Source organism: Vulcaniibacterium gelatinicum, from assembly GCF_008033445.1.
Lineage (GTDB): Bacteria > Pseudomonadota > Gammaproteobacteria > Xanthomonadales > Xanthomonadaceae > Vulcaniibacterium_B > Vulcaniibacterium_B gelatinicum.
The window spans coordinates 55,656-168,577 of the sequence record NZ_VNKO01000001.1; the positions used below are offsets into that span (position 1 = coordinate 55,656).

General features: G+C 71.3%; 101 protein-coding genes, 5 tRNA genes and 4 pseudogenes (2 of these 110 cut by a window edge). 38 read left to right on the forward strand and 72 right to left on the reverse strand.

Annotated features, from left to right (window positions below; all coding sequences use genetic code 11):
• Positions 1-2,017: the 3' portion of a methionine--tRNA ligase gene (gene metG, locus FPV26_RS00270; RefSeq protein WP_147651315.1), read on the forward strand. 41 nt of this gene lie to the left of the window's left edge; 2,017 of the gene's 2,058 nt are visible here — the last part of the coding sequence; its start codon lies off the left edge, out of view; its stop codon occupies positions 2,015-2,017.
• The gene (gene rnfB / locus FPV26_RS00275; RefSeq protein WP_147651317.1) at positions 2,014-2,436 is read left to right on the forward strand and encodes an Rnf electron transport complex subunit RnfB; all 423 of its coding nucleotides are present in this window, start codon (positions 2,014-2,016) and stop codon (positions 2,434-2,436) included. Before metG ends, rnfB begins: the two co-directional genes overlap by 4 nt.
• A gap of 30 nt (positions 2,437-2,466) precedes the next feature.
• Here rnfB and FPV26_RS00280 read toward each other — a convergent pair whose 3' ends face one another.
• Together FPV26_RS00280 and FPV26_RS00285 are read right to left on the reverse strand one after the other, a co-directional pair.
• Entirely contained in the window at positions 2,467-4,896 is a 2,430-nt protein-coding gene (locus FPV26_RS00280) for a YbcC family protein (RefSeq protein ID WP_147651319.1), read from the reverse strand.
• Between the two features lie 16 nt (positions 4,897-4,912).
• Positions 4,913-6,487, reverse strand: a complete 1,575-nt coding sequence (locus FPV26_RS00285) for a proton-conducting transporter transmembrane domain-containing protein (protein ID WP_147651754.1) — start codon at positions 6,485-6,487, stop codon at positions 4,913-4,915.
• Positions 6,488-6,590: 103 nt separating this feature from the next.
• On the opposite strand from FPV26_RS00285, the gene FPV26_RS00290 reads away from it, so the two are divergent.
• Positions 6,591-7,496, forward strand: a complete 906-nt coding sequence (locus FPV26_RS00290; protein WP_147651320.1) for a LysR family transcriptional regulator — start codon at positions 6,591-6,593, stop codon at positions 7,494-7,496.
• Positions 7,497-7,526: 30 nt separating this feature from the next.
• Here the strand turns inward: FPV26_RS00290 and FPV26_RS00295 are convergent, their stop codons facing one another.
• From FPV26_RS00295 to FPV26_RS00320, 7 genes and pseudogenes are all read right to left on the reverse strand, one after another.
• Positions 7,527-8,513 carry a TraB/GumN family protein gene (locus tag FPV26_RS00295; protein ID WP_147651322.1) on the reverse strand — a complete coding sequence of 329 codons (987 nt, stop codon included), beginning with the start codon at positions 8,511-8,513 and terminating at the stop codon, positions 7,527-7,529.
• Positions 8,514-8,524: 11 nt separating this feature from the next.
• Positions 8,525-9,499 (reverse strand): DUF1684 domain-containing protein, encoded by a 975-nt coding sequence (locus tag FPV26_RS00300; RefSeq protein WP_425473023.1) that lies wholly within the window; start codon positions 9,497-9,499, stop codon positions 8,525-8,527.
• Positions 9,478-10,185: pseudogene (locus FPV26_RS12975) on the reverse strand (DNA mismatch repair MutL family protein); the annotation flags it as partial. The gene FPV26_RS00300 and the pseudogene FPV26_RS12975, both read right to left, overlap by 22 nt.
• Positions 10,186-10,254: 69 nt before the next feature.
• Positions 10,255-11,436: pseudogene (gene mutL / locus FPV26_RS12980) on the reverse strand (DNA mismatch repair endonuclease MutL); the annotation flags it as partial.
• Positions 11,324-12,787 (reverse strand): N-acetylmuramoyl-L-alanine amidase, encoded by a 1,464-nt coding sequence (locus FPV26_RS00310; protein ID WP_147651329.1) that lies wholly within the window; start codon positions 12,785-12,787, stop codon positions 11,324-11,326. The pseudogene mutL and the gene FPV26_RS00310, both read right to left, overlap by 113 nt.
• Positions 12,788-12,884: 97 nt before the next feature.
• On the reverse strand, positions 12,885-13,373 hold the full coding sequence (tsaE, locus tag FPV26_RS00315; protein WP_147651331.1) for a tRNA (adenosine(37)-N6)-threonylcarbamoyltransferase complex ATPase subunit type 1 TsaE: 489 nt from the start codon (positions 13,371-13,373) through the stop codon (positions 12,885-12,887).
• Positions 13,373-14,854 carry an NAD(P)H-hydrate dehydratase gene (locus FPV26_RS00320; protein WP_147651333.1) on the reverse strand — a complete coding sequence of 494 codons (1,482 nt, stop codon included), beginning with the start codon at positions 14,852-14,854 and terminating at the stop codon, positions 13,373-13,375. The genes tsaE and FPV26_RS00320 overlap by 1 nt, the downstream gene beginning before the upstream one ends.
• 23 nt (positions 14,855-14,877) lie before the next feature.
• Here FPV26_RS00320 and queG point away from each other — a divergent pair, with 23 nt between their 5' ends.
• Entirely contained in the window at positions 14,878-15,948 is a 1,071-nt protein-coding gene (gene queG, locus FPV26_RS00325; protein ID WP_147651335.1) for a tRNA epoxyqueuosine(34) reductase QueG, read from the forward strand.
• Positions 15,949-15,956: 8 nt separating this feature from the next.
• Here the strand turns inward: queG and pgi are convergent, their stop codons facing one another.
• The 6 genes from pgi to pcnB all read right to left on the reverse strand — a co-directional run bounded on the left by pgi (position 15,957) and on the right by pcnB (position 21,632).
• A complete protein-coding gene (pgi, locus tag FPV26_RS00330) occupies positions 15,957-17,474 on the reverse strand; it encodes a glucose-6-phosphate isomerase (RefSeq protein ID WP_147651338.1) in 1,518 nt (505 codons plus the stop codon).
• Positions 17,475-17,484: 10 nt separating this feature from the next.
• Entirely contained in the window at positions 17,485-17,865 is a 381-nt protein-coding gene (panD, locus tag FPV26_RS00335) for an aspartate 1-decarboxylase (protein ID WP_147651340.1), read from the reverse strand.
• Between the two features lie 97 nt (positions 17,866-17,962).
• On the reverse strand, positions 17,963-18,823 hold the full coding sequence (gene panC, locus FPV26_RS00340; protein ID WP_147651342.1) for a pantoate--beta-alanine ligase: 861 nt from the start codon (positions 18,821-18,823) through the stop codon (positions 17,963-17,965).
• 135 nt (positions 18,824-18,958) lie between these two features.
• Entirely contained in the window at positions 18,959-19,774 is an 816-nt protein-coding gene (gene panB, locus FPV26_RS00345; RefSeq protein ID WP_147651345.1) for a 3-methyl-2-oxobutanoate hydroxymethyltransferase, read from the reverse strand.
• Positions 19,775-19,778: 4 nt separating this feature from the next.
• On the reverse strand, positions 19,779-20,267 hold the full coding sequence (gene folK / locus FPV26_RS00350) for a 2-amino-4-hydroxy-6-hydroxymethyldihydropteridine diphosphokinase (protein WP_147651347.1): 489 nt from the start codon (positions 20,265-20,267) through the stop codon (positions 19,779-19,781).
• 3 nt (positions 20,268-20,270) lie between these two features.
• Positions 20,271-21,632 carry a polynucleotide adenylyltransferase PcnB gene (pcnB, locus tag FPV26_RS00355; RefSeq protein WP_147651349.1) on the reverse strand — a complete coding sequence of 454 codons (1,362 nt, stop codon included), beginning with the start codon at positions 21,630-21,632 and terminating at the stop codon, positions 20,271-20,273.
• 144 nt (positions 21,633-21,776) lie between these two features.
• On the opposite strand from pcnB, the gene FPV26_RS00360 reads away from it, so the two are divergent.
• Positions 21,777-21,852, forward strand: a tRNA-Glu gene (locus FPV26_RS00360).
• Positions 21,853-21,966: 114 nt separating this feature from the next.
• Complete coding sequence (gene fdxA, locus FPV26_RS00365; protein WP_147651351.1) at positions 21,967-22,290, forward strand: ferredoxin FdxA; 324 nt, start codon at positions 21,967-21,969, stop codon at positions 22,288-22,290.
• 42 nt (positions 22,291-22,332) lie between these two features.
• Here the strand turns inward: fdxA and FPV26_RS00370 are convergent, their stop codons facing one another.
• Together FPV26_RS00370 and dapA are read right to left on the reverse strand one after the other, a co-directional pair.
• Entirely contained in the window at positions 22,333-22,827 is a 495-nt protein-coding gene (locus FPV26_RS00370; protein WP_147651354.1) for a hypothetical protein, read from the reverse strand.
• Between the two features lie 20 nt (positions 22,828-22,847).
• Complete coding sequence (gene dapA / locus FPV26_RS00375; protein ID WP_147651356.1) at positions 22,848-23,750, reverse strand: 4-hydroxy-tetrahydrodipicolinate synthase; 903 nt, start codon at positions 23,748-23,750, stop codon at positions 22,848-22,850.
• 174 nt (positions 23,751-23,924) lie between these two features.
• On the opposite strand from dapA, the gene FPV26_RS00380 reads away from it, so the two are divergent.
• The 8 genes from FPV26_RS00380 to FPV26_RS00415 all read left to right on the forward strand — a co-directional run bounded on the left by FPV26_RS00380 (position 23,925) and on the right by FPV26_RS00415 (position 30,281).
• A complete protein-coding gene (locus tag FPV26_RS00380) occupies positions 23,925-24,485 on the forward strand; it encodes a glycine cleavage system transcriptional repressor (RefSeq protein WP_147651357.1) in 561 nt (186 codons plus the stop codon).
• Between the two features lie 2 nt (positions 24,486-24,487).
• Positions 24,488-24,985 carry a peroxiredoxin gene (locus tag FPV26_RS00385; RefSeq protein WP_147651359.1) on the forward strand — a complete coding sequence of 166 codons (498 nt, stop codon included), beginning with the start codon at positions 24,488-24,490 and terminating at the stop codon, positions 24,983-24,985.
• 81 nt (positions 24,986-25,066) lie between these two features.
• Entirely contained in the window at positions 25,067-26,464 is a 1,398-nt protein-coding gene (locus FPV26_RS00390; RefSeq protein WP_147651362.1) for a PhoH family protein, read from the forward strand.
• Between the two features lie 10 nt (positions 26,465-26,474).
• On the forward strand, positions 26,475-27,155 hold the full coding sequence (locus tag FPV26_RS00395; protein WP_147651364.1) for a YoaK family protein: 681 nt from the start codon (positions 26,475-26,477) through the stop codon (positions 27,153-27,155).
• Complete coding sequence (gene thiD / locus FPV26_RS00400; RefSeq protein WP_147651366.1) at positions 27,152-27,955, forward strand: bifunctional hydroxymethylpyrimidine kinase/phosphomethylpyrimidine kinase; 804 nt, start codon at positions 27,152-27,154, stop codon at positions 27,953-27,955. The genes FPV26_RS00395 and thiD overlap by 4 nt, the downstream gene beginning before the upstream one ends.
• On the forward strand, positions 27,952-28,791 hold the full coding sequence (locus FPV26_RS00405; protein ID WP_147651368.1) for an alpha/beta hydrolase family protein: 840 nt from the start codon (positions 27,952-27,954) through the stop codon (positions 28,789-28,791). Before thiD ends, FPV26_RS00405 begins: the two co-directional genes overlap by 4 nt.
• A gap of 147 nt (positions 28,792-28,938) precedes the next feature.
• Positions 28,939-29,511, forward strand: coding sequence for a sigma-70 family RNA polymerase sigma factor (locus tag FPV26_RS00410; RefSeq protein WP_147651370.1), 573 nt, complete (start codon positions 28,939-28,941; stop codon positions 29,509-29,511).
• A 2-nt stretch (positions 29,512-29,513) separates the two neighbouring features.
• Positions 29,514-30,281, forward strand: a complete 768-nt coding sequence (locus tag FPV26_RS00415) for an anti-sigma factor (RefSeq protein WP_181952518.1) — start codon at positions 29,514-29,516, stop codon at positions 30,279-30,281.
• A gap of 9 nt (positions 30,282-30,290) precedes the next feature.
• Here FPV26_RS00415 and fabB read toward each other — a convergent pair whose 3' ends face one another.
• From fabB to FPV26_RS00545, 26 genes are all read right to left on the reverse strand, one after another.
• On the reverse strand, positions 30,291-31,499 hold the full coding sequence (gene fabB / locus FPV26_RS00420; RefSeq protein WP_147651375.1) for a beta-ketoacyl-ACP synthase I: 1,209 nt from the start codon (positions 31,497-31,499) through the stop codon (positions 30,291-30,293).
• A 1-nt stretch (position 31,500) separates the two neighbouring features.
• The gene (fabA, locus tag FPV26_RS00425) at positions 31,501-32,016 is read right to left on the reverse strand and encodes a 3-hydroxyacyl-[acyl-carrier-protein] dehydratase FabA (protein ID WP_147651377.1); all 516 of its coding nucleotides are present in this window, start codon (positions 32,014-32,016) and stop codon (positions 31,501-31,503) included.
• Positions 32,017-32,198: 182 nt separating this feature from the next.
• Entirely contained in the window at positions 32,199-33,359 is a 1,161-nt protein-coding gene (locus FPV26_RS00430; protein ID WP_147651379.1) for a TrbL/VirB6 family protein, read from the reverse strand.
• A gap of 25 nt (positions 33,360-33,384) precedes the next feature.
• Positions 33,385-34,179 (reverse strand): hypothetical protein, encoded by a 795-nt coding sequence (locus FPV26_RS00435; RefSeq protein WP_147651381.1) that lies wholly within the window; start codon positions 34,177-34,179, stop codon positions 33,385-33,387.
• 49 nt (positions 34,180-34,228) lie between these two features.
• Positions 34,229-36,682 carry a VirB4 family type IV secretion/conjugal transfer ATPase gene (locus FPV26_RS00440; RefSeq protein ID WP_147651383.1) on the reverse strand — a complete coding sequence of 818 codons (2,454 nt, stop codon included), beginning with the start codon at positions 36,680-36,682 and terminating at the stop codon, positions 34,229-34,231.
• A 72-nt stretch (positions 36,683-36,754) separates the two neighbouring features.
• Positions 36,755-37,063 carry a VirB3 family type IV secretion system protein gene (locus FPV26_RS00445; protein WP_147651385.1) on the reverse strand — a complete coding sequence of 103 codons (309 nt, stop codon included), beginning with the start codon at positions 37,061-37,063 and terminating at the stop codon, positions 36,755-36,757.
• Positions 37,056-37,430 (reverse strand): TrbC/VirB2 family protein, encoded by a 375-nt coding sequence (locus FPV26_RS00450; protein WP_147651387.1) that lies wholly within the window; start codon positions 37,428-37,430, stop codon positions 37,056-37,058. Before FPV26_RS00450 ends, FPV26_RS00445 begins: the two co-directional genes overlap by 8 nt.
• A 53-nt stretch (positions 37,431-37,483) precedes the next feature.
• Positions 37,484-38,254 (reverse strand): lytic transglycosylase domain-containing protein, encoded by a 771-nt coding sequence (locus FPV26_RS00455; RefSeq protein WP_147651389.1) that lies wholly within the window; start codon positions 38,252-38,254, stop codon positions 37,484-37,486.
• A 32-nt stretch (positions 38,255-38,286) separates the two neighbouring features.
• Positions 38,287-39,333: a P-type DNA transfer ATPase VirB11 gene (gene virB11 / locus FPV26_RS00460; protein WP_181952529.1), complete on the reverse strand. Its 1,047-nt coding sequence runs from the start codon at positions 39,331-39,333 to the stop codon at positions 38,287-38,289.
• Positions 39,330-40,613 (reverse strand): TrbI/VirB10 family protein, encoded by a 1,284-nt coding sequence (locus FPV26_RS00465; protein ID WP_147651394.1) that lies wholly within the window; start codon positions 40,611-40,613, stop codon positions 39,330-39,332. Before FPV26_RS00465 ends, virB11 begins: the two co-directional genes overlap by 4 nt.
• On the reverse strand, positions 40,610-41,335 hold the full coding sequence (locus FPV26_RS00470; protein ID WP_425473026.1) for a TrbG/VirB9 family P-type conjugative transfer protein: 726 nt from the start codon (positions 41,333-41,335) through the stop codon (positions 40,610-40,612). The genes FPV26_RS00465 and FPV26_RS00470 overlap by 4 nt, the downstream gene beginning before the upstream one ends.
• A gap of 29 nt (positions 41,336-41,364) precedes the next feature.
• Positions 41,365-42,204: a VirB8 family type IV secretion system protein gene (locus FPV26_RS00475; RefSeq protein ID WP_147651398.1), complete on the reverse strand. Its 840-nt coding sequence runs from the start codon at positions 42,202-42,204 to the stop codon at positions 41,365-41,367.
• A 13-nt stretch (positions 42,205-42,217) separates the two neighbouring features.
• Positions 42,218-42,754, reverse strand: coding sequence for a TcpQ domain-containing protein (locus FPV26_RS00480; RefSeq protein ID WP_246109160.1), 537 nt, complete (start codon positions 42,752-42,754; stop codon positions 42,218-42,220).
• A 406-nt stretch (positions 42,755-43,160) separates the two neighbouring features.
• The gene (locus FPV26_RS00485; RefSeq protein WP_147651400.1) at positions 43,161-44,996 is read right to left on the reverse strand and encodes a peptidoglycan-binding protein; all 1,836 of its coding nucleotides are present in this window, start codon (positions 44,994-44,996) and stop codon (positions 43,161-43,163) included.
• 22 nt (positions 44,997-45,018) lie between these two features.
• Positions 45,019-45,780 (reverse strand): hypothetical protein, encoded by a 762-nt coding sequence (locus tag FPV26_RS00490; protein ID WP_147651402.1) that lies wholly within the window; start codon positions 45,778-45,780, stop codon positions 45,019-45,021.
• 18 nt (positions 45,781-45,798) lie between these two features.
• Entirely contained in the window at positions 45,799-47,577 is a 1,779-nt protein-coding gene (locus tag FPV26_RS00495) for a type IV secretory system conjugative DNA transfer family protein (protein WP_147651404.1), read from the reverse strand.
• Positions 47,578-47,677: 100 nt separating this feature from the next.
• Positions 47,678-48,106 carry a hypothetical protein gene (locus tag FPV26_RS00500; protein WP_147651406.1) on the reverse strand — a complete coding sequence of 143 codons (429 nt, stop codon included), beginning with the start codon at positions 48,104-48,106 and terminating at the stop codon, positions 47,678-47,680.
• A tRNA-Arg gene (locus tag FPV26_RS00505) sits at positions 48,070-48,146 on the reverse strand. Before FPV26_RS00505 ends, FPV26_RS00500 begins: the two co-directional genes overlap by 37 nt.
• Positions 48,147-48,207: 61 nt before the next feature.
• Positions 48,208-48,300: transfer RNA gene (locus FPV26_RS00510), tRNA-Ser, on the reverse strand.
• A 44-nt stretch (positions 48,301-48,344) separates the two neighbouring features.
• Positions 48,345-48,560, reverse strand: a complete 216-nt coding sequence (gene csrA, locus FPV26_RS00515; RefSeq protein ID WP_147651408.1) for a carbon storage regulator CsrA — start codon at positions 48,558-48,560, stop codon at positions 48,345-48,347.
• A 145-nt stretch (positions 48,561-48,705) separates the two neighbouring features.
• Positions 48,706-51,375 (reverse strand): alanine--tRNA ligase, encoded by a 2,670-nt coding sequence (gene alaS / locus FPV26_RS00520; protein WP_147651410.1) that lies wholly within the window; start codon positions 51,373-51,375, stop codon positions 48,706-48,708.
• A 147-nt stretch (positions 51,376-51,522) separates the two neighbouring features.
• Positions 51,523-52,023, reverse strand: a complete 501-nt coding sequence (gene recX / locus FPV26_RS00525; RefSeq protein ID WP_147651412.1) for a recombination regulator RecX — start codon at positions 52,021-52,023, stop codon at positions 51,523-51,525.
• 69 nt (positions 52,024-52,092) lie between these two features.
• On the reverse strand, positions 52,093-53,124 hold the full coding sequence (recA, locus tag FPV26_RS00530) for a recombinase RecA (protein ID WP_147651414.1): 1,032 nt from the start codon (positions 53,122-53,124) through the stop codon (positions 52,093-52,095).
• 230 nt (positions 53,125-53,354) lie between these two features.
• On the reverse strand, positions 53,355-54,002 hold the full coding sequence (gene lexA / locus FPV26_RS00535) for a transcriptional repressor LexA (protein WP_147651416.1): 648 nt from the start codon (positions 54,000-54,002) through the stop codon (positions 53,355-53,357).
• A gap of 75 nt (positions 54,003-54,077) precedes the next feature.
• Positions 54,078-54,575, reverse strand: coding sequence for a CinA family protein (locus tag FPV26_RS00540; protein WP_147651418.1), 498 nt, complete (start codon positions 54,573-54,575; stop codon positions 54,078-54,080).
• A gap of 138 nt (positions 54,576-54,713) precedes the next feature.
• Positions 54,714-57,278 (reverse strand): TonB-dependent receptor, encoded by a 2,565-nt coding sequence (locus tag FPV26_RS00545; RefSeq protein WP_147651420.1) that lies wholly within the window; start codon positions 57,276-57,278, stop codon positions 54,714-54,716.
• 280 nt (positions 57,279-57,558) lie between these two features.
• Here FPV26_RS00545 and mutS point away from each other — a divergent pair, with 280 nt between their 5' ends.
• Together mutS and katG are read left to right on the forward strand one after the other, a co-directional pair.
• Positions 57,559-60,096: a DNA mismatch repair protein MutS gene (gene mutS / locus FPV26_RS00550; protein WP_147651758.1), complete on the forward strand. Its 2,538-nt coding sequence runs from the start codon at positions 57,559-57,561 to the stop codon at positions 60,094-60,096.
• Between the two features lie 161 nt (positions 60,097-60,257).
• Positions 60,258-62,432, forward strand: a complete 2,175-nt coding sequence (gene katG / locus FPV26_RS00555) for a catalase/peroxidase HPI (protein WP_181952531.1) — start codon at positions 60,258-60,260, stop codon at positions 62,430-62,432.
• 69 nt (positions 62,433-62,501) lie between these two features.
• Here katG and FPV26_RS00560 read toward each other — a convergent pair whose 3' ends face one another.
• Entirely contained in the window at positions 62,502-63,698 is a 1,197-nt protein-coding gene (locus FPV26_RS00560; RefSeq protein WP_147651424.1) for a trans-sulfuration enzyme family protein, read from the reverse strand.
• Positions 63,699-63,790: 92 nt separating this feature from the next.
• Between FPV26_RS00560 and FPV26_RS00565 the strand changes: the two genes are divergently transcribed.
• On the forward strand, positions 63,791-64,255 hold the full coding sequence (locus tag FPV26_RS00565; RefSeq protein ID WP_147651426.1) for an Lrp/AsnC family transcriptional regulator: 465 nt from the start codon (positions 63,791-63,793) through the stop codon (positions 64,253-64,255).
• Between the two features lie 4 nt (positions 64,256-64,259).
• Here FPV26_RS00565 and FPV26_RS00570 read toward each other — a convergent pair whose 3' ends face one another.
• The 7 genes from FPV26_RS00570 to ffh all read right to left on the reverse strand — a co-directional run bounded on the left by FPV26_RS00570 (position 64,260) and on the right by ffh (position 69,111).
• A complete protein-coding gene (locus tag FPV26_RS00570; RefSeq protein WP_147651428.1) occupies positions 64,260-64,664 on the reverse strand; it encodes an RNA-binding S4 domain-containing protein in 405 nt (134 codons plus the stop codon).
• 11 nt (positions 64,665-64,675) lie between these two features.
• Positions 64,676-65,431, reverse strand: coding sequence for a Mut7-C RNAse domain-containing protein (locus tag FPV26_RS00575; RefSeq protein WP_147651430.1), 756 nt, complete (start codon positions 65,429-65,431; stop codon positions 64,676-64,678).
• Positions 65,432-65,568: 137 nt separating this feature from the next.
• Entirely contained in the window at positions 65,569-65,949 is a 381-nt protein-coding gene (gene rplS, locus FPV26_RS00580; RefSeq protein WP_147651433.1) for a 50S ribosomal protein L19, read from the reverse strand.
• Between the two features lie 104 nt (positions 65,950-66,053).
• Entirely contained in the window at positions 66,054-66,821 is a 768-nt protein-coding gene (trmD, locus tag FPV26_RS00585; protein WP_147651435.1) for a tRNA (guanosine(37)-N1)-methyltransferase TrmD, read from the reverse strand.
• Between the two features lie 15 nt (positions 66,822-66,836).
• Positions 66,837-67,367 carry a ribosome maturation factor RimM gene (gene rimM / locus FPV26_RS00590; RefSeq protein WP_147651437.1) on the reverse strand — a complete coding sequence of 177 codons (531 nt, stop codon included), beginning with the start codon at positions 67,365-67,367 and terminating at the stop codon, positions 66,837-66,839.
• A gap of 37 nt (positions 67,368-67,404) precedes the next feature.
• On the reverse strand, positions 67,405-67,659 hold the full coding sequence (gene rpsP / locus FPV26_RS00595; RefSeq protein WP_147651439.1) for a 30S ribosomal protein S16: 255 nt from the start codon (positions 67,657-67,659) through the stop codon (positions 67,405-67,407).
• A 90-nt stretch (positions 67,660-67,749) separates the two neighbouring features.
• The gene (ffh, locus tag FPV26_RS00600) at positions 67,750-69,111 is read right to left on the reverse strand and encodes a signal recognition particle protein (RefSeq protein ID WP_147651441.1); all 1,362 of its coding nucleotides are present in this window, start codon (positions 69,109-69,111) and stop codon (positions 67,750-67,752) included.
• An 81-nt stretch (positions 69,112-69,192) separates the two neighbouring features.
• On the opposite strand from ffh, the gene FPV26_RS00605 reads away from it, so the two are divergent.
• Entirely contained in the window at positions 69,193-69,981 is a 789-nt protein-coding gene (locus FPV26_RS00605; RefSeq protein WP_181952519.1) for a cytochrome C assembly family protein, read from the forward strand.
• A gap of 22 nt (positions 69,982-70,003) precedes the next feature.
• Here the strand turns inward: FPV26_RS00605 and radA are convergent, their stop codons facing one another.
• The 7 genes from radA to murJ all read right to left on the reverse strand — a co-directional run bounded on the left by radA (position 70,004) and on the right by murJ (position 78,580).
• Entirely contained in the window at positions 70,004-71,401 is a 1,398-nt protein-coding gene (radA, locus tag FPV26_RS00610) for a DNA repair protein RadA (protein ID WP_147651444.1), read from the reverse strand.
• 185 nt (positions 71,402-71,586) lie between these two features.
• Positions 71,587-71,662: transfer RNA gene (locus FPV26_RS00615), tRNA-Thr, on the reverse strand.
• 63 nt (positions 71,663-71,725) lie between these two features.
• Positions 71,726-72,676 (reverse strand): 4-hydroxy-3-methylbut-2-enyl diphosphate reductase, encoded by a 951-nt coding sequence (ispH, locus tag FPV26_RS00620; protein ID WP_147651446.1) that lies wholly within the window; start codon positions 72,674-72,676, stop codon positions 71,726-71,728.
• Between the two features lie 40 nt (positions 72,677-72,716).
• Positions 72,717-73,208, reverse strand: a complete 492-nt coding sequence (lspA, locus tag FPV26_RS00625; RefSeq protein WP_147651448.1) for a signal peptidase II — start codon at positions 73,206-73,208, stop codon at positions 72,717-72,719.
• Between the two features lie 2 nt (positions 73,209-73,210).
• Complete coding sequence (ileS, locus tag FPV26_RS00630) at positions 73,211-76,051, reverse strand: isoleucine--tRNA ligase (RefSeq protein ID WP_147651450.1); 2,841 nt, start codon at positions 76,049-76,051, stop codon at positions 73,211-73,213.
• Positions 76,048-76,998 (reverse strand): bifunctional riboflavin kinase/FAD synthetase, encoded by a 951-nt coding sequence (locus tag FPV26_RS00635; protein ID WP_147651453.1) that lies wholly within the window; start codon positions 76,996-76,998, stop codon positions 76,048-76,050. Before FPV26_RS00635 ends, ileS begins: the two co-directional genes overlap by 4 nt.
• 25 nt (positions 76,999-77,023) lie before the next feature.
• A complete protein-coding gene (gene murJ, locus FPV26_RS00640; RefSeq protein ID WP_147651455.1) occupies positions 77,024-78,580 on the reverse strand; it encodes a murein biosynthesis integral membrane protein MurJ in 1,557 nt (518 codons plus the stop codon).
• A 134-nt stretch (positions 78,581-78,714) separates the two neighbouring features.
• Between murJ and rpsT the strand changes: the two genes are divergently transcribed.
• The gene (rpsT, locus tag FPV26_RS00645; protein ID WP_147651457.1) at positions 78,715-78,987 is read left to right on the forward strand and encodes a 30S ribosomal protein S20; all 273 of its coding nucleotides are present in this window, start codon (positions 78,715-78,717) and stop codon (positions 78,985-78,987) included.
• 67 nt (positions 78,988-79,054) lie between these two features.
• On the opposite strand, the gene cgtA is transcribed toward rpsT, so the two are convergent.
• From cgtA to rplU, 3 genes are all read right to left on the reverse strand, one after another.
• Positions 79,055-80,122 carry an Obg family GTPase CgtA gene (gene cgtA, locus FPV26_RS00650; protein ID WP_147651460.1) on the reverse strand — a complete coding sequence of 356 codons (1,068 nt, stop codon included), beginning with the start codon at positions 80,120-80,122 and terminating at the stop codon, positions 79,055-79,057.
• Between the two features lie 138 nt (positions 80,123-80,260).
• Positions 80,261-80,521: a 50S ribosomal protein L27 gene (gene rpmA / locus FPV26_RS00655; RefSeq protein ID WP_147651462.1), complete on the reverse strand. Its 261-nt coding sequence runs from the start codon at positions 80,519-80,521 to the stop codon at positions 80,261-80,263.
• Between the two features lie 12 nt (positions 80,522-80,533).
• Positions 80,534-80,851 (reverse strand): 50S ribosomal protein L21, encoded by a 318-nt coding sequence (gene rplU, locus FPV26_RS00660; protein ID WP_147651464.1) that lies wholly within the window; start codon positions 80,849-80,851, stop codon positions 80,534-80,536.
• Between the two features lie 396 nt (positions 80,852-81,247).
• Here rplU and uvrA point away from each other — a divergent pair.
• Positions 81,248-84,200 (forward strand): annotated as a pseudogene (gene uvrA / locus FPV26_RS00665) (excinuclease ABC subunit UvrA).
• A gap of 139 nt (positions 84,201-84,339) precedes the next feature.
• On the forward strand, positions 84,340-84,732 hold the full coding sequence (locus tag FPV26_RS12790) for an acyl-CoA thioesterase (protein WP_246109173.1): 393 nt from the start codon (positions 84,340-84,342) through the stop codon (positions 84,730-84,732).
• Between the two features lie 140 nt (positions 84,733-84,872).
• Here the strand turns inward: FPV26_RS12790 and FPV26_RS00675 are convergent, their stop codons facing one another.
• Positions 84,873-85,301 (reverse strand): copper chaperone PCu(A)C, encoded by a 429-nt coding sequence (locus FPV26_RS00675; protein WP_147651470.1) that lies wholly within the window; start codon positions 85,299-85,301, stop codon positions 84,873-84,875.
• 42 nt (positions 85,302-85,343) lie between these two features.
• Between FPV26_RS00675 and FPV26_RS00680 the strand changes: the two genes are divergently transcribed.
• Complete coding sequence (locus FPV26_RS00680; protein WP_147651473.1) at positions 85,344-86,120, forward strand: enoyl-CoA hydratase/isomerase family protein; 777 nt, start codon at positions 85,344-85,346, stop codon at positions 86,118-86,120.
• 28 nt (positions 86,121-86,148) lie between these two features.
• On the opposite strand, the gene FPV26_RS00685 is transcribed toward FPV26_RS00680, so the two are convergent.
• The 3 genes and pseudogenes from FPV26_RS00685 to FPV26_RS00695 form a co-directional block, all read right to left on the reverse strand.
• Positions 86,149-86,994: a sulfurtransferase gene (locus FPV26_RS00685; RefSeq protein ID WP_147651475.1), complete on the reverse strand. Its 846-nt coding sequence runs from the start codon at positions 86,992-86,994 to the stop codon at positions 86,149-86,151.
• Positions 86,995-87,015: 21 nt separating this feature from the next.
• Positions 87,016-87,824, reverse strand: a pseudogene (locus FPV26_RS00690) (NUDIX hydrolase).
• A 121-nt stretch (positions 87,825-87,945) separates the two neighbouring features.
• Positions 87,946-88,665, reverse strand: a complete 720-nt coding sequence (locus tag FPV26_RS00695) for an FKBP-type peptidyl-prolyl cis-trans isomerase N-terminal domain-containing protein (protein WP_147651477.1) — start codon at positions 88,663-88,665, stop codon at positions 87,946-87,948.
• Positions 88,666-88,845: 180 nt separating this feature from the next.
• On the opposite strand from FPV26_RS00695, the gene FPV26_RS00700 reads away from it, so the two are divergent.
• The 3 genes from FPV26_RS00700 to nth are packed head-to-tail and all read left to right on the forward strand — an operon-like array spanning position 88,846 to position 90,729.
• A complete protein-coding gene (locus FPV26_RS00700) occupies positions 88,846-89,628 on the forward strand; it encodes an enoyl-CoA hydratase/isomerase family protein (RefSeq protein WP_147651479.1) in 783 nt (260 codons plus the stop codon).
• A gap of 31 nt (positions 89,629-89,659) precedes the next feature.
• The gene (locus tag FPV26_RS00705; protein WP_246109161.1) at positions 89,660-90,031 is read left to right on the forward strand and encodes a hypothetical protein; all 372 of its coding nucleotides are present in this window, start codon (positions 89,660-89,662) and stop codon (positions 90,029-90,031) included.
• Complete coding sequence (gene nth, locus FPV26_RS00710; protein ID WP_147651482.1) at positions 90,028-90,729, forward strand: endonuclease III; 702 nt, start codon at positions 90,028-90,030, stop codon at positions 90,727-90,729. Before FPV26_RS00705 ends, nth begins: the two co-directional genes overlap by 4 nt.
• Positions 90,730-90,805: 76 nt before the next feature.
• Here the strand turns inward: nth and FPV26_RS00715 are convergent, their stop codons facing one another.
• Positions 90,806-92,107, reverse strand: a complete 1,302-nt coding sequence (locus tag FPV26_RS00715; protein ID WP_181952520.1) for an OprO/OprP family phosphate-selective porin — start codon at positions 92,105-92,107, stop codon at positions 90,806-90,808.
• A 281-nt stretch (positions 92,108-92,388) separates the two neighbouring features.
• Between FPV26_RS00715 and pstS (FPV26_RS00720) the strand changes: the two genes are divergently transcribed.
• The 10 genes from pstS (FPV26_RS00720) (at position 92,389) to rnt (ending at position 101,128) form a co-directional block, all read left to right on the forward strand.
• Entirely contained in the window at positions 92,389-93,408 is a 1,020-nt protein-coding gene (gene pstS / locus FPV26_RS00720; protein WP_246109162.1) for a phosphate ABC transporter substrate-binding protein PstS, read from the forward strand.
• A 164-nt stretch (positions 93,409-93,572) separates the two neighbouring features.
• On the forward strand, positions 93,573-94,649 hold the full coding sequence (pstS, locus tag FPV26_RS00725) for a phosphate ABC transporter substrate-binding protein PstS (RefSeq protein ID WP_147651488.1): 1,077 nt from the start codon (positions 93,573-93,575) through the stop codon (positions 94,647-94,649).
• 22 nt (positions 94,650-94,671) lie between these two features.
• A complete protein-coding gene (gene pstC / locus FPV26_RS00730; RefSeq protein ID WP_147651490.1) occupies positions 94,672-95,640 on the forward strand; it encodes a phosphate ABC transporter permease subunit PstC in 969 nt (322 codons plus the stop codon).
• Positions 95,640-96,491, forward strand: coding sequence for a phosphate ABC transporter permease PstA (pstA, locus tag FPV26_RS00735; RefSeq protein ID WP_147651493.1), 852 nt, complete (start codon positions 95,640-95,642; stop codon positions 96,489-96,491). The genes pstC and pstA overlap by 1 nt, the downstream gene beginning before the upstream one ends.
• A 19-nt stretch (positions 96,492-96,510) precedes the next feature.
• Positions 96,511-97,326 (forward strand): phosphate ABC transporter ATP-binding protein PstB, encoded by an 816-nt coding sequence (gene pstB / locus FPV26_RS00740; RefSeq protein ID WP_147651495.1) that lies wholly within the window; start codon positions 96,511-96,513, stop codon positions 97,324-97,326.
• A gap of 127 nt (positions 97,327-97,453) precedes the next feature.
• Positions 97,454-98,155: a phosphate signaling complex protein PhoU gene (gene phoU / locus FPV26_RS00745; protein ID WP_147651497.1), complete on the forward strand. Its 702-nt coding sequence runs from the start codon at positions 97,454-97,456 to the stop codon at positions 98,153-98,155.
• A gap of 237 nt (positions 98,156-98,392) precedes the next feature.
• Positions 98,393-98,830: an HvfA family oxazolone/thioamide-modified RiPP metallophore gene (locus tag FPV26_RS00750; protein WP_147651499.1), complete on the forward strand. Its 438-nt coding sequence runs from the start codon at positions 98,393-98,395 to the stop codon at positions 98,828-98,830.
• A gap of 19 nt (positions 98,831-98,849) precedes the next feature.
• Complete coding sequence (locus tag FPV26_RS00755; RefSeq protein ID WP_147651502.1) at positions 98,850-99,710, forward strand: HvfB family MNIO-type RiPP peptide maturase; 861 nt, start codon at positions 98,850-98,852, stop codon at positions 99,708-99,710.
• Positions 99,703-100,455, forward strand: coding sequence for an HvfC family RiPP maturation protein (locus FPV26_RS00760; RefSeq protein ID WP_147651504.1), 753 nt, complete (start codon positions 99,703-99,705; stop codon positions 100,453-100,455). Before FPV26_RS00755 ends, FPV26_RS00760 begins: the two co-directional genes overlap by 8 nt.
• Before the next feature lie 25 nt (positions 100,456-100,480).
• Positions 100,481-101,128 carry a ribonuclease T gene (gene rnt, locus FPV26_RS00765; protein WP_147651506.1) on the forward strand — a complete coding sequence of 216 codons (648 nt, stop codon included), beginning with the start codon at positions 100,481-100,483 and terminating at the stop codon, positions 101,126-101,128.
• Here rnt and FPV26_RS00770 read toward each other — a convergent pair.
• The 3 genes from FPV26_RS00770 to rnr all read right to left on the reverse strand — a co-directional run bounded on the left by FPV26_RS00770 (position 101,094) and on the right by rnr (position 104,630).
• A complete protein-coding gene (locus tag FPV26_RS00770) occupies positions 101,094-101,360 on the reverse strand; it encodes a CBU_0592 family membrane protein (RefSeq protein ID WP_147651508.1) in 267 nt (88 codons plus the stop codon). The genes rnt and FPV26_RS00770 overlap by 35 nt on opposite strands.
• The gene (gene rlmB, locus FPV26_RS00775; protein ID WP_147651510.1) at positions 101,357-102,103 is read right to left on the reverse strand and encodes a 23S rRNA (guanosine(2251)-2'-O)-methyltransferase RlmB; all 747 of its coding nucleotides are present in this window, start codon (positions 102,101-102,103) and stop codon (positions 101,357-101,359) included. The genes FPV26_RS00770 and rlmB overlap by 4 nt, the downstream gene beginning before the upstream one ends.
• A gap of 112 nt (positions 102,104-102,215) precedes the next feature.
• Entirely contained in the window at positions 102,216-104,630 is a 2,415-nt protein-coding gene (rnr, locus tag FPV26_RS00780) for a ribonuclease R (RefSeq protein WP_147651512.1), read from the reverse strand.
• Between the two features lie 95 nt (positions 104,631-104,725).
• Here rnr and FPV26_RS00785 point away from each other — a divergent pair.
• The 3 genes from FPV26_RS00785 to FPV26_RS00795 all read left to right on the forward strand — a co-directional run bounded on the left by FPV26_RS00785 (position 104,726) and on the right by FPV26_RS00795 (position 109,580).
• A tRNA-Leu gene (locus tag FPV26_RS00785) sits at positions 104,726-104,810 on the forward strand.
• 112 nt (positions 104,811-104,922) lie between these two features.
• Positions 104,923-107,166, forward strand: a complete 2,244-nt coding sequence (gene parC, locus FPV26_RS00790) for a DNA topoisomerase IV subunit A (RefSeq protein ID WP_147651514.1) — start codon at positions 104,923-104,925, stop codon at positions 107,164-107,166.
• Positions 107,167-107,237: 71 nt separating this feature from the next.
• Positions 107,238-109,580, forward strand: a complete 2,343-nt coding sequence (locus tag FPV26_RS00795; protein WP_147651516.1) for a penicillin acylase family protein — start codon at positions 107,238-107,240, stop codon at positions 109,578-109,580.
• Positions 109,581-109,809: 229 nt separating this feature from the next.
• Here the strand turns inward: FPV26_RS00795 and asnB are convergent, their stop codons facing one another.
• The 3 genes from asnB to FPV26_RS00810 form a co-directional block, all read right to left on the reverse strand.
• Positions 109,810-111,519 (reverse strand): asparagine synthase B, encoded by a 1,710-nt coding sequence (gene asnB, locus FPV26_RS00800; RefSeq protein ID WP_147651518.1) that lies wholly within the window; start codon positions 111,517-111,519, stop codon positions 109,810-109,812.
• A 246-nt stretch (positions 111,520-111,765) separates the two neighbouring features.
• Entirely contained in the window at positions 111,766-112,893 is a 1,128-nt protein-coding gene (dapE, locus tag FPV26_RS00805) for a succinyl-diaminopimelate desuccinylase (protein ID WP_147651520.1), read from the reverse strand.
• Positions 112,877-112,922, reverse strand: the 3' portion of a protein-coding gene (locus FPV26_RS00810) for an arsenate reductase (protein ID WP_147651522.1). 332 nt of this gene lie beyond the right edge of the window; the window shows 46 of its 378 coding nt (coding positions 333-378); its start codon lies off the right edge, out of view; it ends in the stop codon at positions 112,877-112,879. Before FPV26_RS00810 ends, dapE begins: the two co-directional genes overlap by 17 nt.

Below are 112,922 nucleotides of genomic sequence, written 5' to 3' on the forward strand. Positions count from 1 at the left end.
CAACGGCCCGCTCCACCTCGGCCACCTGGTCGGGTACATCCAGGGCGACATCTGGGTGCGCGCGCGGCGCATGGCCGGCGACCGGGTGCGCTTCGTCTGCGCCGACGACACCCACGGCACGCCGATCATGCTCGCCGCGGAGAAGGCCGGGATGACGCCGGAGGCCTACATCGCCGGCATCCAGGCCGCGCACGAGCGCGACTTCGCCGACTTCCTGGTCGCCTTCGACCACTACGACTCCACCCATTCGCCCCGCAACCGCGCGCTGACCGAGCTGATCTACGCACGGCTGGAGGCCGCCGGCCACATCGGCCGGCGCAACGTGGCCCAGTTCTACGACCCGGCCAAGGGCATGTTCCTGCCCGACCGCTACATCAAGGGCACCTGCCCGAACTGCGGCACGCCGGACCAGTACGGCGACAACTGCGAGGCCTGCGGCGCCACCTATGCGCCCACCGACCTCAAGGAGCCGCGCTCGGTGCTCAGCGGCAGCCGGCCGGAGCTGCGCGAGTCGGAGCATTTCTTCTTCGAGGTCGGCCGGTTCGAGGGCTTCCTGCGCGAGTGGCTGGCCGGCGACGTGGCGGTGCCGGGGGTCAAGGCCAAGCTGCTGGAATGGCTCGACGCCGAGGGCGGGCTGCGCGCCTGGGACATCTCCCGCGACGCGCCCTATTTCGGCTTCGAGATCCCCGGCCGGCCGGGCAAGTACTTCTACGTCTGGCTGGACGCGCCGATCGGCTACCTGTCCAGCCTGCAGGCGCTGTGCGAGCGCGAGGGCGGCGCGCTGGAGGACTACCTCGCGCCCGACAGCCGCGCCGAGCTGCACCACTTCCTCGGCAAGGACATCGTCAACTTCCACGGCCTGTTCTGGCCGGCGGTGCTGCACGGCGCCGGTTTCCGCGCCCCGACCCGGCTGCACGTCAACGGCTACCTGACCGTGGACGGCGCCAAGATGTCGAAGTCGCGCGGCACCTTCATCATGGCCCGCACCTACCTCGACGCCGGGCTCGACCCGGAGGCGCTGCGCTACTACTACGCGGCCAAGTCCTCCGGCGGCGTGGACGACCTGGACCTCAACCTGCACGACTTCGTGCAGCGCGTGAACAGCGACCTGGTCGGCAAGTTCGTCAACCTCGCCAGCCGCTGCGCCGGATTCATCGACAAGCGCTTCGCGGGCGAACTGGCCCACGCGCTGCCCGAGCCGGCGATGTACGAGCGCTTCGTCGCCGCGATCGCCGCCGTGCGCGAGGCCTACGAACGCAACGAACCGGCCGCGGTGCTGCGCCAGGCGATGGCGCTGGCGGACGAGGCCAACCGCTACATTGACGAACGCAAGCCGTGGGTGCTGGCCAAGCAGGAAGGCGCGGACGCCGAGCTGCAGGCGGTGTGCACCCAGGGCATCAACCTGTTCCGCGTGCTCGCGGCGATGCTCAAGCCGGTGCTGCCGCGCCTGGCCGCGCACGCCGAGGCCTTCCTGGGCGCCCCGGTCGCCGCGTGGGACGACCTGCGCGCGCCGCTGCTCGGCCGCCGCATCAACGCCTACGCGCCGCTGTTCACCCGCATAGACCCCAAGCGCATCGAAGCCATGATCGAAGCCAGCAAGGACACCCTCGCCAGCCCCGCCGCTCCCGCCCAGGCCGCGCCGGCCACGCCGGGCGACAAGGCCGCGCCCGCCGCGACGCTCGCGCCGCAGATCGGGATCGAGGACTTCGCCCGGCTCGACCTGCGCATCGGCAAGGTGCTGGCCTGCGAGTTCGTGGAAGGCTCGGACAAGCTGCTGCGCTTCGAACTCGACGCCGGCCCGCTCGGCAGGCGCCAGATCTTCTCCGGCATCCGCGCCAGCTACGGCGAGCCGACGAAGCTCGTCGGCCGCAACGTCGTGTTCATCGCCAACCTGGCCCCGCGCAAGATGCGCTTCGGCGTGAGCGAGGGCATGATCCTCTCGGCCGGCTTCGACGGCGGCGGCCTGCACCTGCTGGACGTGGACGCCGGCGCCGAGCCGGGCATGCCGGTGAAGTGACCGCCGATCTCGTCGAACGCCTCGACCGCATCCTGCCGCAGACCCAGTGCGGCCAGTGCGGCTACGCCGGCTGCCGGCCGTACGCCGAGGCGATGGCACGCGGCGAGGCCGACGTGGACCGCTGTCCGCCGGGCGGCGATGCCGGCGCGCGCGCGCTGGCGAAGGTGCTGGGCGTGCCGGCCCGGCCCTACGACCGCAGCCGCGGCGAGCACAAGCCCGCGCAGGTGGCGTTGATCGTCGAGGCCGACTGCATCGGCTGCACCAAGTGCATCCAGTCCTGCCCGGTGGACGCGATCGTGGGCGCGGCCAGGAGCATGCACACCGTGCTCGCGCCGCTGTGCACCGGCTGCGAGTTGTGCCTGCCGGCGTGCCCGGTGGACTGCATCGTGATGGAGCCGGCGGCGACGCCTGCCGACTGAACCGTACCGGGTTCGCCGCGGCCGAGCCGCTCATGCGGCCGCCTTTTCCGCTGGCCGCCCGGCGCCGCTGCCGGAGACCGGCTCCCACCGCAGATCACCGGCGTAGCGCCAGGCCACGCGGCCCTGGTCGTCCAGCGCGAAGAGGTGGAGCCATTTGTTGTCGAACAGCGAGCGCACCCCGGCCTGGCGCTCGAGGATCGCCACGATTGCCTCGCGCGGCGCTTCGACCAGGACGGACAGGCGCAGCGGCTCGTGGACGAACTGTGCTCCGTCATGCACCGATTGCCACGGCAGGCCGGCGCGCAGCAGGCCGCCATTGCCCTCGACGACGCCGATGCCGCCGGTCACGTTGTGGAGGAGCTTGTTGCCCGCCCCGAACACGTCCGGCGCGACGGTCGAGCCGTAGTACTGCAGGCTGATCCAGCTTGCGACCACGACCGGCGCGGTCAGGATCAGCTCCAGCACCCCGAAGCCTTCGTCCCGACGCCAGTCGTAGTCGTGCAGGAACGCGCGCCCGCCCAGGTCGCGCCCGGCGGTGCGCCGGCGCGGCGCGGCGACGAAGGCCTGACAGCCGGCCAGCGCCCATTCCGGCCGCACCTCGGCCCAGTCGCGGGCGCGGCGGGCGATGTCGCGCCCACCGGCGGCCCGCGGCAACCGGAGCGCGCGCTCGCTGCGCACCAACGCACCGGCGGCGGCAAGCCAGGCCTTCGCCTGCCGCAGATCCTCGCCGTGCGAGGCCGTTCGGTGATCGGCTTCGTAGATCGTCACCTCGTCGGTGGTGGTGTCGTGCAGCGCGCCCAGGAACAGCGTGTCCGCCGGAATCGCGATCCCGCGCGCCTTCAGGCCCTCGCGCACCTCACGGTCATTGAGCAGCGCCGCGAGCAGCCGAGCGTTGACCTCGCCGGAATAGCCGCCGCAGGCGCCGCAATGAAGGGCGCTGGCGTGCGGATTGTTGACGACGCTGGCGCCGTGGCCGGCAAGCAGCACCAGGCGCGCGAAGCCGTCGGTCAGCGACATCGCCCTGAGCACGTTCTCGGCCATGGCAAGGCGTGTGCCGGGATCGAGCGCGGGATCGAAACGCGGCGCCGGATCGTCGGGGACCGGATTCCGCGCAAGCCTCAACCCGTCGCGCAGGAGCTTGCCGACATAGAGCGGGCCGGCCGCCTCGACGAAGGCGAAGGAGGAGACGGCGGCCAGCTTGAAGCGGCCCCACGCCCGCTTCGCTCGCGCCGCGATCCGCGCGGCCTGGTCCGCCTTCGCGACCTCCGGCGCAGGCGCGCCTGCGCAGGTGGTGGCGGCGGGGGTCAGCAGCGCCGGCAGGCGCGCCTCGACGACATCCGAGGCGAAGCGCCGGTGCGCGATGCCAAGCCCGAAGAAGCCGGCGAACCCGAGGGTCCGGATGCCCGGATCGAGGCTCTCCAGCGCCCGGCGGAAGACCTCCGAGCGCACGTCGATGCAGAACACCATCTGCAGCGCCGGTCGCTGCGGCGACGCAGCCGGCGGCGCCCCGTCGAACAGGGCCTGGAGCCGCCGCTGGGCGGCGCGCTCGGCGGCCTCCTGGAGGATGGCGTCGACGCAATCATCGGCCGTGGGCTCCGCCGGCTGCGCATAGGCGGCGGCCGTCTCCCGCCAGCGGGATGCGATGCGCGGCCCGTATTGCCGCAGCAAGGCTTCCTCCCACACGAGGCGGATCGCGAGCAGGTCCGTCACCGCCGCATCGGTGCCGCCCGCAAGCTCGGCCTGCCAGAGGCGGTGACGGGCGAGTTGCGCCCAGCCGCCCAGGCCCATCAGCAGGCGATGGAAATAGCTCTCCAACGCCTCGACGCTCAAGTCCAGGCGCCCGACCGCCCTGACGATCGCATCGTCCGCCGCCTCCGGCGCGTCCGCCACCGCCGCGGCGAAGCCCGTGAGGCCGAGGATCTCGGGGGTGAGGTCGTGGATCGCGACCGCGCGCCAGGCCGCATACGCGCCGCGTCCCCGCGGCATCGCCCAGAGCGCCTGGCCCTCGTCGAAATACCCGGCCGCCCAATGGCCGAGACGCTCGGCAACGAGCCCCGTCCAGTCGGTCCCGGACGCCTCGCTCGCGAGATCGGCCACCGTCGGCGCGGCGCGAGGCGCCGGTGCGGCCGAGTGCACCGCCTGCCTCAGGGCGGCGAGCGTCCCCGGCCGCATCCGCTCGGGCGCGGCATCGAACGCGGCCTCGAGGTCGGCGTCGCTGATGGCGCCGGTGCGCATCCGCTCGGCATACCAGGCGCGGGGCATCGTGAGCGCGATCCCGGCCACGCGCCGCAGCCGGGCCGCGGCGGCCGCGAGCGGCTCCCCCGTCTGGCCGAGGAACGGGTTGACGGCGACGCTCGAGGCCAGCGGCCAGAGCGGCGGGATGGCGTGCGCCGCCCGGGCGGCCGCTTCGAGGATCGCCTCGGCCTCCCGCAACGGCGATCGGGGCGCGGTCATCAGCATCGGCGAACTCCAGGGTTCATCGGGACGCCCGGCCGACGGACCAGCCGCCGAGCATGCGATCGAGGGTGGCGTTGACGTAGAGGCCGTTCGACAAATGGACGCGCAAGCCCGCGGCGGCCGGGTGCGAGGCCCAGAGCGGGAACAGCGCCTGCGCGACCGCCACCAGACCGAAGCTCAAGACCGCGAGGGCCATCAACGTCCATTCCAGGCGCCCCGGCGCGGGGGTCGCCGGCAGCACGCCGGCCGTCAGCCATTCGGCCGCCCTCTGGAGTGCGAAATAGCCGACCGCCGCCGCCGTCGAATACAGCGCCGTCTTGCGCGTCAGCAGGCGCGGCGCGGCATCGGCCAACCCCTGCGCCAGGAGATAGGCGACGCCGAAGATCAGGATGGCGCCGAGCGCCAGCGCCTGCGGCGACTTGCGCTCGAAGCCGAAGACCGCCCCGAACGTCGCGCCGATCGCGACATAGATGGCGAGCGCCGCGAGGAACGCCCGCCCGACCGCGGCCCCGCTCGGGACCGCAACCGGCCCGGGGCGCCGGATTGCGGCGACCTGTTCGACCGCGCCGCCCGATGCCAGGAAGGCGTGCGCCTTGTAGAGCGAGTGCGCAAGGATGTGCAGCAACGCGAGCGGGAACAGTGCCAGCCCGCATTGCAGGATCATGAAGCCCATCTGCGCCACGGTGGACCAGGCCAGCGAGGTCTTGACCGCCGGCTGGGTCAGCATGACCAGCGCACCGAACAATGCGGTGAAACCGCCGATCATCGCCAGCACCGCGAGCACCCCGGGCGCCCCGAGCATCACGTCGGCGAAGCGGATGAGCAGGAAGCCGCCGGCGTTGATCACCCCGGCGTGGAGCAGTGCCGACACCGGGGTCGGAGCCTCCATCACCTCGGTCAGCCAGCCGTGCGTCGGGAACTGCGCCGACTTCAGAAGCGCCGCCACGGCGAGAAGCGCGGCCGCGGCGAGGACCGGCGTGGTCGCCTCGCCGGCGCGCGCGGCGGCGTTGATGGCCGCGATGTCGGTGGTGCCGGCGGCCATCGCGAGGAGGGCCGCCGCGACGCCGAGCGCCGCGGCGCCGAGGCTGGCGAACAGGGCCTTCTTGCGCGCGGCCCGGCGTGCCGCGGCGCGCTCGGGATAGGACAGCAGGAGCCGGTGCAGGCAGAAACTGGTCGCGATCCAGGCCGTGACCAGCTGGGCCAGATTGCCGGCCTGGACCAACAGCAGCACGGCCGCGATCGCCGCGCAGAGCCAGCCGGTGAAGGCTCCCTGGCGCGCCTCCCCGTCGAGATAGGTCCGGGTATGGCGGACCACGATCCAGCCGACGAAGGAGACGAGCAGCAGCATGGCGACGCTGACCGCGTCGAGCCGTGCCGAGAGCCCGATCCCGGCCGCGCCGAGCAGCGGGCTGGTGGCCGGACCGTGCGCCAGGAGAAGGCCGAGCGCGCCGAGCACGACGGCCAGAGCCGCAAGCGCCGCCCCCTCGGCCAGAGCCGGCACCACGCGCGGGCGGCGGCCGGGCCGGAGGAACCCCAGCACGGCGGCCAGGAGCAGCGGCAACGGCGCCGACAGCGGCAGCAGAGCAAGGAACACGGACTTCCCCCGACGACAGTGGCGTTCGGCGCGAGGATAGGGCCCGCGTTTCCAGAAATAAAATAGATTGTTATTTAAATATCGTTCGATATAATCGAACGTCATGAGCGCGCTCAACTACAACCACCTGCGCTACTTCTGGGCCGTGGCCCATGACGGCAACCTCACCCGCACCGCCGAGCGGCTGAACCTCACCCAGTCGGCGCTTTCGGTGCAGATCCGCAAGCTCGAGGAACGCCTCGGCCACGCCCTGTTCGAGCGCCGCGGCCGGCAGCTGCACCTGACCGAGGCTGGCCGCATCGCACTGGATCATGCCGACGCGATCTTCGCGGCCGGCGAGGAACTGCTCGGGACACTGCGCAACACGGGAGCGGCCCGGCAGGCGCTGCGGGTCGGCGCGCTCGCCACCCTCTCGCGCAACTTCCAGATGGCGTTCCTGCGCCCGGTCCTCGGCCGGCCCGACATCGAGCTGATCCTGCGCTCCGGAAGCACGGCCGAGCTGCTGAGGTCGCTCGAGACGCTCAGCCTCGATGTGGTGCTGATCAATCAGGCGCCGGCGCGCGATGCACTGACCGCGTTCGTCGCGCACCGCCTCGCCGAGCAGCCCGTCAGCCTCGTCGGTACGCCGGGGCGCTTGGGCAACGGGAGGAAGGACAGCCTCGCCGAGCGGCTCCGTGCCCATCCAGTCATCCTGCCGACCGCGGACAGCGGGGTGAGGATCGGGTTCGACGCCCTGGCCGACCGCCTCGGCGTCCGCCCGCAGATCGCGGCGGAAGTGGAGGACATGGCGATGATGCGCCTGCTCGCCCGTGAGGATGTCGGCCTGGCCGTGCTGCCACCGATCGTGGTCAAGGACGAAATCGCCTCGGGCGTGCTGGTCGAGGCAGACCAGTTGCCGGGCATCGCCGAGACCTTCTACGCGGTGACGATGAAGCGACGCTTCCCCAATCCGCTCGTGCGACGGCTGCTGCACCCGGATGCCGAGACGAGCGCAGGACGGAGCGCCTGACCCGGCCCCGCGGCGCGAGCGGGCGCGCCCTCAGCGCCTGGCATCCGCCCCGCAGGCGTTGCAGATGCGCTCGACCTTGTAGCCCTTCGCGCGCAGCATCTCGACCACGCCGTCGCTGCCCAGCAGGTGCAGCGCGCCGACCACCACCAGGGTGTCGTCGGTGCCGGGCTGCTTCAGGCGCGCCTCGAGCTTCGGCAGCCAGGCGCGGTTGCGGTCCACGTTGATGCGCTTGTAGGTGGCGGGGCGCTCGCGGGCCATTTCCTGGCGCAGGGTGCCGTCGAGCTTGTCGGCGTCGCCGGCGCGCCAGGCGGCGTGCATGTCCAGCAGCTTGCCGATCGCCTTCTGCGGATCGCTCAGGAACTCGTCGAGGTCGGCCACCTGCTCGGCGTGCGGGGTGGCGTCGAGCGCGGCGAACTGCGAGTCCAGCGTCTCCAGGCCCGCGGCCGGCTTCTTCGCCTCGGCGGCGCGCTGCATCAGGTGCCGGTCCAGGCCCTGCTCCGGGCGGAAGCCGAGCGCCTGGCTCACCCCGATCAGCAGCCCCAGGTTCACCGCCCACGGCTCGACGTTCTCCATCGTCGCCAGCGAGGCGCCGCTCATCGCGGCCATCTTCTCCAGCTTCTGCAGCGTCTGCGCCGGCACCACCTTGCTCAGGCTCAGGCCGTCGGCGTACTGCGCGGCCTGCTGGAACTTGGCCGCCACCTCCGCCTGCGCCGCGAGCTCCTCGGGCGCGACCTCGAACACCAGCGCCTCGGCGTCGGCGAAGGCCGCGTCCACTTCCGCCGCGAGCGGATAGTCGTCGGGCTTGAGCAGGTGGAACGAGCCGAGCAGGTACAGGCTGTTGTCGGCGTCGGACACCTTCCACAGCAGCGGCACCGGCGACGCCTGGGGCGCGGCCGTGTCGGCCTTCGCGGCGGCCTTGCTCGCGGCGGGCGGCGCGTTCTTGGCGGGCTCCGGAGCGGCCGCGTGGGCCACGGCGAGCACGGCGAGGACGGCGGCGGACAACAGCAGTTTGCGCATGGACTGATCCTTCAGTGTTGCGGGGTGGAGGGGGCGCGGTAGATCCGCTCGCCCGCCGTGATGGCGAGGTCGAGGCGGTTCTCGGGGGGCGGTAGCGGGCAGGTCGCGAACGCGGTGAACGCGCACGGCGGATTGTAGCCGCGGTTGAAGTCGAGCACGACGCGGCTGCGGGCATCGGGCAGCGGCGCGTACAGGTAGCGGCCGGCGCCGTAGCTGCCGTGGCCGTTGGTGCGGTCGGCGTAGATCAGGAACAGCTCGCCGCCGCCGTCGTCGAGCGCCTCCAGGCGGAAGCGGCGGCCGTCGCGCTCGAACTCGACCGCGCCGGGGTTCTTCATCGCGATCGTGTTGCCGGTGATGTCCACCACCGGAATGGTGCGGCCGGGCGGGTGCGGCACGAAGCGCCCCTCGATCCGCCACGCGCGCGAGGCCGGCCAGTACTCGAGCCGGCCGAAGCCGGTGCGCGCAGGCGCATCGGCATGCTTGACCCGCAGCGCGTAGCGGTCGCCGCGGCGGATCACCAGGGCCTGGCCCTTGCCGTCGTCGAAGCCGATCACGCTCGGCCCGGCGGGATCGGCGTCGGTGGCCAGCGCCACCGCGCCGGCCAGCGGTTCGCCGTTCAGGGTCAGCGGTACGCCGGATTCGGGCACGAAGCGGATCGCCCCGCCCTTGCGCTCGATCATGCCCAGATGCTCGGGGCCCATCGCGATGCGGATGCCGTTGTCGGCATCGCTGCCGACGTAGTGGGCGCGCTCCTCCAGCCAGTGCAGGCCGATCACGCTGGGCCAGCCGTCGGGCTTGAGCAGGCTGGCGCGGCGCTGCGCGCGCCAGGCCTGCTGTTCGGCCGCGAACGCGCGTTGCGCCTCGGCCTCGCGCCGCGCCTGCGCCTCGCGCGCGGCGCGGTCGTCGCCGCAGCCGGCCAGCGCCAGCAGCAGCGCGGCCAGCGCGCCCGTCCGCAGCATCGGCATCAGCGTCCGCGCAGGAACCATGCGTCCATCTCCGCGAGGGTGAAGCGGGTCCAGGTGGGGCGCCCATGATTGCACTGGCCGGAGCGCTCGGTCGCCTCCATCTCGCGCAGCAGGGCGTTCATCTCGGGGATGCTCAGCCGGCGGTGGGCGCGGACCGCGGCGTGGCAGGCCATCGTCGCCAGCAGTTCGTCGCGGCGCGCGGCCACGCGCCGGCTCTCGCCGTGTTCGCGCAGGTCGGCCAGCACGTCGCGCAGCAGCGCCTCGACGTCGCTGTCGGCGAGCAGCGCCGGCACGCCGCGCAGGGTCAGCGTCTGCGGCCCGCTGCGGGTGACCTCGAAACCGAGCCCGGCCAGCGTGTCGGCCTCGCGCTCGGCCAGGTCCGCCTCGCGCTCGGACACCGCCAGCTGGCGCGGCACCAGCAGCGGCTGCACGCGCAGGCCCGTGCCGTCGTGCGCGGCCTTGAGCTTCTCGTAGCCGATCCGCTCGTGCGCGGCGTGCATGTCCACCACGATCAGGCCGTCGGCGTTCTCGGCCAGGATGTAGATGCCGTGCAGCTGCGCGATCGCGTAGCCGAGCGGGGGGATGCCGGCGGCGTCGGCGGGCAGCGGCGGCGCGACGGCGACGGCCTGGCCGTCGCGCGGCGGGGCCGCGTACAGCGCGGCGTAGGCGGCGCGCGCCTCGTCCACGCGCAGGCCCAGCGGTGCCTGCGCGGCCGCGGCATGGGCCGGCGCCGGCGCGCGCGGCACCTCGATGGGCGCTGCCGCGGCCGGCACCTGCCCGGCCCGGGTGTCGGCCAGCGCCGCCTGCAGGGTGCGGAACACGAAGTCGTGCACCAGCCGCGCCTCGCGGAAGCGCACCTCGTGCTTGGCCGGGTGCACGTTGACGTCCACCCCGCGCGGATCGAGTTCGAGGAACAGCACGTAGGCCGGCTGCCGGCCGTGGTACAGCACGTCGGCGTAGGCCTGCTTCACCGCGTGGGCGATGTTGCGGTCGCGCACGCTGCGGCCGTTGACGTACAGGTACTGCTGGTCGGCGGAAGCGCGGTTGTAGGCGGGCTGCGCGATCCAGCCGTGCAGGCGCAGGCCGGCGCCGGCGTGCTCGACACGCAGCGCGTGGCGCGCGAACTCCTCGCCGAGCGCCTCCAGCAGGCGTGCCTCGGACAGCGCCGCATCGCCCTCGCCCTTCCAGCGTCGCGCCGGGCGGCCGTTGTGCGACACGCGCAGCTCCACGTCCGGACGCGCCAGGGCCAGCGCGCGCAGCCAGTCCTCGATGTGGCCGAGCTCGGTGCGCTCGGCGCGCAGGAACTTGCGCCGCGCGGGCACGTTGTAGAACAGGTCGCGCACCTCGACCGTGGTGCCGGGCGGGTGCGGCTTCGGCGTGACCGCGCCGATCCGGCCGCCCTCGACCGCGAGCGCGGCGCCGTGCGGCGCCTGCGCGGGGCGTGAGACCAGCAGGAAGCGGCTGACCGAGGCGATGGACGGCAGCGCCTCGCCGCGGAAGCCGAGCGTGGCCACCGCTTCCAGGTCGTCGAGCGAGACGATCTTGCTGGTGGCGTGGCGTGCGACCGCGAGCGGCAGCTCCTCGGCGGGGATGCCGCCGCCGTCGTCGCGCACGCGGATCAGGCGCACCCCGCCTTCCTCGAGATCGATCTCGATCCGGCGCGCGCCGGCATCGAGCGCGTTCTCGACCAGTTCCTTGACCACGGAGGCCGGGCGTTCGACCACCTCGCCCGCGGCGATCTGGTTGACGAGGGTGTCGGGCAGTTGGCGGATCGGCACGCGACCTGAGACGCACGCGCGTCGGGCGGGGAAAACCGGCGGCCATGATAGCGGGCCGCGCCCGCGTTCAGGGGCTGCCGCCGGCTCCGGTCGCGGCGGTGGCGGCGGCCGCGGCCTCGGCGCGCGCGGCGTACAGCGTGCCCGGCGGCGGCTGGCGGCTGAAATAGGTGTGCACGCCATCCAGGATCGCCCGCGCCAGCGCCTGCTGGTGCTTCGGATCCTTCAGCCGGCGCTCTTCCTCGGGGTTGGTGATGAACGCGGTCTCGACCAGCATCGAGGGCACGTCGGGCGCGCGCAGGACCACGAAGTTGGCGCGCTCCACGTGCGGCTTGTGGGTCTTGCCCAGGCGCTTGAGGCCGGACAACACGTGGTTGGCGATGTCCTCGGACGCCTTCATCGTCGCGCTCTGCGACAGGTCGAGCAGGACCGAGGCCAGGGTGTCGTCCTTGTCGTGCAGGCGCACGCCGCCGACCAGGTCGGCCGCGTTCTCCTGGTTGGCCAGCCAGCGCGCGGCCTGGGAGGACGCGCCGCGCGGCGACAGCACGAACACCGACGAGCCGCTCGCCTCGGGGTTGGTGAAGGCGTCGGCGTGGATCGAGACAAACAGGTCGGCCTTGGCCGCGCGCGCCTTCTGGTAGCGCTGCGCGAGCGGGATGAACACGTCGCTGTCGCGGGTCAGGAAGGCCCTCAGCCCGGGCGTGGCATCCACCTGGCGGGCGAGTTCGCGGGCGATGGCGAGGGTGAGGTCCTTCTCGCGGGTACCACTCGGTCCGCGCGCACCCGGATCCTGGCCGCCGTGGCCGGCATCGATGGCGATGATCAACGGGCGCATGCCGCCGCGCATGACCTGCTGCGCGGTCTTGGTGGCGCCGGCAGGCGGTGCCGGCACGGCCGCCGATGGATTGGCCGCGGCGGGTGCAGGCGGGTTGGCCCCGGGCGCTGCGCCCGGCGTCGCGGAGACGGGGGCAGGTTCGGGGGCGGACGCTGCGGGCAGGCTCGCGATCAGTCGCTCCATCGCGGCGGAGGCCGCCGCGGCGGTCGCCGGATCGGCCGCGGCAGGCGTGGCGGCGGAGGGGGCAGGCGCCGCCGTCGCGGTCGTCATGGGGGCTGCCGTGACCGTGGCCGGTGCAGGCGCAACGGGTTGCGGCCCGCCGTCGCCCGGCCATTCGATCACCAGGCGGTGGCCGCCGGCGCCGGCTTCCAGGCGCGGCCCGATCGGCGCCACCGGCGTGGCCAGGTCGAACACGATCCGGGTCGTGCCGGGCTGCGGCTGCCCGCTGCGCACGCCCTTGACCACGCCGGCGCCGGCGGGCAGCGCGGCGCGCAGCGGCGTGCCGGGCAGATCCACGACCAGGCGTTCGGGACTGCTCAGGCGCAGGGTGGAATAGGTCGCGGGGGCGTCGAGCAGGAGTTCGGCGCGGGTGCCGGTCGGGCCGTCGCGGAGGGTTACCTGGCGGATTTCGCCGGCGTGGACGAGGTTCCAGACGAGCGCAAGCACCAATGCCGCACCGAGCAGCATCTGTTGCAGCATGGCCCCCTTCCCTCGCATGGGCCGGAGTTAAGCACTTGTGAACCCGGATTGCAAGTCCGTTTTCCCTTATGAATCCGGGACCTGCTTCAACTTCCTTTCAGCCTTTGACAAGAAAGGCGTGCAACTCGTCCACCAGGGCCAGCCGGTCCAGCCAGGCCCTGCCGGCCTCGGTGGGCGCCGAAAGCCGCACCTCCCGCCCCTCGCCGGACAACCCCAGGGCGATCCGCAGATCGGCCGGCGGCAGCCGGTCGCCGCCGCGCTCGGGCCACTCCACCAGCCACAAGGTGGCCTCGCCGGGCTCCAGGCCCAGGAACTCCAGCTCGCCGGGGTCGCCGATCCGGTACAAGTCCAGGTGCAGGGCCTCGCCGCCGACGGCGTCGGTCAGGGGATAGCGCTCGACCAGGGTGTAGGTCGGGCTGCGGATCGGGCCGTGCACGCCGAGTGCGCGCAGCAGCGCGCGGGCGAGCGTGGACTTGCCGGCACCGAGATCGCCAGCCAGGTACACCACCGCCGCCGGCGGCCGGGTCACGGCGAGCGCGCGTCCCAGCGTGACGGTGGCTTCGGCATCGGGCAGCCACAGGTGCATCAGTGCGCCCCCCGCGGATTGGCCAGGCGTCGCAGCGCCGGCAGCAGATCGGCCGGGAGCAGGCCGCGCTCGCCGCCCTCGCCTGCGGCGATGTCGCCCGCCGCGGCATGCAGCAACGCGCCGCAACTGGCGGCATCGAAGGCCGACAATCCCTGCGCGAGCAGGGCCGCGATCACGCCGGTCAGCAGATCGCCCATGCCACCCACCGCCATGCCCGGATTGCCGGCGCCGACCACGCGCGGCAACGCGCCGGGCGCGGCCACGATCGTGCCGGCGCCCTTGAGCACCACCGCCGCCTGGTGCGCCTCGACCAGTGCACGCGCGGCGGCGGGACGATCGGCCTGGACTTCGGCCGGCGAGATCCCGAGCAGGCGCCCTGCCTCGCCCGGATGCGGCGTGAGCACCCAGCTACGCGGCAGCGGTCGCGGACGCTCGGCGAGCAGATTCAGGCCGTCGGCATCGAGCACGCCGGGCTTGCGTGCGGCCAGCGCGGCATAGAACAGTTCCGCGCCCCAGTCGCCGGTGCCCAGTCCGGGACCGAGCGCGATCACGTCCGCGCGCGCCAGCAGCGGTGCCAGGTCTTCGGCGCTCTCGACCGCCCGCGCCATCACTTCGGGGCGGCGCGCGAGCAGCGCCGGCACGTGCACCGCGCGCGTGGCCGCTTCCACCAGCCCCGCACCGCCCCGCAGCGCCGCTTCCGCGGCCAGGATCAGCGCGCCGCCGCTGCCGAGTTCGCCGCCGATGCACAGCACCCGGCCGTACTGGCCCTTGTGGCTGTCGCGCCGGCGCGACGCCAGCCAGCGCCGCAATGCCGGCGCCTGCAGCCACTCCGCGGCGGGCGCGATGCCCTCGTACGGCTCGGGCGGAATCTCGAGCGTGTCCGTCTCGAGCACGCCCGCATGGTTCAGCGCCGCGCCGGTGTACAGGCCCAGATGCGGCGCGATGAACTGCAGCGTGCGCGCAGCCACCACCGCGCGCGAGGGCGTGCCGCCGCGGTCGGCATCCACCCCGCTCGGCACGTCGAGGGCGAACACCGGCGCCGGGTGCTGGTTGATCGCGTCGATCAGGGCCAGGGTCGGCTCGTCGAAGCGCCGCGACAGGCCGATGCCGAACAGCGCGTCCACCAGCAGATCGGCGTCCGGCAGCACGCCTTCGAACGGCACGACCACGCCGCCGGCATGCTGGTAATCGCGGCAGGCCTGCTGCGCGAGCGCGGTGCGCGGCGGCTGCCACTGCACCACCGTCACCGGCCGGCCGGCGCGGTGGGCGTGCGACGCCAGCACGTAGCCGTCGCCGCCGTTGTTGCCCGGCCCGCACACCACGACCACGCGCAGCGCGCGCGGCCAGTGCTGCAGCAGGTGGCGCCAGGCGGCCGCGCCCGCGCGCCGCATCAGTTCGGCGCCGTCGTTGCCGAGGTGGCGTGCGGCGGCCGCTTCCAGCGCGCGCAGGCCGATGGTGTCGTAGAGCGCGGTTCCGTGCATCCGCCGGATTCTATACTTCGGCCATGAACACCCCGTCGCGCAGGCCCGATCCCGACGCGCTGGCGGCACGGATCCGCCGGCTGGCGCACGAGCTGGGCTTCCAGCGGGTCGGCATCGCCGGCGTGGAGCTGGGCGAGGACGAGGCCCACCTGCGCGACTGGCTGGCGCAGGGCCTGTACGGCTCGATGGAATGGATGGCGCGCCACGGGGAGAAGCGTTCGCGCCCTGCCGAGCTGATCCCCGGCACGGTGCGGGTGATCTCGGTCGGGCTCGACTACGGCCAGGACGAGGACGAGGCCTGGCGCACGCTGGACGAGCCGGCACGCGCCTACGTGGCCCGCTACGCGCTCGGCCGCGACTACCACAAGCTGATGCGCAACCGCCTGCAGAAGCTGGCCGAGCGCATCGCCGCGGAGATCGGCCCGTTCGGCCACCGCGTGTTCGTGGACTCCGCGCCGGTGCTGGAGCGGGCGCTGGCGCGCAACGCGGGGCTGGGCTGGATCGGCAAGAACACCTGCCTGATCGATCGCAACGGCGGTTCGTGGTTCTTCCTCGGCGAGATCTTCGTGGACATCCCGCTGCCGGTGGACGCGCCGGCGAGCGCGCACTGCGGCACCTGCACGCGCTGCATCGAGGTCTGCCCGACCGGGGCGATCACCGCGCCCTACCGGCTCGATGCGCGCCGTTGCATCTCCTATCTCACCATCGAGCACGCGGGGCCGATCGCGGAGGAGCTGCGGCCGCTGATCGGCAACCGCATCTTCGGCTGCGACGACTGCCAGTTGGTCTGCCCCTGGAACAAGTTCGCGCGCCGCACCGACGAGCCCGATTTCCGCGCGCGCAACGGGCTCGACAAGGCCACGCTGGCCGAGCTGTTCGCGTGGAGCGAGGAGGAGTTCCTGCGCCGCACCGAAGGCTCGGCGATCCGCCGCACCGGCTACGAGCGCTGGCTGCGCAACCTCGCCGTCGCCCTCGGCAACGCCCCGACCACCCCCGACACCATCGCCGCCCTCCGCACCCGCGCCGACCACCCCTCCCCGCTGGTGCGCGAGCACGTCGCCTGGGCACTGCGCCGGCACGGCGTGGCCGCTTGAGGGCGGACTCAACCCTCTCCGCGCAACCGCCGCACCAGCTCGCGCGTCACCGGATCGGTGATCCCGGCATCGGCGCCGCGCAGCGCGGGCAGCAGCCGGTTCGCGAGCTGCTTGCCGAGCTCGACGCCGAACTGGTCGAAAGCGTTGACGTCCCACAGCACCGACTGCACGTACACACTGTGCTCGTACAACGCCACCAGCGCCCCCAACGACCGCGGCGTCAGCGCATCGAGCAGGATCACCGTGCTCGGCCGCCCGCCCGGATGGCCCCGGTGCGGATCGTCGGCCTGCGCACCGTTCGCCAGCGCCTCCACCTGCCCGAGCAGGTTCGCGAGCAGCGCCTTGTGGTTTTCGCGGTACGGATGATCGGCCGCCACCACGCCGACGAAATCCCCCGGCACCACGTCGCAGCCCTGGTGCAGGGCCTGGAAGAAACTGTGCTGCACATCGGTACCGGCGCCGCCCCACCACACCGGCACCGTGGCCTCGGCCACCGGCCGGCCGTCCAGCCGCACCGACTTGCCCAGGCTCTCCATCACCAGCTGCTGCAGGTGTGCCGGCAGCAGGCGCAGGCGCTCGTCGTAGGCGAACACCCCCTGGCTCGCGAGCCCCAGCGCGTTGCGGTTCCACACCGCGGTCAGGCCATGCCAGATCGCGAGATTGCGCTCCGGCGGCGCCTGCAGCACGTGCGCGTCCAGCTCCGCCGCACCGGCCAGCAGTTGCTCGAACCCGTCCATGCCGATCGCGAGCGCCACCGGCAGCCCCACCGCCGACCACAGCGAATAGCGGCCGCCGACCCAGTCCCACATCGGCAGGATCCGCTCCGCGGCGATCCCGGCGGCGCCGGCACGCTCGACGTTGGCGGTCACCGCATACAGGCGCTCGTCGTTGCCGAGCCACTCGCGCACGATCGCGCCGTTGAGCAGGGTTTCCTGGGTGCCGAAGCTCTTGGAGATCACGATCGCCGCGGTGCGGCGCGGATCCAGCCGCGCCAGCGTGCGCTGCATCGCCGCGCCATCCACGTTGGAAACGAAATGGACGCGGAAGCGGCCCGGCAACGGCCCCGACAGCGCGTCCACCGCCAGCCGTGGGCCGAGGGCGGAGCCGCCGATGCCGATGCTGACGACGTCGGTGACGTCCGAATCCTGCAGCGCCGTGGCCAGCGCGCGCATGCGTGCGAGCGCCGCGCGCGCCTCGGCGTGCGCCGCCCGCGCGGCGGGCGCGTCGGACAGGGCGGAGCGCAGCGCGGTATGCAGCGCGGCACGGCGCTCGGTGACGTTGACCTGCTCGCCGTCGAACAGGGCCCGCAGCCGCGCCGGCACCTGCGCACGGCCGGCCAGGGCGAACAGCGCCGCCAGCGCCTCACGGTCGTAGCGCTGGCGGGCGAAGTTGGCGTACAGCGGCCCGATCCGCAGGGCGAAGTCCTGCGCGCGAGCCGGGTCGTCGGCGATCAGGCGGGACAGCGGAACCGCCGCCAGCCGTGCGCCGTGTGCGCGCAGGGTGTCGAATGTCGGCCCTGCTTCCATGCGCGTCCGCTCACGCCGCCTGGGCGGGCATCGAGCGGTTGGTGTGGGTCAGGCGGTTGTCGCGGTCCACGTACACCAGGGTCGGCTTGAAGCGCGCCGCCTCGGCCTCGTCGCACTGGCCGTAGGCGCAGATGATCACCAGGTCGCCCGGCTGCGCCTTGTGCGCGGCCGCGCCGTTGACCGAGATCACCCCGCTGCCCTCCTCGCCGCGGATCGCGTAGGTGGCGAAACGCTCGCCGTTGTTGATGTTGTAGATCTCCACGCGCTCGTACTCGCGGATGCCGGCGATGTCGAGCAGGCGGCCGTCGATCGCGCACGAGCCTTCGTAATGCAGCTCGGCGTGGGTGACGGTGGCGCGGTGGATCTTGGCTTTCAGCAGCGTCAGGTGCATGGCGGGGGCGCGCCGCGGAGGCGCGGCGACAGGCGGCGGGCGGAGGGGACAGTGTAGGCAGCGGTTTTCCGCGCTGCAACAAAGGCTTGGCCGCGGTTCAGGGCGGCGTCGGGCGCTCGAACTCGAGATTGTCGATCAGCCGGGTCCGCCCCAGCCGGGCCGCGATCAGGGCCACCCGCGGGCCGGGCTCGGCATCGTCCGGCTCGGTCAGGTCCGGCCGGCGCACCACCGCGTAGTCGGGGTCGAAGCCGGTTTCGAGCAGCCGCTGCGCGGCCTCGGCCTCCACCTGCTCCCGTGGCCAGCCGCAGCGGATCCCCTCGCGCATCGCCAGCAGGGTGCGGTGGATCTCCACCGCCCGCGCGCGCTCCTCGGCGGACAGGTACTGGTTGCGGGAGCTCATCGCCAGCCCGTCCGGCTCGCGCACCGTCTCCCCCGCCAGCAGCTCGATCGGGAACGCCAGGTCGCGCACCAGGTAGCGGATCACCGCCAGCTGCTGGTAGTCCTTGCGCCCGAACGCGGCCACGTCCGGCTGCACCTGGTGGAACAGCCGCGTCACCACCGTCGCCACGCCGTCGAAGTGCCCGGGGCGGTGCGCGCCCTCCAGCGTGTCGGTCACGCCCGGCACGTGCATGCGCACCGCACCCCCGGCGCCGTAGGGGTACATCGTCTCCACCGACGGCAGCCACAGCAGGTCGCAGCCGGCGGCGGCGAGCCCGGCCGCGTCGGCCTCCGGGGTGCGCGGGTAGCGGGCGAAATCCTCGTTCGGCCCGAACTGGGTCGGGTTGACGAACACGCTCGCCACCACCCGGTCGGCGTGCTGCCGCGCCAGCGCGACCAGCGAGTAATGCCCCGCATGCAGGTTGCCCATCGTCGGCACGAAGCCCACACGCAGCCCGGCGCGCTTCCATTCCGCGATGCGGGCGCGCAACGCGCCGAGGTCGGTGATCGTCTCGAACATCTGGGAACTAACCACGGATTTGCACGGATGGACACGGATCAGAAGCCATGCGTGCGGAAACCCCGCGCCCCTTCACGCTGCCACCTTCGATTCTTGCTCCATCCGTGTTCATCCGTGCAAATCCGCGGCAAGACATCACTCGTACGAATGCGCGGCATCGGGAAAACGGCCGTCGCGGACCGCGGCCGCGAACGCGCGCACCGCGCCGGCGATCGAGCTGCCCTCGGCCAGGAAGTCCTTGACGAACTTCGGCCGGCGGTGGCCGGTGTTGGCGCCGAGCAGGTCGTGCAGCACCAGCACCTGGCCGTCGCAGCCCGGGCCGGCGCCGATGCCGATGGTCGGGATCGCGCTGGCGGCGGTGATCTCCGCGGCCAGCGCCGAGGGCACGCATTCGAGCACCAGCAGCGAAGCGCCGGCCTCGGCGACCAGGCGCGCATCCTGGCGCAGCTTCGCCGCCGCCGCCGCCTCGCGGCCCTGCACCTTGAAGCCGCCCAGTCGCAGCACCGACTGCGGGGTCAGCCCCAGGTGCGCGCACACCGGGATCTCGCGCTCGACCAGGTGGCGGATGATGTCGAGCTTGAAGCCCGCGCCCTCGAGCTTGACCATCGCCGCGCCGGCGCGCAGGAAGCGCAGCGAGGCTTCGAGCGCGCGCTCGGGGGTGGCATCGGCGCCGAACGGCAGGTCGGCGATCAGCAGCGCGCGCTTCAGGCCGCGGGCGACGCAGGCGGTGTGGTAGGCGATGTCGTCCACCGTCACCGGCAGGGTGCTGGCATGCCCCTGCACCACCATGCCGAGCGAGTCGCCCACCAGCACCAGGTCGGTGCCGTTCTCGTCCAGCACGCGGGCGAAGCCGGCGTCGTAGGCGGTGAGCATCACCAGCCGCCGGCCCTCGCGCTTGGCCTCGGCCAGCATCGGGACGGTCCAGGGCTTTTCCGCTGCGGTCGCGTTCATCTTCCTAGCCTAACGCCTCGATGCCCTCGGCGGGCAGCCGCGCCAGCGCCTCGCGCGCCGGCCCGACGCCCGGGATGGCGATCTCCGGCGCGATCTCCAGCAGCGGCACCAGGGCGAAGGCGCGCTCGTGCAGGTGCGGATGCGGCACGTGCAGGCCCGCCTCGGCGATCACGGCATCGCCATAGAGCAGCAGATCGAGATCGAGCGTGCGCGCGCCCCAGCGCGTGGCCGCGGAGCGTTCGCGGCCGTGGCGGCGCTCGATCGCCAGCAGCGCCTGCAGCAGCGCGCGCGCCTCCAGTCCGGTGCGCAGCAGTGCCGCGGCGTTGATGAAATCCGGTTGCGCGGTCTCGCCCCAGGCGGGCGTGCGGTACAGGCGCGAGGCCGCGAGCAGCTCGGTGTCCGGCAGGTCCGCGAGCGCGGCGATCGCCGCACGCACGGTCGCCGCGGCATCGCCGAGGTTGGCGCCCAGGCCGATCGCGGCGGTCACGGCCATCGTCTATTCGGCGTCCGCCGCCGGTGCACCCGCTGCCGGCGCTTCGGCCGGGGCGCCTCCGCGACGGCGGCGCCTGCGCCGGCGCGGCGGCGCCGGTTCGCCGTCCTCGTCCAGCGGCAGCGGCGGCGGCACAGGCTCGTGCGGGTGCTTCAGCACCTCGGCCCAGAACGCCACGTCCTCGGCGTGCTCGTCGGACGCGGCCTGGCGCAGCACCAGGAAGTCGTAGGCGGCGCGGAAGCGCGGATGGGCCAGGAACCGCCCGACCCGCTTGCGCTGCGAGAACCGCGACTGCAGCAGCCAGATCTCCTGCATCGGCAGCGAGAAACGGCGCGGCAGCGCGATCGTCTCCAGCAGATGCACCGTCACCCGGTCGGCCGCGCGCCGCTGCGCCTCGGCGGTGTGCATGCCCTGCGCCTGCAGCTGCATCAGCGCGCGGCAGTAGGCCGGCCACAGCAGCAGCGCGAACAGGAAGCCCGGCGACACCGGCTCGTCCGCGGCCACGCGCGCGTCGGTGTCGCGCAGGCCGGCCAGCACCATGCGCCGCAGCGCCCCGCTGCGGTTGGCCCGCATCGCCGCCGCCGTCTCGGGCAGCAGCGCCGGCAGCAGGCCGTGGCGCTCCAAACCCTCGAAGCTCGCCACCGCATGGCCGGAGAGGAACAGCTTCAGCGACTCGTCGAACAGCCGCGCCGACGACACCTCGCGCAGCAGCGGCGCCAGCTGCGGGATCGGTTCGGCCGTGGGCGGGTCGATGGTGAAGCCGAGCTTGGCCGCGAGCCGCACCGCGCGCAGCATCCGCACCGGATCCTCGCGGTAGCGGCGCTCGGGGTCGCCGATCAGGCGCAGCACCCGCGCCTGGATGTCGGCGAAGCCGCCGACGTAGTCGCGCACCGAGAAGTCCTCGATCGCGTAGTACAGCGCGTTCGCGGTGAAGTCGCGGCGCACCGCGTCCTCCTCGATCGTGCCGTACACGTTGTCGCGCAGCAGGCGCCCGCCCTCGTGCATCTCGCGCTCCCCGCTGCCGTCGTCGGAGCTGGCGCGGAAGGTGGCCACCTCGACGATCTCGCGCCCGAACACCACGTGCGCGAGACGGAAGCGCCGCCCGATCAGGCGGCAGTTGCGGAACAGGCCGCGAACCTGCTCGGGCGTGGCGTCGGTGGCCACGTCGAAATCCTTCGGATGCCCGCCGAGCAGCAGGTCCCGCACCGCGCCGCCGACCAGGTAGGCACCGAAGCCGGCGTCGCGCAGCCGGTACAGCACCCGCAGGGCGTTGGGACTGATGTCCCTGCGCGAGATCGGGTGGGCCTCGCGCGGGATCACCTGTAGGTCGCGCGCGCCGGCGCGGGTCGGGTCGGTCTGGGTCGGCATCGGGGGCGGACTGTGCCGCGGCTGGGAGACACGGTGCGCCGCATTGCCTGCGGCGGGATAGCCGCATATACTAGCAAGCCTTGTGCACCGCTCGCGGCCCTGCCGCAGCGGCCACCGACGGATCCGGTGGCGCACACCCTCTCCGCTCCCTTCGTCTAGAGGCCTAGGACGTGGCCCTCTCAAGGCTAAAACACGGGTTCGAATCCCGTAGGGAGCGCCATCTTCGACATCCGCGGCCCGGCCGCGGACGTCCCGCAAAAAACCCGCGCAGCGATGCGCGGGTTTTTTCTGCGCCGTAAACTAGCCAACGCCCCGTCGTTCGCAGAGCGCCGCCATGCCCTTCGTCGTCACCGAGAACTGCATCAAGTGCAAGTACACCGATTGCGTCGAGGTGTGCCCGGTGGACTGTTTCCACGAAGGGCCGAACTTCCTGGTGATCGATCCGGACGAGTGCATCGACTGCACGCTGTGCGAACCGGAGTGCCCGGTCAACGCGATCTATCCGGAGGACGACGTCCCCGCCGGGCAGGAGCAGTTCATCGCCCTGAACGCCGAACTGGCCAAGGCCTGGCCGGTGATCACTGCGCGCAAGGAGCCGTTGCCTGACGCCAAGGAGTGGGAAGGCAAGCCGGGCAAGCTCGCGCTGCTGGAGCGCTGAGCCGCCCGGCGCCCGGGCCGGCGGGATGGCCGGCCGGAATCGTCAGTTCCCGCCCAGCGCGGCCTTCAGTGCCGCCATCAGCCGCACCGGCGCCTCGCCGGTGGCCGGCAGGCCGCGCGGATCCACCGCCGACACATAGACGCCGCCCTCGGCCGCGCTCACGCGGACCAGGAAGTTCGCGCCCTGGTAGCTCAGATCGTAGGCGCCGAGCAGCTGCGCGCCGCTGGCGATGGTCACGCCCTCGATCCCGGCCAGCGCCTCGCCCACGCGCTGGAACACCTCGTCGCGGCTGCCGCTCACCGTGAAGCCGGTGCTGGCCGCGGCCGGCGCGGAGGCCGTCGCCTGGGCCGCAGGCGGCAGGCGCATCGCGCCGTCGGTGCGCGGCAGGTCGAGATCCGGCGGCACCTCGAGCGGGCGGCTCTCCGGGCTCATCGCGTACGGGTCCTTGCCGCGACGGAACCAGCTGCAGCCGGTGGCCACGGCCAGCGCGAGCACGGCCAGCACGACAAGGCGGAACATGGAGGGAGTGGCAGGCATGGCAGTCGGTCTCCTGGCGGTCAGGCCGCCGCTTCGCTCAACGAACGTTCGAGGGCAAGGATGTCGTCGGCGACGCGCGCGAGCAACGCCGCATGCTGCGCCGACAACGGCAGCAACGGCAGGCGCAGGCCATGGCCGATGCCGAACCGCGCCAGCAGGGCCTTGACCGGAATGGGGTTCGGCTCGATGCCGAGCAGGTGATAGGCCTCCTGCATCTTCGCATCGAGCGCCTCGGCCTGCGCGCGCTCGCCGGCGCGCGCCAGGTCGCACAGACGGCGGAAGGCGCGCGGCAGCACGTTCGAGGCCACCGACACCACGCCGTCGGCGCCGGCGAGCATCGCCCGGCACGCGGTGGGGTCGTCGCCGCTGAGCACCACGAAGTCCTGGCTGCGCAGCGCCACCAGCGCCTGCATGCGCTCGGGCTCGCTGCGCGCTTCCTTGATGCCGATGATGCACGGGTGTGTCGTCAGTTCGGCCACCGTCTCCGGCAGCAGGTCGCAACCGGTGCGCCCCGGGACGTTGTAGAGCACGACCGGCAGCGCATCGTCGTCGGCGATGGCGCGGTAGTGCGCGAGCAGGCCGGCCTGGGTGGGGCGCACGTAGGGCGGGGTCACCACCAGCGCCGCGTCGGCGCCGAGCGCAGCGGCACGACGGGTCTGCTCGATGGTCTTGGCGGTGTTCGAGCCGCCGGTGCCGGCCAGGACCGGAACGCGGCCGGCGACGGTTTCCACCGCAGTGCGCAGCAGCGCATCGTATTCCGGTTCGTACAGTGCGGCGGCCTCGCCGGTCGAGCCGGCCACCACCAGGCCCTGGGTGCCGGCCGCAAGCTGGGCTTCGAGCAGCCGCTGCCACGCGTCCAGGTCGAGCGCGCCGGCGGCGTCGAAGGGGGTGGCCAGCGCAGTGATGCTGCCGTGAAGATGCACGCGGGAACCCTTGCGCGACGTGGAGGGCGGGAAGGCGGGAGGCGCGGCCGGCGGCACACCGCGGCGGCGCCGGCGATCTTACTTGCGGCATGAAAGCAGCGGCAAGTATGCTGCTGCACGTGCCCGCCCGGACACCCTTCCGGCCATCGTCCCCCTCACGCACGAAGCGCCGCCTTGACCGACTCCGCGCCCCGGCCCCAGCCGAACGAGAACTACCTGCTCATCAACGCCTACACCACGCATCCGCAGTCGCCGCTGCTGGCGGTGACCCGGCGCATCGCCGACAGCGGTTGCAACCTGGTGGACGCGCGCCTGAGCACGGTCGGCCGCGACGTGTCGGTGATCGCGCTCGCCACCGGCTCCTGGGACGCGGTGGCCAAGCTCGAGACCATGCTCGGCAAGCTCGAGCGCGAGGAAGGCCTGAAGCTGGTCTGGTACCGCACCGGCCCCAAGCAGGTGCAGTCCAACCTGCTGCCGTACATCGTCGAGGTGGTCGCGGCCGACAAGCCCGGCATCCTGTTCCAGCTCGCCGACTTCTTCGACCGCCAGGGCATCACGATCGAGAACCTGCACTGCTCGCGCTACCGCGCGATGCAGACCGGCGCCGACATGTTCTCGGCCCAGATCACCATCGGGATCCCGGCCGACATGCACATCGCCTCGCTGCGCGACGACTTCCTCGAGTTCTGCGACCACCTGAACCTCGACGCGATCATGGATCCGATGAAGTTCTGACGATGGTGCAAGCCGGCAAGCCGCTGTCGAAGACCGTCCTGTCCCTGCCGCTCGCGCTTTCCGGCGGCAGTACCGCCACCCTCGCCGAATACGCCGGCCGCTGGCTGGTGCTGTACTTCTACCCGAAGGACAACACTCCCGGCTGCACCGCCGAGGGGCTCGACTTCAATGCCCTGCTGCCCCGGTTCCGCAAGCGCGGTGCCGAGGTGCTCGGGGTGTCGCGCGATTCGCTCAAGAGCCACCAGAACTTCTGCGCGAAACAGGGGTTCCGGTTCGAGCTGGTGAGCGACGCCGACGGCACGCTGTGCCAGGCCTTCGACGTGATCAAGCCGAAGAAGCTCTACGGCCGCGAGTACGTGGGCGTGGAGCGCAGCACGTTCCTGATCGATCCGCAGCACCGCGTGGTCCAGGCCTGGCGCGGGGTCAAGGTCCCCGGCCACGCCGAGGCCGTGCTCGACGCCCTCAAGGCCGCGCAGGCAGGCACCGGCCCATCGCAGTGACCGCCATCGTCTTCCCTCCCGCCCCACCGCCCCGCCCCGCGGGCCGCGGTGGCCCGCCTTCGTCCGTCCGGAACCCGCCGCATGACGCGTAGCAAGCGCATCTACGTCCTCGACACCAACGTGCTGATGCACGACCCCACGGCGCTGTTCAAGTTCGAGGAACACGACGTGTTCCTGCCGATGCAGGTGATCGAGGAACTCGACAATGCCAAGAAGGGCACCTCGGAGGCGAGCCGCAACGCGCGCCAGGTCAGCCGCTTCATCAACGAGCTGATCGAGGCCCAGGGCGCCGACCGGATCGGCTCCGGCCTGACCCTGACCCGCCCGCAGGGCCTGCAGCTGCGCGGCCCGCAGAGCATCGGCCGGCTGCGCTTCCAGACCGGGCACTTCGACGCCAACAAGCACTTCGGCGCGGTGGTGCCGGACAATGCGATCCTGTGCGCGATCCTGGCCCTGAAGGAGGAGGAGCCGGCGATCCCGGTGGTGTTCGTGTCCAAGGACATCAACCTGCGGATCAAGGCCTCGATCGCCGGGATCCTGTCGGAGGACTACGAGAACGACCGCGCCCTCGACGACTTCAGCCTGCTCTACACCGGCGCGACCCAACTGCCGGAGGACTTCTGGCAGCGCCACGGCAAGGACCTCAAGTCCTGGACCGAGAAGGGCCGCACCTACTACGAAGTGACGCTGCGCGAGGACGAGGCATGGTTCCCGAACCAGTTCCTGTACCTGCCCGGCGACGAGGAGACCGAGCTCAAGGTCGCGCGCGTGGCCGACGGCCGCGCGGTGCTGCAGATCGTGGACGACTACCGCCATTCGCAGCACGCGGTGTGGGGCATCATCGCGCGCAACCGCGAACAGAACTTCGCGCTCAACGCGCTGATGGACCCGGAGGTGGATTTCGTCACCCTGCTCGGCACCGCCGGCACCGGCAAGACCCTGCTCGCGCTCGCTGCCGGCCTGGCGCAGACCATGGACCAGCAGCGCTACCGCGAGATCATCATGACCCGCGCCACGGTCAGCGTCGGCGAGGACATCGGCTTCCTCCCCGGCACCGAGGAGGAGAAGATGACGCCGTGGATGGGCGCGCTCACCGACAACCTGGAAGTGCTCACCCACAACCAGGAAGGCGGCAGCTGGGGGCGCGCGGCGACCAACGACCTGCTCGCCTCGCGGATCAAGATCCGCTCGCTCAACTTCATGCGCGGGCGCACCTTCCTCAACCGCTGGCTGATCCTGGACGAGGCGCAGAACCTCACGCCGAAGCAGATGAAGACCCTGGTCACGCGCGCCGGCCCCGGCACCAAGATCGTGTGCCTGGGCAACGTCGAGCAGATCGACACGCCGTACCTGACCGAGACCACCTCCGGCCTGACCTACGCCGTGGACCGTTTCAAGGCCTGGAACCACAGCGCGCACATCACCCTGCGCCGCGGCGAGCGTTCGCGGCTGGCGGATTTCGCCTCGGAAGTGCTGTAACGCGGCTCGCATGATCTCGCGGCTGCCGGCTTGGGTCTGGGTGGGCGCGGCCAGCCTGGCGGTGGTGGCCGGCATGGTGAACGTGGTCGGGTTCCTCGGTTTCGAGCACCAGGCGGTCACCCACCTCACCGGCACCACCACCCTGCTCGGCGCCGCGCTCGCGCAGGGCCAGGGCGGACTCGCCGCGCACCTGCTCCTGCTGATCGCCGCGTTCGTCGGCGGCGCGGTGCTCAGCGGCGTGATCATCCAGGACAGCACCCTGCGCCTCGGCCGGCGCTACGGCGTGGCGCTCGCGATCGAGGCGGCGCTGCTGTTCGCCGCGGTGCCGCTGTTCGAGCGCCAGCAGATCGCCGGTGCGGCGCTGGCGGCGATGGCCTGCGGACTGCAGAACGCGATGACCGCCACCTACAGCGGCACGCTGGTGCGCACTTCGCACCTGACCGGGATGTTCACCGACCTCGGCGTGTTCCTCGGCCACCGGCTGCGCGGGATGCCGGCGGATCGCCGCCGCCTCACCCTGTGCCTGCTGATCATCGGCGGCTTCGCGCTCGGCGGGGTGCTGGGCGCGCTGCTGTTCCCCGTGTTCGCCTACCGCACGCTCTACCTTCCCGCCGCGCTCACCGGCGGCACCGGGCTGGCCTATGTCGCCTATCGCCTGTGGCGCGGGCCGGGAGGCACACTGTCGCCATGAGCCATATCCGCCCCCCTTCGGCCCTCACCATCGCCGGCTCCGATTCCGGCGGCGGGGCCGGCATCCAGGCCGACCTGAAGACCTTCGCCGCGCACCGCGTGCACGGACTGTCGGCGATCGCCGCACTGACCGCGCAGCATACCCGCGCGGTGACCGCAGTGCACGTGCCGGACACCGGCTTCCTGCGCGCGCAGATCGCCGCCTGCTTCGACGACTTCGACGTGCGTGCGGTCAAGCTCGGCATGCTGGCCACCGCCGAGGTGATCCACGCCGTGGCCGACGCGCTCGAGACCTACCGCCCCGCGCACGTCGTGCTCGACCCGGTGATGATCGCCACCTCCGGTGCGCGGCTGCTGGCCGATGACGCACTGGAGGCGCTGCGCGGCCGGCTGCTGCCGCTGGCCAGCGTGGTCACGCCCAACCTGCCGGAGGCGGAGGCGCTGCTGGGCGCGCCGATCCCCGACGTCGCGGCGATGCACGCCGCCTGCGCACGCCTGCGCCAACGCGGCGCGCGTGCGGTGCTGCTCAAGGGCGGCCACCTCACCGCGGGCGACAGCGTCGCCGATGTCTTCGCCGACGCCGCCACCACGCGCGAGATCCGCCATCCGCGCCTCGCCCTGGAGGCGCACGGCACCGGCTGCACCCTGGCCTCGGCGATCGCCGCGCGGCTGTGCCTGGGCGATGCGCTCGCCGACGCCTGCAGCGCGGCCTCCGACTACGTGCACCGCGCGCTGCGCCTGGGCTACCGGCCCGGCCGCTCGCCGATCGTCGTGCTGGACCACTTCGGCGCCGCGTCATGAACGTGGCTGCACGCGAAGTCCCGGTCGTCGCCGACGACGGCCATCGCTGGATGCTGCAGGCGCGCCTGCCTGCCTCGCCCGGCGCGAGCCTGCTGTGGCTGCCCGGCATGGGCATCGCCGCGCGCCACTTCCTGCCCTTCGCCGAGGCGCTGGCCGCGCGCGGCATCGCCGTGTTCGTGCACGACTGGCGCGGCATCGGCAGCAGCAGCGTGCGCGCCGGGCGCGGGCGCGACTGGGGCTACCGCGAACTGCTCACGCTCGACCTGCCTGCCGCGGAAGCCGCCATCGCGCACGCCACGCCCGGCCTGCCGCGCATCGCCGGCGGCCACAGCCTCGGCGGCCAGCTCGCCTGCTGCCGCGCGGCACTCGCGCCCGGAAGCGCGGACGCGCTGTGGCTGGTCGCCAGCGGCGTGCCGTACTGGCGCGCGTTCCCGTGGCGCACGCGCTGGTGGCTGCCGGCCGCGTACGGCGTGCTGCGCGGGATCACCGAGCTCATCGGCAAGCTGCCGGGGCGGCGGATCGGCTTCGGCGGCGAGGAGGCGCGCGGCCTGATCCGGGACTGGACGCGCTGCGGCTTCACCGGCCGCTATGCCGCGGCGGGGCTCGCCGCGAATCTCGAATCCGCGCTGTCCACGGTCACGGTGCCGGTCCGCGCGGTGCTGATGACGCACGACTGGCTGGCGCCGGGCTCCTCGCTGCGCGCACTGCTCGGCAAGATGCCGCAGGCCCCGGCCACGATCCTGCCGCTGGACGAGGCCGCCCCCGGCACGCCGGCCGACCACTACACGTGGATGAAGCAGCCGGACGCCACCGCCGATCTGCTGACCGGCCGCTGACGCGCCGCTCCCGCGCGCATCCCTCGACCGGGTGCGTACGTATCTGCGGGCGTGAACGCGCTCATCCGCTCCCGGGCTTCCGGTGCCCCCATGCCGTTCGCCACGGGGCTAACATGGGCGTGGAATTTCTCCCCCGGAGCACCCTGCATGGCGGATGCGGCATCCGCGCAGACCATGGACCGACAGGGACTGGAACGCCTGCTCGGCGAGGTCGCCGGCGGCGACCAGGGCGCGTTCGAGCGCCTCTACCACGCCACGTCCGCCAAGCTGTTCGGGATCTGCCTGCACCTGCTGCGCGAACGCGACCAGGCCGAGGACGTGCTGCAGGAGGTGTACGCCACGATCTGGCGCAAGGCCGCACAGTACGACGCGCGCATCGCCAGCCCGATCTCGTGGCTGGCGATGATCGCGCACAACAAGGCCATAGACCGCCTGCGCGCCGAACGCACCGCACGCCAGAGCGTGCCGCTCGATCTGATCGAGGATCCCGGTGACGGTGGCGCGGCCGCGCAGGCCCTGGCCGAGCAGGCCGGCACCCAGCGGCGCCTGGCGATGTGCCTGGAGCAGCTGGAAGCGCGCCGGCGCACCCTGATCCGCGTCGCCTTCTTCGAAGGTGCCACCTACGAGGAACTCGCGCAACGCTCCGGCACGCCGATCGGCACCGTGAAAAGCTGGATCCGTCGCGGCCTGCAACAGCTCCGGAGCTGCCTGGAACGATGAGCATGCCCTCGCCCCCGCTGCCGCCCGAACCGGAAGGCGACGAGCTGCTCGCCGCGGAGTACGCACTCGGCGTGCTGGACGATGCCGCCCGCCGCGAACTCGAGGCGCGCCTGCCACGCGAAGCCGCACTCGCCCGCGCCGTCGCCGCGTGGCGGGAACGCCTGGCGCCGATGCTCGACGAGGCCGCGGAGGTCGCCCCGCCGTTGTGGATGTGGGCACGCATCCGCGCCCGCCTGGGCCTGGGCGATGCCGGCGCGCGCCGCACGCCGCTGTGGCAGCGGCTGCCGTTCTGGCGCGGCATGGCGTTCGCCGGCCTGGCCGCGACCGCGGCCAGCCTGGTCGCGCTGGTCGGCCTGCGCGGCCCGCTGTTCGCGCCGCCGGCGGAACCGGGCGTGCCCGTCGCCGGCGCGAACCTGCCGCACCCGGTGCGCTGGCTGGCCACCGTCGTCCGCGAAGGCGGCGTGCCGGCCTATGTCGCGGCCGTGGACGAGGACGCCTGCACCATCCTGCTCATGCCGCGTCCCGACGCCGCGGTGCCCGCCGGCAAGGTGGCCGAGCTGTGGGTGATCGCCGGCGACGGCGTGCCGCGCTCGCTCGGCCTGCCGGATCCCGGGCGCGTGCACGCGATCGAAATCCCGCGCCCGTTGCGCATGCACCTGCAGACCGCCACGGTGATGGCCGTCTCGCTCGAACCCCCGGGCGGCTCGCCGACCGGCCTGCCGACCGGCCCGGTCGTCGCCCAGGGCAGGCTCACCACGCTGGTGCCGTAAGCGCGGGCCTCACACCCGCGCGAACACCAGGCTCGCGTTGGTGCCGCCGAAACCGAAGCTGTTGGACATCACCGTGTCCACGCGGCGCTCCACGCTCGCGCGCAGGATCGGGAAGGCCTCCGCGCGCGGATCGAGCTCGGCGATGTTGGCCGAACCGGCCAGGAACCCGTCACGCAGCATCAGCAGGCAGTAGATCGCCTCGTGCACGCTGGCCGCGCCGAGCGAATGCCCGCTCAGCGCCTTGGTCGAGGACAGCGGCGGCACCGCACCGCCGAACGCCTCGCGCACCGCCTCCAGCTCGACGATGTCGCCGAGCGGCGTGGAGGTGCCGTGGGTATTGAGGTAGTCCACCGGCGCGGACACATGCTCCAGCGCCATGCGCATGCAGCGCACTGCCCCCTCGCCCGACGGCGCCACCATGTCCGCGCCGTCCGAGGTCACGCCGTAGCCCACCAGCTCGGCGTGGATCCGCGCACCGCGCGCCCGCGCATGCGCGTAATCCTCCAGCACCAGCATCCCGCCGCCGCCGGCGATCACGAACCCGTCGCGGCCCACGTCGTACGGCCGCGAGGCGCGCGCCGGATCGTCGTTGTGGTGCGTGGACAGCGCGCCCATCGCGTCGAATTGCGCGGTCATGCCCCAGTGCACCTCCTCGCCGCCGCCGGCGAAGACGATGTCCTGCGCGCCATGCCGGATCAGGTCCGCCGCCGCGCCGATGCAGTGCGCCGAGGTCGCGCACGCCGCCGAGATCGAATAACTCACGCCGCGGATGCCGAACGCGGTGGCGAGCGAGGCCGACACCGTCGAGCACATCGTGCGCGGCACCATGTACGGCCCCACCTTGCGCACGCCGCGCGCGCGCAGCAGGTCGCCGGTCTCGATCTGCCAGTGCGCAGAACCGCCGCCCGATCCCGCGATCACGCCCGTGCGCGGCGCATGCACCAGCGCCGGATCCAGCCCCGCGTCGGCGATCGCGTCCTGCATCGCCACGTAGGCGTACGCCGCCGCATCGCCCATGAAGCGGCGCAGCTTGCGGTCTATGCGCGCCTCCAGGTCAATGTCCGGCACGCCAGCCACCTGGCTGCGCAGGCCGAGCTCCGCATATTCGGGAATGTGGCGGATGCCCGCACGCTGCGCGCGCAGGGCGGCCGACACACTGTCCGCATCGTTGCCCAGGCAGGACACGATGCCCATTCCAGTCACGACGACCCGGCGCATGTCAGAACCCTTCGGTCGAGGCGAACAGCCCCACGCGCAGGTCCTTTGCGGTGTAGATCTCGCGCCCGTCCACCAGCGTGCGCCCGTCGCCGAACACCAGCGCCAACCGCCCGCGCATCACCCGGCGGATGTCAATCTCGTAAGACACCAGCCGCGCATCCGGCAGCACCTGCCCGGTGAACTTCACCTCGCCCACCCCCAGCGCACGCCCGCGCCCCGGCTCGCCCAGCCACGGCAGGTAGAACCCGCACAGCTGCCACATCGCATCCAGCCCCAGGCACCCCGGCATCACCGGATCGCCCTCGAAGTGGCACTGGAAGAACCACAGGTCCGGCCGGATATCGAGCTCGGCGCGGATCATGCCCTTGCCGTAGGCCCCGCCTTCGGTGGAGATGTGGGTGATGCGGTCGAACATCAGCATCGGCGGCGCCGGCAAACGCGCGTTGCCGGGCCCGAACAGCTCGCCGCGGGCACAGGCCAGCAGCTGGTCGCGGTCGAGGGAGGAAGGGCGGTTCATCGGGAGGATCAGGGGGGATGGACCGGCAATTCTACCGGCTCGGCCGATTCCACCCGAGCCTGCCCGCCATACGCCAGCGCATGCAAATCCAGGATCATGACGGCGCGAGCGAAGCCTTCACCTCGTTGCCATCACGACCATCCGACTCATGCGCTGGTCATCGCGGCCCGAACCGTATGACCTCAGCCAGCTGAAGGCGGACCCGGCTGCCGCTTGATGTCGTCCTGAGCCTGCGGTGCCGCGGCCGCGTAGCTGCCTGCAAACCATGACATCGGTGCTGTTTCCCGCGCCGGTTGCGAAGCCGCGGCGAGCGGGTACCCGCCCTGCCCTGGATACCCCCAGCCCGGATGCCCCTGGTAGCGGGATTGTCCGCGCGAGGCTGCCAGCCCGCCGTCATTGGACCCCATGTACGGCGCGAACGCGCCGAGCGTGCCCTGGAAGAAGCTCGCCGCCATCGGGGGCGCACTGACGATGAGCACCGTCAGGATCAGTCCGAGCCCGCCCTGTTGCAGCGCCAGGCTGTTGATGCCCTCGGTGCTGGCGCCGAAGAACTTGCCGGTCCAGAACGCCGCCGCCACCGCCAGCACCGCATCGAGCGCCAGCGCCACCATCACGCTGAGCAGCGCCAGCGAAAACAGCGTCCCGATTCCGTACCACAACCACCGATGGAACAGCTGTTTGGTCTGGTCGAACAGCAGGCAGAGGACGAACAAGGGCCCGAGCCCCACGATCAGTGCCATCGCGATCTTGTTCAGCAGCAGCATCGCGCCGCCGGTGATCGCCGGCCCGGCGATGCCGATGCCGGTGAACCACAGGTTGCGGTCCTTGGCGCCCTGGACCGCCGGGTCTTCGCCGGTATGCAGCGCGTCTATGCTCGACATCGCCAGCTGCATGTAGCCGAGGCTGCGGTCTATCCGGTCATAGGCGTTCTCGTCCTTGCCGGTGACCACCTTGGTGACGGCCCGGTTGAGATCGTCGGTGAGGAATCGAGACAACGAGGTCCCGCCCAGCGCAAAGGTCGTGGCCACCGAGACGATCAGCGTGGCGCGCAGGGACTGGGTCACGAACTGCATCATCGGTTCGCGCGACCGCCCGGTGACGATGCGGTACCCCTGGACGAAGATCCACAGCGTCATCAGCACCAGCGCCAGTCCGCCCGCCGCCGCCATGCTTCGTCCCAGCAGATGGTCGCGGAACTCGTCGAGTTCGTCGCTGAGGAAGGAGAAGATCTCGCGGAAAAAGTACAGATTGCTGGCATCGCTCAGTAACCCGGCTTTCGGCAGCAGGGGGTTCCACGCCGCTGGAAGCGACAGGTCGGCGATCGTGTCGAAGGGGATCCACATGTGGTTGCTTCCTGGCGGCCTGCGCTCAGCGTTCGCGCCGCCGCGCCGCCTTCAGTGCCGTGCGCAACGCGGCCCCCTGCACCACCGCGCCGAACACTGCGCGCTTGCCGCGCATGGCCGATTCGGCGAGCCTGGCCTGCTCGGCGTTGAGCAGGCGGATGTAGCTGTCGTAGGCGTTCATCGTCGCCTCCCAGTAGTGCAGTTCCTGTTGCATGCCAGACATGAACCGGAGCGCGTCGTTGTCGTTGGCCGCCACGTTGCCCTGCTCGTTGCTCGCCTGCCGGCGTTGCTCGATCTGCTGCCACTGCGATTGCAGATCCTGCAGCTTCCGCAGGGTCTTGATCGTCATGTTGTATTGGCGGTTCCTGGCCACCACGATCAGGCGGCAGACCTCCTTCTGCTGGGACACGACTTCGCCATCGAGGTCAATCTGCAGCCAACCGAGGATCGCACCGAACGGCGAACCGGCACCGCCACAGGCTTCGACCCCGTGGGACTCGTCCCGCTCCTCCAGCACCAGCTCCTTCGATTGCAGCGAGGTGACGATGCCCTGCAGGCGGATCAGCTGCTGCCTCATGTGCTGGTAGGTCTGGTACCAGCGCTGCGCCTGCAGCGCGTACTCCGCGGCATCCTGATAGCGCTGCGTGTAGGTGTTGATCTGGTTCAGCAGGCTCTGCAGGAAGTTCGGGCCGATTTCGACCACGGCCATGGCGCCCGCGCGCCCCGTGGTGGGAAAGGCGCCCAGGCCAAGGACGATCGCCAGCAGCGCGAGGGCAAGGAGTCCGCCCCCATGCCGGAATCCGATCCGCAGGATTTCCATCACCAACCTCCGTGTCGTCTGTGGGCTGCCGTGGCCGCCGTGTCGGGAATCAGGCGGCGGCGAGCGGGCGGCCGCTGCGGGCCTGGGTCTTGCCGGATCCCTTCCGTCGCGCGTAGAAGGCCTCCAGCCACTGCTCCGGCCGCAGCTCGTCCACTGCGACCCCGAGCTCGGCGGCACGTTCATCGAGCACCCGGTGCAGGATCTCGATGTTGTCCGTGGAAGCCGAGATCACTGCGAGATGGTCGTCCAGCCCGCGCAGGTTGAGCTGGCACACGGTGGATCCGTGGCCCTGCTTGACCAGGAAGCAGCGCGAACGCTCGTCCAGCCCCTTCACCACCATGAACTCGGCCTCCGTCAGCTTGAGGCCGTCCACGTAATCCTCGCGGCTGGCGTTCGGATTCGGCAGCAGCACCATGGTCGCGGTCTGCTCGATCAGGGCGGCGGCGATGTCGCTGCGCAGCGCGTCCTCCGGGCTCTGGGTCGCGAAAATCCCGAGGCCGTTCTGCTTCCGGATCGTCTTCTGCTTGTTCTTGGCGAACTCCTTCAGCCCGCCGCCGCCATCCAGGATCTTCCAGAACTCGTCCATCACGTAGATCAGCGGCCGGCCATCAATCATCGCCTCCAGCCGGTGCAGCAGGTACTTGATCACCGGCACCCTGACCTCGGCGTTGTCGATCATGTCGGTGTAGTCGCAGCCGACGATCGGCGCCCGCTCCAGGTCCAGGGTGTCCACCGGATTGTCGAACACCCAGCCGAGCGAGTTGCCCGCCGTCCACTTGCGCAGCCTGGCGAACAGCCCGTCGTCCCCCATGTTGGGGAAGCTCATGCGCAGGTTGGTCATGGTGCGCAGGTGCGGCGGCGTGTCGAGCATGCTCTCCACGGCGCGGAAGATGTCCTCGTCCTCGCGCGCGGTGTAGGCCTCCTTGCCGGCCAGGACCTTGACCAGATCGGCCAGGAACTGGACGTTGGCCTCGCTGCGCTCGCACTGGAACGGATTGAACCCGGTCGGCCTGCCGTTCTCGAGGGCGAGGTAGCTGCCGCCACAGGCGCGGACGAAGATCTCGGCGCCGCGGTCCTTGTCGAAGAAGAAGATCGTCGGTACCGGATCCAGCTTCTGGGCCTGGCTCAACAGGAAATTGATGAGCGCTGTCTTGCCCGTCCCGGACTTGCCGATGACCATGGTGTTGCCGATCGCCTTCTCGCCGAGGGAATTCTCCGCCGGATGCGTGGCATGGAAATTGAAGTAGTACGGCTGCCCGTTCGGCGTCTGCAGCACGGTGATGCACTCGCCCCACGGGTTGTTGTTCTTCTTGCCGGTGGCGAAGTTGTGCAGCGGGGACAGGCCGAGGAAATTGAGCGAGCTGACGTTCGCCAGGCGCGTCCGGTAGCGCCAGTTGGCCGGCAATTGCGCGTAGAAGGAGGAGGCGACTGCGAGATCCTCCTTGGCCGAGACGAACCCGGCGTTGGACAGCTCCGCACGCGCCGCCGCAATCTGCTGCGCGAGCCGCTCCTGCGTCTCCGCATACAAGGCGAGCGTGCAGTGGTACTCGCCGAGGACGAAGTTTCCGGACGCGAGCTGGTCCATCGCATGGTCGAGCTCGACGATCTGGCTCACGGCCTTGTCGCCGGAGGAGATCATCATGCCCTTGGTCCGGTCGAGCACCTTCAACGCGTCCTGCCGCCCCATCGGGCTGAACGAGTGCGTGAGCACATACTCGAAGTCCAGGTACTTCAGGCCATTGAGGATCCCGGGCCAGGTGCCGTCCGGATATTCCTTGATGTTGAGGATCGCGCCGAACTGGTTGCCGACGCCGGGAACGCCGATCACGAAATCCCCCGTACGGGCGGAGAACAGGTGGCGGCTGACCGGCAGATAGGCATGGATGGACGCGTCCAGCACCGGCACCGGCTCGTCCGTCCGGTTGATCAGGTAGCCGAAGAACTCGAGCGCCTCCGAGAACGTCACCCCGTTGCCGGCCACGTACATGCGCAGGCGGCAGGGCGCATAGTCCTTCAGGACCGCCTCGACGTTGCCGGCCAGCTCCATCAGCTTCGCGACGGCCTGCTCCTGCTCGGCCTTCAGCCGGGAGACATCGGCTGTCCGCTCCACGAAGCGCCGCCCGGCCACCACCGGCCGGTAGATCATGGTCAGGTACAGCTCGTTCTGCATCAGCCGCTGGCCCGACAACGCCGAGAAATAGGCGTCGGACAGCGACTGGTTGAACGGCTGGGTGAAGCGGCTGCGTTCCTGCAACCGGCGGCGCCGGCGGACGTCGTGGACCCAGAAGGCCACGTTGACGAAATCCGGCGCCCGCAGGCTCTGCAACAGCCGGTTGAACGTGTGGTGCCGGTGTTCGATCTCCCACTCCTCGCGCCCGACGAACGGCAGCCCGTCCAGCCGCCAGACCAGCAGGTAGTCCCCCCCGCGGGTCTTGATCACGGACGGGGAGACATGGGTGGACAGCGGGACGAATTCGCCGATCGAAGTGTCTGGGGTAAACATCGGACGCGGATCCGGATGGAAGGGGAGTAGCCCGCCGGAACGCCTCCACGAGGCGGCCGGGGGGACGGACGTTCAGCTCCGCGGCGCGGGCCGCGGCCGGTATTCGTTCGGCGAGAACGCCCACAGCCCGGCATGACGGCGCAGGTCGCGCACCTTTACCCTGAACTGCCAGCGCAACCCGAGCAGCCTGAAGATCATCTCGTCGCGTCGCGCCATCTGCCGCATGACGAAGATGACGACCGGAATCAGGCCGAGCAGCAGCAGGTTCAGGTACATCGCCAGCAACAGGCATCCCCCGGCGCCGAGGAAGAACGGCACATAGGGCACGCCAAGGAACATCGCCGGCCGCGTGCAGCCGCGGAACAGGACATCCTTACGCATAGACCACGGGCAGGAGGCCGTTCACCATCGCCACGCAGCTCTCGCCAGTGTCGCCGATCAGCATCTTGGCGATCTGGCTGGCCGCGCCGATCAGCAGGCCTCCGATCAGGATCGGCGCCACGTCCGAGATCCGCTTGTGGGCGAAGGCGATCTGGTAACCGGCGAAGATCACCGCGATGGTGACGACCGCGATGGACGCCAGGTTCAGCAGGCCATTGACGTTGTCGAAGAAGCCGCAGATCTTCTCGTCCGTCCCGGCGAAATCCTGGGCCGCGGCGGCCATTGCGGTGAACGCGGCGATCGTGGCCATGGCCGTGGCCGCCAGCCTGCGAACCCCCTGGCGGGACGGGATTGCGGTGAACTTCATCGTGACCTCCTTGTGTGGTTGGGGTGAATCGAGAGGAAATGCATCGGGAAGGCTCAGAACACGAAGGCCGCGTCCGCCCGTCGTGTCGGGGCGGCGGACTCCGCGGCCAGTGCCCGCGCCTGTGGCGACGGGGCCGACGGATCGGCCGCCCCGGCCGCCGACGCGGTCGGGATCGCGATGCCGATCGCAGGCTCGCCGGAGCCGGTGAACGCGACGGCCGCGGCATCCCCGGCAGCAGACCGGGCGATGCGCGCCTGCGCGCGCGTGATGGCGGGAGGAGTTGCGGCGGGCACGTCTACCGGCGCGGCATCCACGCGGCCGGCCACCACTTCCGTGGTGCGCCCGATCCCAAGGGCGACCGCGTCCGCCCGCGTGCCGGCCGGGCCGCCCGGCCGGCGCATGGAAGCGAAGATCTTCTGCACGTAGCCGTGGCGGTACCCGGTCACGAAGTCGCCGGAGTAGTAGCAGCTGAACGCCTTGCCCCAATGGCCGCCGGCGCGCTGGTGGCATTCGGCGAGGATGCGCGCCCCGGCCCGCAGGTTCGGGCAGGGTTCGAACGCGCGCGCATACGAATTCAGTCCATAGCGGGCCAGGTTGTGCCGGTTCACCTGTGCCAGCCCGAGCGAGAAGTTGTACCCCTTGCGCTCCAGCATGCGTGCGGTCGCCACCGCTTCCGGCAGGCTCCGCGGCTGTCGCGCCAGCCGGCCGCCGACCACCCCGATCGCATAGGGGTTGAACGAGGATTCGACCCGGACCACGTGCTCCATCACCTCGCGTGGAACTGCGAGGTCATGGCAGGCCAACAATTCCGTCCCTGGCAACATGAGCGTCGCTTCCCTTCTCCCTGCTCCCGTTCCTATGCCGACAGCACGCGGCCCGGGTCGAAATCGATGCCGGTGATGTAGCGCCTGCCGGCGTGAGCCTCGAGGTGGACGACGACGTCTATCGTCATCATCAGCAGGCGCTTGATCACGGCGAACTCGAGACCTGCGCCTTCCGGAGAGGCCTTCACCATCAACGCCATCTGGTCCCAGGTCTGGGCCGTGCTGCCGGCGTGGCAACTGGTGATGGACCCCGGATGCCCCGAGGCGCAGTTACGGATGAAATAGAACGATTCGTCGCCGCGCAGCTCGGCCAGGATGATCCGGTCCGGCTTCATTCGCAGGCAGGCCTCCATGCAGCTCTTCGCGGTGACGTTGCTCGCGCTCTGTCCCCCCTTGGGATAGAGCAGATGCACGACGTTGGGCTGCCGGAGGAAGAGCTCGCGGGCATCCTCGATGGTGATCAGGCGCTCCCCGTCCGGGATGTGGCTGACCAGCGCTTTCATGAAGGTGGTCTTGCCGCTGCCGGTTGCGCCGGAGACGACGATGTTCTTGCGGTACAGCACCGCCTTCCGGAAGAACTGGCCGTAATCGCCGGATTGGCACAGGGCCTGCAGTTCCCGGTCGTGCTCGGAGATGTCCTCCCGGTGCTCGCACAGGCGGTCGAAGAAGCCCTCCTGCGCATACTGCTCCAGCGTCCTGCCCTGGCGCGCCGGCAGGCGGATGGTGATGGATACCGTCCCCGCCTCGCACGCCGGTGGGATCACGAACTGCGCGCGCTGCCCGGTGGGGAAAGTCAACGAGACCATGGGTTCGACGTCGGTGATCCGCTGCCCGGTCCTGCTTTCGTTGACCACCGCGGTGCAGAACTGGCGCGCGCGGTCGAAGGTGAGTTCTGGCGCCTCGATCCGCCGCCACCCCTCGCGCGTCTCGACGTACAGCTCTCCCGGCCGGTTCATGCAGATCTCGGTGACGTCCGGGGACTGGATCAGCCCGCGGATCCCGAGCGCCTCGTACTGGTACTCGAGGAAATCCGACGACAGCGAAGCCAGTGGGGTGTGGTCGAGCAGCATGGCCGTCAGCGCCCCAGCACGCCGGAGAAGTCCACGTCGCGGGCGACGTACACGTTGAGCATGGTGCCCTGGTGGATGGTGACCGTGGCCGGCCGGTTGGCGGCCCGTTGCAAGGCCTGTTGCGCCAGCCGCTCCATGGTGCGGGCGGTATTGCTCTCGAACGGAGTCTGGGTCACGACGCCGTTGGTGATGGTGGTGTTGCGCGGCCCTTCCTCGGCGGCGGCGTACTTGAAGGCATCACTGATCAGGCTGATCAGCAACGCCGCCCCCATGCGGCTGCCCCAATGGGCGTCGTAGTACCCCGGATGCCCGGCTCCACCGAGGTTGTCCACGCCCGGGCTGGCCATCGTGATGTCCAGGCCGTTGGGCGTGATGATCCGGTCCCAGAGCACGGCGATCCTGGGGCCTTCGGGCTCGCCCTGATACTTTCCGAGCACCTTCGATCCCTTCGGCACCAGCAGTTGGCGGCCGTTGACCGAATAGACGGGCTCGGTGACGACGCACGAGGTGTAGCCGGCGACATCGGTGACGATGCGCGTTTCGAGGATGCAGCGCAGATAGGTGCCGCGCGCGAGCAGCGCATCCGGATTCAGCAGCGATCGCGCGGCCGTGACCGGTTCGGCGGGGGCGGCCGGCGCCGGCGCACCGCCTTGTGCAGCCTGCAGACCGGCCAGCATCGCCTGCGCGTAGAGGTCGTTGGCCCCGGGCCCGCCGCCCGGCGCAGCAGCATCGGGTGCCACCAGCCCCATGCGCCGTTCGCGCAGCGAGGGAACCCGCGTGGGGGCCGGCATCGGCTCGAACGAAGCGGACGGCGGCAATGCCTGCTGGGCGGGCAGAGGCGGCAGCGGCGGCGCAGGCTCGGCCGCCAGCGGCACCGCAACCGCGTCGGTCTGCTCTCCGGTCGTCCGCGATTGGGGCGCCTGCGGCAAGGGGGCTTGCGTCTCCAGCTCGGGGACGACGACCGTCTCCTCGCGCATGGTCCGCCCGCCATCCTCGCGGGCGCCAGTGCCCTTGAACACCAGCAGGGCCATGACCGCGATCAACAGCAGGATGCCGCCCAGGAACACCAGTGCCTTGCGGTCCAGCCGCGGTCCCTCGTCGGACCGGAGGGCGGGCGCGGCGGCATCCAGGTCCGGCCCCGCGGCCGCCGCTTCCGGCCCGGACTGGACCGCTCCGTGCCTGCCCGTATCGAAGTAGGGGTTGCCGGTCTGACCTTCCGGGGCGGGTGCCACCGACGCGGCGGAGTCCTCGACCCGCTCGCCATGGCCTGAAATCCGTTTCGTGCTCATCGCGACGCGTTCCTGCGCAGGCCGACCACGTCATTCCCATGACGGATGACGAGGTAGGGATACGTGCCATGAATGACGATGGTGCTGCCTTCGACCGTGGTGTTGACCACGAAATCCTCGCCGTCCTCGCGGTGGCGGGCGAAGACGGCGGGGAAGTTCCCGGTCGGGGAAGCGGCAAGCTCGGTCACCCGCACATAGGTGAACTTGCCGTCGTCGTACACGTTGACCGGAACCAGCCACTTCTTCCTGGTCCGGGTGGCGTATTCGTAGTCGAAATGGTAGACACGGCCGCGCGCCAGCCTGGTGCGGCCGGCCTGCCCGCCCCCGGCCGCAGCGACGGGCGCCTGGTCCTGCGGATATCGGAACGACACCTTGTACTGCACCCCCGCCTGCCGCGCCTGCTCGAGCGCGATCCAGTCGGTCGCCACCACTTTCAGCTCGAAGATGTAGGAACGCCGCTCGGTGCGTACCAGCAGGTTGGTATCCACATCCACGTTCTTCGGCTTGAGGTAGAACACGTGATCGCGGCGGATCAGTTCCCAGCCGTTGCTGAACCCCGTGCTGTAGTCGCGCACTTCGTCGGTCGGATCCAGTTCGATCTGGGTGGTGAGCCCGAGCCCGGTGCGCACCACGTACACGCGGCCGTCCTTGTACTCGTACTCGTCCACGACTTGCGCCGATGCCGGCTGCGCGACGGCCATGGCGATGACGGCGGCCGTCATCAGGAAAAGTCCCAAGATCCTGCGCGACATCAGCGGCCCGCCTCTTCCGTGGCAGCCGGCATCGCCGGCACATCGGGCGCGGCCATGCCTGCACCCGGCACCTCCGGCCTCGCCTCCGCCGTGAACGTTTCGAGCGGCGGAGACGCGGCATAGTCGTTGTCCACCCGATAGCTGGTCACCTGGAACCCGAGCGGATTGGCGATGCGCTGCTCCTCGCTCATCTTCAAGTTCGATTTGTAGGTGAAAGCCAGAGTGGCGATCTTGCTGTCCAGCGGTCGCGAGACGCCGGACGCCTTGTCGTAGAGGAATCGCTGGAACCGGACCGTGGCCCCGGTTGGCGTGGATTTCCTGCCGTCCCCGCCATGCAGAGTGATGCTCAGCAGACGCACCCGGATCGCCTTGCCCGGATAGAGGTTGTAGGGGGCCTGCGGATTGTTGCGGGCATGCAACGTCGTGTAGCCGGATGCGACCTCCGGCGACGACATGGTGTAGACCGTCATCCAGTCCCGCAGCTGCTGCAATTCCAGGTCGTATGACTCGCGCGCAGTGATGAAATGGGCGACGTTGCTGCGGTTGATCGCCTCGCTGACGGTGATGCGGTGATGCCGGAAATCCTCCTGCAGCCTGGCGACCGAAGCGGTGCCCGTGTAGGCGTCCGCCATGACGAGATAGGGGATGCGCTCCTTCAGCGGCAGGAGCGCGACGTAGCCGGCCGCAAGCACCATCGAGAGCGCGACCGCCGTGGCCGCCACCCACCAGGCACGCCGCTCGCTCCGCCTGGCGATGTCGGCGATGGTGAGCTCGTAATCGACAGCCCTGGCGACGGCACCTTCGATCCCGGGCGCGGAGGACGATTTGAAGATCTTCATCCGGGCACTCCGTTCAGCGTTCCCTGCCGGCGCCTGCGCTGGGCGCCCCCGCCGCAGCCGCCACGGGCGCCGTGCGGACCACGATCCGGTTGCCCTGCACCGTCACCGACAACCCTTGTGCCGCATAGGCCTGCGTGAGTTGGTCGGCGGCCGCTTGCAGGTCGGTGGTGCTGACCCGCGCCGCCGCCTGATGCAGCGTGTAGTCGTAGGCATGCTCGTACGCCAGCGACATGCCGGAATCTGCGGCCCAGCGTGCGAGCAGGTTGCGCAGGGTCCCGTCCACGGGCGAGGCATGGAAGACGTAACGGTCAACCAGCGGGATCGGGGACGGCGTCTCCGCGAGACGGTTGACGGGGCGCCAGCGCCCGCGCGGATCCGGCGGCTGGGGTGTGGCGCAGGACACCAGCCCTGCGCAAAGCAGGGCGATGCCCACGCACGCGAGCCGCTTGTGACGTGTCCGGCTGGCAGCCGTGTTGCGCATGGCACCACGGGCTGCGCAGTCGCCTCCGGACGACATGCCGGCCGGCAATGTCTCCACCGCGGCCGTCACGCCCCACTCCCTGGTATGCACTCCCCGATCCATTTCACTCCATTCCCTGGCAGCGTCTCCATCGCCGCCTGTCCGACACCCTGCGTCGACCGGCATCCCCCCGGCCCCCTGTCACGTTCCTGCCCGGAACCCCGGCCAGAACCACCTGCAACCGGAACGATGCGAGATGAGAAATCCGTCACGGCTCAGGCGGCGCATACAGTACCCAAGCGCGATGCGGTTGCCAACAGAAAAACAGCCGAAAATTTGTAGGAATTTTCTGACACCGATGGCGACGCTTCACCCGGCACGGCGTGCACGACGCAAGAACCACCAGCCATTCTCCGCAAATCCTGTACAGCAGCACCAACGGATCGAAGAGATGTCGGCGGCTGGCCGCACGTATTTCACGAGTGACGCACTGGCCTCACCGCGTCAGCGCGTGTGCGGAGCCCGTGTCCTGGTGCTGGTGCAACAGGTCCGCTCGCCGGGCCATCTCGCGCTGCTCGACCTCGAACGCCTGCATCGTCTCCGGCGCCGCAACTGCGGGCGCCGACAAGTTCACGCTCACCGGCGGGTGGCCGAGCTGGAATGCGCCAGCCGTGGCCCATCCCTGATGGACCGCAACATCGCCCGACCAACCCGGCGCGTAGCCGGCGGCATGCAGCCGCGCTGTCAGCAGCGACAGCTGCTCCTCGGACAGGGCGTGGCCCTTGGCCTGGAAGCGCTGCCTCAGGTCGGCGTAGAGCGCGTGTTGCGGGTGGTCGGGATGACTGAAGGCGATGGGATCCGGGTCGCGTCCCCGGAGCGGGGAATCGGCGGCTGCGTCGGCCGAATCGGGTGATGCCGGCGCGAGACGCTCGGCCAGGTGGTCGCCAAGGGCAAGCCCCTGCGCCTGCCGCCGCATGGCGAAGCGGGCGTGTTCTTGCAGCGCCTGCAGCGTGCCCGGATCGGCGATGCCGGTGACCGCGCGCCCGCACCAGAGCTGGAAGTTCTCCACCGCCTCACGCGTGCGGCCGCCGAACACACCGTCGGCCTGCAGGGGCCGGCCCTCGGCATCGCGCGCATCGAGGATATGCAGATGCGCCTGCAGCGCACGCACGGCCGGGCCACGGTCGCCGGCCTGCAGAGTGCGGGCGGGGGGCGGGGCGGCGAAGGCCGCAGCGCCGGCCGCTGGCGACGGCACCGGCGGGCGGGCAGGCACCGGCCCTGCCACCGTTGGCCTGGCAACTGCCGGATTCGGCGCGCCCCTGCCCGGCAGAAGATAGTCAGGCATGCCGTTGACCATGCGCGGCGCGCGCGCTTGCGCATGCCCCGGTGCGCCGGCAGCGAAGCGCCGGTCGAACTCTTCCAACGCGCGCTGGAAGCGCCGCAGAGGCTCGCGAGCATCCAGGGCAGCCTCGGTCGCGGCCAGCAGCGCGTCCGGGCTCGGCTCACCGCGCGGTTCACCGGGGAGGCCGGCACGCATCCGGAACGCAGCGATCGCCTGGTTGGTGCGGCTGCCCGGACCGCCGCGGATGCCGTCGACCACCAGCGCCCGGCCTTGGGCGTCGGTGATGCCGAGGGCGTTGAGATTCCTCTGAAGCTGCTCGATGGTTGGATCGGCATCCAGACCGTGCGCAATGGTAACGTGCAGCGCGGCCTCACCTCGCGACAATTTTCCCAGAACGTCCGGCGTCAGTAAGCGGCTCCATCTTGCAAACTCTGCCTCGCGATGTCTTAGACCATTTGGAGTCCTTCCCCTTTGTCCGGTGTTGATGATCGAACCGGCCTCCCTGACATCCTCTGGCGCAATCGCTTGCACATTTCGTTGCCAGAACCAGATCGCAATCCTGACAGCATTCTCCGACTCAGCTGCGAGTTCAGGCTTATTGATCAAGTCCAAACCGAGCGCTTCGCCCGCGGCACGATACTGATCCTTGCCGGTCAACTGAATGTAGCCGCGACCATGATATTTGTAGCCATCGCCGGGCTTGGTGTTGCCCATCCGGCCACCGTACATGAGTTCCGCCAGCTTCTCCGGCTTTCCATCCATGGCTTCCTGCCACGCCGCATTCAAAGACTCCGAACCTTCTCTGAGGGCGGATTTCACTTCCCTTGACACGGCGCCAGGGCCCAACGTGTATCGGAACCCCTCCTTCAGCCGCTTCAATCCACCGGACTCCGCGCTGACCTGCGCCATGAAATTCGCCAGCTCCTTCGGCGCAGTGATCCCCGCGCCATAGGCCACCTGCAGCAACTGCACTTCCCTGTCTGTCACCATGGAAACCGCTCCTCAAGCCGATTCAAGGAAGCACGACTTCCGGGATGGTCGAGGGATCAAAGTCGGAAAAAGCAACCTGACCGAAATCTTCCGGCGTGAATGTCCTCGATATGCCCGCCGCCGTGATGGTGTCGTAGGCATCACGCTCCACCTTGCGGAGATGCCAATCGTTCAAGTTCGAAACATGCTCAAACTCGTACTGGCTCGACCACCTCTGGCGCGAACCACCCTCGATCACCACAATGAAGCCGTTCTTGCTGATGCGGATGAACCCGAAAGGATCGCCGAGCACCCCCCCGCATGCAGCACATGGCACGATCCTGTCGTTCTGCGCCACCTTCTGCAGCTGCCCATCAGCCCCGCGGATCAGCAGCAATATCGTGCGTGGGGCATCCTTGCCACGCTCCCTGCCATGATTGCCCAGCGAATCGAGCACCACGAGCGCATCCACCCTTCCATCGCCATTCAGGTCCCCTGTTGCGGATGCAATGATTTTTTCTCCACCCGTGGCAAATGCACTCAGATCTTCTGTTTCTCCCACTGGCAGCTGCAGTATTCCCTGGTCATTCCTACCGGCCCTCTTTTTTTTACCTTCTTCACGGCGCGCTTGCTGCCGCCCTCCCGACCCCATCTCGGCATGGACACCTGAAGAAGCGGGCGCCATTGCTGGCGCCGGTTGCGTACCGGCCTGCGCAGATGGCCTGCAAGCAACCAATGCTGTGACCAGCAGAATGGCCAGGCATGCTCTCTGATGCATCCTGCCGCCCTCATCCGTCGTTTTCATGGTTCGTTCTTCCCAGCCCTAACGGTACGGTTGCGCGGACCTCTTCCGCGGCGTTGCCAGGGCCGGGGCCGGCACCGGGTCCAGGACCATCCGCTTGAAGTGGTTGCTCTTGAAATACCAGTTCTTCCTGCAGCGGATCGGCTTGCAGCCCTCGTAGAAGATGATCGCCTCGTCCATGGACAGCTCCTTGAGCTCCTGCGGCCGCATCAGGGGGCGGCTTTCCTCGCTGTAGGCGTAGGACACGCTCGAGCTGCCCGGGCCGCGGCTGACGGTGCGGTTGCGCCGGCGCACGGTCATGGTGCCCAGCATGCGGCTGTATTCCTCGGCGTCTTCCTGCTCGCGTGGGGTGAACACGATGCTCATCGCGTGGTTGGTGACCAGGGTCTTGGCCACGTCCGGCCCGTACACCGAGCGCAGTTGCGACTGGCTCTGGACGATGACCAGCGCGCGGATCCAGTAGCCTGCAATCAGCGAGATCCGGTCGGCGAAGGCGTGCAGCGGCCCCATCGCAGTGAACTCGTCCATCACCAGCAGCATCTGCTGCCGGATCGTCCTGTCCTCCTCCGGGGTCTTGTCGAGATTGGCGTTGAGCGCGGTGCTGAAGAAGATGTTCAGCAGCTTGCCCGATTCGCCCAGCTTGGAGGGCGGGACCACCACGTAGACGGACATCGGCCTGCGGCGCAGGTCGCGCACGTCGAAGTCGCTGGCGTTGGTCGCGGCTGCCAGGATCGGGCTGAGGAACTGCGCCAGGGGCTCCTGCATCGTCGCCAGGACGCTGGAGAATGTCTCCTCGGCGAGCCCGACGAGATCCGAGAAGTAGGTGCGCGCCTCATGGCGGACGAAAGGGTGGTTCCTGCCCGCGACGACCTCCTGCATCCAGTGCCTGACGCCACCCTCGACGCCTGCACCGGTGGACAGGCGATAGATGCGCTCGAAGCTCGGGAAGTGGATGTGGGTGTTGGGGTCCATCGCGCGATCCTCGAACCCTTCGGCAGTGAGGTTCGGCAGGCCGCACGCCTGCATGTCGTCCCAGCTGTCGAACAGGTACAGCGCGAAGGCCGCGAAGGCCTTCCTGGCCATCGAGCTCCAGAACGGATCCCGGGTCTGGTCGTCCGGATAGAGGATGGCGGCGATGGATTGGACTTGGCTGATCCTGACCCGAGGGTCCCCGGACAGCGCCTGGAACGGGTTGAACCGGTGGGTCTGGCCGCGTTCGTTGTAGGGGTCGAACCGGTAGACCGCCTGCCCCATCGCCTGGCGCCTGCCGCTGGTGTGCTGGAACAGCTCCCCCTTGGTATCCGCGACCACGACGGACCCCTGGTAGGTCAGCAGCGCGGGGATGACGATGCTGGTGGTTTTCCCGGTCCGGGTGGGTGCCGTCATGAGGATGTGCTGGGTGCCGCCCAGCGACAGATGGCGCCCCTTGAACCTGCCGACGATGACGCTTTGCGGCGTCGGTTCGGCCAGCCCCGCCTTCTTTACTTCGCCGAGAGTGGCGAAGCGGGCCCCACCGTGGAAGTCACTGGTGCCCGGCCGCAGCAGGATCACGGCGAGCGGCAGCAGGGAGAGCAGCGGCACCCCGAGGCCGAGCGCGCCGGCGAGTTTGATCTTCCAGGCGAAAGGCTGGACCTGGGGCAGCCCCAGGGCGTGGACGTAGCGCCAGTAGGTGTTCCACTCGAGCGGGATGTCGAGTCCGAGCAGGGCCAGCGTGAAATAGCCCGAGAGATACAGACCGCCGAATCCGGCGAGCAGGCACAGCGCGAGGACAACGCCGATCCTGGTCTGGAGACCGTACATGGCCTCACGCTCCTTGTTGCAATCCCTTGAACGCGGGCGACCGTAGCGCTGGGCGCCGGCAGAGTCAATCAGACTGCGGTTGCTGCAGGCGGAGAGCGCATCAGCGGCGCCGGCGGCACCCCGATCGTGCAGCCGGACGCGCGGACCGCGTCTGCTCGTGCAGGTGGCGATCCACCCAGGCGCGGGCGTCGTCGAAACTGGTTTCCTCACGCAGGTGAAGGCCCGCACTGGTGACCACGGCGTAGCGCTGCATCCAGCCGGCAGCGTCGCCGGGCAGTTCGCGGCGAAGCATCACCACGTGGTAATCGCCGCGCGAATACAGCGGCAGCACGTCTTCCTTCACGTCGCGTTCCTGTCCCTGGGGGCAGAGCCAGGATGGAACGGCCATCGCGGTCACGTCAACGGCGGATCCCGCCGGCATGCGGCATTCGAAGGGACCGCGCGCGCCGGAAACGGAAAAGCCGGCAATCGCTTGCCGGCTTTTCGGTGTAATGGCGCGCCCGGAGAGATTCGAACTCCCGACCACCAAGTTCGTAGCCTGGTGCTCTATCCAACTGAGCTACGGGCGCGTTGCAGAAGCGGAATTATGCGGGTGAAGCGGTGCCCTGGTCAACGTCGCGGGCAAGCAGGTGGCGGAGAGTGAGGGATTCGAACCCTCGATACGGCTTTTGGCCGTATACTCCCTTAGCAGGGGAGCCCCTTCGGCCTCTCGGGCAACTCTCCTTGGCGGCGTTGTCCTGCGACGCGAGCCGCCAAGGATACAAGAGTCAGCCGCCGCGCGGCAAACCTTCCTTGCCGTTGCCGCCGCCAGCCGGCTCCTCGCCGCGCTGGATGCGCTGGTAGATCTCCTCTCGATGCACGGCAACGTCCTTCGGCGCGGTGATGCCGATGCGCACCTGGTTGCCTTTGACCCCGAGCACGGTGACGGTCACGGTGTCACCGATCATCAGGGTTTCGCCTACACGGCGGGTCAGGATCAGCATGTGTCCTCTCCTTTCACCGGCGGCCCACTCCACCGGCAAGATGCCCGCTGACGGCCGAAGCCCGGGGAGCGGGTGCACGTCCCTGCGTGCACAAAGTTAAACCGGCATCCTACTGGGAACGCAGGGGCCCAACAACAGAGAAAAGTCACGTTTTCAGCTTCTCGGCCACCCAGGCGGGCACCGCCGCCAGGGCTTCCGGCAGGGCCGGGCCGTCTTCGCCCCCGCCCTGCGCCAAATCGGGCCGGCCGCCGCCCTTGCCGTTGATGCGACTGGCCACGTGCGCCAGCAGTTCCCCGGCCTTGACCCTGGCCAGCGCGGCTCCGTTCACCCCGGCCACCAGCGCCGCCTTGCCGTCCCCGGCCGTGCCGGCCAGGAGGATCACGGCGTCGCCGAGCTGCTGCTTGAGGCGGTCCACCGCCTCGCGCAGCGCCTTGGCGTCGAAGCCCTCCAACCTTGCCGCCAGGACCCGTACCCCGTCCACCGCCACCGCCTGGCCGGCCAGGTCGGCGGTGGCACCGGAGGCGGCCCTGGCCTTGAGGGACTCGAGTTCGCGCTCGAGCTTCCTCTGCCGCTCCAGGAGCGAACGCAGCTTCTCGGCCACATCGGCCGGGCTGGCGCCGAGCAGGCGGGCGGCCTCGGCCAGGCGCCGCTCCTCCTCGGCCACGTGGTCGAGCGCGGCCTGTCCGGTCAGCGCCTCGATGCGGCGCACGCCGGCGGACACGCCGCCCTCGGACACGATCTTGAACAGGCCGATGTCGCCGGTGCGGCGCACATGGGTGCCGCCGCACAGTTCAGTGGAGGTCTCGCCCATGCGCAGCACGCGCACGCGCTCGCCGTACTTCTCGCCAAACAGGGCCATGGCGCCGAAGTCGAGCGCCTCCTGCATGCCCATGTGGCGCACCTCGGCCTGGTGGTTGGCGCGGATCTCGGCGTTGACCCGGCGCTCGATCTCGGCCAGTTCCTGCGCGGTGACCGGCTGGAAGTGGGAGAAGTCGAAACGCAGGCGGTCGGGTGCGACCAGCGAGCCCTTCTGGATCACGTGGCTGCCGAGCACGCCACGCAGGGCGGCGTGCAGCAGGTGGGTGGCGCTGTGGTTGAGCACGATGGCGGCGCGGCGGGCGTGGTCCACCGCGCCGACGACGTGGTCGCCCACGCGCAGGGTGCCGGCGGTGAGCACGCCGACGTGGCCGTGGAACTGACCGGCGAGCTTCTGGGTATCACGCACTTCGAACATCACGCCCTGCTCGGCGAGCCGGCCGGTGTCGCCGACCTGGCCGCCGCTCTCGGCGTAGAACGGGGTGCAGTCGAGGAGCACGATGGCCTCGTCGCCGGCGCGGATCTCCTGCACCGGCTTGCCGTCCTTGAGCAGCGCCACGACCTGCAGGCCGCCGGCATCCAGATGCTCGTAGCCGACGAACTCGGTGGGCGCGAGCTGGGCGACCAGCTCCGCCGGCAGCACCGTGCCGGTGCCGAACTTGCCGGCGGCGCGCGCGCGTTCGCGCTGCTGCTCCATCAGCCGCTCGTAGTCGGCCATCGCCTGCGGCGGCAGCTCGCCGCCCTTCTCGCGCAGGATGTCGGCGATCAGGTCGGGCGGGCAGCCGTAGGTGTCATGGAGCTGGAACAGCTGCTCGCCGTCGAGCGTGCCGTTGCCCTGCTTCAGGTAGCCCTCCAGGCGCTGCATGCCGGCATCGAGGGTCTGCGCGAACGCGGCCTCCTCGGCCTTGAGCGCGCGCTCGACCAGTTCGCGCTTCTGCGGCAGCTCGGGGTACGCCTCGCCCATCACTTCGCACAGCGGGGCGACCATGCGCCAGAAGGCGCCGTCGGCCTGCAGCGCGCCGAGCTTCCAGATGTGGCGGATGGCGCGGCGGATGATCCGGCGCAGGACGTAGCCGCGGCCTTCGTTCGACGGCAGCACGCCGTCCACGATCAGGAAGCTGCAGGCGCGGATGTGGTCGGCGATGACCCGCAGCGACTTGTGCTCCAGGTCCTGCGTGCCGGTGATGGCGGCCGCGGCCTTGATCAGGTGCTGGAACAGGTCAATCTCGTAGTTGCTGTGCACGTGCTGCAGCACTGCCGAGATGCGCTCCAGGCCCATGCCGGTGTCCACGCACGGCGCCGGCAGCGGCACCAGGGTGCCGTCGGGCTGGCGGTCGAACTGCATGAACACGTTGTTCCAGATCTCGATGAAGCGGTCGCCGTCCTCGTCTGGCGAGCCCGGCGGGCCGCCCGGGATCTCCGGGCCGTGGTCGTAGAAGATCTCGGTGCACGGGCCGCAGGGGCCGGTGTCGGCCATCTGCCAGAAGTTGTCGGAGGCGAACGGGGCGCCCTTGTTGTCGCCGATGCGGATGATGCGCTCGGGCGGCAGGCCGACGACCTCGTGCCAGATGTCGTAGGCCTCGTCGTCGGTGTGGTAGATGGTGACGAGCAGGCGCTCGGGCGGCAGCTTCCAGACCTCGGTCAGCAGTTCCCAGGCCCAGGTGATCGCTTCCTTCTTGAAGTAGTCGCCGAAGCTGAAGTTGCCCAGCATTTCGAAAAAGGTGTGGTGGCGGGCGGTGTAGCCGACCTGGTCGAGGTCGTTGTGCTTGCCGCCGGCGCGCACGCAGCGCTGGCTGGAGACGGCGCGGGTGTAGCTGCGCTTCTCGGCGCCGAGGAACACGTCCTTGAACTGGACCATGCCGGCGTTGGTGAACAGCAGGGTCGGGTCGTTGCCGGGCACGAGCGGGCTCGAGGGCACGACGGCATGGCCGCGGGCGCGGAAGAACTCCAGGAAATCGGCGCGGATCTGGTTGCTGGTGCGGATGGCGGGCATGAGCATGCTGGCAGGAAAGCGGGCGGGCGCGGCGGCGCCCGCGTCCCCGCAACATGCGGGCGCGGGCTGGAGCAGGCAACCCAATCCGAACAGGTTAACAGGCCATGCCCGGCTTGTCGGCGTCGGCGTCATGGGCCGCACGCCGAGACAGGCTCAGTCCACGTCCTCGGGGTCGAACCGGGTGGCGGCGCGGACGTGTTCGGCGTCGAAACCGCGCCGGATGAGGAGGTCGGCGGCGCGCCGTCGGGCCGTGTGGTCGTGCGGCACCAGCGCGCCGAAGCGGCGACGGACGAGATCGCAGGCCAGCGCCTGCCAGTCGCCGTCGAAGGCCTCGAGTGCGGCGTGGATGGCCTCGCGGGACAGGCCGTGCTGGGCCAGTTCGGCCCGCAGGTGGCGGGGCCCGTAGCCGGCGGCGGCGCGGCTGCGGACCAGGGATTCGGCAAAGCGGGCGTCGTCCTGCCAGCCGGCCTCGCGCAGCCGCTCGACCGCCGCCTCGGCCGCCTCCGCGGCGACACCGCGCTGGGTAAGCTTGCGGGTCAGCTCCCGGCGCGAGTGCTCCCGGCGGACCAGCAGGCCGAGGGCGCGCTGGGTGGGCGTCGGTTCCGGCCGTCGTCGGCTGCGGCGCGAGGGGGGTGACCCGGACGAGTCGGTCATGCGTGTCGGCAGGTGCCCTGACCCTCCCCCGCCGCGCCATCCCATGAGACGGCGGGGGAGGGCCCAGGATCAGGCGTCGGCGCCCTCGCTCTCCTCGCGCGGGGCGTCCTGCGGCACGAACTTCTCGCGCAGGGCGGCCTCCAGTTTGGCGGCGATGGCGGGGTTCTCCTTCAGGAACTGGCGGGCGTTCTCCTTGCCCTGGCCGATGCGCTCGCCGTCGTAGCTGTACCAGGCACCCGACTTCTCGACCAGCTTGGCGTTCACGCCCATCTCGATCAGCTCGCCCTCGCGCGAGATGCCCTCGCCGTAGAGGATCTCGGTGACCACCTGCTTGAACGGGGGCGCGAGCTTGTTCTTGACCACCTTGATCCGGGTCTCGTTGCCGATGATCTCGTCGCCCTTCTTGACCGAGCCGATGCGGCGGATGTCCAGGCGCACCGAGGCGTAGAACTTGAGCGCATTGCCGCCGGTGGTGGTTTCCGGGCTCTGGCCCGGCATCATCACGCCGATCTTCATGCGCAGCTGGTTGATGAAGATGACCAGGCAGTTGCTGCGCTTGATGTTGGCGGTGAGCTTGCGCAGCGCCTGGCTCATCAGGCGCGCCTGCAGGCCGGGGAGCTGGTCGCCCATCTCGCCCTCGATCTCGGCCTTGGGCGTGAGCGCGGCGACCGAGTCCACCACGACCAGGTCCACCGCTCCCGAGCGCACCAGCATGTCGGCGATCTCCAGCGCCTGCTCGCCGGTGTCGGGCTGGGACACCAACAGGTCGTCGATGTTGACGCCGAGCTTCTGCGCGTAGATCGGGTCGAGCGCGTGCTCGGCGTCGATGAAGGCGCAGGTGCCGCCGGCCTTCTGGCATTCGGCGATGGCCTGGAGGGTCAGCGTGGTCTTGCCCGAGGACTCGGGGCCGTAGATCTCGACCACGCGCCCCTTGGGCAGGCCGCCGATGCCGAGGGCGATGTCGAGCATCAGCGAGCCGGTGCCGATGACCTCGGCGGCCTCGACGCTGCGGTCGCCCATGCGCATGACCGCGCCCTTGCCGAACTGCTTCTCGATCTGGCCCAGGGCGGCGGAGAGGGCGCGCTTCTTGTTCTCGTCCATGGTGGTTCCTCGGGATGGGATGGTGGCGTTGGGGCAACCCTAGGCGACCGCGGTCGCGCAGGCTGAGACGGGAAGGATGGGACCAGCATCGGGCGGCGCGACCGGGGAGGGGGATCGCCGCAGGCCGCACCGGGGTGTGGGGAAACTCCGGTGGCGAGTGCGCATAGGCGGCAGGCATCGGCCAGGCCCGCGGCCCGCCGCGCCATGGGCGATGGCCGACGCGCCGCCCCTCACCGGTTGGGCCTCACCAGGCCGCAGTACAGGCCTTCGATGGCGAAGTCCTGGCCCGGGCGCACCTCGATCGGGGCGTAGTCGGGGTTGCGCGGCAACAGGCGGATACCGTCCTTGCCGATCCTGAGCAGCTTGACCGTGATCTCGTCGTCCAGGCGCGCGACCACGATCTGCCCCGAGCGCGCCTCGCGGGTGCGGTGCACGCCGATCAGGTCGCCGTCGAAGATGCCCTCGTCGCGCATCGAGTCGCCCTGCACCCGCAGCAGGTAGTCGGGCGCCGGCGAGAAGAACACGCGGTCGAGCAGGACATAGTCCTCGCCGCCGATGTCGGCGCCGATCGGAACGCCGGCGGCGACGCGGCCGAGGATGGGCACGCGCAGGGCGTCGTCGTCCGGCGCCGCCGGTGGCAGCGGCAGCGACGCCTGCGGCGGCTCCGGCGCCCGCAGCAGGCGGATGCCGCGGGCCCGGCCCGGCAGGCGTTCGATCGCGCCGGCGGCCTCCAGCGCCTCCAGGTGGTACTGGGCGGCGCGCACGCTGCTGAAGCCGAGCGCGCGCGCGATCTCGGCCTGCGAGGGCGGCACCCCCTCGGCCTCGATGCGCTCGGCGATCAGGTCCAGGATGGCCTGCTGGGTGGGGCTGAGGTTCATGGTGTTAGTAGTAATACTACTAACGCGGTGCCGCCGCAAGCACCCCACCCCGGCGCCGGGCGACGGCGCCCCGCTTCAGTCCAGCACCGACCCCAGGCCCCGCAGCGCCGCCTCGACGGTCTGCCGCCGCACCGCATCGCGGTCGCCGCCGAAACGGAATAGTTCGGCCTTCGGATAGCCGCCGCGCCGCTTCCACGCGATCCAGACCATGCCGACCGGCTTCTCCGCGGTCCCGCCGCCCGGCCCGGCGATGCCGGTCACGGCGACGGCGACGCTGGCGCCGGAATGCACCAGCGCTCCCGACACCATCTCGACCACCGTCTCGCGGCTGACCGCGCCGAAGTGCTCGAGGGTTTCCGGGCGCACGCCGAGCAGCGCCTGCTTGGCCTCGTAGCTGTAGGCGACCATGCCGCAGTCGAACCATTCCGAGCTGCCGGCGATGTCGGTGACGGTCTTGGCGATCCAGCCGCCGGTGCAGCTCTCGGCGGTGACCAGCATCTGTCGCGCCTCGCGCAGCCGGGCGCCGAGCGTCAGGGCAAGCTCGCGGAGCGAATCGTCGGTGGGGACGGGCATGGTCGGCCTCCCGGGCGGTGAGGTGTTGTAGCGGAAACCGAAGCCGTTGTCGCCCGCACTCCGTCGTCAGCCGCCGTCGCCCGGAAAAGCGACGGCCCGCCGAGGCGGGCCGTCGGTGCCGGGATGGCGGATGCAACGTCAGTAGGTCACGCGGAAGGTCATGCCGTAGGTGCGCGGGGCACCGAGGAACGCGTTCCACGAGCCGGTCTGCAGCGGCGCGTCGAAGGCGACCTGGTAGTACTCGGCATCGGTCAGGTTCTGTACCCAGAGCTCCAGGTTCCAGCGCTTGTTCTGCGCGCCGATCGCGAAGCGGGCATTGGCCACCGTGTAGGCATCCTGCTCCTTCGGCGGATCCAGGTCCGAGCCGGTGTTGTAGTCGGACATGTACTTGGCGCCGAGATGGAAGCGTGCGGCCAGGTTGCCGATGTCCCAGTCATAACCGACCGCGGCGGTGGCCGACCACTTCGGCGCGAAGCTCGCGCGGTTGCCAGGCAGCAGCGCGAGGTCCGGGTCGGGCAACGGATCGTTGCCGTACTTGGTGTCGGCGTAGGTCAGGCCGCCCTGCAGCGACAGCCCGCCGTTCTGGTACATGACCTCGGTGTCCAGGCCGCGCGAGACGACCTCCGGGATCGAGCGCACCACGAAGCTGGTGCCGAGGAAGCTGTTGAGCTGGAAGTCGTCGTAGGTCTGGTGGAAGAGCGCGGCGTTGAACAGCAGGTTGCCGCCCATCCAGGTGGTCTTGACGCCCAGTTCGAAGCTGTCCACGAACTCGGCCGGGAACGAGGTGTCGTTGACCGGCAGGATGCCGGCAGTACCGCTGGACAAGCCGTTGGACGACTGCACGCGATCGAGGTTGAAGCCGCCGGCCTTGTAGCCGCGCGCGGCCGAGAAATAGCCCATCACGTTCTGGTTCCAGCGGTAGGCGGCCTTGAAGGTGCCCGACCACTCGCTCTCCTCGCGCTCCTGGTGAGTCACGCGGTTGTCGTGCAACCGGTTGGTCCACGGCAGACAGCCGAACGCCACCACCTGCGGAGCGGCGGCCGAGGCCTGCGCCACGGTCAGGCCACGTGCGACCAGGGCCGCCACCACCTGGGCCGGGTTGGCCAGCATCGCGGCACAACCGGGGCTGCCGTTCGGATTGTCGTAGATCGAGTCGAGTTCCTTGTCCTCGCGCGTGTAGCGCAGGCCGAAGGTCAAGTCGAACGCGTCGGTGACGTGCCAGGTGTTGTTGGTGAACAGCGCGAAGCTGCGTGCATCCTGCGTGTAGCGGTCGTTCGCCCCGTGGCCGGCAAAGACGGTGCCGAACGGCCGGCCGGAGGCTTGCGAGTAGAACAGTGGCGCCGTGGGCGAGGCGCCGAGGGCCGGATTGATGCGCGAGAGCACCGCGACGGACATGTACGGCTCGTAGGCGGCGCCGATGCGGTAGGCCTCGTTCCGGGTGAGCTCCTCGTCCGAATAGAACAGGCCGACCAGCCAGTCCACCCTGTCGGTGGATCCGGCCAGACGGAACTCCTGGCTGAAGGTCTCGAAGCCGGTGAAGGAATCATCCGGATGCGGATTCCGGAACAGCAGGTCGGCGGTGCTGAAATCGAAATCCAGCCCGTTGATGGACTGCCAGTCGCGCACGCCGGTGACCGAGGTGAAGGTCGCGCCGCCGAACCAGGGGCTCTCCCAGTCCGCCTGCAGGGTGACGCCCTTGTCCTTGATGTCCTGCTCGGTGCTGCGGTTGCTCCAGGCCCGGCGCGCGAACGGATCGGCCACCGGCGCCACGCCGGTGTCGCCCGGCAGCGGGGTGAGCGCGTCAATGATCGCGGCGGTGGGGCCGCGGACGATGGTCACGCCGGTGCAGCAGTTCTCCTCGCGGCTGGTGAAGTCGGCACTGAGGTTGATGTCGAGCTTGTCGGTGGGCTCCAACAGCAGTTGGCCGCGGACGGTGTGGAAATTCTGGTCGTAGTCCTCGTCCTCGGTGCGCGGCCCGGCGCCGGTGTTGACGTCCATGAAGCCGTCGCGCTCGCGCTTGGCGCCGTAGATGCGGAAGGCCGCGCGATCGCCGATCGGCGAGTTGAACGAACCGGCGACCCCGAGCGCACCATAGTTGCCGACCGTGACCTCGCCTTCCACGCTCGTGATGTAGTGCGGCCTGCGGGTGATGACGTTGATCACGCCGGCCGAGGTGTTCTTGCCGAACAGGGTGCCCTGCGGCCCCTTCAGCACCTCGATCCGCTCGATCTCGCCGAGATCGCCGAAGCCCACGCCATTGCGCGGCCGGTACACGCCGTCAATCACGATGCCCACCGACGACTCCAGGCCGGCGTTGTCACCCACCGTGCCGATGCCGCGGATACGGGCGGTGGTCAGCGCCTCGCTCTGGGTGCTGGTGACGGTCAGGCCGGGCACCAGCACCTGCACGTCCTTGATGTCGCGCACGCCGGTGTCCTGCAGCACCTGCTCGGACAGGGCGGTGACGATCATCGGCACGTCCTGCAGGGCCTCCTCGCGCTTCTGCGCGGTGACGACGATGCGGTCGAGCGTGACCGCCTCCTCTTCCTGCTGTGCCGGCGAAGCCTGCTGCGCGGCCGTGGGCAGCGTGTAGCCGGTGACGAGTGCGGCGAAGATGGCCGAAGCGAGTGCCGAGCGGGCCGGCCTGAAAGTACCCATGGTGTCCCCTCCCAAGGTGGTCGAAAGCGTCTGGTTGTCGAACATGTTGTTGTCGAGGCGCGCGGCACGGCGCCCCGCGGAACGGGACGCCGGACCCCTCGGCCACGTGCCGGACGTGGGGGACTCCGGCACGGACCGGCGGGATCGCCGACGCCGCGGACGCTAGCACACCGCCGCGTACGGTGACAGTCTCCCCCGTCGGGTGCGCACGCTCGGACTGGCATACTGGTCGCGGTTTCCGGCGGGGCCACCCGCCCTCCCCCTTGCGCCCGTGACCCAGACCGACACCCCCGCGCCCGCCGCGCGCGAGGCCCATACTCCGCTGATGCGCCAGTACTTCGCCGCCAAGGCGGAGCATCCGGACGTGCTGCTGTTCTTCCGGATGGGCGACTTCTACGAGCTGTTCTACGACGACGCGCGCAAGGCCGCGCGCTTGCTCGACATCACCCTGACCCAGCGCGGCATGTCCGCCGGCCAGCCGATCCCGATGGCCGGCGTGCCGGTGCACGCCTGCGAGAGCTACCTGGCACGGCTGGTGGCGCTGGGGGAGTCGGTGGCGATCTGCGAGCAGATCGGCGACCCGGCGCTGGCCAAGGGCCTGGTCGAGCGCAAGGTAGTGCGGATCGTCACCCCCGGTACGGTCACCGACGAAGCCCTGCTCGCCGAGCGCCGCGACACCCTGCTGCTGGCCCTGTCCCGCGGACGCGGCGGCTACGGCCTGGCCTGGGCGGACCTGGCCGGCGGCCGCTTCCTGGTCAACGAGGTCGGCAGCGACGACGCGCTCGAGGCCGAGCTGGCGCGGCTGGATCCGGCCGAGCTGCTGCTGCCCGACGAGGCCGGCTGGCCCGCCTTCGTCACCACCCGCCCCGGCCTGCGCCGGCGCGCGCCCTGGCTGTTCGACGCCGACAGCGGACGGCGGCAGCTGCTGCAGTTCTTCCGCGTCCACGACCTGACCGGCTTCGGCCTCGAGGGCCGGCCGCTGGCGGTCGCCGCCGCGGGCGCCCTGCTCGGCTACATCGAGGAGACGCAGAAGCAGCGCCTGCCGCACCTGACCGCGATCGCGCTCGAGGCCAGCGACGGCGCGATCGCGATGAACGCCGCCACCCGCCGCCACCTCGAATTGGATACGCGCGTGGACGGCGACACCCGCAACACCCTGCTCGGCGTGCTCGACAGCACGATCACGCCGATGGGCGGGCGCCTGCTGCGGCGCTGGCTGCACCGGCCGCTGCGCGACCGGCGCGTGGTCGGCGAGCGCCACCATGCGGTGGCCATGCTGATCGAGCACCGTGCCGACGCGCCGCTGCGCGAGGCGTTCCGCGCGCTCGGCGACCTCGAACGCATCCTGGCCCGGGTGGCCCTGCGCAGCGCGCGTCCGCGCGACCTCTCGACCCTGCGCGACGGCCTGGCCCTGCTGCCGCAGGTGCGCACGCTGCTCGCGCCGCTCGACTCGCCGCGGCTGCAGGCGCTGGCCGCCGAACTCGGCGAGCACGCCGACACCTGCGCCCTGCTGCAGCGCGCGGTGGTGCCGCAGCCGCCGGTGCTGGCGCGCGACGGCGGCGTGATCGCGGCCGGCTACGACGCCGAACTCGACGAGCTGCGCATGCTCAGCACCCACGCCGACCGGTTCCTGGTGGACCTGGAGGCGCGCGAGCGCGAGGCCACCGGCATCCCCACGCTCAAGGTCGGCTACAACCGCGTCCACGGCTACTACATCGAGATCAGCAAGGGGCAGGCCGACAAGGCCCCTGCGCGCTACACCCGGCGCCAGACCCTGACCGGCGCCGAGCGCTACATCACCGAGGAACTGAAGGCCTTCGAGGACAAGGTGCTGTCGGCGCGCGAGCGCGCGCTGGCGCGCGAGAAGCTGCTCTACGACGGCCTGCTCGACGCGCTCAACCAACGGCTGGAGCCGCTCAAGCGCTGCGCCGCGGCGCTGTCCGAACTGGATGCGCTGGCCTGCTTCGCCGAGCGCGCGCAGGCGCTGGACTGGGCGCAGCCGGAGTTGAGCGACACGCCCGGCATCCGCATCGAGCGCGGCCGCCACCCGGTGGTGGAAGCGGTGCGCGAGGAGCCGTTCGAGCCCAACGACCTGATCCTGGACGAGGCGCGCCGGATGCTGGTGATCACCGGCCCGAACATGGGCGGCAAGAGCACCTACATGCGGCAGAACGCGCTGATCGTGCTGCTCGCGCACATCGGCAGCTTCGTCCCCGCCGCGCGCGCCACGATCGGGCCGGTGGACCGGATCCTGACCCGCATCGGCGCCGGCGACGACCTCGCCCGCGGCCAGTCCACCTTCATGGTCGAGATGGCCGAGACCTCGTACATCCTGCACCACGCCACCGAGCAGTCGCTGGTGCTGATGGACGAGATCGGCCGCGGCACCTCGACCTACGACGGCCTGGCGCTGGCCGACGCCGTGGCCCGCCACCTGGCCTCGGTCAACCGCAGCTGGACGCTGTTCGCCACTCATTACTTCGAGCTGACCACGCTGGCCGAACCCGGCAGCGGCATCGCCAACGTGCACCTGGACGCAGTCGAGCACGGCGAGCAACTGGTGTTCATGCACGCGGTCAAGGACGGCCCGGCCGACCGCAGCTTCGGCCTGCAGGTGGCCGCGCTCGCGGGCCTGCCGAAGATGGTGATCCGGCAGGCGCGCGCGCGCCTGGCCGAACTCGAGCAGCAGGGCCGCGACGCACCGCGTGCGCCGCTGACCGCGCAGGCGCTGGACGCGCCGCAGCAGTTCGGCCTGTTCGCGCCCGCGCACGCCGCGCTCGACGCGCTGGCCGCGCTCGATCCGGACGAACTCACGCCGAAGCAGGCGCTGGAGGCGCTGTACCGGCTCAAGGCCCTGCTCTGAGCCGGGCCGCGGCACGGCGCCGATAGCCTGCCTATATCGAAACCGTCGGATCATTCGATTTCCCGTCAGGAAAACCGGGCGCTATGGTCGCCTGGCAGGGAAACGGCCCGGCCTGGCCGCGCCCGCCGCACGATCCCGGACCTGACAGGAGCATCCCCATGATGTCGAACCTCTCGAAGTGCCCGTTCAAGCACACCGCCGGCGGCGGCACGCAGAACCGGGACTGGTGGCCGAACCGCCTGCGGGTGGACCTGCTCCACCGCCACTCGTCGAAGTCCAACCCGATGGGCCCCGGCTTCGACTACGCCGAAGCCTTCAAGCGCCTGGACTACGCCGCGCTCAAGCGCGACCTGCACGCGCTGATGACCGACTCGCAGGACTGGTGGCCGGCCGATTTCGGCCACTACGGCGGGCTGATGATCCGCATGGCCTGGCACGCCGCCGGCACCTACCGGGTCGGCGACGGCCGCGGCGGTGCGGGCCGGGGCCAGCAGCGCTTCGCCCCGCTCGACGCCTGGCCCGACAACGTCAATCTCGACAAGGCGCGCCGCCTGCTCTGGCCGATCAAGCAGAAATACGGCAGCAGCATCTCCTGGGCCGACCTGATGATCCTGGCCGGCAACGTCGCCCTGGAGTCCATGGGCTTCCAGCCGCTCGGTTTCGGCGGCGGCCGCGAGGACACCTGGGAACCGGACGAGGACGTGTACTGGGGTTCGGAGACCGCCTGGCTCGAGGACCGGCGCCACAGCGGCGACCGCGAGCTCGAAAGCCCGCTCGCCGCCGTGCAGATGGGGCTGATCTACGTCAATCCGGAAGGGCCGGACGGCAACCCCGACCCGGTCGCGGCGGCGCGCGACATCCGCGAGACCTTCGCCCGCATGGCGATGGACGACGAGGAGACCGTGGCGCTGATCGCCGGCGGCCACACCTTCGGCAAGGCCCACGGCGCCGGCCCGGCGAGCCACGTCGGGCCCGATCCGGAAGCGGCGCCGCTGGAAGCACAGGGCCTGGGCTGGTTCAGCAGCCACGGCAGCGGCAAGGGCGCCGACACCATCACCAGCGGCCTGGAAGTCACCTGGACCACCACGCCGACCCGCTGGGGCCATGACTACTTCAGGCATCTGTTCGGCTACGAGTGGGAGCTGAGCAAGAGCCCGGCCGGCGCGCACCAGTGGGTGGCCAAGGGCGCCCCGGCGATCATCCCGGACGCGCACGACCCGTCGAAGCGGCATGTCCCGACCATGCTGACCACCGATCTGTCGCTGCGCTTCGACCCCGTCTACGAGAAGATCTCGCGCCGCTTCCTGGAGGATCCGGACGCGTTCGCCCGCGCCTTTGCCCGGGCCTGGTTCAAGCTGACCCACCGCGACATGGGCCCGAAGGCCCGCTACCTGGGCCCGGAAGTGCCGCAGGAGGACTTCCTGTGGCAGGACCCGCTGCCGCCGGTGGAGCATCCGCTGGTGGACGCGGAGGACATCGCCGTGCTGAAGGCCCGCGTGCTCGACTCGGGCCTGTCCACCGCCGAACTGGTGTCCACCGCGTGGGCCTCCGCTTCCACCTTCCGCGCCTCCGACAAGCGCGGCGGCGCCAACGGCGCGCGGATCCGGCTCGCGCCGCAGAAGGACTGGGAGGTCAACCAGCCCGAACGGCTGGCGAAGGTGCTCCGGATCCTGGAAGGCATCCGCGCCGAGTTCAACGCCCGCGCACCGGGCGGCAGGAAGATCTCGCTGGCCGACCTGATCGTGCTGGCGGGCGGCGCCGCGATCGAGCGCGCGGCGCAGGCGGCCGGCTTCGACATCGCCGTGCCGTTCGCACCGGGGCGCACCGACGCCACGCCCGCACAGACCGACGCGGCCTCCTTCGCCGTGCTCGAACCTCTCGCCGACGGCTTCCGCAACTACGTGCGCGGCAAGCCCCCGGTCCCGGCCGAGGCCCTGCTGCTCGACAAGGCGCTGCAGCTCACCCTGACCGCGCCGGAGATGACGGTGCTGATCGGCGGGCTGCGCGTGCTCGGCGCCAACTTCGGCCAGACCGCGCACGGGGTCCTGACCGAACGGTCGGGCGTGCTCGGCAACGACTTCTTCGTCCACCTGCTCGACATGGGCACGGAGTGGAGGCCGGTCACGCCGGACGCCGAACTCTTCGAAGGCCGCGACCGCCGCAGCGGCCGCACCCAGTGGACCGCGACCCGGGTGGACCTGGTGTTCGGCGCCAACGCCGAGCTGCGCGCACAGGCCGAGGTCTATGCCTGCGCCGATGCGCAGGAGAAGTTCGTGCGCGACTTCGTCGCGGCCTGGGACAAGGTGATGACCCTCGACCGCTTCGACCTGGCCTGAGCAACCGTCTTGATCACGCCACGGCGCGGCGCCCCAGCGGCGCCGCCCGTGTCCTGGCGCGCGTCGCGCTCAGGCGGCGTCGGCCACCCGGGTGGCGCTGGCGGCGGCCTCGATCGCCTGCCGCAGGTCGTCCCACAGGTCGTCGGCGTGCTCGATGCCGACCGACAGCCGCAGCAGGCCGGGGGTGATGCCGCTGGCGGCCTTCGCGCTCTCGCTGACCACGCGATGGGTCAGCCCCGCGGGGTGCTGGATCAGGGTATCCACCGAGCCCAGGCTCACCGCCGGCGTCATCAGCCGCACCTGGCGCATCACCGCCGCCGCGGCCTGGTAGCCGCCGGCCATCTCGAACGCGATCAGGCTGCCCGGGCCGCGCTGCTGGGTGCCCAGCAGGTGCGCGTTGCGCACCGTGCGCAGGCCCGGATAGTGCACGCGCGAGACCGCCGGATGCGCGGCCAGCCGGCGCGAGAGCACCTCGGCGTTGGCCTGCGCGCGTTCCACCCGCAGCGCCAGCGTCGGCAGGCCGCGGTGCAGCAGGTAGGCGGCCAGCGGATGCAGCAGCGCGCCGGTGGCCGCGCGCACGGTGCGCAGCGGCCGGGCGTGTTCCTCGCTGCAGCAGACCACGCCGGCAATCACGTCGCCATGGCCGCCCAGGAACTTGGTCGCGCTGTGCAGCACATAGGTCGCGCCGAGCGCGGCCGGGGTCTGCAGCACCGGGGTGGCGAAGGTCGAATCCACCAGCACCGGCACCTCGCCGGCGGCGGCCACCGCGGCGCGGATGTCCACCAGGTCGAGGGTCGGGTTCGCCGGCGTCTCGATGATCACCAGCGCGGTGTCCGGGCGGCGCCGGGCGGCGATCTCGCCGGCCTCGACGAACTCGGCCTCGAGCCCGCACAGGCCGCTGGCCAGCAGGTGGTCCGAGGTGCCGTACAGCGGCCGCACCACCAGCACGTGCGCGCCGTGCTGGCGCCGCTCGAGCAGGACCGCGGTCAGCGCGGCCATGCCCGAGGCGAAGGCGACGCAGGCCTCGGTGCCCTCGAGCACCGCGAGCGCGGCCTCGGTGCGGGCCACGGTGGGGTTGTGCAGGCGGGCGTAGATCGGATTCGGCGCGCCCGCCTCCCCGCCCACCAGCGCATCGAAACTGGCGGTGCCGACCGCCAGGTCGGCCACCGGATAGGTGGTGGACAGGTCCAGCGGCGGCGCGTGTACGCACAGGGCCTGGAAATCCTCGCGGCCGGCGTGGACGGCACGGGTGTCGAAGCGGGTCATGGCGGGCCTGGATCGTGCGAAAACCGGCGCGATCCTAGAACGCGGTTCACTCTACAATGCTGTTCCCGAAGAAAATTTCGCGGACGACGCCCATGCCCCGCCTGGACCGAATCGACTTCGCCCTCCTGCGGCTGCTGCGGAAGAATGCTCGGCTGCCGAACAAGGACCTCGCGGCGAAGGCGGGCATCGCCCCCTCCACCGCCCTGGAACGGGTGCGGCGGCTGCGCGAGTCGCGGGCGATCCTCGGCTTCCACGCCGAGATCGCCCCGGAAGCGGTGGGCATCGGCCTGCAGGCGCTGATCGCGGTGCGGCTCACGCGCCATTCGCGCGACCTGGTGGACGGCTTCCACGACCACCTGCTGCGCCTGCCCGAGGTGCTGGCGTTCTACCACCTCGCCGGCGCCGACGACTTCCTGGTCCACGTCGGGGTGCGCGACAGCGGCCACCTGCGCGACTTCGCCCTCACCGCCTTCACCCAGCGGCCGGAGGTGGCGCACATCGAGACGCGGTTGATCTTCGAGTTCCGGCGCAATCCGGAATTGCCGGTGTATCCGTAGGCGGCTACAGCGCGTCTATGTCGCCCAGGGCCCGGATCAGGCGGCGGGCGCGCTTGTCGGGCCGGGTCTCGGGCGGGCGGTAGCCGGCGCGCTCGGCGGCGCGCAGCGCGCGTTCGGCCTCGCGGCGGGTGCGCGAGGCCTCGGGTTCCTCGTACAGCGTCTGCGCGATGCTCGCCGGCCCGCGCGTGTCGCTGAGCGCGCGCACCACGATCTCGAACGTCTCGCCGGCGCGGACCACGCGCAGGGCATCGCCCACCCGCACCGCGCGCGAGGGCTTGGCGCGTTGGCCGCCGACCTCGACCTTGCCGGTCTCGATCGCCTGCCGGGCCAGGCTGCGGGTCTTGAAGAAGCGCGCGGCCCAGAGCCAGACGTCCAGGCGCAGCGGATCGGTGGCGGCGTGTGCGTGCATGCGGTCCATTGTCAGATCGGAACCCCCACTTCGGCCAGGCGCTGGCGCAGCCGGGCCTGGTGGCTGCCGTGCCAGTACAGCTGGCCGCACCCGCGGCAGCGGCTCAGCGCCGCGCCGTCGCGGACCACGTTCGCCGGCGCCGCGTCGGCGCCCTCGCCGTCCGGCAGGCGCGCCACGGTGCCGTTGCAACGCGCACAGCGGGTGAACGGCGCGATCCGCGCCTCGAGCTGGAACCGGTCCAGCACCTCGCGCAGTTGCCGCCGCGGTTCGGTGGCATGGACGAAGGCGCCGTGGGTGAGCGCGGAACGCTTGAGCAGGCCGGTATCGCGGGTCAGCACGATGCGGTGCTCGGCGCGCGAGATCGCCAGCAGCGTGTCGTCGTCGTAATCGTTGCGGTACAGGCAGTCGAAGCCGAGCAGGCGCAGGTAGGCGGCCAGGCGCCCCAGGTGCACGTCCACCACGAAGCGCGGCCCGCGCAGCGGCTGCGGCCGCAACCGGCTCACGCCCGCCAGTTCGAAGCGCTCGAACACCGGATAGACCGCGACCCGCTCGCCGCCCCGCAGGCGATGGGCGAAGCCGACCGACTCGCCGTCCACCAGGATCAGGTCCACCTCGGTGTGCGGCACACCGAGCGACTCGATCCGGTCCTTCACCGCCGGCGTGCCGTCGAAGGCGTGGATGAAGCCGCGCCGCCGGCATTCGGGCGGGAGGAAGTCGTTGAGTTCCTCGTAGAAGCGGAATTCGCAGTGGCGGACGGCGGACGGCACGGAAGCGGCCGGGGCGTCGGATACGGCTGAGTTTACGCCGCCGCCCGAGCCGTGCCTGAACCGGCGGCGCGTGCGTACAGGGGCCCGAAACGACGACGGCCGCCCTGGGGCGGCCGTCGAGGCGGATGCGGCGCGGATTACTGCGCCTTGGCCCTCGCCGACAGGTCTTCCTTGATGCGCGCCTTCTTGCCTTCCAGGCCGCGCAGGTAATACAGCTTGCCGGCACGCACGTCGCCGCGGCGCTTGACCTCGACCGACTCGATCGCCGGGCTGTGGGTCTGGAACACGCGCTCCACGCCGTAGCCGTGGGAGATCTTGCGCACGGTGAACGAGGAGTTCAAGCCGGCGTTCTTCTTCGCGATCACCACGCCCTCGTACGCCTGGACGCGCTCACGGTTGCCTTCCTTGACCTTGACGTTGACGACCACGGTGTCGCCGGGGCCGAACTCGGGCAGCTGGCGCTGGGCCTGCTCGGCCTCGAAGTTCTGCAACAGGGTGTGGAGCGAGGGCTTGTTCATGGGACGGCCTGTTCTGTCGTTCTGGGGCGGGCCGGGACGGCGCGCCGTGGCGTATGCGCGAAGCCGCGCATTATAGCCGGCTTTTTTCCAGCGTGGCTAGGGGCTTACGCGTCCCCGTCCGGTTCCTCGAGGGCGGCGGCGTACTGGCGGCGGAAGGCCTCCAGCAGGGCGCGGTCGGCCGGGGACAGGCGGGCCTCGTCGAGCAGGTCCGGGCGCCGCAGCCAGGTCCGGCCCAGGGCCTCCATCCGCCGCCAGCGGGCGATCTCGGCATGGTTGCCCGAGAGCAGCACCTCCGGGACCCGACCCAGGGCGTGTTCCACCGGGCGGGTGTAGTGCGGGCAATCGAGCAGGCCGTCCTCGAAGCTGTCCTGGACCGCGGATTCGGCGTCCCCCAGCGCCCCCTCCTGGAGCCGGGCGATGGCGTCTATCACCACCACCGCGGCCGGCTCGCCGCCGGAGAGCACGTAATCGCCGATGGACAACTCCTCGTCCACCTCGGCCTGGATCAGGCGCTCGTCCACCCCCTCGTAACGGCCGCAGAGCAGGATCAGGCGCTCGCGGCCGGCCAGCTCGCGGACCTTGCGCTGGGTCAGGCGCGGGCCCTGCGGGCTGAGATAGATCACCGGCGCGGGTGCGGGATCGGCGGCACGCACCGCCTGCAGGCAGGTACGCAGCGGGTCGATCATCATCACCATGCCAGGGCCGCCGCCGAACGGACGGTCGTCCACCCGCCGGTAATTGCCCTCGGCGTAGTCGCGCGGGTTCCAGCCGTGCACCGCCAGCAGCCCGCGCTCGAGCGCACGCCCGACCACGCCGAAGCCGGCGCAGTAGCGGATGTAGTCGGGGAACAGGGTGACGACGTCGATGCGCATGGCGGCCTGGCCGGGCTAGAAATCGGCGTCCCAGTCCACCGTGATCAGGCCGGCGGCGAAGTCCACCGAGCGGATGTAGTCCGGCTCGCGGAACGGGATCATGCGCTCGCGTTCGCCCTGCACCACCAGCACGTCGTTGACGCCGGTGGAGAACAGGTGCGAGACGGTGCCGAACTCCACGCCGTCGAGGTTGACCACCCGCAGGCCCTCCAGGTCCACCCAGTAGTACTCGCCCGGGGCCGGGGGCGGCAATACGCTGCGCGGCACCAGCACCTCGGCGCCACGCAGGTCTTCCGCGGCGTCGCGGTCGTCGCAGCCGGGCACGCGCGCGACCAGCCCCTTGCCGCCGGGCCGGCCGCGGGCCCCGGACACGGGCAGCTCGCGGCCCTGCGGCGTGCGCAGGAGCCAGGGCTGGTAGCGGAAGATCGCGGCGGGCGGGTCGGTGAACGACTCGAGCTTGAGCTCGCCGCGCACGCCGAACGGGCCGTGCACCCGGCCCATCACCAGCATGCGCTGCTGCCCGGCCGGGTGCGCCGTATCGGTCATCGGCGGGAAGGCCGGCCGCGGATGCGGCCGGTCCGGATCAGGCCGAGGCGGCCTTCGACACCTGCTTGTACAGGCTGGCGACCTTCTCGGTCAGCTGCGCACCCTGGCCCAGCCAGTACTTGACGCGCTCCACGTCGAGCTCGACGCGCTTGTCGTTGCCCGCGGCGACCGGGTTGTAGTACCCGAGGCGCTCGATGTTGCGGCCGTCGCGCGCGCTGCGGCTGTCGGTGACGATGATGTGGTAGAAGGGGCGCTTCTTGGCGCCGCCCCGCGTCAGGCGGATCTTGACCATGGCTCTTCGGTGTTGCCCAGCTGCCGGGATGGCAGGGTAAGCCGGTTAGTGTAAGCCATTGGCGGGGCAAGGGAAACCACCCGCCCCCAGTCAGCCGAACGGCCCGCGCCCGCCCATCATCCCGCGCATCCCCCGCATCAGGCCCTTCATGCCGCCGCTGGAGAGCTTGGCCATCATCTTTTCCATCTGCTGGTACTGCTTCATCAGCTTGTTGACGTCGGCGGGCGTCAGGCCGGCGCCGCGGGCGATGCGGGCGCGGCGGCTGCCGTTGAGGATGGCCGGGTTGCGGCGCTCCTTCTTCGTCATCGAGTTGATGATGGCGATCATGCGCGGCACTTCCTTGCCGGTGACCTGCTGCTTGAGGTGCTCGGGCACCTGGCCGATGCCGGGCAGCTTGTCCATCAGCCCGTGCAGGCCGCCCATCTTCTGCATCTGCTCGAGCTGGTCGCGCATGTCGTTGAGGTCGAACTTCTTGCCCTTGACCACCTTCTCGGCGAGCTTGGCGGCCTTCTCCCTGTCCACCTGCTGCTCGACCTGCTCCACCAGCGAGAGCACGTCGCCCATGTCGAGGATGCGGCTGGCGATGCGGTCGGGATGGAACACGTCCAGCCCGTCGGGCTTCTCGCCGGTGCCGATGAACTTGATCGGGCGGCCGGTGATGTAGCGCACCGAGAGCGCGGCGCCGCCGCGCGCGTCGCCGTCGGTCTTGGTCAGGACCACGCCGGTCAGCGGCAGCGCCTCGGCGAAGTGCTTGGCCGTGACCGCGGCGTCCTGGCCGGTCATCGAGTCCACCACGAACAGGGTCTCGACCGGCTGCACCGCGGCATGCAGGGCCTTGATCTCGGCCATCATCGCCGCGTCGATCGAGGTGCGGCCGGCGGTGTCCACGATCAGCACGTCCACGTAGGAGCGGCGCGCGTCCTCGATCGCGGCGCGCACGATCGCCTCCGGCTTCTGCGCCGGATCCGACGGGAAGAACAGCACGTCCACCTGCTGCGCCAGGGTCCTGAGCTGCTCGATCGCGGCCGGGCGGTACACGTCGGCGCTGACCACCATCACCTTCTTCCTGCGGCGCTCCTTGAGGTGCTTGGCGAGCTTGGCGACGGTGGTGGTCTTGCCCGCGCCCTGCAGGCCGGCCATCAGGATCACCGCCGGCGGGGCGACGTTGAGGTTCAGGTCCGCGGCCTGCGCGCCCATCACCGTGGTCAGCTCGTCGCGCACCACCCGGATCAGGGCCTGGCCCGGGGTCAGCGACTTCAGCACTTCCTGGCCGACCGCGCGCACCTTGATCCGCTCGATCAGGGCCTGCACCACCGGCAGCGCCACGTCGGCCTCGAGCAGGGCGATGCGCACCTCGCGCAGCGATTCGCGGATGTTCTCCTCGGTCAGCCGGCCGCGGCCGCGCAGGCGCTCGATGGTGCCGGACAGGCGCTGGGTGAGGGATTCGAACATTGCGGCGGGGGAGGGTCGGGGAAAGAAGGGAAATTGTACCGGGCTTCCTCCCCCGGCCCGCCCCTGTGCGACACTTCGCCGATGACAATCGTTCTCATCGCCGAGGGGTTGTACCTGGCCGCGGCCGGGTTGCTGGCCGCGGGCGTGCGCCGCGATCCGGAGCGGCAGGCGCGCGCCTGGCTGCTGCCGGCCGTGGCCGCCGTGGCCCTGCATGCCGCCGCGCATGCCGCCGGCTGGCGCGAGGACGGCGGGCTCGACCTGCATTTCTTCGCCGCGCTGTCGCTGGTGGGCCTGGGCATGGCCGCGCTGACCACGCTCTACGGCGCGCGCGGCCGGATGGCGGCGCTGGGCGTGGTCACGTTCCCGGTCGCCGCCGCCTCGCTGCTGGCCTGGGCGCTGGCCGGGCCCGCCCCGGGCGAGGCGCTGGGCTGGCGCCTGCAACTGCACGCCTGGTCGGCGCTGCTGGCCTACGCCACGCTCGCGGTCGCGGCGCTGCTGGCCGGGCTGCTGTGGGCGCAGGAGCGCGCGCTGCGCCGGCGCGAGTTCCATCCCTGGCTGCGCGCGCTGCCGCCGCTGGTGCAACTCGAATCGCTGCTGCTGCGCACCATCGCGGTCGGCTTCGCCCTGCTCACCGCCACCCTGCTGACCGGGGTGCTGTTCGTGGAGAACCTGCTGGCCCAGCACCTGGTGCACAAGACCGTGCTCAGCGTGCTGTCGTGGCTCGCCTTCGGCGCGCTGCTGTGGGGCCGCTGGCGCCACGGCTGGCGCGGCCGCACCGCGGTGCGCTGGACCCTGCTGGCGATGGCGCTGCTGGTGCTCGCGTTCTTCGGCAGCAAGTTCGTGCTGGAGCTGGTGCTGGGGCGGACCTAGCGCAGGCCCTGCCCCGCGGCGCTCACACCGCCGCGGCCAGCGCGTCCGACAACCGCTCGACCGGGATCACTTCCAGGCCCTTCAGGCGCGCCCCCTTGGGCACGTTCGCGCGCGGCACGATCGCGCGGGCGAAGCCGTGGGTGGCGGCTTCCTTCAACCGTTCCTCGCCGTTGGGCACCGGCCGGATCTCGCCGGACAGGCCGATCTCGCCGAAGGCGATGGTCTTCTCCGGCAGCGGTCGGTCGCGCAGCGAGGACAGCACCGCCAGCAGCACCGGCAGGTCGGCCGCGGTTTCCTGCACGCGGATCCCGCCGACCACGTTGACGAACACGTCCTGGTCGCCGACCGCCACGCCGCCGTGCCGGTGCAGCACCGCCAGCAGCATCGCCAGCCGGTTCTGCTCCAGGCCGACCGTGACCCGGCGCGGGTTGGACAGGGGCGAGGCGTCCACCAGCGCCTGCACTTCCACCAGCAGCGGCCGCGTGCCCTCGCGCGTGACCATCACGCAACTGCCCGGCTGGTGCAGGCTGCCGCCGGAGAGGAAGATCGCCGACGGGTTCGGCACCTCCTTCAGGCCCTGCTCGCCCATCGCGAACACGCCCAGCTCGTTGACCGCGCCGAAGCGGTTCTTGAACGCGCGCAGCACGCGGAAGCGGCTGCCGCTCTCGCCCTCGAAATACAGCACCGCGTCCACCATGTGCTCGAGCACGCGCGGGCCGGCGATGCCGCCCTCCTTGGTCACGTGCCCGACCAGGAACACCGCGGTGCCGGTCTCCTTGGCGTAGCGCACCAGGCGCGCGGCGCTCTCGCGCACCTGGCTCACCGAGCCCGGCGCGGCGGTGAGCTGCGCGGTCCACAGCGTCTGCACCGAGTCCGCCACGATCACCTTGGGCCGCGCCTGCGCCGCGTGTTCGAGGATCCGCTCGATCCCGGTCTCGGCCAGCGCGTGCAGGCCGTCGAGCGGCAGCCCCAGCCGCACCGCGCGCCCGGCCACCTGCGCCAGCGACTCCTCGCCGGTCACGTACAGGCCGTCCAGGGCCGGCCCGGGCCGCGCGTCGGCCATGCGCGCCAGCGCCTGCAGCAGCAGCGTGGACTTGCCGATGCCCGGATCGCCGCCGACCAGCACCACCGCGCCCTCCACCAGCCCGCCGCCGAGCACGCGGTCGAACTCGCCGATGCCGGTGGACACCCGCGCCTCCTCGGCATGGCGCACGTCCTTGAGCGCGGTGATGCGCGGCGGATCCACCTGCCCGGTCCAGCCCGCGCGCCGATTCGCCGGCCCGGCCCCGGCGGCGCGCGCCGGTTCGAGCACGATCTCGCTGAGCGAATTCCACGCCCCGCATTCGCCGCACTGGCCCTGCCACTTGCTGAACTCCGCGCCGCATTCGTTGCAGACGTGGGCGGTCTTGGCTTTGGCCATCGGGGCGAGTCGCGCGTGTAGTCGGTATGCGTCGAGGATAACGGAGCGCGTCGCAGGAACTGAGATGCGGCGTGTCCGCCGACCCCAAAAAGCGACAGGCCCGCACTGGGCGGGCCTGCGGGGACCGGGAGGCATGGCGGCCTTCGGTCGGGGGGTGCGGGCGGTGGTCACCGACCGAACGGACGTGGTGCCGGAAATAGGATTCGAACCTACGACCTACGCATTACGAATGCGCCGCTCTACCAGCTGAGCTATTCCGGCGGGTTCCTTGGGCGGGCCGGCGGGGCCGGGGCCTGCGGGGAGGCAGATTCTAGCGGGTTTGGCTCAACCGACCAACTGCACCCGCAGTTCCTTCGGCAGGGCGAAGACCATGTCCTCGGGCTCGCCGTGCAGTTCGCGCACGGCGCCGGCGCCGAGTTCGCGCAGGCGCTGGAGCACGCCCTGCACCAGCACCTCGGGGGCGGAGGCGCCGGCGGTGACGCCAATGCAGCGGCGGCCCTCGGCCCAGCGCGGGTCAATGCCCTCGGCGCCATCGATGAGGTGCGCCTCCACGCCTTCGCGCTCGGCCAGCTCGCGCAGGCGGTTGGAGTTGGAGCTGTTGGGCGAGCCCACCACCAGCACCAGGTCGCAGTGCCGGGCGAGTTCGCGCACGGCGTCCTGGCGGTTCTGGGTGGCGTAGCAGATGTCGTCGTTCTTCGGGCCCTGGATCGCGGGGTACTTGTGGCGCAGGGCGGCGATGATCTCGCGGGTGTCGTCCACCGAGAGCGTGGTCTGGGTGGTGTAGGCGCAATGCTCGGGCTGCGGCAGGGCGAGCGCGGCGACGTCGTCCAGGTCCTCGACCAGGAAGATGCGGCCGGGGCCGGCCTCCGCGTTCCACTGCCCCATCGTGCCCTCGACCTCGGGGTGGCCGGCGTGGCCGATCAGGACCATGTCGCGGCCGGCGCGGCACTGGCGCGCGACTTCCAGGTGCACCTTGGTCACCAGCGGGCAGGTGGCGTCGAACACCTTCAGGCCGCGGCGCGCGGCCTCGGCGCGCACCGCCTGCGAGACGCCGTGGGCGGAGAAGATCACGGTGGCGCCGTCGGGCACCTCGTCGAGTTCCTCGACGAAGATCGCGCCGCGGTTGCGCAGGTCCTCGACCACGTAGCGGTTGTGCACGACCTCGTGGCGCACGTAGATCGGCGCGCCGAGCAGCTCGATGGCGCGCTTGACGATCTCGATCGCACGGTCCACGCCGGCGCAGAAACCGCGGGGGTTGGCGAGAAGGACTTCCATCGGCGGGATTCTACTCCTGCGGTGGCGGGGCAAGGCCGCCCTACGGCTTGCCGGGCCTGGCGAACAGGCCGAACAGGGCGATGCCGACCGCGCCGGCCACGATCGCCGCGTCGGCGACGTTGAACGCGGGCCAGTACCAGTCGCGCCAGTACCACTGCACGAAATCCACCACGTGGCCGTGGCGCAGCCGGTCCACGACGTTGCCGAGCGCGCCGCCGATCACCAGCGCGAACGGCAGCGCGGTCTTCCAGTCGCCGCGCCGGGTGCGCGCGAGCCAGTACGCGAGCAGGCCGCTGATCGCCAGCGCCAGGCCGATGAAGAACCAGTGCTGCCAGCCGCCGGCATCGCTCAGGAAGCTGAACGCGGCGCCGGTGTTGTAGGTGCGGTACCAGTTCCAGAAGCCCTCGATCACCGGGATCGGGGTGTATTCCGGCAGTTCGGCCAGCACCCAGGCCTTGGTCCACTGGTCGAGCACGAAGACCACCGCCGAGAGCAGCAGCCAGGGCAGCGCGTTGGGGGTCGTCCTGCGCATGCTCAGAACCACCGCCGCGTCTCGCCCGGGCCGTCCACGTTCGACACGCAGCGCCGGCACAGCTCCGGATGCGCCGGCACGCTGCCGACGTCGGCGCGGTGGTGCCAGCAGCGCACGCACTTGGGCTTCTGCGTCGGCGCGGCGGCGACGGCGATCTCGGTGGCGGCATCGTCGGCGACCAGGTGCACGTCGCCGCTGATGAACAGGAAGCGCAGCTCCTCCAGCAGCGGCGCCAGCCAGTTCTGGTCGGCCACGCCGCAGCGCAGGGTGATCTCGGCCTCGAGCGCGGCGCCGATCGCGCCGTCGGCGCGCATCGGTTCGAGCACCCGCGTCACCTGCTCGCGCAGCGCCAGCAGGCGCTCGAAGTCGGCCGGCAGCAACGGGCCGTCCTCGAGCGGGGCCAGGCCGTCGTACCAGGTCTCGAACAGCACGTTGCCGGAGCGTTCGCCCGGCATGTGCCGCCACATCTCGTCGGCGGTGAACGCCAGCACCGGCGCGATCCAGCGCACGAAGCCTTCCGCGATCCGGTACATCGCGCTCTGCGCCGAGCGGCGCCCGCGCGAGTCCTCCGGCATGGTGTAGAGCCGGTCCTTGGTGACGTCCAGGTACAGCGCGCCGAGGTCCACGCTGCAGAAGTTGCCCAGCGCCTGCACCACCTCGGCGAAGTCGTAGCGCTCGTAGGCGGACACGATCCGGCGCTGCAGGTCCCAGGCGCGGTGCACGATCCAGCGGTCGAGCGCGACCATGCCCTCGGGCGGGCACAGGTGGCGCGCCGGGTCGAAGCCGTGCAGGTTGCCGAGCAGGAAGCGCGCGGTGTTGCGGATGCGGCGGTACACGTCGCCGGTGCGCTTGAGGATCTCGTCCGACACCGACATCTCGTGCCGGTAGTCGGTGGAGGCGATCCACAGCCGCAGCACGTCGGCGCCCATCGCGCCGATCACCTTCTGCGGCTCGACCACGTTGCCGAGCGACTTCGACATCTTCTTGCCCTGCGCGTCCACGGTGAAGCCGTGGGTCAGCACCTGGCGGTACGCGGCCGCGCCGTCCATCGCCACCGCGGTGAGCAGCGAGGACTGGAACCAGCCGCGGTGCTGGTCGGAGCCCTCCAGGTACAGGTCGGCGGGCTTGGACAGGCCGTCGTCGGCGCGTCGGGCGAGCACGCATTCGTGGCTGACGCCGGAGTCGAACCAGACGTCGAGGATGTCGGTGGTCTTCTCGTACTGCGCGGCCTCCGCGCCGAGCAGTTCGACCGGGTCGAGCGCGTACCACGCGTCCACCCCGCCCTGCTCGATGCGTTCGGCGACGCGGCGCATCAACGCCGGCGTGTCCGGATGCGGCTCGCCGCTCTCGCGGTGCACGAACAGCGCGAGCGGCACGCCCCAGGTGCGCTGGCGCGAGATGCACCAGTCGGGACGGCCCTCCACCATCGCCTCGATCCGCGCCTGGCCCCAGTCCGGCACCCAGCCCACCTGGCCGATCGCGGCCAGCGCGTCGCGGCGCAGCCCGGCCTGTTCCATCGAGATGAACCACTGCGGGGTGGCGCGGAACGCCACCGGGGTCTTGTGCCGCCAGCAGTGCGGATAGCTGTGCTGCAGCGGTGCGTGCGCCAGCAGCGCGCCGTTTGCGCGCAGCACGCCGATCAGCAGCTCGTTCGCCTTCCAGATGTGCACGCCGGCCAGGGCCACGCCGTCGGCGGGCGGGGTGGACGGCAGGTAGGCGCCGCGTCCGTCCACCGGATTGAGCTGGGCGGCGCCGTAGCGCTCGATCAGGCCGTAACGCTGGCCGACCGCGAAGTCCTCCTGGCCGTGGCCCGGCGCGGTGTGCACCGCGCCGGTGCCGTCCTCGGCCGAGACGTGCTCGCCGAGCGCGAGCGGGATCTCGCGTTCGGGATAGAACGGATGCTGCAGGCGATGGCCTTCCAGCTCGGTGCCGCTGGCGTAGCCGTGCACCTTCGCTTCCTCCACGCCGTAGCGGCGCAGCGCGCGCTCGGCGAGCGGCGCGGCCAGCACCAGCCACTGCCGCGCGCCGTCGCGCGGCGGGCCTTCCACCAGCGCGTATTCGAGGTCCGGGCCGAGCGTGACCGCCAGGCTCGCCGGCAGCGTCCACGGCGTGGTGGTCCAGATCGGCACCGCCACCGACACGCCCTCCGGCAGGGCCACGCCGAAGGCCGCGGCCAGCGCCTGCGGCTGGCGCGCGCGATAGGCCACGTCGATCGCCGGCGAGGTGCGGTCGGCATATTCGATCTCGGCCTCGGCCAGCGCCGAGCCGCAGTCGAAGCACCAGTGCACCGGCTTGACCCCGCGGGTCAGGTGCCCGCGCTCGACGATTCGCGCCAGCGAACGCACGATGTCCGCCTCGTAGCGGAAATCCATGGTCCGGTACGGGTTGTCCCAGTCGCCGATCACGCCCAGGCGCTTGAAGTCGCGGCGCTGGCCCTCGATCTGCTCCTGCGCGTATTCGCGGCACCTGGCGCGGAACGCGGCCGGGTCGAGCTTCTCGCCGACCTTGCCGAACTTCTTCTCCACCGCATGCTCGATCGGCAGGCCGTGGCAGTCCCAGCCCGGCACGTAAGGCGCGTCGTAGCCCGACAGCAGCTTCGACCGGACCACGATGTCCTTGAGCACCTTGTTGACCGCGTGCCCGATGTGGATCGAGCCGTTGGCGTACGGCGGGCCGTCGTGCAGGACGAAGGTCGGCCGGCCGCGCACGCGCTCGCGGATGCGGGCGTACAGGCCCTCGGCCTCCCAGCGCGCGAGCGTCTCCGGCTCGCGCTTGGGCAGGTCGCCGCGCATCGGGAAATCGGTGGCAGGCAGGTGGATGGTGGCTTTGTAGTCGTGGCTCACGCGTGGGCCCGTTGTGGTTCCAGTCCGAGCAGGCGCCGGGCGAGCGCGGCGTCCTGGTGCATCTGCGCGACCAGCGCAGGCAGCGATTCGAATTTCAGTTCGTCGCGCAGGCGGGCGACGAACTCGACCTCGATCCGGCGGCCGTACAGGTCGCCGTCGAAGTCGAACAGATGCGCCTCGAGCAGGTGCTCGCCGCCGCCCACCGTCGGCCGGGTGCCGAAGCTCGCCACCGCCGGCCACGGCTGCGCGCCGACGCCGTGCACGCGCGCGGCGAAGATGCCCGCCAGCGGCGGCGTGCGCCCGTCGAAGCGCAGGTTCGCGGTCGGATAGCCGAGGGTGCGGCCGAGGCGGTTGCCGAGCACCACCCGCCCGCCGATCGCGTACGGGCGGCCGAGCAGGCGCGCGACCTGCTCGAACGCGCCGGCCGCGAGCGCGGCGCGCACGCGCGTGGCCGACACGCGCTCGCCGTCCAGCGCCACCGGCGCGATCGCCTCGGCGCGGAAGCCGAGCCGGGCGCCGAGCGCCTGCAGCAGCGCCAGGTCACCCGCCCGCCCCTTGCCGAAGCGGAACTCGGGCCCGACCCACACCTCGCGCGCGCCGAGCCGGCCGACCAGCACGCGCTCGACGAAGTCCTCCGCGGTCATCGCCGCCAGCCGGGCGTCGAAACGCAGCAGCCCCACCACCTCGGCGCCGAGCGCGCGCAGGCCCTCGACCTTGGCCCGCGGCAGGGTCAGCCGCGGCGGCGGCGCGGCGGCGGCGAAGAATTCGCGCGGCAGCGGCTCGAAGCTCAGCGCCACCGTGGCCAGGCCGGCCGCACGCGCGCGCGCCGACGCGGCCCGCACCAGCGCCTGATGCCCGAGGTGCAGGCCATCGAAGGCGCCGATGCAGACCACGCTGCCCTGGGGGCACAAGGGCCCGCCCTCGACGTCACGGAACAGCCTGCGCATGGAACCTTGCAGTATAGGGGCGAATTCAGTGGCGCAGGTCGCGCGGACGCAGGCCGAGCGCGAACAGGGTGGCGGCATAGACCAGCGCCCCGGCGCCGATCACGGCCAGCAGCCAGCACCAGCGCCACAGCCCGTGCAGGGCGTTCCAGTCGCCCACCCAGCCGCGCAGCGCCCACACCGCCAGCGCCATCGCCGTGCAGCCGCCCACGAGCTGGAGCGCGAACCGTCCCCAGCCCGGCTGCGGCCGGTACAGCCCGTCCCGGCGCAGCGCGCGCCACAGCAGCCAGGCGTTGACGATCCCGGCGAGCGCGGTCGCCAGGGCGATGCCGGTGTGCGCGCCCGGCACCCGGAACCACCACAGCGGCGTGGTCAGGGCGATGGTGAGCAGCACGTTGGCGACCACCGTCGTCACCGCCGCGCGCATCGGCGTCCGGGTGTCCTGGCGCGCGAAGAACGCCGGCGAGAGCACCTTGGTCAGCATGAACGCGGGAATGCCCAGGCTCATCGCCGCCAGGCTGAGCGAGGCCATCTGCGTGTCGTGCGCGGTGAACCGGCCGTAGTGGTACACCGCCGAGGTCGCCGGCCCGGCGAGCAGGAACAGGCCGAGCGCGGCCGGCACGCCCAGCAGCAGCGCCAGGCGCAGGCCCCAGTCCAGCGCCGCGCCGTAGCCGTCCGCGTCGGTGGCCGCGTGTCGGCGCGACAGGTGCGGCAGGATCACCGTGCCGATCGCCACGCCGAACAATCCGAGCGGAAACTCGACCAGGCGGTCCGAGAGATACAGCCAGGTCTGGCTGCCGGTGACCAGCAACGAGGCGAACACCGTGCCCACCAGCAGGTTGAGCTGCGCCACCGAGGACGAGAACAGCGTCGGCAGCATCAGCCGCGCCACGCGGCGCACGTCGGGATGGGCGAAGCCCGGTTTCAGCCGCGGCCGCAGCCCGAGCCGCCCCAGCGCCGGCCACAGCACCGCCAGCTGCAGCACGCCGGCCAGCAGCACGCCCCAGGCCAGCGCCTTCACCGGCTCGGCGAAGTGCGGCGCCGCCCACAGCATGGCCGCGATCACCACCAGGTTGTGCAGCACCGGCGTCACCGCCGGCAGCGCGAACCGGCCGAAGCTGTTCAGCACCGAGGCCACCAGCGCCATCAGCGAGATGAACAGCAGGTACGGGAAGGTGATGCGCAGCATCTGCGCGATCAGCGCGAACTTCTCCGGCTCGTCCAGCGACCCCGGCGCGAACACCGCCGCGACCGCCGGCGCCGCCAGCATCCCGATCCCCACCACCACCAGCACCACCGCGAACAGGGCGCCGGCCATGCGGTCTATGAACTCGCGCAACGCGGCCTGGTCGCCGCGCTCGCGCAGCTCGTTGAGGACCGGCACGAAGGCCATCTGCATCGAGCCCTCGGCGAAGATCCGGCGCAGGTAGTTCGGGATCCGGTAGGCGATCACGAACGCGTCCATCGCCAGCGAGGCGCCGAACAGCCGCGCCTGGAGCATGTCGCGGGCGAAGCCGGCCAGGCGCGAGAGGAAGGTCATCGCGCTGAACACCGAGGTCGAGCGCAGCAGTCCGTGCCGGCTCATGCCGCCCCTCCGCCGCCCGGCGCGCGCCCGGTCCCGCCGAGGCCGGGGCGCCCGCGCCCCCTGGTTTGACTCAACATCTTGAATCCCCTATGCTTTCGGGTTCTTCGCTCCGCCCATTTTCCAGGATTCCAGACGTGGCCAACATCAAGTCCGCCCAGAAGCGCGCCAGGCAGGCTGTCGTGCGCAATGCCCGCAACGCCAGCCAGCGCTCGATGCTGCGCACCGCCGTGAAGAAGGTGCTCAAGGCGATCGCGGCCAACGACGCCGCCGGGGCCCAGGCTGCCTTCGCCTCCGCCCAGCCGCTGCTCGACCGCTACAGCGCCCGCGGCCTGATCCACAAGAACAAGGCCGCCCGCCACAAGAGCCGGCTGATGGCCCGGATCAAGGCGCTGCAGTCCGCCGCCTGACCCCGCCCTCGCGGCGAGCGCGAAAAACCCGGCCTCGGCCGGGTTTTTTGTTGCCTGCCGGGCCGGCTCAGGCATCGGCGGCGCCGGCCTCGTCGCGGGCCTCGAGCTCGGCCTCGCGCAGCCGGTCGAGAAAGGCCTGCACGTCGAGCATGATCGGCCAGGTGCCCTCGCGGCCCAGGGCCGAGACCAGGTACCACGGCCCCTGCCAGCCGAGCTCGGCCACGATCGCCTCGGCCTGCGCGCGGGCCTCGTCCTCGAACATCAGGTCGGCCTTGTTCAGCACCAGCCAGCGCGGCTTCTCCAGCAGGGCCGGGTCGTACTTGCCCAGCTCGCGCTCGATCGCCCGCACCTGCTCGACCGGGGAGACGCCCTCCACCCCGCCTTCCATCGGGGCGATGTCCACCAGGTGCAGCAGCAGGCGGGTGCGCTGCAGGTGCTTGAGGAACTGGATGCCCAGGCCCGCGCCCTCGGCCGCGCCCTCGATCAGGCCGGGGATGTCGGCGATCACGAAGCTGCGGTGCGGCTCGATGCTGACCACGCCGAGGTTCGGGTACAGGGTGGTGAACGGGTAGTCGGCCACCCGCGGCGTGGCCGCCGAAACCGCACGGATGAAGGTGCTCTTGCCCGCATTCGGGAACCCGAGCAGGCCCACGTCGGCGAGCAGCTTCAGCTCGAGCCTGAGCTGCCGGCGTTCGCCCTCCGCGCCCGGCGTGGCCCGGCGCGGGGCGCGGTTCACCGAGCTCTTGAAGTGCATGTTGCCCAGCCCACCCTTGCCGCCGCGGGCGACCAGCAGGCGCTGGCCGTGGCGGGTCAGGTCGCCGATCACCTCGTCGGTCTCGACGTTGGTGACCACCGTGCCCACCGGCACCGTGACCACCAGGTCCTCGCCGCCCTTGCCGTACATCTGCCGGCCCATGCCGTTCTCGCCGCGCTGGGCGCGGAACACCTTCTGGTGGCGGAAGTCCACCAGGGTGTTGAGGTTCTCGTCGGCCTGCAGCCAGACGCTGCCGCCGTCGCCGCCGTCGCCGCCGTCCGGCCCGCCGAGCGGGATGAACTTCTCGCGCCGGAAACTGACGCAGCCGTTGCCGCCGTTGCCGGCGATGACGGTGATTTCGGCTTCGTCCACCAGTTTCATGCAGGGATCGGAATCGTCTTGGCGTGCCGGTGAGGCCGGGGTCGCGGGGGCGGGGCGCCCCGGAACTTTACTTCGGCGCGGGGCGGGCAAACGAAAAGCCCCGCCGAAGCGGGGCCGTTCGCGGGAACCGGGAACGCCTTACGCCGTCGGGACGACGCTGACGGTGCGGCGCTTCTCGCGGCCCTTGGTGTCGAACTGGACCACGCCGTCCACGAGCGCGAACAGGGTGTGGTCGCGGCCGAGGCCGACGCCGGGGCCGGCATGGAACTGGGTGCCGCGCTGACGGACGATGATGTTGCCGGCCTGCACCGCCTGGCCGCCGTACAGCTTGACGCCGAGGTACTTCGGGTTGGAGTCGCGGCCGTTGCGCGAGGAACCTACGCCCTTCTTGTGTGCCATGGCGGCTTCTCCTTACTTGCTGCCACCGGCGATGCCGGTGATCTGGATTTCGGTGTAGTGCTGCCGGTGGCCCATCTGCTTGCGATGGTGCTTGCGGCGGCGGAACTTGACGATGCGCACCTTCTCGGCGCGGCCGTGGCCGACGACCTTGGCGGTGACGGTGGCGCCCTTCAGCGCGTCGCCGACCTTCACGCCCTCGCCGTCGCCCAGCATCAGGATGTCGTCGAAGGTGATCTCGCTGCCGGCTTCCGCGTCGAGCTTCTCGACGCGCAGCGTCTCACCCTGCATCACGCGGTACTGCTTGCCGCCGGTGACCAGAACTGCGTACATGACCAGGCATTCCTCTGTAGTTATCGTGGTCGCCTGCCCGGCGGGAGCACGGGCAGAAGCGGAATTGTAGGGGTTTCAGGGAGTTAGGGTCAACCGCGGGCGGGGCGGGTGGCGGGGGAGGCTGGTCGGCCTGGGGTCGGCCTGGGGCCGCCCCCCCAGGGCCGGTGTCATTGGCGGGGAGAGTGGTCGTCCCGGGCCCGGTATGCGGGGGAGCAACAGCTGAATGGATCCCGGCTTGCGCCGGGACGACGAGTCCGGCCCCTCGCCCGGATGCATATGGATCGCAGTCCTCGAGACGCGGCCCGGTCAGAGTGGGTGTCGGTGCGATTTGCCCCGCCCCGGCCGACTCGCTAGGCTGCACTGTTCCCCGTTCACCAGCCGGACACCCCCGATCCGATGGCGATGGACTACATCCGTGTCCGCGGCGCGCGGACGCACAACCTGAAGAACATCGATCTCGACCTGCCGCGCGACCGGCTGATCGTGATCACCGGCCTGTCCGGCTCGGGCAAGTCCTCGCTCGCCTTCGACACCATCTACGCCGAAGGCCAGCGCCGCTACGTCGAGTCGCTCTCCGCCTACGCCCGCCAGTTCCTGAGCGTGATGGAGAAGCCCGACGTGGACCACATCGAGGGGCTCTCGCCGGCGATCTCGATCGAGCAGAAGTCCACCTCGCACAACCCGCGCTCGACGGTCGGCACCATCACCGAGATCTACGACTACCTGCGCCTGCTCTACGCCCGCGTCGGCACCCCGCGCTGCCCCGACCACCACTACCCGCTCGAGGCCCAGACCGTCAGCCAGATGGTGGACCAGGTGCTGGCGCTGGCGGGCGATCCGGCCCGGGCCGAGCAGCGCTGGATGCTGCTCGCGCCGGTGGTGCGCGAGCGCAAGGGCGAGCACGCGCAGGTGTTCGAGCAGCTGCGCGCGCAGGGCTTCGTGCGCGTGCGCGTGGACGGCGCGCTGTACGAGATAGACGCCGTGCCGCCGCTGGCGCTGCGGCAGAAGCACACCATCGAGGCGGTGGTGGACCGCTTCCGCGTGCGCGAGGACCTCAAGCAGCGCCTGGCCGAGTCGTTCGAGACCGCACTGCGCCTGGGCGACGGCATGGCCGCGGTGCAGTCGCTCGACGACCCGCAGGCCGAGCCGCTGCTGTTCTCCTCCAAGTACAGCTGCCCGGTCTGCGACTATTCGCTGCCCGAGCTCGAGCCGCGCCTGTTCTCGTTCAACTCCCCGGTCGGCGCCTGCCCCTCCTGCGACGGCCTGGGCGTGTCGCAGTTCTTCGACCCGGCGCGGGTGGTGGTGCACCCGGACCTGTCGCTGGCCGCCGGCGCGGTGCGCGGCTGGGACCGGCGCAACGTCTATTACTTCCAGATGATCGCCTCGCTGGCCCGCCACTACGGCTTCGGCGTGGACACGCCGTGGCAGGAGCTGGACGAGGAGATCCGCCAGGCGGTGCTGTTCGGCAGCGGCGAGGAGGCGATCACCTTCACCTACCTCACCGAGTCCGGCGGCCGCACCCAGCGCAAGCACCGCTTCGAGGGCATCATCCCGAACCTCGAGCGCCGCTACCGCGAGACCGAATCGGCCGCGGTGCGCGAGGAGCTGGCCAAGTACATCAGCGAACGCCCCTGCACCGACTGCGGCGGCGCGCGCCTGAACCGCAGCGCGCGCAACGTGCTGGTCGCCGACCGGCCGCTGCCGGACATCGTCACCATGCCGGTGGACGAGGCGCTGGCGTTCTTCGGCCAGTTGCAGCTGCCCGGCTGGCGCGGCGAGATCGCGGCCAAGATCGTCAAGGAGATCCGCGAGCGGCTGAAGTTCCTGGTGGACGTCGGGCTCGACTACCTCACCCTCGAGCGCAAGGCCGACACCCTCTCCGGCGGCGAGGCGCAGCGGATCCGCCTGGCCAGCCAGATCGGCGCCGGCCTGGTGGGCGTGATGTACGTGCTCGACGAGCCGTCCATCGGCCTGCACCAGCGCGACAACGAGCGCCTGCTGGGCACGCTCACGCGCCTGCGCGACCTCGGCAACACGGTGATCGTGGTCGAGCACGACGAGGACGCGATCCGCCTGGCCGACCACATCGTGGACATCGGCCCCGGCGCCGGCGTGCATGGCGGCGAGATCGTGGCCCAGGGCACGCTCGAGGACATCCTCGAGTCGCCGCGCTCGCTGACCGGCCAGTACCTCAGCGGCAGGAAGCAGATCCCGGTGCCGGCCACCCGGCACAAGCCGAACCAGAAGATGATGCTGCGGCTGCTCGGCGCCAGCGGCAACAACCTCAGGCACGTGGACCTGGAGATCCCGACCGGGCTGTTCACCTGCATCACCGGCGTCTCCGGCTCGGGCAAGTCCACCCTGATCAACGACACCCTGTTCGCGCTCGCCGCCAACGAGATCAACGGCGCCAGCATGAAGCCGGCGCCGTTCCGCGAGGTGCACGGGCTGGACCTGTTCGACAAGGTGGTGGACATCGACCAGTCGCCGATCGGGCGCACGCCGCGCTCCAACCCGGCCACCTACACCGGCCTGTTCACCCCGCTGCGCGAGCTGTTCGCGCAGGTGCCGGAGGCGCGCGCGCGCGGCTACTCGCCGGGGCGGTTCTCGTTCAACGTGCGCGGCGGCCGCTGCGAGGCCTGCCAGGGCGACGGCCTGATCAAGGTCGAGATGCACTTCCTGCCCGACGTGTACGTGCCCTGCGACGTCTGCCACGGCAAGCGCTACAACCGCGAGACGCTGGAGATCCTGTACAAGGGCCACAGCATCCACGACGTGCTGGAGATGACGGTCGAGGACGCGCTGGCGCTGTTCGAGAACGTGCCGGCGATCGCGCGCAAGCTGGAGACGCTGATGGACGTGGGCCTGAGCTACATCAGGCTCGGCCAGCCGGCGACCACGCTCTCGGGCGGCGAGGCGCAGCGGGTCAAGCTGTCGAAGGAGCTCTCGCGGCGCGACACCGGACGCACCCTGTACATCCTCGACGAGCCCACCACCGGCCTGCATTTCCACGACATCGAGCACCTGCTCGCGGTGCTGCACAAGCTGCGCGACGACGGCAACACGATCGTGGTGATCGAGCACAACCTGGACGTGATCAAGACCGCCGACTGGGTGATCGACCTCGGCCCCGAGGGCGGCCACCGCGGCGGCGAGATCGTCGCCACCGGCACGCCCGAGGAACTCGCGCGCGTGCCCCACTCCCACACCGGCCGGTTCCTGGCCCGGGTGCTGGGCCTGGAACGCCAGACCAAGAAGAAGTCCGCCGCATGAACGACACCCGCAGCCCGTCCGGCCGCCGCCGCGGCCGGCGCAAGCCCGCTTCCGCGCCCGCCGCCCCCGCCCATGACGACGGCGCGGCACCGGCTCCGGAAGCGCCCGCGGAACGGCCGGCGCGCGCGCCGCGCCGGCGGGAGCGCGCCGCGGCCGCATCCCCCGCCCCCGCCGCGCCGGCCTCCGCGGCCGTCGCATCCGCGCCGCCGGTTCCGCTGATCCGCGTGCCGCTGTCGGTGCGCTGGCGCGACCTGGACGCGTTCAACCACGTCAACAATTCGAAGTTCCTCTCCTACCTGGAGGAGGCGCGGCTGCGCTGGATGGTGACCATCCCCGGCGAGTGGCTCGACGAGCATGTCGCGCCGGTGGTCGCCGCCGCCAACGTCAACTACCGGCGCCCGATCGAATGGCCGAACGAGGTGTTGGTGGAACTGTTCGTCGAGCGCCTGGGCACCACCAGCCTGACCATCGGCCACCGCATCCTGCAGGCCGGCGACGAGCGCGTGCTCTACGCCGACGGCAACGTGGTCATGGTCTGGATAGACAAGGACACCGGCAAGGCCGCGCCGCTGCCCGAGGCGGTCCGCGCCGCCTGCACTCCGGCCTGACGCGGTCGGGTTGGTATAAATTTCAACCACGGATTGACACGGATACACACGGATAAAGCCTTAAAAAGGTTTTGATCCGCGTTCATCCGTGTCAATCCGTGGCAAAAAGCTTTTCTTCCACTATCCCCGACGTACCGTGGTCACGGGCTGCGGGCGACGAACTCGCCGCGGACGCGGCGGCCGTCGGCAAGGCGGAATTCGATGACGATGCGCTGGCCCGGCTCGATGCGCGAGGCCGGCCGCATCAGCATCAGGTGCAGGCCGCCGGGCTTGAGTTCCGCGCTGCCGCGCGCCGCGAGCGCCAGCCGCGGCACGGGGCGCATGCGGCTCACGCCTTCGACCACGCGCGTCTCGTGCAGCTCGACCTCGGCATAGGCGTCGCTCCGCGCGCCGACGATCGCCGCCGGCCGCCTGCAGGCATTGACGATGCGGCCGAAGCCCGCGTGCATCGGCATGCCGCCGGGCAGCAGGCGGATCCAGCCTTCGCGGATTTCCGGCAGGCATTCCCTCGCCTGCGCCGCCGGCGCGAGCAGGACGAGGAGGCAGAGGACGAAGCGCAGGCGACGCATCGGCCTATGATACCGGCTCACCGCCACCGGCCCGGAGCGCCCATGTCCACGCTGATCGAACGCATCGCCCACGACGACATCATCGTCCTGCGCCTGGCGCGCCCGCCGGTCAACGCGCTCGACCCGCAACTGTGCGCGCAGCTCGAGGCCGCGGTGCACGCGGCGGTGGCGGACGGCGCGCGCGGCCTGGTGCTCGCCGGCGGCCCCAAGGTGTTCTCGGGCGGGCTGGACGTGCCCTATCTGCTCTCGCTGGGCGAGGACCGCGCCGCGCTGGCCGCGGCCTGGGAGGCGTTCTTCCGCGCCGCGCGCGCGCTGGCGCAGAGCCCGGTGCCGGTGGCGGCGGCGCTGGACGGGCACGCGCCTGCCGGCGGCTGCGTGCTGGCGCTGTGCTGCGACTGGCGGGCGATGGCGCGGTCGCCGGAACCGGACAAGCCGTACCGCATCGGCCTGAACGAGACCCAGGTCGGCCTGGTCGCGCCGGAAGGGATCCAGCAACTGATGGCGCGCGTGGTCGGCCCGCAGCGCGCAGAACGGCTGCTGGTGGAAGGCGAACTGGTGACCACCGAACAGGCGCACGCGCTCGGCCTGGTGGATGCGGTGGTGGAAAGCGGCGCGACCGTCGCCGCCGCGCTGGCGTGGCTGCGGCGGGTGCTGGCGCTGCCGCGCCAGCCGATGCTGGCCACGCGCGCGATCGCCCGCGCCGACGTGGTCGCCGCGCTGGCGCCGGAACGCATCGCCCTGCCCCGTTTCCTCGACGCCTGGTACCAGCCCGACACCCAGGCCGGCCTGCGCGCCCTGGTCGCGCGGCTGGGCAAGTAGCGCTGGCAGGCTGTCGAAAAACAGCCTGCTAGGGCCCGGTCGCGACCGGACGCGACGGGTCGCTGATCCAGCCGCTCCAGGAGCCGGTGAAGAGGCTGGCGCCGCGCAGGCCGGCGCGTTCCATCGCCAGCAGGTGATGGCAGGCAGTGACGCCGGAACCGCACATCACCATCGCGCGCTCGGGCGGACAGCCGCCGAGCAGGGCGCGGAACTCGTCGGCGAGCTGCGCGGGCGGCTTGAAGCGGCTGTCATGCAGGTTCTCGGTGTAGGGCCGGTTGCGCGCGCCGGGCACGTGGCCGGCGACCCGGTCGATGGTCTCGCTCTCGCCGCGGAAGCGCTCGGCGGCGCGCGCGTCGATCAGCACGTCGCCGGCGGCGAGCCGGGCCTGCACCGCGTCCGCGTCGAGCAGCCGCGACCGGTCGAACTCGGCGACGTAGCGCGCCGGCGTCGGCGGCCGCACCTGCGAATCCACCGGCAGGCCAAGCACGGTCCAGCGCGCCCAGCCGCCATCCAGCACCGCCACCTTCTCGTGGCCGAGCGCGCGCAGCAGGAACCACAGCCGCGCCGCGAACGCGCCATCGCCGTCGTCGTAGGCCACGACCTGGTGCCGGGGGCTGATGCCCCAGGCGCCCAGCCGGGCGGTGAAGGCCGCGGCTTCGGGCCACGGGTGGCGGCCCTGGCCGGTCTTGCCCATGTCGGACAGATCGCGCTCCAGGTGCGCGTAGACCGCGCCGGGGAGATGGCCGCGCAGGTATTCGCTCTCGCCGGCGCCCGGGTTCACCAGCGAGAACCGGCAATCCACGATCGCGAGATCGGCGCGGCCGAGCGCCACGGCCAGGGTCTCGGCCTGCACCAGGGTGTTCCAGCCGGCCATCGCGGGCTCCTCCTGTCGGGATCAGGGAGCGGCGGCTTCCAGGCGCGCGCGCAGGTTCATCAGGATCATCGCGGTCACGCCCCAGATCCGCTGCCGGGGGTCGCCAGTATTGACGAATTCGGGCACCCGGCGCGGCCGCCCGCGGTACTCCATCTCGCGCATGTGCAGATTGCGCGGGTCGAGCAGGAACGACAGCGGCCGCTCGAACACCTCGGCCACCTCCCCGGGGTGCGGCCGGGCCACATAGTGGGGCGCGATCGTGGCCACGACCGGCAGCACCCGGAAGCCGGTGATCGTGCACAGCGGGTCGAGGAACCCGAGCGGGGCGACCAGTGTCGGCGCGATCCCGGTTTCCTCGTGGGTCTCGCGCAGGGCGGCGGCCACCGCGTCGGCGTCGCCGGGCTCGATCCGGCCGCCGGGCAGGCTCACCTGGCCGGCATGGTGGCGCAGCACGTCGGTGCGCCGGGTGAGCAACACCTGCCAGCCGTCGGCGCGTTCCACCAACCCGAGCAGGACCGCAGCCTCGCGCAACGCGTCCAGCGCCAGCAGATCCTCGAACTCCCCTGCATTCCACCCGGGCCCGCCGGGCGGCGCGACGAGCGGATGCAGCGCGTCGGCCAGGCGCAGCGGATCGGGGACGGACATCAGCAGGGCTCCGCGCACCGCTGCGGCAGCTCCACCTCCATGATCCGCAGCCGCTGGTCGTCGCTCATCTGCGTCCAGTGCGCGATCTCGGCGACGGTGCGCCGGCAGCCACGGCACAGGCCGTCATCGTCGAGTTCGCACACCCCGATGCAGGGGCTCAGCACGGCACGGAAGGTCACGTTCATCGCATGCATTCAACCACAGCGCGCCCCGGAAGCGGCAACGCCGGCACTGGGCCGGCGTTGCGGGCAGGACGCATCGTCACGTCGGCGAAAGTGCGCCCGCGGGCGGACGCACGCCGGAACGTCACTTCACGCTGAGGAGCTTGACGTCGAACACCACGGCCTGGTTCGGCCCGATCGGCGACTGCGGCGAGTTGCCGTAGGCCTTGTCGGCCGGCAGCACGACTTCCCAGCGCGAACCGGCCGGCATCAGCAGGAGCGCCTCGCGCAGGCCGGCGAGCGGGATCTCGCTGACCTTCAGGGTGACCGGATTGGCGGTCTGGCCCTGCGGCGCGGCATAGGTGTCGAGGAAGGTCTGGCCGCCGGCCAGCGAGCCCTTGTAGTGCAGCTGCACGCTGCTGGCCTGGGTCGGCTTGGCGCCGTTGCCGGTCTCGATCACCCGGTATTGCACGCCGCTCGGCAGCGTGGTCACGCCGGGCTTGGTCTTGTTCTGGGCCAGGAATGCGTCCGACTTGCTCTTGTTCTCGGCGGCGAGCTTCTCGAACTCGGCCCGGGCCTGGGCCAGACGCTGCTCCTCGCGCTTCTGGAACGCCTCGATCGCCGGACGCAGCTGCTCGGGGGTGAGCGCGGGCTGCTTCTTGGCGTGCGCGTCCTGGATGCCCTTGATCAGCGAGTTGATGTCGATCTGTTCGCCGCGGGCGATCAACTGCTGCAACGACTGGCCGTAGTCGTAGCCGAACGCATAGCTCAGCTTGCCCTTGTCGGACGTCATGTCCTGGGCCACGGCAACGCCGGCGGTCAGGGTGGATGCCGCAACCGCGGCGGCGAGCAGACGGAACTTCATTCGGATGGAACCTCGCATCGGGAAATGGGCGACTGCGCCGCCCGGAACGGTGCCTCGGCGGGCCGAGGACGGGCTAGGATAAGGGCCGCCCGGCTTAATCGCCACTGACGACCACCCCTCCGACCGGACCGCCGCGTGGAAGTTCCCGTGGCCGCAGTCCCCTCGAACGCCAGGAAGCCCATGTCCGACACCCCCCTGCTCCGCGCCGACCACGGCGCCGTCCGTGTGCTCACCGTGCACCGCCCCGACAAGCTGAACGCACTCGACGCCGCCACGCTCGACGCGCTCGACGCCGCCTTCGCGGCCGCCGCGGACGACGATTCGGTGCGGGTGGTGGTGCTCACCGGCAGCGGCCCGAAGGCGTTCGTGGCCGGGGCCGACATCGCGCAGATGAACACGCTCACCCCGGTGCAGGGCCGCGATTTCTCGCTCAAGGGCCAGCGCCTGATGCGCCGGATCGAGAAGATGCCCAAGCCGGTGATCGCGATGATCAACGGCTTCGCGCTCGGCGGCGGACTGGAGCTGGCAATGGCCTGTCATCTGCGCATCGCCGCCGACACCGCCAAGGTGGGTCAGCCCGAGATCAACCTCGGCCTGATCCCCGGCTTCGGCGGCAGCCAGCGCCTGCTGCGCCTGGCCGGCCGCGCGGCCGCGCTCGAGCTGTGCCTGACCGGGGCGCCGGTGGACGCCGCGCGCGCGCTGCAGCTTCGCATCGTCAACCGCGTGGTGCCCGCGGCCGAACTCGAGGCCGAGACGATGAAGCTCGCCCAGCAGCTCGCCAATGCCGCGCCGCTGGCGCTGCGCGGGATCCTCGACTGCATCGCCGTGGGCGGCGAGTGCGGGATCGAGGAAGGGCTCGAATACGAAAGCGCGCAGTTCGGCCTGATGTTCGCCACCGAGGACATGCGCGAGGGCACGCAGGCGTTCCTGGAGCGGCGCAAGCCGGCGTTTTCCGGCAAGTGACCCCGGACGGCCCGCATCCCCGCGCCCCCGCATGACCGCCTCGCCCGCCTGCCCCGCCTGCGGATGCGCCGCCGACAGCGCCGCGCACGCGATCGCGGCGGCGCTGCGCGAGGACGACCTCGACGCCGCGATCGAAGCCGGCCTGCTGCAGGACATCGCCTGCGCCGCTTGCGCGCCCGCCTGCCGCGCCACGGTGCAGGCGGCCCGCGAGGCACGCCGGCGCGCGCTCGCCGCGCGCGAACGCCATCGTGCGCGCGCCGCGCGGCTGGCGTTGCGCGCGGCCGAACGCGCAGCACGCCGCACGCCGGCGCCGGAAACCACTGGTCCACCGTCGCTGCCGCCGGCGGCCGCCGCCGCGCTCGCGCGCGCCAAGGCCCGGGCCGCCCAGCGCCGCAAGCCATGAACCGGACCGCCCGCAGCGCCCGCCGCCGCCGCCCCACGCGCCGCAGCCGCCTGCTCACGCCGGCGGAGATCGAGGAGCTGTTCGCGCGCCTGGCCGAACTGGACCCCGAGCCCACCACCGAGCTCGAGTACTCCACGCCGTTCGAACTGCTGGTGGCGGTGATCCTGTCGGCGCAGGCCACCGACGTGGGCGTGAACAAGGCCACGCGCCGGCTGTTTCCGGTGGCCAACACGCCGGAGGCGATCCTTGCCCTCGGCGAGGACGGTCTGAAGCGCTACATCTCCAGCATCGGCCTGTACAACGCCAAGGCCGCCAACATCGTCGCGATGTGCCGGCAACTGATCGAGCGGCACGGCGGCCAGGTGCCGCGCACGCGCGCCGAGCTGGAGGCGCTGCCGGGCGTGGGCCGCAAGACCGCCAACGTGGTGCTCAACACCGTGTTCGGCGAACCGACCATCGCCGTGGACACGCACCTGTTCCGGGTCGCCAACCGCACCGGGCTCGCGCCGGGCCGCACCGTGCGCCAGGTGGAGGAGGCCTTGCTCGAACGGGTACCGCCGCACTGGCGCCGGCACGCGCACCATTGGCTGATCCTGCACGGCCGCTACGTGTGCAAGGCGCGCAAGCCGGACTGCCCGCGCTGCCCGATCCGCGACCTGTGCCGTTACCCGGACAAGACGCCGGCCCCGGCGGACTGACCTCGCGGTGACGCAAACGCGAACGCCCCGGCGCAGGGCCGGGGCGTCGCGGGTGGCGCGGCCTGTCGTCCGCGGCTCAGAACGAGAACTGGGTGCGCAGCGCGTACTGGCCGGTCTCGTCGCCGGTGAGCTCGTTGTCGCCCTGCGTGTAGTTGAACATGAAGCGCAGGTTCGGGTTGACGTAGTAGTTCAGCCCGATCAGCCATGCGTTGGCTTCGAGGTTGTTCACGTCCTTGTTCTCGATGTGGTCGTAGCGCGCGGTCAGCTCCCACAGGCCACGGTCGGCCACCTTGGGCGAACCGAACACGCCGGTGCCGGCCTTGTACGGCTTGTGCCCGCCGTTGAGCAGCCAGCTGCCCTGCAGGTAGTAGGTCGCCACGTCCTGGTCGCCGCCGAGCGGACGCTCGAACGTCGCGTTGACGTACTCGCCCTGGAAGAACAGCGGCCCGAACGAACCGGCGGCCTCCAGGCCGTAGGCGGTGACCTTGTCGCCGCTGGCGCCGGTCACGGTGGCGATGGTCAGCGACGGGCCGCGGCGGCCGGCGTAGGCCACCGAGGCGGTCACGTTCGGCGAATCCTTGTTGAGGTCCTCCACGCTGGCCCAGCCGCCGAAGTGGAGCGTGCGGGTCTCGGTGTTGATCGGGGCGAAGGTGACGCGGCCGGCCGCGCCCACGCCCTCGTTGCGCGTGCCGGAGGCGCCGCGCAGGTTGAACACCGACAGGCCGGCGGTGTAGTTGCTGCCGGCACGCAGATAGCCCACGCCCTGCTGGAACTGGCGGCCGTTGAACAGGCCGCTGGCCGAGGCGAACGGGCGCTCCATCATCAGGATCTCGTTGGAGCTGGTCAGCTCCTCCATCGAGCGGTACGGCTTGAAATGGCCGATGGTGATCTTCCCGCCGAGCACGTTGCGGGCGATGTACAGGTCGCGCAGGCCATCGAGGTTGGTGCCGGCGGCGAAGTCCTGCTCGACCTTGTACTCCCAGCCGAAGGCCTTGCCCGCCAGGGTCAGGCGCGCGCGGCGGAAGTCGGTGGTGCCGGTGGTGTTGGCCAGGTCGCGGTCGAAGGCGTAGGCGTCGAAGTGGATGCGGCCGCCGAGCGAGGCCTCGAACTTGTTGTCGGCCGAGGTGACCTTGATCCCGCCCTTGGTCTCGACCTTGGTCGAGCCGGTGGCGAGCGTGTCGAGCTGCCGCGCGGTCTCGACGTTGACCTCGGACTGCGCGTCGGTGCGCGCCTCCAGTTCCTCGATCTTGGCCTGCAGCGCGGCAAGCTGCGCCTTCAGTTCCGCGATCTCGGCGTCGCGGTTGTCGGCGGCCGCGGCGTCGAAACCGGTGCTGGCGAGGGCGACCGCGAGCGCCGCGGCCAGGGTGGAAACACGCATGCGAAAAACTCCCCGGTAGGTGGAAATGAATGAAGGCGGGATGCGAGCTGCCGCCGGCACGGCCCCGGCCGCCCGGCGGTCATCGGGCGCCAGTAGACGCCCGGTTGATGACCACAGCATGACAGGCCGCGGCCACAGGAGCCGGGACGAAGCGCCGGCACCTCCGCCGGGCAGTGTCACATCCCGGACATCCCGCGATCACACGCCTGTCATTCCCCGGTTATGCAATGCGCCGCGACCGGGGCCGCCCGTCCCGACGTGTGCATCCACAGGAGTCCATCGTGTTCAGCTCGCTCAAGCTCCGCCTCGTGGCGCTGGCCCTGGCCGCCGGCGTCACGCTGCAGGCGCAGGCCGCCGAGATCACCGGCGCCGGCGCGACCTTCATCTACCCGTTGCTCTCGCGCTGGTCGGCCGACTACGCCCAGGCCACCGGGCACAAGGTCAACTACCAGTCCATCGGCTCGGGCGGCGGCATCGCCCAGATCAAGGCGAAGACGGTGGACTTCGGCTCCTCCGACAAGCCGCTGCCGCCGGAGGAGCTGGCCGCCAACGGGCTGGTCCAGTTCCCGTCGGCGATCGGTGGCGTGGTGCCGGTGGTCAACGTGCCCGGGGTCGCGGCCGGGGCCATGAAGCTCGACCCGGACGTGCTCGCCGACATCTACCTCGGCAAAATCACCCGCTGGGACGACCCGCGCATCGCCGCCAGCAACGGCGGGCTGAAGCTGCCGCCGCAGCGGATCACCGTGGTGCGCCGCTCCGACGGCTCGGGCACCACCTTCAACTTCGCCAACTACCTGTCGAAGGTGAGCCGGGAGTGGAAGGAGAAGGTGGGCGAGGGCACCTCGCTGAGCTGGCCGGTCGGCATCGGCGCCAAGGGCAACGAGGGCGTTGCCGCCTACGTCAAGCAGATCAAGGGCGCGATCGGCTATGTCGAGCTGTCCTACGCGCTGCAGAACAGGATGGCCTACACCCGGCTGAAGAACGCCGCCGGCAACTACGTGCTGCCCTCGGACGAGACCTTCCAGGCCGCCGCCGCCAGCGCCGACTGGGGCAAGGTCAAGGACTTCCACCTGGTGATGACCAACGCGCCGGGCGCGAACGCGTGGCCGATCACCGCCGCCAACTTCATCCTGGTCCACCGCAAGCCCAAGGCCCCGGCCCGCGCCAAGGCCGTGATCGAGTTCTTCCGCTGGGCCTACGCCAACGGCGACGCCCAGGCCAAGGCGCTCGACTACGTGCCGCTGCCGGATCCGCTGGTGCGCCAGATCGAGGCCTACTGGGCCGCGAACCTGAAGTTCTGATTCCCGGCCCTCTCTCCCCGGGATCGCCGCGACGCGGGCCGCAGGGCCCGCGTCGTCGCTTGCGGGCCGGCGATGTCCGCCGCCCCGCGATGTCATCGTCATGTCACAAAACCGCCACACCATGGGCGCGCCGCCGAAGCACCGGCACTTTTCCGGATCCGCCCATGACCCGACGTTCGCTCCGCCTCCTCGCCCTCGCCCTGCCCCTGTCGCTCGCCCTCGCCGCCTGCGGCGGCCAGGACCGGGCCCCGGCTGCGCAGGCCGACGCGCCCGCCGCCGGTGACGAGGTGGCCGCCGAGATCACCGGCGCCGGCGCCACCTTCATCTATCCGCTGCTGTCGAAGTGGTCGGACGAGTACCACAAGGCCACCGGCCACAAGATCAACTACCAGTCCATCGGCTCCGGCGGCGGCATCGCCCAGATCAAGGCCGGCACGGTGGACTTCGGTTCCTCCGACAAGCCGCTGCCGCCGGAGGAGCTGGCCGCCGCCGGCCTGGCCCAGTTCCCGTCCGCGATCGGCGGCGTGGTGCCGGTGGTCAACCTGCCGGGCGTGGCGCCGGGCCAGCTGCGCCTGACCGGCCCGGTGCTGGCGGACATCTACCTCGGCAAAATCAAGCAGTGGGACGACCCCGCGATCGCCGCGCTGAACCCCGGCCTGGCCCTGCCCGCCACCAAGATCAACGTGGTCAAGCGCTCGGACGGCTCGGGCACCACCTTCAACTTCGTCAACTACCTCTCGAAGGTGAGCCCGGAGTGGAAGCAGCAGGTGGGCGAAGGCACCTCGGTGAACTGGCCCACCGGCATCGGCGGCAAGGGCAATGAGGGCGTGGCCGCCTACGTCAAGCAGATCAAGGGGGCGATCGGCTACGTCGAGCTGGCCTACGCCACCGAGAACCGGATGGCCCACACCCAGCTGCAGAATGCGGCGGGCAACTGGGTGCAGCCGAGCATCGCCTCGTTCCAGGCCGCGGCTGCCACCGCCGACTGGAAGAACGCCAGGGACTTCCACCTGGTGATCACCAACGCGCCCGGCCAGGACGCGTGGCCGATCGCCGCCACCAACTTCATCCTGATGCACAAGCAGCCGAAGAGCCCGGAGCGCGCGCAGGCGGCGCTGGCGTTCTTCAAGTGGGCGCTGGAGAACGGCGCCGCGCAGGCCGAGGCGCTGCACTACGTGCCGCTGCCGCCGGAGCTGGTGCAGCAGATCGAGGCGTACTGGGCGGCGGAGATCAAGGTCTGACCGCTTCCACGACCCTCTGCGCATGAACGCCACCGCCCTGCCCGCCGCCGAGGACTCGCGCGAACTGCGCGACGCGCGCGCCGACCGCCGCTTCCGCCGCCTGGTCGCCGCCGCCGGCCTGTTCGTGCTGGTCTCGCTCGCCGCCGCCGCCCTGTCCATGCTCTGGGGTGGGCGCGCGGCGTTCGAGAAGTTCGGCATCGGCTTCCTCTGGCGCGATGCCTGGGACCCGGTGCAGCAGGACTTCGGCGCGCTGGTGCCGATCTACGGCACGGTGGTGACCGCGCTGATCGCGATGCTGATCGCGGTGCCGGTGAGCTTCGGCATCGCCATGTTCCTGACCGAGATCGCGCCGCGCTGGCTGCGCGGGCCGGTGGGCGCGGCGATCGAGCTGCTGGCCGGCATTCCCTCGATCATCTACGGCATGTGGGGCCTGTTCGTGCTGGTGCCGCTGCTGAGCGAGCACGTGTACCCGTGGGTGGACGAACACATGGGGCAGTGGCCGCTGGTCGGCGCGCTGTTTTCCGGCCCGCCGCTCGGCCTGGGCATGGGCACCGCCGGGCTGGTGCTGGCGATCATGGTGATCCCGTTCATCTCCTCGGTGATGCGCGAGGTGTTCCTGACCGTGCCGGGCCGGCTCAAGGAATCGGCCTACGCGCTCGGCTCCACACGCTGGGAGGTGGTCTGGGACGTGGTCCTGCCCTACACCCGCTCGGCGGTGATCGGCGGCATCTTCCTTGGCCTGGGCCGCGCGCTCGGCGAGACCATGGCGGTGACCTTCGTGCTCGGCAACGCGCACGAGCTGACCGCCTCGCTGCTGATGCCGGGCAACTCGATCGCCGCCACCATCGCCAACGAGTTCACCGAGGCCGACTCCGACATGTACCGCTCGGCGCTGATCGCGCTCGGCTTCGTGCTGTTCCTGGTCACCTTCGTGGTGCTGACCGTCGCGCGCCTGATGCTGCGGCGCATGGCGAAGCGGGAGGGGCGCTGATGTCCGCCGCCCTGTACCGCTACCGCCGGGCCAAGGACCTCGCCGCGCAGGTGCTGGCCGTGCTCGCCACCGCGTTCGGCCTGTTCTGGCTGGTGTGGATCCTGTGGACCACGCTGGGCAAGGGCCTGGCCGCGCTCGACCTGGAGCTGTTCACGCAGATGACCCCGCCGCCCGGCGACGACGGCGGCATGCTCAACGCCTTCTTCGGCAGCGCGGCGATGAGCCTGCTGGGGGTGGCCCTCGGCGCCCCCATCGGCGTGCTCGCCGGCACCTACCTCGCCGAGTACGCGCGCGGCGCGTGGATCGGCGAGGCGGTGCGCTTCGTCAACGACATCCTGCTCTCGGCCCCGTCCATCGTGCTCGGCCTGTTCGTGTACACGCTGGTGGTGGCGCAGATGGGGCATTTCTCCGCGCTGGCCGGCGCGATCGCGCTGGGCTTCATCGTGCTGCCGGTGGTGGTGCGCACCACCGACGAGATGCTGCGGCTGGTGCCGGCGCAGATGCGCGAGGCCGCGCTCTCGCTCGGCGTGCCGCAGTGGAAGGTGACGCTGCAGGTGCTGTACCGCGCTTCGCTGCCCGGCATCGTCACCGGCATCCTGCTGGCGCTGGCGCGCATCGCCGGCGAGACCGCGCCGCTGCTGTTCACCGCGCTCAACAACCAGTACTGGACCACCGACCTGCTGCAGCCGATGGCGAACGTGCCGGTGGTGATCTTCCAGTACGCGATGAGCCCGTTCGACAGCTGGCACGCCCTGGCCTGGGCCGGCGCCTTCGTCCTGACCCTGTTCGTGCTCGCGGTGAGCCTGCTGGCCCGTGCCATCGTGCTGCGCGGCAGGATCGCCCATGACTGACCTCTCGCGGACCCCCGCCATGAACGACCTGCACATCGCCGTCGCCCACCACACGCGCGACGCCGACATCGCGGCGCCGCCGCGGGTCAAGCTCGCCGCACGCGGCCTGGACTTCTTCTACGACCGCTTCCACGCGCTCAAGGGCATCTCGATGGAGGTCCCCGAACGGCGCGTGACCGCGCTGATCGGCCCCTCCGGCTGCGGCAAGTCCACCCTGCTGCGGGTGTTCAACCGCATCTACGCCCTGTACCCGAAGCAGACCGCGCGCGGCGAGGTGCTGCTGGACGGGCAGAACGTGCTCGACCCGAAGTACCCGCTGAACCGGCTGCGCAGCAAGGTCGGCATGGTGTTCCAGAAACCGGTGCCGTTCCCGATGACCATCTACGAGAACGTGGCCTACGGCATCCGCCACCACGAGCGCCTGTCGCGCGCGGACATGGACGCGCGCGTGGAGGAGGCGCTGCGCCGGGCCGCGCTGTGGGACGAGGTCAAGGACAAGCTCGACCGCAGCGCGCTGGGCCTGTCCGGCGGCCAGCAGCAACGGCTGTGCATCGCCCGCGCGGTGGCGCTGCGGCCGGAGGTGCTGCTGCTGGACGAGCCCACCTCGGCGCTGGACCCGATCTCCACCGGCCGCATCGAGCAGCTGATTGACGAGCTCAAGCGCAGCTACACCATCGTCATCGTGACCCACAACATGCAGCAGGCCGCGCGCGTGTCCGACTACACCGCATTCATGTACCTGGGCGACCTGGTCGAGTTCGGCGCCACCGAGACCATCTTCTCCCGGCCGGCCAGGCAGCAGACCGAGGACTACATCACCGGCCGATTCGGGTGAGGCAGGCGGCTTGCGCGGCACTGCCGCGCGGCCTGCCGGACGCCCGGCCATGGATGGCCGGGCCGGAGTCAGCCGAAACCGCGAACATTGCGCCAGGGACGGCAACCTACAGCCCCAGGAGCCGTGCATGAACACCCCCCACGACCACATCGTCAAGAGCTACGACGAGGAACAGCGCCGGCTGCTGGCCGAGCTGGTGCGCATGGGCGAGATGGCCGCGGCCCAGCTCGAGGCCGCGCTCGACGTCGTCGCCCGCCGCGACGACCGCGCCGCCGAGCGCATCGTCGCCAACGACGAGGCGATCGACGCGCTCGAGCACGAGGTCAGCCACGACGTGATGAAGCTGGCCCTGCGCGGGCCGCTGGCGCGCGACCTGCGCGAGATCCTGGCCGCGCTGCGGATCGCCGCCGACGTCGAGCGGATCGGCGACTACGCGGCCAACATCGCCAAGCGCTCGATGGCGCTCAACCTGGCCCCACCGCTGCCGCAGACCCGCGGCCTGGACGCGCTCGGCCGGCTGGCGGTGCAGCAGGTGCGCGACGTGGTCGCCGCCTACGGCAGGCGCGACGCCGAGTCCGCGCAGCGCATCCGCGCCCGCGACGCCGAGCTGGACACCCTCTACACCGGCCTGTTCCGCGAGCTGCTGACCTACATGATGGAGGACGCGCGCGCGATCACCCCGTGCACGCACCTGCTGTTCATGGCCAAGAACCTGGAACGGATCGGCGACCACGCCACCAACATCGCCGAGAACGTGTGGTTCCTGGTCCACGGCGACGACCTGCTGCCGCCGCGCGAGAAGCGCGACGCGACCAACACCGTCGGCTGACGTCCAGCCGCCGCGCTCCGGCCGCACCGGGCCGCCCCGCGGCCCGGCGCCCCCCGCTTCCCGCCTCCGCCGCCATCACGCTGCATCCGCACCCGCCCCGGCACCGTATCTCCCGCCGGGAACCGGGCAGGCCGCGGCAGGACCGATGGCACTGCCCCGCGCGGCCAGCCGCGCTAGCATTCCCGACCGCTGTTCACCCCTACGCGGGTCAGGCCCGCATTCACGGAGGCAATGCTCATGTCCAGCAACAAGAAACCCGTCGTCCTCGCGCTCGGCGCCGCGCTCGTCGGCGGCCTGGCCCTCTCCGGTTCCGCCTTCGGCATGGAATCGCTCGGCCAGGGCTACATGGTCGGCGCCAGCGCCGGCGACAAGGCCCAGGAGGGCAAGTGCGGCGAAGGCAAGTGCGGCGCCGACATGAAGGCAGCTGAAGGCAAGTGCGGCGAGGGCAAGTGCGGCATGGACAAGATGGACACCGACAAGGACGGCCGCATCTCCCGCGCCGAGTTCGCCGCCGCGCACGGCGGCAAGACCGACAAGTTCGCCATGCACGACACCAACGGCGACGGCTACATCTCCGCCGAGGAAATGAAGGCGCACAAGGAAGGCAAGTGCGGCGCCGACAAGAAGAAGGCCGCCGAAGGCAAGTGCGGCGAGGGCAAGTGCGGCTCGATGTGAGCCGTCCCGAGGCCGGACGATGATCTCCCGCCTGCCCGATGCCAGCGCCGGCCTGGGCCTGCGGCGCGTCCTCCTGGACGCGCTGCAGGCGTTGCCGGCCGAGGCGCCGCCCCCGTTCGACTTCCTCGAATGCGCGCCGGAGAACTGGATCGGCGTGGGCGGGAAGTTCGGCGCCGCGTTCGACGCGCTCGCCGCCCGCCACCCCATCGCCTGCCACGGCCTGTCGCTCTCGCTGGGCGGCACCGCGCCGCTGGACGAGACCTTCCTGGCCCGCGTGCGCCGCTTCCTGGAGCGCTACCAGGTGCCGCTGTACAGCGAGCACCTGAGCTACTGCGCCGACGACGGCCAGCTCTACGACCTGCTGCCGATCCCGTTCACCGAGGAGGCCGTGCGCCACGTCGCCGCGCGCATCCGCCAGGTCCAGGACCTGCTCGGCCGGCGCATCGCGGTCGAGAACGTGAGCTACTACGCCGCGCCCTACCAGGCCATGCCGGAGGCCGAATTCGTCAACGCCGTGCTGGCCGAGGCCGACTGCGACCTGCTGCTCGACGTCAACAACGTCTTCGTCAACGCGATCAACCACGGCTACGACGCGCACGGGTTCCTGGCCCGCATGCCGGGCGCGCGCATCGTCGGCTACCACGTCGCCGGCCACTACGACGAGGCCGAGGACCTCAAGGTGGACACCCACGGCGCGCCGGTGAAGGACCAGGTCTGGGCGCTGCTGGCCGAGACCTACCGCCTGCACGGCGTGCGCCCGACCCTGCTCGAGCGCGACTTCAACTTCCCGCCGCTGCCGGTGCTGCTCGACGAGGTCGCCGCGATCCGCCGCCTGCAGCGCGAAGCCCTCGCCGCCGCCCCGCAGGCCGCCCATGGCTGAGGCGCCCGAGACCCTGCGCGCGCAGGAATTCGCGCTCGCCCGCCACGTGCGCGACCCGGCCCGCCATCCGCCGCCGCCCGGGATCGAGGAACGGCGCCTGGCGGTGTACCGCGACCTGTTCTACAACAGCCTCGAGAACCTGCTCGCGGGCAACTTCCCGGTGATCCGCCGCACCCTGGGCGATGCAGCCTGGCACGCGCTGGTGCGCCGCTTCTACGCCGAATACCGCTGCCAGACGCCGCTGTTCACCGAAATCGCGCGCGAGTTCATCCGCTTCCTGGAACCGCTCGACGACGTGCCCGGCTGGCTGCCCGAGCTGGCGCACTACGAGTGGGTCGAGCTGGCGCTGCAGATCGCCGAGGACGCGCCGCCGCCGCACGACCCGCGCGGCGACCTGCTCGGCGGCCGGCCGGTGCTCTCGCCGCTGGCGTGGGCGCTGGCCTACCGCTGGCCGGTGCACCGCATCGGCCCCGGCGCCATCCCGGCCGCGCCGCCGGACACGCCCACCCTGCTGCTGGTGCGGCGCGACGCCGCGGGCGAGGTGCGCTTCTCCGAGCTTTCCCCGCTGCTGTACCGCCTGCTCGAACTGCTCGCCGACGACGCCTGCCCCGGCGGCCGCGCCGCGCTGCTGGCGCTCGCCGCGGAGGCGCAGGCGCCGGATCCGGACGCGTTCCTGCGCGAAGGCGCGGCGATGCTCGAACGCCTGCGCGCCGAAGGCGTGGTGCTGGGCACGCGACCCGGCTGATCCGCGCGTTTGCTAGGCTTGCACGATGATGCAAGCCGATGCTCCCGCCGCTGCCGCCGCCAGCACGCGCAAGATGGCCGAACGTTTCCGCGGCTACCTGCCGGTGGTGGTGGACGTGGAGACCGGCGGCTTCGACTGGAACCGCCACGCCCTGCTCGAGATCGCGGTGGTGCCGATCGACATGGACGCCGCCGGCCTGCTGGTGCCCGGCGAAGGCGCCAGCGCACACCTGGTCCCCGCGCCCGGCACCGAGATCGACCCCAAGTCGCTGGAAGTCACCGGCATCCGCCTGGACCACCCCTTCCGCCTGGCCAAGCCGGAGAAGGAGGCGCTCGACCACGTCTTCGCCTGCGTGCGCGCCGCGGTGCGCAGGCACGGCTGCCAGCGCGCGATCCTGGTCGGCCACAACGCCCACTTCGACCTCAACTTCCTCAACGCCGCGGTGGCGCGGGTGCAGCACAAGCGCAACCCGTTCCATCCCTTCAGCGTGTTCGACACGGTCACCCTGGCCGGCGTGGCCTACGGCCAGACCGTGCTCGCGCGCGCGGTGCAGGCCGCCGGGCTGGAATGGAACAGCGACGAGGCGCACTCGGCGGTGTACGACGCCGAGCGCACCGCGCAGCTGTTCTGCCGGATCGCTAATGCGTGGGCGACGGCGACGCCTTCGCCCTGAGCGTGCGCACGATGCCGTAGGCGCTGATCGCCATCCACGCCGACTCGAGCAGGAACACCGAGACGTTGAACTTGCCCAGCAGCGAGACCAGCACGCCGCCGGCGCCGAACAGGTTGAGCAGCTGGTAGGGCAGCCCGGTGCCGGACAGGCGCCCGGCCTGGAGCAGGAAGAACGCGCCCAGGATCGCCAGCGTGCCGGCCAGGCCGACCCAGTCGTACCACGCCAGGTTCATGCCGCCCCCCGCTGCCGTACCGCCTCGAACAGGGCCACGCCGGTGGCCACCGAGACGTTGAGGCTCTCGAAGCCGCCCGGCATCGGGATCCGCGCCAGCCGGTCGCAATGCTCGCGGGTGAGCCGGCGCAGGCCCTCGGCCTCGCCGCCGAGCACCAGCGCGACGTTGCCGGTCAGGTCCAGCGCGTACAGCGTGTCCTGCGCCTCGCCGGCCAGGCCGTAGATCCACACCCCGAGCTTCTGCAGCTCGCGCAGGCAGCGCGCCAGGTTGGTGACGCGGATCACCGGGATGCTGTCGGCGGCGCCGGCCGAGGTCTTGCGTACCGTGGCGTTGACCTGCACCGCCTTGTCCTTCGGGATCACCACCGCGGTCACGCCCGCCGCCGCCGCGCTGCGCAGGCAGGCGCCGAGGTTGTGCGGGTCCTGCACGCCGTCGAGCACCAGCAGCAGCGCCCGGCCCGCCGCGGCCTCGATCAGCGCCGGCAGCTCGTGTTCGTCCCAGGTCCTGGCCGCCGCGTAGCGCGCCACCGCGCCCTGGTGGCGCAGCCCGCCGGCGACGCCGTCCAGCGCCTGCTGCGCCACCCGCCGCACCTCGATCCCGGCGCGGCGCGCGCGCGACTCGATCTCGGCCAGGCGCGGATTCTTCGCCCCCGCCTCCAGCAACACCTCGCGCACGTGCGCCGCGTCGTGCTCGACCGCGGCGGCCACGGCGTTGATCCCCGCGATCCACTGGCTCGCGCTCATGCTTCGGTTTCTCCTGGACAGCGTTCCAGCCGCGGATTCACACGGATGGGCACGGATAGGACTTCCCGAGGAGAAGCTTGATCCGTGTCCATCCGTGCAGATCCGTGGCCAATCAGTACTTCTGCTTGGTCCGCCGCGCCGGCTTGCCGCGCGTGTCGCGGTCTTCGGCGAGGCGGAAGTCTATGCGGCGGTCCTCGACGCTGGCCTTGAGCACGACGATCTCCACCCGGTCGCCGAGCCGGAACGTGCGGCCGGTGCGCTCGCCGGTCAGGGTCTTGCGGATCGGGTCGAAGTGGTAGAAGTCGTACGGCAGCTGGGTGACGTGGATCAGGCCGCTGACCTTGGACTCGTCCAGCTCCACGAACAGGCCGAAGCTCGTCACGCCGCTGATCGTGCCGGCGAAGCGCCCGCCCACGTGCTGCTCCATCCACGCCGCGCGGTAGCGCTCGTCCACCTCGCGCTCGGCCTCGTCGGCGCGGCGCTCGCGCTCGGAGCACTGCAGGGTCAGCGCCGCCATCTCGTGCGCCGAGTACAGGAAGGTGCTGGCCCGGCCGCCGGCCAGCGCGTGCTTGATCGCACGGTGCAGGAGCAGGTCGGGGTAGCGCCGGATCGGCGAGGTGAAGTGGCCGTAGGCCTCCAGCGCCAGGCCGAAGTGGCCCAGGTTCTCGTGCGCGTACACCGCCAGCGCCTGGCTGCGCAGCAGCACCGATTCGAGCAGCGCGGCGTCGGGCCGGTCGCGGATCTTCTTCAGCAGCCGGGTGAAGTCGCGCGGCTGGACCCGGTTCCAGGGCGGCAGGCTGAGCTTGAACTCCTTCAGGAACTCGAGCAGGTCGGCGTACTTCTGCTCCGGCGGCTTGTCGTGGACGCGGAACGGCGCCGGGATGTGCTTCTTCAGGATGTACTTCGCGGCCTCGACGTTGGCCGCGATCATGCATTCCTCGATCAGCCGGTGCGCGTCGTTGCGCTGGAGCATGCCGGCCTGGGTGACCTCGCCCTGCGGGCCGAGCACGAACCGCACCTCGCCGGACTCGAACTCGATCGCCCCGCGCCGCGCGCGCGCCCTGGCCAGCACCTGGTAGAGCTGGTGCAGGTGCTCGATGTGCGGCAGCAGGCCGCCGATCCGGGCCCGGGCCTCGGCCCGCGCCTCCTCGGTGGCCTCGTCGCCGATCGCGTTCCAGACCTGGGTGTAGGTCAGACGCGCGTGCGAATGCATCACCGCCTCGTAGAACCGCGAGCGGGTGACCTCGCCCTCGCGGTCCACGTGCATGTCGCAGACGAAGCACAGCCGGTCCACGCGCGGGTTCAGCGAGCAGATGCCGTTGGACAGCGTCTCCGGCAGCATCGGCACCACGTACCCCGGGAAATACACCGAGGTCGCGCGCAGCTTCGCCTCCTCGTCCAGCGCGGTGCCGGGGCGCACGTAGTGGGAGACGTCGGCGATGGCGACCACCAGGCGGAAGCCGTCGCGGACGGGCTCGCAGTACACCGCGTCGTCGAAGTCCTTGGCGTCCTCGCCGTCGATGGTGACCAGCGGCAGCCGGCGCAGGTCGGTGCGGCCGGCGATCTCGGCCGGCCCCACCGCCAGCGGGATCGCCGCGGCCTCCTCCAGCACCGGCTGCGGGAACTCGTGCGGCAGGTCGTGGCCGTGGATCGCCGCCTGCACCGCGAGCGAGGCGGTCAGGCGCTCGCCGAGCACGGTCAGCACGCGGCCGATCGGGGGGCGCTGCGGGTCGGGGGCCTTGGTCAGCTCGGCCACCACCAGCTGCCCCTCGCGCGCCTCGCCCGCGGCGTCCGGGGGGATCAGGATGTTGCGCTGGATGCGGCGGTCGTCGGGCACCACGTAGCCGATCCCGGCCTCGCGCGTGTAGCGGCCGATCACCCGGGTCAGGCCGCGCTCGAGCACCTCCGCGATCACGCCCTCGCGCCGCCCGCGCCGGTCCAGGCCGGTGACGCTGGCGAGCACGCGGTCGCCGTGCAGCACCTTGCGCATCTCCAGCGGCGGCAGGAACAGGTCGTCGCCGTGCCCGGCGTCGGGGCGCAGGAAGCCGAACCCGTCCGGATTGGCGATCACCGTGCCCGGGATCAGGTCCACGCGCTCGGCGGGGACGAAGCCGCCGCGCCGGTTCTGCAGCAACTGGCCGTCGCGCACCATCGCCCCGAGCCGCCGGCTCAGGGCCTCGAAGCGGTCCGGCGCGGTCAGGCCCAGGGCCTCGGCCAGCGCCTGCGCGTCCATCGGCCCCGGCGCGGCCTCGAGCACGCGCAGGATCATCTCCCGGCTGGCGATCGGCTCGGCGTAACGCTCGGCCTCGCGCGCGGCGTAGGGGTCGCGCAGCGGCGGCCGCGGATGCGGCGCCGGCGCGGCCTTGCGCCGCGGCGGAGCCGGCGGCGGTTCCGGCAGCCAGCCCGGCCGCGGCTTCCCGCCCGCCCGCGACGTCTTCGCCGCCCTGCCACCATGCGCGGCGCCGCCCTTGCCCTTGCCGGACGCGGTGCCGCGGCCCTTGCCGCGCTTGCCAGGAGTTCTGCTCATCCCGGCGATGGTACCCCGCCGCCCGCGAACGCCGTCACGACTGCGCAGATGCGTTGACATCGCGCCCGCCGCACTGCACCATACGCGCCCCACCTGCCCAGGTGGCGGAATTGGTAGACGCACTAGTTTCAGGTACTAGCGGGTAAAACCGTGGAGGTTCGAGTCCTCTCCTGGGCACCATGATCCGATCCGAACGACCCCCGCCAGCGCGGGGGTTTTTCGTTTCCGCGCCCGGAACGCGCCGACCCCGCCGGTAGAATCGCGGTTTCGCATTCCGGTTGCCCGCCGCACGATGAACGACACCGTCCGCCCCGCCTTCCACGGCTTCGAGCAGATCCCGCTGCGCGAGTATGCCGAGCGCGCCTATCTCGACTACTCGATGTACGTGGTGCTCGACCGCGCGCTGCCGTTCCTGGGCGACGGCCTGAAGCCGGTGCAGCGCCGGATCGTGTACGCGATGAGCGAGCTGGGGCTGAACGCGGGCGCCAAGCCGAAGAAGTCGGCGCGCACCGTGGGCGACGTGATCGGCAAGTACCACCCGCACGGCGATTCGGCCTGCTACGAGGCGCTGGTGCTGATGGCGCAGCCGTTCTCGTACCGCTATCCGCTGATCGAGGGCCAGGGCAACTTCGGCTCGCCGGACGATCCCAAGTCGTTCGCGGCGATGCGCTACACCGAGGCCAAGCTCACGCCCATCGCCGAGGTGCTGCTGGGCGAGCTGGAACAGGGCACGGTGGACTGGACGCCCAACTTCGACGGCACCCTGGAGGAGCCGAGCTGGCTGCCGGCGCGCCTGCCGCACCTGCTGCTCAACGGCACCACCGGCATCGCCGTGGGCATGGCCACCGACGTCCCGCCGCACAACCTCAACGAAGTGGTCAGCGCCTGCGTGCGCCTGCTCGACGATCCCGACGCCAGCGTGCGCGAGCTGTGCGAGCACATCCGCGGCCCGGACTATCCGACCGCGGCCGAGATCATCACGCCGCCGGCCGACCTGGTGGCGATGTACGAAACCGGCAGCGGCAGCGTGCGCGCGCGCGCCACCTGGGTGAAGGAGGGCGCCAACATCGTCGTCACCGCCCTGCCCTACCAGGTCTCGCCGTCGAAGGTGATCGAGCAGATCGCGCAGCAGATGCGGGCCAAGAAGCTGCCGTGGCTGGAGGACATCCGCGACGAGTCCGACCACGCCAACCCGGTGCGGGTGGTGCTGGTGCCGCGCAGCAGCCGGGTGGACGCCGAGCAGCTGATGGGCCACCTGTTCGCCACCACCGACCTGGAGAAGAGCTACCGGGTCAACCTCAACGTGATCGGCCTGGACGGCAAGCCGCAGGTCAAGCACCTCAAGGCGCTGCTGTCGGAGTGGCTCACCTTCCGCACCGACACGGTGACGCGCCGGCTCCGGCACCGGCTGGACAAGGTCGAGCGGCGCCTGCACCTGCTCGAGGGCCTGCTGGTCGCGTTCCTGAACCTGGACGAGGTGATCCGCATCATCCGCACCGAGGACGAGCCCAGGCCGGTGCTGATGGCGCGCTTCGGCCTCAGCGGGGAACAGGCCGACTACATCCTCGAGACCAAACTGAAGCAGCTGGCGCGGCTGGAGGAGATGAAGATCCGCGGCGAGCAGGACGCCCTCGCCCAGGAACGCGAATCCATCCAGGCGACCCTGGCCAGCAAGGCGAAGCTGAAGAAGCTGGTCAAGGACGAGCTGCTCGCCGACGCTTCGAGGTTCGGCGATGCGCGCATCTCGCCGCTGGTGGTGCGCGAGGCGGCGCAGGCGCTCGACGAGACCGAGCTGGTGGCGAGCGAGCCGCTCACCGTGGTGCTCAGCCAGAAGGGCTGGGTGCGCGCGGCCAAGGGTCACGACGTGGACGCCGCCGCACTCGGCTACCGCGAGGGCGACGGCCTGCTCGCGGCGGTGAGGGGGCGCAGCACCTGGCAGGTGGCGTTCCTGGACTCCACCGGGCGCAGCTATTCCACCGCCGCGCACACCCTGCCCTCGGCGCGCGGCAACGGCGAGCCGCTCACCGGCCGCTTCTCGCCGCCGCCCGGGGCCGCGTTCCAGGCCCTGGCCACGGGCGAGAACGACACCCGCTTCGTGCTCGCCAGCAGCCACGGCTACGGCTTCGTCACCCGCTTCGAGAACCTCACCGGCCGCAACAAGGCCGGCAAGGCGATGCTCTCGCTCACCCCGAACGCGAAGGTGCTGCAGCCGGCTTTCGTCGCCAACCCCGACACCGACCGCCTGGTGGTGGCGACCAGCGCCGGCCACCTGCTCGCGTTCCCGGTGGGCGAGTTGCCCGAGCTCGACAAGGGCAAGGGCAACAAGCTGATCGACATCCCGAAGGCCAAGCTCGGCACCGAGCGCGTGGTCGCGGTGGCGGTGGTGCCGCCGGGCGGCACGCTGGCGGTGAAGTCGGGCGCGCGCACGATGACGCTCTCGTTCAAGGATCTCGATGGCTACCTCGGCGCGCGCGCGACGCGCGGCGGCCTGCTGCCGCGCGGGTGGCAGAAGGTGGACGGGCTGGCGGTGGAATGAGCGCCGGCGCCGCGCGCGCGGCGCCCCGCCTGCTTCCGCTATCCTCGCGGTGAATGCCCGCGGGGGTACCCATGCTGCTCACCTGGTCCAGGCGCCTGCTGCTGGCGCTGCTCGCCCTGCTCCTGCTCGCCGCGCTCGCCGCCTGGTGGCTGCTGCGCGGCAGCCTGCCGCCGCTGGAGGGCACCCAGGCCCTGCCCGGGCTGGGCGCGCCGGTGACGGTCGAACGCGACCGGCTCGGCGTGGTCACGGTGCAGGCGCGGAACGCAGCCGACGCGATGCGCACGCTGGGCTACGTGCATGCCCAGGAACGCTGGTTCGAGATGGACCTGCTGCGCCGCAGCGCCGCCGGCGAGCTGGCGGAACTGTTCGGTGAACGCGCGCTCGAGGCCGACCGCGTGCGCCGCGTGCACCGCATGCGCGCCCGGGCGCAGGCCCAGCTCGCCGTGCTCGACCGCGGCCAGCGCGCCCTGCTCGCGGCCTACACCGAGGGCGTGAACGCCGGCCTGGCCGCGCTGCGCGTGCGCCCCTGGCCGTACCTGCTGCTGCGCACCCAGCCGGTGCCGTGGCGGCCGGAGGACACCGCGCTCGTCGCGCACGCGATGTATTTCGACCTGCAGGACGCGCGCAACGCGCGCGAACTGGCACTGGCGCGGGTGCGCCCGCACCTGCCCGCGCCGCTGTACGCGCTGATCACCCACGACGGCTCGGACTGGGACGCGCCGCTGGCCGGCGGCCCGCGCGGCGACGCCCCGCTGCCCGGCGCGGAGCAGCTCGCACTGCGCCGGCTGCCGTCCCCGGCCGAGGCCGCCCACGCCGCCGAGCCGCCCCCCGCGCGCGGCAGCAACAACTTCGCCGTCGCCGGCGCCCTGACCGCGGACGGACGCGCGCTGGTCGCCAACGACATGCACCTGGCCCTGCGCGCGCCCAACATCTGGTTCCGCGCGCGCCTGCGCTACGCCGATCCGCGCGCGCCCGGCGGACGAGTGGACGTCACCGGCTTCACCCTGCCCGGCGTGCCGGGCGTGATCGTGGGCAGCAACGGACACGTGGCCTGGGGCTTCACCAACAGCTACGGCGACTGGCTGGACTGGGCGCGCGTGCCCGGCTGCCGCGCGCGTCCCTGCCCCGGCACCCGCGTGCACCGCGAACGCATCCTCGTCGCCGGTGGCGAACCGGTGACGCTGGAAGTGGAGGAAACCGCGTGGGGCCCGATCGTCGCCGACGGTCCGCAGGGCGAGCCGCTGGCCCTGCGCTGGGTGGCGCACCTGCCCGGCGCGTTCAACCTCGGGCTGATGGAGATGGCCCGCGCGCACGATCTCGATGCCGCCCTGGCCGTGGCCGAACGCACCGCGATCCCGGCCCAGAACCTGGTCGTGGGCGACGCACGCGGCCGCATCGCCTGGCGCCTGCTCGGCCCGATCCCGCAACGCGCCCCCGGCTGCGCGCCTGCCGCCATCTCCGATCCCGCCGCCTGCCCGCCCTGGCGCGTGACCACGGCCGGCGCCCCGGCGATCGTGGATCCGCCCTCGGGCCGGCTGTGGACCGCGAACGCGCGGGTGGTGGACGGCGAAGCCCTGCGCACCATCGGCGACGGCGGTTACGCCCTCGCGGTGCGCGCGCGCATGATCCGCGACGCGCTGTTCGCCCGCGACCGCTTCGACGAACGCGCGCTGCTCGCGATCCAGCTCGACGACCGCAGCGTGTTCCTGCAGCGCTGGTGGCAACTGCTGCAGCAGTCGGCGCAGGCCTCCGCTCCCGGCTCGGCCCTGCGCGCACTGGCCGAAGCCGCGCCCGTGCTGGAGCCGCACGCCGACGCCGACGCGGTCGGCTACCGCCTGGTCCGCGCCTGGCGCACCGCGGTGAACGCACGCATCGCCGACGGCCTGCTCGCTCCCGCCCGCGCCGCGCTCGGCCCCGATGCCGAGATGCCCGCCCTCCCGCAACTCGAAAGCGTGGCCTGGCCGCTGGTCACGCAACGCCCCCCGCACCTGCTGCCCGCGCGCTGGCCGAGCTGGGACGCGCTGTTCGAGGACGCCGCGCGCGAAGTGCGCGACGAACTCGCCCCGCTCGGCCCGCTGCGCCAACGCACCTGGGGCGAACGCAACACCGCCGAGATCTGCCATCCCCTCGCCGGCGCCGTGCCCTTCGGCCGCCACCTGCTGTGCATGCCGCACGAACCCCTGCGCGGCGACACCCTCAACCCGCGCGCCCAGTCCCCGCGCGATGGCGCCTCCGAACGCATGGTCGTCGCCCCCGGCCGCGAGGCCGACGGCATCGCGCACATGCCCGGCGGCCAGAGCGGCCACCCCCTCTCCCCCTTCTGGGGCGCCGGCCACGACGACTGGGTCCACGGCCGCCCGACCCCGTTCCTGCCCGGCGAAACGCAGCACACCTTGCGCCTGACGCCGCAGTAATCAGCGGCGCCGATCGCCCGCAGGCCCGGCAATGGCCGGCAGGCCTTTGCGCGACTGTCGGCGGCAGGGATGCCGCCGACAAGCCCACAGGGACGTGTTCACGGCGTGTCGCGCAAAGGCCTGTCGGCCATTGCCGGGCCACCGCTACGTGGATGTGTTCACGGCGTGTCGCGCAAAGGCCTGCCTGCCCTCCGTGGGCGCTCCGCAACGATGCACCGCTACCACCCGGTCACACCGCCGCCCGATGCACCCCCACCACCGCGCGCCCCGACGGATCGGCCATGCGCGCGAACGACGCATCCCACGCCAGCGCCGCCGGCGACGAACACGCGATGGACTTCCCGCCCGGCACCGTGCGCGCACACGCCTCGCCCGGAAAGTGGCGCTCGAACAACACGCGGTACCAGTACGCCTCCTTCGTCGCCGGCGGATTCACCGGAAAACGCTCGGCCGCCGCCGCGAAATCCGCGTCGCTCACCTGCGCCTCCGCATGCGCCTTCAACCCGTCGATCCACCCGTAGCCCACTCCGTCGCTGAACTGCTCCTTCTGCCGCCACAGGATCTCCCGCGGCAACACCCCCTCGAACGCCTCCCGCAGCACCGCCTTCTCCACCGCCCGCTCCCCGTCCGGCCCCGGCCGCACCAGCTTGTGCGCCGCATCCATCCCCATCGCCACCTCCAGGAACTCCAGGTCCAGGAACGGCACCCGCGCCTCCACCCCCCAGGCCATCATCGCCTTGTTCGCCCGCAGGCAGTCGTACAGGTGCAGCGCATCGAGCTTGCGCACCGTCTCGGCATGGAACTCCTCGGCATTGGGCGCCTTGTGGAAGTACAGATAGCCGCCGAACACCTCGTCCGCCCCCTCGCCCGAGAGCACCATCTTCACCCCCATCGCCCTGATCCGCCGCGCGAGCAGGAACATCGGCGTCGAGGCGCGCACCGTGGTGACGTCGTAGCTCTCGATGTGGCGGATCACCTCCGGCAGCGCGTCCAGCCCTTCCTCGAAGGTGTAGGTGAAGCCGTGGTGCACGGTGCCGATGGCCTCCGCCGCCACGCGCGCGGCGGCCAGGTCCGGCGAGCCCTCCAGCCCGATCGCGAACGAATGCAGGCGCGGCCACCACGCCTCGGAACGGTCGTCGTCCTCGACCCGATGACGCGCGAACCGCGCCGCGCAGGCCGCCACCAGCGACGAGTCGAGCCCGCCCGACAGCAGCACGCCGTAGGGCACATCGCTCATGAGCTGCCGGTGCACCGCACGCTCCAGCGCCGCGCGCAGCGCCTGCGGCGGCACCGCCACCCCGCGCGTGCGCGCGTAGTCGCGCCAGGCCGGCGCGTAATAGCGCCGCGGTTGCGGCATCGCCCCGTCCGCGCCGGCCGTGAGCTCGCACCAGTGCCCCGGCGGGAACGGCGCCACGTCCGCGCACACCCGCACCAGCGCCTTCATCTCCGAGGCCACCCACAGCCGCCCGTCGCCGTCGCGTCCCCAGTACAGCGGGCAGACCCCGATCGGATCGCGCGCGATCAACGCCCGCCCGCGCGCGGCGTCCCACAGCGCGAAGGCGAAGATGCCGTTGAGCCGCGCCAGCCATGCGCCCGGCTCCTCGCCGTCGCGGTACAGCGCGTTGACCACCTCGCAGTCCGAGCCGCTGCCGAACGCATAGGGCGTGCGCAAGCCCGCTTCCAGCGCGCGGTGGTTGTAGATCTCGCCGTTGACCGCCAGCGCCAGCGCACCGTCGGCCGAGCGCAGCGGCTGCGCGCCGCCGGCCGGATCCACGATCGCCAGCCGCTCGTGCACCAGCAGCGCGCGCGGCTCGGCATGCACGCCGGACCAGTCCGGGCCGCGATGGCGCTGGCGCGCCGAGAGCGAGAGCGCGAACGGCCGCAGCGCACGCAGGTCCGCGCCGGGGCGGAGGTCGAAGACACCAAGGATGGAACACATGGCCGGACTCCTGTGGGTTTTGACGGGGCGAAAACGAAAGGGCCCGCACTTCGCAGTGCGGGCCCCGATGGACGATGAGCGGAGGTGACGCGCGCTAATCGCCGGCCCGCGGTGGGCTGGCGTTGTTGCGATTGTCGTTGCGCACGACGGCCGCGCCGCGGAAGGCGGCAGGCAGGCGGGTCGTGGCGCGTGGGCGGGTCATGGGCCGAGTCTGCGGCAGGGGCAGGCGGTCCGGCAAGCCCCCCCTCAGCCCAGCAGCCGCTCGATCAGGGCCAGGTACAGCGCCGGCAGCCGCTCCAGGTCGGCCACCGCCACGTGCTCGTCCACCTTGTGGATGCTGGCGTTGACCGGGCCGATCTCGACGCAGTGCGCGCCGAGCGGGGCGATGAAGCGCGCGTCCGAGGTGCCGCCGCCGGTGCTCTCCTCCGGCAGCGCGCCGGAGAACGCCGCCAGCACCTCGCGTGCGGCCGCGCGCAGCGGTCCTTCCGGAGTGAAGAACGGCTCGCCGCCACGGTGCCACTGCACCGCGTAATCCAGGCCGTGCGCGCGCAGCACCGCCTCGCACTCGCGCTCCAGCCGCTCGGCGTTCCAGTGCGGGTTGTAGCGCAGGTTGAACAGCACCTGCAGTTCGCCCGGGATCACGTTGTTGGCGCCGGTGCCGGCGTGGACGTTGCTGATCTGGAAGCTGGTCGGCGGGAACGAGGCATACCCCGCATCCCACTGCCGCGCGGCCAGCTCCGCCAGCGCCGGCAGCGCCTGGTGGATCGGGTTGCGGGCCTTGTCCGGATAGGCCACGTGGCCCTGCACGCCGCGCACCGTCAGCGTCGCCGACAGCGTGCCGCGCCGGCCCACGCGCAGCAGATCGCCCAGCCGCGCCACCGACGAAGGTTCGCCGGTGATGCACCAGTCCACCCGCTGCCCGCGCTCGCGGAACGCTTCCGCCACGCGCCGCACCCCGTCCACCGCATCGCCTTCCTCGTCCGAGGTCAGCAGCAGCGCGACCGTGCCCGGATGCCGCGGGTGCGCCGCGACGAACCGCTCCAGCGCGAGCACGAACGCCGCCACGCTGCCCTTCATGTCCGCCGCGCCGCGTCCGTACAGCTTCCCGTCGCGGATCTCCGGCACGAACGGATCGCTGCTCCACGCCTCGCGCGGCCCCGGCGGCACCACGTCGGTATGCCCCAGCAGCACCAGCACCGGCCCGCCCGCGCCATGCGCGGCCCAGAGGTTGTCCACCGCGCCGAAGCGCAGGTGCTCGCAGGCGAACCCCGCGCGCTGCAGCCGCCCGGCGATCAGCGCCTGGCAACCGGCGTCGTCCGGCGTGACCGAAGGGCGCGCGATCAGCGCGCAGGCCAGGTCAAGCACCTCGGACATCGCCCGCCCCCGCGCCAAAGCGCTTCTTG

Coding starts and splice junctions, on each gene's coding strand:
- FPV26_RS00280 (WP_147651319.1), bottom strand. CDS start 4,896: ATGCTGATGACCGCGCCCCGATCGCCGTTGCGGGAGGCCGAGGCGATC.
- FPV26_RS00290 (WP_147651320.1), top strand. CDS start 6,591: ATGAGCGCGCTCAACTACAACCACCTGCGCTACTTCTGGGCCGTGGCC.
- FPV26_RS00295 (WP_147651322.1), bottom strand. CDS start 8,513: ATGCGCAAACTGCTGTTGTCCGCCGCCGTCCTCGCCGTGCTCGCCGTG.
- FPV26_RS00300 (WP_425473023.1), bottom strand. CDS start 9,499: ATGGTTCCTGCGCGGACGCTGATGCCGATGCTGCGGACGGGCGCGCTG.
- FPV26_RS00310 (WP_147651329.1), bottom strand. CDS start 12,787: ATGCTGCAACAGATGCTGCTCGGTGCGGCATTGGTGCTTGCGCTCGTC.
- tsaE (WP_147651331.1), bottom strand. CDS start 13,373: ATGCACCTGTGGCTGCCCGATGCCGAAGCCACCGTCACGCTGGGACGC.
- FPV26_RS00320 (WP_147651333.1), bottom strand. CDS start 14,854: ATGCACGGAACCGCGCTCTACGACACCATCGGCCTGCGCGCGCTGGAA.
- queG (WP_147651335.1), top strand. CDS start 14,878: ATGAACACCCCGTCGCGCAGGCCCGATCCCGACGCGCTGGCGGCACGG.
- pgi (WP_147651338.1), bottom strand. CDS start 17,474: ATGGAAGCAGGGCCGACATTCGACACCCTGCGCGCACACGGCGCACGG.
- panD (WP_147651340.1), bottom strand. CDS start 17,865: ATGCACCTGACGCTGCTGAAAGCCAAGATCCACCGCGCCACCGTCACC.
- panC (WP_147651342.1), bottom strand. CDS start 18,823: ATGTTCGAGACGATCACCGACCTCGGCGCGTTGCGCGCCCGCATCGCG.
- panB (WP_147651345.1), bottom strand. CDS start 19,774: ATGAACGCGACCGCAGCGGAAAAGCCCTGGACCGTCCCGATGCTGGCC.
- folK (WP_147651347.1), bottom strand. CDS start 20,267: ATGGCCGTGACCGCCGCGATCGGCCTGGGCGCCAACCTCGGCGATGCC.
- pcnB (WP_147651349.1), bottom strand. CDS start 21,632: ATGCCGACCCAGACCGACCCGACCCGCGCCGGCGCGCGCGACCTACAG.
- fdxA (WP_147651351.1), top strand. CDS start 21,967: ATGCCCTTCGTCGTCACCGAGAACTGCATCAAGTGCAAGTACACCGAT.
- FPV26_RS00370 (WP_147651354.1), bottom strand. CDS start 22,827: ATGCCTGCCACTCCCTCCATGTTCCGCCTTGTCGTGCTGGCCGTGCTC.
- FPV26_RS00385 (WP_147651359.1), top strand. CDS start 24,488: ATGGTGCAAGCCGGCAAGCCGCTGTCGAAGACCGTCCTGTCCCTGCCG.
- FPV26_RS00390 (WP_147651362.1), top strand. CDS start 25,067: ATGACGCGTAGCAAGCGCATCTACGTCCTCGACACCAACGTGCTGATG.
- FPV26_RS00395 (WP_147651364.1), top strand. CDS start 26,475: ATGATCTCGCGGCTGCCGGCTTGGGTCTGGGTGGGCGCGGCCAGCCTG.
- thiD (WP_147651366.1), top strand. CDS start 27,152: ATGAGCCATATCCGCCCCCCTTCGGCCCTCACCATCGCCGGCTCCGAT.
- FPV26_RS00405 (WP_147651368.1), top strand. CDS start 27,952: ATGAACGTGGCTGCACGCGAAGTCCCGGTCGTCGCCGACGACGGCCAT.
- FPV26_RS00410 (WP_147651370.1), top strand. CDS start 28,939: ATGGCGGATGCGGCATCCGCGCAGACCATGGACCGACAGGGACTGGAA.
- FPV26_RS00415 (WP_181952518.1), top strand. CDS start 29,514: ATGCCCTCGCCCCCGCTGCCGCCCGAACCGGAAGGCGACGAGCTGCTC.
- fabB (WP_147651375.1), bottom strand. CDS start 31,499: ATGCGCCGGGTCGTCGTGACTGGAATGGGCATCGTGTCCTGCCTGGGC.
- fabA (WP_147651377.1), bottom strand. CDS start 32,016: ATGAACCGCCCTTCCTCCCTCGACCGCGACCAGCTGCTGGCCTGTGCC.
- FPV26_RS00430 (WP_147651379.1), bottom strand. CDS start 33,359: ATGTGGATCCCCTTCGACACGATCGCCGACCTGTCGCTTCCAGCGGCG.
- FPV26_RS00435 (WP_147651381.1), bottom strand. CDS start 34,179: ATGGAAATCCTGCGGATCGGATTCCGGCATGGGGGCGGACTCCTTGCC.
- FPV26_RS00440 (WP_147651383.1), bottom strand. CDS start 36,682: ATGTTTACCCCAGACACTTCGATCGGCGAATTCGTCCCGCTGTCCACC.
- FPV26_RS00445 (WP_147651385.1), bottom strand. CDS start 37,063: ATGCGTAAGGATGTCCTGTTCCGCGGCTGCACGCGGCCGGCGATGTTC.
- FPV26_RS00450 (WP_147651387.1), bottom strand. CDS start 37,430: ATGAAGTTCACCGCAATCCCGTCCCGCCAGGGGGTTCGCAGGCTGGCG.
- FPV26_RS00455 (WP_147651389.1), bottom strand. CDS start 38,254: ATGTTGCCAGGGACGGAATTGTTGGCCTGCCATGACCTCGCAGTTCCA.
- FPV26_RS00465 (WP_147651394.1), bottom strand. CDS start 40,613: ATGAGCACGAAACGGATTTCAGGCCATGGCGAGCGGGTCGAGGACTCC.
- FPV26_RS00470 (WP_425473026.1), bottom strand. CDS start 41,335: ATGACGGCCGCCGTCATCGCCATGGCCGTCGCGCAGCCGGCATCGGCG.
- FPV26_RS00475 (WP_147651398.1), bottom strand. CDS start 42,204: ATGAAGATCTTCAAATCGTCCTCCGCGCCCGGGATCGAAGGTGCCGTC.
- FPV26_RS00485 (WP_147651400.1), bottom strand. CDS start 44,996: ATGGTGACAGACAGGGAAGTGCAGTTGCTGCAGGTGGCCTATGGCGCG.
- FPV26_RS00490 (WP_147651402.1), bottom strand. CDS start 45,780: ATGAAAACGACGGATGAGGGCGGCAGGATGCATCAGAGAGCATGCCTG.
- FPV26_RS00495 (WP_147651404.1), bottom strand. CDS start 47,577: ATGTACGGTCTCCAGACCAGGATCGGCGTTGTCCTCGCGCTGTGCCTG.
- csrA (WP_147651408.1), bottom strand. CDS start 48,560: ATGCTGATCCTGACCCGCCGTGTAGGCGAAACCCTGATGATCGGTGAC.
- alaS (WP_147651410.1), bottom strand. CDS start 51,375: ATGCTCATGCCCGCCATCCGCACCAGCAACCAGATCCGCGCCGATTTC.
- recX (WP_147651412.1), bottom strand. CDS start 52,023: ATGACCGACTCGTCCGGGTCACCCCCCTCGCGCCGCAGCCGACGACGG.
- recA (WP_147651414.1), bottom strand. CDS start 53,124: ATGGACGAGAACAAGAAGCGCGCCCTCTCCGCCGCCCTGGGCCAGATC.
- lexA (WP_147651416.1), bottom strand. CDS start 54,002: ATGAACCTCAGCCCCACCCAGCAGGCCATCCTGGACCTGATCGCCGAG.
- FPV26_RS00540 (WP_147651418.1), bottom strand. CDS start 54,575: ATGCCCGTCCCCACCGACGATTCGCTCCGCGAGCTTGCCCTGACGCTC.
- FPV26_RS00545 (WP_147651420.1), bottom strand. CDS start 57,278: ATGTTCGACAACCAGACGCTTTCGACCACCTTGGGAGGGGACACCATG.
- mutS (WP_147651758.1), top strand. CDS start 57,559: ATGCGCCAGTACTTCGCCGCCAAGGCGGAGCATCCGGACGTGCTGCTG.
- katG (WP_181952531.1), top strand. CDS start 60,258: ATGTCGAACCTCTCGAAGTGCCCGTTCAAGCACACCGCCGGCGGCGGC.
- FPV26_RS00560 (WP_147651424.1), bottom strand. CDS start 63,698: ATGACCCGCTTCGACACCCGTGCCGTCCACGCCGGCCGCGAGGATTTC.
- FPV26_RS00565 (WP_147651426.1), top strand. CDS start 63,791: ATGCCCCGCCTGGACCGAATCGACTTCGCCCTCCTGCGGCTGCTGCGG.
- FPV26_RS00570 (WP_147651428.1), bottom strand. CDS start 64,664: ATGCACGCACACGCCGCCACCGATCCGCTGCGCCTGGACGTCTGGCTC.
- rplS (WP_147651433.1), bottom strand. CDS start 65,949: ATGAACAAGCCCTCGCTCCACACCCTGTTGCAGAACTTCGAGGCCGAG.
- trmD (WP_147651435.1), bottom strand. CDS start 66,821: ATGCGCATCGACGTCGTCACCCTGTTCCCCGACTACATCCGCTACTGC.
- rimM (WP_147651437.1), bottom strand. CDS start 67,367: ATGACCGATACGGCGCACCCGGCCGGGCAGCAGCGCATGCTGGTGATG.
- rpsP (WP_147651439.1), bottom strand. CDS start 67,659: ATGGTCAAGATCCGCCTGACGCGGGGCGGCGCCAAGAAGCGCCCCTTC.
- ffh (WP_147651441.1), bottom strand. CDS start 69,111: ATGTTCGAATCCCTCACCCAGCGCCTGTCCGGCACCATCGAGCGCCTG.
- FPV26_RS00605 (WP_181952519.1), top strand. CDS start 69,193: ATGACAATCGTTCTCATCGCCGAGGGGTTGTACCTGGCCGCGGCCGGG.
- radA (WP_147651444.1), bottom strand. CDS start 71,401: ATGGCCAAAGCCAAGACCGCCCACGTCTGCAACGAATGCGGCGCGGAG.
- ispH (WP_147651446.1), bottom strand. CDS start 72,676: ATGGAAGTCCTTCTCGCCAACCCCCGCGGTTTCTGCGCCGGCGTGGAC.
- lspA (WP_147651448.1), bottom strand. CDS start 73,208: ATGCGCAGGACGACCCCCAACGCGCTGCCCTGGCTGCTGCTCTCGGCG.
- FPV26_RS00635 (WP_147651453.1), bottom strand. CDS start 76,998: ATGCGCAGGCTGTTCCGTGACGTCGAGGGCGGGCCCTTGTGCCCCCAG.
- murJ (WP_147651455.1), bottom strand. CDS start 78,580: ATGAGCCGGCACGGACTGCTGCGCTCGACCTCGGTGTTCAGCGCGATG.
- cgtA (WP_147651460.1), bottom strand. CDS start 80,122: ATGAAACTGGTGGACGAAGCCGAAATCACCGTCATCGCCGGCAACGGC.
- rpmA (WP_147651462.1), bottom strand. CDS start 80,521: ATGGCACACAAGAAGGGCGTAGGTTCCTCGCGCAACGGCCGCGACTCC.
- rplU (WP_147651464.1), bottom strand. CDS start 80,851: ATGTACGCAGTTCTGGTCACCGGCGGCAAGCAGTACCGCGTGATGCAG.
- FPV26_RS00675 (WP_147651470.1), bottom strand. CDS start 85,301: ATGCGTCGCCTGCGCTTCGTCCTCTGCCTCCTCGTCCTGCTCGCGCCG.
- FPV26_RS00680 (WP_147651473.1), top strand. CDS start 85,344: ATGTCCACGCTGATCGAACGCATCGCCCACGACGACATCATCGTCCTG.
- FPV26_RS00685 (WP_147651475.1), bottom strand. CDS start 86,994: ATGGCCGGCTGGAACACCCTGGTGCAGGCCGAGACCCTGGCCGTGGCG.
- FPV26_RS00695 (WP_147651477.1), bottom strand. CDS start 88,665: ATGAAGTTCCGTCTGCTCGCCGCCGCGGTTGCGGCATCCACCCTGACC.
- FPV26_RS00700 (WP_147651479.1), top strand. CDS start 88,846: ATGTCCGACACCCCCCTGCTCCGCGCCGACCACGGCGCCGTCCGTGTG.
- FPV26_RS00705 (WP_246109161.1), top strand. CDS start 89,660: ATGACCGCCTCGCCCGCCTGCCCCGCCTGCGGATGCGCCGCCGACAGC.
- nth (WP_147651482.1), top strand. CDS start 90,028: ATGAACCGGACCGCCCGCAGCGCCCGCCGCCGCCGCCCCACGCGCCGC.
- FPV26_RS00715 (WP_181952520.1), bottom strand. CDS start 92,107: ATGCGTGTTTCCACCCTGGCCGCGGCGCTCGCGGTCGCCCTCGCCAGC.
- pstS (WP_147651488.1), top strand. CDS start 93,573: ATGACCCGACGTTCGCTCCGCCTCCTCGCCCTCGCCCTGCCCCTGTCG.
- pstC (WP_147651490.1), top strand. CDS start 94,672: ATGAACGCCACCGCCCTGCCCGCCGCCGAGGACTCGCGCGAACTGCGC.
- pstA (WP_147651493.1), top strand. CDS start 95,640: ATGTCCGCCGCCCTGTACCGCTACCGCCGGGCCAAGGACCTCGCCGCG.
- pstB (WP_147651495.1), top strand. CDS start 96,511: ATGAACGACCTGCACATCGCCGTCGCCCACCACACGCGCGACGCCGAC.
- phoU (WP_147651497.1), top strand. CDS start 97,454: ATGAACACCCCCCACGACCACATCGTCAAGAGCTACGACGAGGAACAG.
- FPV26_RS00750 (WP_147651499.1), top strand. CDS start 98,393: ATGTCCAGCAACAAGAAACCCGTCGTCCTCGCGCTCGGCGCCGCGCTC.
- FPV26_RS00755 (WP_147651502.1), top strand. CDS start 98,850: ATGATCTCCCGCCTGCCCGATGCCAGCGCCGGCCTGGGCCTGCGGCGC.
- FPV26_RS00760 (WP_147651504.1), top strand. CDS start 99,703: ATGGCTGAGGCGCCCGAGACCCTGCGCGCGCAGGAATTCGCGCTCGCC.
- rnt (WP_147651506.1), top strand. CDS start 100,481: ATGATGCAAGCCGATGCTCCCGCCGCTGCCGCCGCCAGCACGCGCAAG.
- FPV26_RS00770 (WP_147651508.1), bottom strand. CDS start 101,360: ATGAACCTGGCGTGGTACGACTGGGTCGGCCTGGCCGGCACGCTGGCG.
- rlmB (WP_147651510.1), bottom strand. CDS start 102,103: ATGAGCGCGAGCCAGTGGATCGCGGGGATCAACGCCGTGGCCGCCGCG.
- rnr (WP_147651512.1), bottom strand. CDS start 104,630: ATGAGCAGAACTCCTGGCAAGCGCGGCAAGGGCCGCGGCACCGCGTCC.
- parC (WP_147651514.1), top strand. CDS start 104,923: ATGAACGACACCGTCCGCCCCGCCTTCCACGGCTTCGAGCAGATCCCG.
- FPV26_RS00795 (WP_147651516.1), top strand. CDS start 107,238: ATGCTGCTCACCTGGTCCAGGCGCCTGCTGCTGGCGCTGCTCGCCCTG.
- asnB (WP_147651518.1), bottom strand. CDS start 111,519: ATGTGTTCCATCCTTGGTGTCTTCGACCTCCGCCCCGGCGCGGACCTG.
- dapE (WP_147651520.1), bottom strand. CDS start 112,893: ATGTCCGAGGTGCTTGACCTGGCCTGCGCGCTGATCGCGCGCCCTTCG.